Origin of the sequence: Agromyces sp. NBRC 114283 (genome assembly GCF_030268405.1) — a bacterium.
Taxonomy (GTDB): Bacteria; Actinomycetota; Actinomycetes; order Actinomycetales; family Microbacteriaceae; genus Agromyces; species Agromyces mediolanus.
On sequence record NZ_BSQP01000001.1, the window covers coordinates 833,649 to 946,718 of the forward strand.

A 113,070-nucleotide genomic window follows, 5' to 3' on the forward strand; every position below is an offset into this window, starting at 1 on the left:
GCAGGAGGGCGCCGACGAGGGAGACGACGATGATGAGTGGCACGAAGATCAGCACGTAGCCGAGGGTCACGCCGAGCGACTTGAAGAAGTTCGGGTCGCTGAAGAGGCGGGCGTAGTTCTCGCCGCCGATGAAGGTGACGTCGCCGTTCAACCGGTACTCGGTGAGGCTCATCGCCCCGGCGCCGGCGATCGGCAGGAACTTGAAGGCGACGAAGATCGCGAGCGTCGGCAGCACGAAGAGCAGGCCGGCGACGGCTTCGCGCCGCCGCGCGAGGCGGGAGCTGCGCGGCGTCCGCGGAGCGGTGGTGGCGGTCATGCGGGGGATCCGATCGCGATGGTGGCTGGATGGATGGCGGGTGGCCGGGCGCCGCCTGGGAACGGCGCCCGGCCGGGCTCAGGAGCGGTCGAGGACGCCGCGGGCTTCCTCGGCGGCCTGCTCGAGCGCGTCCTTCGCGGACAGGTCGCCGTTCAGCGCCGCCTGGATGTACGGCGCGAGGACGGCCATGACCTGGCGTGCGACGGGGGAGGGCTCGCCGGGGTTGGCGACGGCCAGCGCCGCGTCGAGTGCCTCGTAGTCGGCGCCTTCGCCCGGGGCGGCGACGTCGGTGCGGGTCGGGAAGTTGCCCGCCGCGGCGTTCAGCGACGCCTGCTGCTCCGGGGAGGTCAGGAAGTCGAGTACCGCGTACGCGGCCTCGCGGTTCTCCCGCTTGGCGATCGAAGTGAGTGCGAGGAGACCGGGATTGCCGTAGGTGGCCTGCACGCGGCCCTCGAGCGGTTCGCCGAGCACGACGTTCTCCTCGCCGAGGGCCGCGCGCATCTGAGCGACCTCGGGGAGGAAGGTGGTGGCCCGCATGGCGACCTTGCCGGCAGCGATGGGCGCCCCTTCGACCGCGGGGCCGGCCGCGGCGGCGTCGGCGGGCAGCCCGCCGGCCTGCTTCAGGTCGACGAGGAACTGCAGCGCCTGCACTCCGGCCTTCGAGTCGAAGGCGATGTCGCTGCCGTCCTCGCTGAAGACGGTGCCGCCCGCCTGCCACAGGAAGGGGTAGAACGAGAGGTTCAGGGTCTGCTCCGGGCTGCCGGCGTAGTCCATCACCGCGACGCCCTGCTCGGCGAGCACCGGCGCGGCGGCGAGCACCTCGTCCCAGGTGCGGGGCAGTTCGAGTCCGGCATCCGCGAAGACCTTCGTGTTGTAGGCCGTCGTGTAGACGTTCTGGAAGAGCGGCACCCCGTAGAGCTCGTCGTCGAAGGTCGCGGCCTCGAGGGTGCCCGGGTAGAAGGCGTCCCGGCTCTCGGTGAGGGCGTCGTCGACGGGGAGGAGCCCGCCCACGGTCAGGTAGGTCGCGGCCTGGTCGGGCGTGATGAGCACGAGGTCGGGACCGGAGTTCGCGGCCAGCGCCGCGGAGATCTGCGCGTCGCGCTTCTCGAAGACCTGCAGCTCGATCGTGAGGTCGACGCCGGGGTTCGCCTCTTCGAAGGCGGCCTCGGTGTCGGCCCAGTACTGCTTCGACTTCGCCTCGTCCTTGATGACGGGGTACATCCACATCGTCACCTCGCCGGTGACCTCGCCGTCGGCGGCCTCGGGGGAGGCGCCGCCGTTCGATGCGCAGGCGGTCAGCGCCAGCGCGCCGATCGCGGCGACGGCGGCGAATCGGATCGCTCGTCTGCTCATGTGCGTACGTTCCTTCTCTCTACCCCGCCAGGCGACGTCGCCGACGGGTTCTGGGGTGGGTTCCGGGTGGGGAGGGGATCGGGGGATGCCGCAGCTGCGGCGGTGTCGCGGCCGGCGGTATCGCGGCCGGCCGCGTCCACGAGGCCGGCGAGGGCGAGCTCGTGCCGGCGGTGCCCGGGCTCCGGCGCGAGCAGCGGGTCGTCGTTTCGGCGCATCCAGTCGAGCAGAGTCGCCGCGAGCGCCGGGAGCTCGGCCGGCTCCGGATCTGCGCCGGCGAGGTTGCGCCGCTCCTCGGGGTCGTCGACGAGGTCGTAGAGCTCGAGGGCCGGGCTCGTGCCGACGCTCGGCCCGGCGAGGTCGGCGGGCAGGCTGCGGTGGACCCACGACTGGGTCGGGTCCATCGAGCGCGGCGCGTTCGAGAAGTTCGCGATGAGCTTGTGCGAGGGACTGCGCACCGAACGCTTCGGGTCGTAGTAGGTGTGGAAGGTGAGCTGCCCGAAGGTGTGGCGGCGCGCCGGGCGGCCCTCTTCGACGAGGGGCACGAGGCTCGCGCCCGCGAGCCCGGCGGGCGGTTCGAGCCCGGCCAGTTCGAAGAGGGTCGGCACGACGTCGACGTGGCTGACCTGCGCCGTGATGCGGCGGCCGGCCCAGCCGCTCCGGCCTGGCGCTCTGAGCAGCATCGCGACCTCGAGTCCGGCGTCGTACAGCGTGCACTTCGCACGCGGCAGCGCGAGTCCGTGGTCGGTGGTGAAGAGCACGATGGTCCGCTCGGCGAGCCCGAGCCGGTCGAGGTGTGCGAGCACCCGGCCGACGCCCTCGTCCATGTGCGCGACCGCGCCCTGCAGCTCGGCCATCTCCTCGCGGGCGCCGTCGTCGTCGACGAGGAAGGGCGGCACGGTGACGCCGCGCGAGTCGTCCGCCTCGACGGCGGAGCCGAGGAAACCCATCACACCGGGGCGGTCGCGCTCCGAGGGCACGCGGTGCGGTTCGGTGAAGCCGACCTGCAGGTAGAAGGGACGGGCGTCGGCAGCCGCGGCATCCAGCGCCTCGACCGCGCGCTCGACGACGAGATCGCGGTCGCCGCCGGTGCGGACCCGGTCGAAGCCGAGGCGTTCGGCGACCTCCGGGTCGGGCAGCACGCGCGATTCGTGCTGGACGCCGACGAGCTCGGTCCGGTAGCCGGCCCGGCCGAGGCGGCTCGCGAGGTGGCTGGACGGGTCGGCGAGGTCCCAGGCGAAGGGCTCGTGGGTGAGGCCGAGCACGCCGTTGCGCTGCGGGTAGGTGCCGGTGAAGAGCGAGGCGCGGGCGGGGCTGCAGTGCGGCGAGGTCGCGAAGGCCTGCTCGAAGACGACGGCCTCGCCCGCGAGCGCGTCGAGCGCCGGCGTCGACACCGTCGCGACGCCGTAGCTGCCGAGGAAGCGGCCGAGGTCGTGGCAGTGCAGGATCAGGATGCTGGCGGGCGCGGTCATCCCATCCGCTCCATCTGCCGGCGGGTGATGCGGTGCTCGAGCGGGCGTGCGTCGAGGAAGCGACGCACCTCGTCGACGACGATGCGGCCCGCGCGGCGGCGGGACTCGACGGTCGCCCCGCCGAGGTGCGGCGTGATCATGACGTTGGGCAGCGAGCGCCAGCGCTCGGGCAGGGGCTCGGTCTCGAAGACGTCGAGCGCGGCGTCGAGGCGGCCGGAGGTCACCTCCGCGTAGAGCGCGTCGGCGTCGAGCAGCTCGGCCCTCGCGGTGTTCACGACGAGGGCGCCATCGCGGAGCCGGGCGAGCTCGGCGGCGCCGATCATCCCGGCGGTCTCCGCCGTGGCCGGGGCGTGCAGGGCCAGCACCTCGGCGGCGTCGAGCAGCTCGTCGAGCCCGACGGCGTGCGTGAGCAGCGGGTCGCCGGCCGGCAGGTACGGGTCGTGCACGAGGACCTCGGCGCCGAGGGCGAGGCAGAGCTCGAGGTAGGCGCGGCCGGTGCGGCTCGCGCCGACGACGCCGATGCGCGCGCCGCGGATCTCGCGGGCGCGCGGCACCTGACGCGCGTCCGCCCAGGAGGCGCCGCCGCGCAGCGCGTGGTCGGTGCGCTCGGTGCGGCGCAGGAGGGTGAGGGTGAAGGTGAGCGCGAGCTCGGCGACGGCGGGCGCCATGGCCGCGCCGGCCTGGGACACGGGGATGCCCGCCGCCCAGAACGCGTCGCTCGTGATCGCGCGGAGCGAGGATGCCGCGTGCATGACGAAGCCGAGGCGGGGCGCCGCGGCGAGCCGCGCGGCGTCGAGGCGGGGGAAGCCCCAGGCGGTGATCGCGATGTCGGTGTCGGCCATCGCAGTGCGGAACGTCGCGGCGTCCGCGAGCTCCGCCGGAGCGAGGAACCGCAGTTCGCCGAGCTCGCGGAGCTCGGCGAGCAGCTCCTCCGGGAACATGGCGCGGGCCTCGGCCTCGGGCACGCTCAGCAGGATGCGGTGGGCGTCGGCGGACGTCGCTCGCGTCGCTGCTGGGGCAACTCCGTTGTCGGTCATGCGCAGTAGCGTACGTCGGCGTTGTTTCTTTTGTCAATGACTGAAATAATGGGATGCGCGTGCCGCGGCCTCGGATTCCGGCGGTGGCGGCGGCAGAATGGAGCATCCGTGTCAGCGAGGAGAAGGCGGTCGGCGATGAAGCTGCGCACCGGCAGCAAGGCGCTCATCCGGGAGATCAACGAGTCCCTCGTGCTCGACGTCGTCCGCGCGGAGGGGCCGGTCGCCCGCGGCGTGATCGCCGCCCGCACCGGGCTCAGCGCGGCGACCATCACCGGCATCACCGCGCAGCTGCTCGGCGCCGGCCTGCTCCAGGAGACCGACGTCGTACGCCGCACCGGCGGCCGGCCGGCCCGCCTCCTGCAGCTCGGCGTCGACGCAGTCTTCGCCGTCGGCGCCCGGGTGTCCGCCGGAGAGGTGGTGCTCGCCCTCGTCGACCTCGGCGGAGCGATCGTCGCCACCGAACGGATCCCGCTCGACTCGACCGCCCCCGGCGACGTCCTCGACGCCGTCGCGTCGGGCGTCGAGCGGCTCAGCGGGGCACGGTCCGCCGGTGAGCTGATCGGCGTCGGCGTCGCGGTGTCCGGCATGGTCGACAGCGAGCACGGCGTCGTGCGGCACAGCGGGACGCTCGGCTGGGAGGGGGTCCGCCTCGGCCCGCTGCTCGCCGAGCGGCTCGGACTGCCGGTGCGCGTCGACAGCTACGTGAACTCGGTGGCCGCCGGGGCGCTGCTCCTCGACGCACGACTCGAGGGCGAGAGCCTGCTCGTCTTCAGCGTCGGTGCGAGCCTCGGCGCCTCGGTCGTCGTCGACGGCCGGGTGCAGCAGGGGCACGCCGGGGCGGCCGGCGGGTTCGCGCACTGGCGCATCGGCACCGGCGCGGAGCCCGGTCGACCCTGCCACTGCGGCGCGGTCGACTGCCTCGAGACGCGGGCCAGCGCCTGGGGCATCGCCCGGGAGCTCGAACGCCGCCGGAGCGACGAGCCAGGGGCGGGCCGCGATGGGGAGGCTGCGCTGGAGGCTGCCGTCGCGGCCGAGGCCGCTGCGGCCCTCGGCCAGTCGATGGCGAACGCCTGCAAGCTCTTCGGCCCCGACCGGGTGATCCTCGCCTTCGCGCCGGAGGCCGACCGCGAGCGTCTCGCCGAGGCGACGGTCGCGGTGTTCGGCGAGCAGTTCGCTCACGAGCACGCGCCCGCCCCGCTCGTCGAGATCACGACGGCCGAGCCCATCGACCTCTCCAGGGGTGCCGCCTACGTGCTGCTCTCGCAGCTCTTCAACGCCGAGTACGCCATCGCCGCCTGACGCGTCCGCGCAGCGCAGCGCAGCGCTCCGCCCCGCCCCCGACTTGCCCAGCTTTCATGAAAGTCGGGCAACCCTGGACACGATCCCCGGGTCGGGGTCAGCCGCGCAGGCGGGTGAGCAGCTCCCCGTACCGGGCGGCGGTGCGCTCGACGACGTCCTGCGGCAGGGCGGGCGGCTCCTGCCCGGCGGAACGGTCCCAGTTGGCGCTCAGCCAGTCGCGCACGATCTGCTTGTCGAAGCTCGCGAGCCGCTCGGCGAGCGGGGCGTCGGTGCGGGCGTAGGCCTCGGCATCCCAGTAGCGGCTCGAGTCGCTCGTGAGCACCTCGTCGCCGAGCGTGACGATGCCCGTCTCGCGGTCGGCGCCGAACTCGAACTTCGTGTCGGCGAGGATGACGCCGTGCGCCTCGGCGATCGCGGAAGCCTTCGCGAAGACCTCGAGCGAGATGGTGCGCAGCTGCTCGGCGACGACCTCGCCGACCAGTTCGACGGTGCGCTCGTACGACACGTTCACGTCGTGCTCGCCGACCGGCGCCTTCCAGGCCGGGGTGTACACCGGCTCGGGCAGCTTGTCGCCGTCGGAGAGGCCCGCGGGCAGCGGCATCCCGCCGATCGCGCCCGTCTGCAGGTACTCCTGGTAGCCGCCGCCGGTGAGGTAGCCGCGCACGACGCACTCCACCGGGAACATGTCGAGCGTGCGGCACACGGTCGCCCGCGGGGCGACCTCGGCGGGCACGGGCGGCAGCTCGAAGCGGTCGTCGTGGGGCTGCACGAGGTGGTTCGGCACCTCGGGCAGCTGATCGAACCACCAGTGCGTGAGCTCGGTCAGCAGCGCGCCCTTGCCGGGGATGGCGGGGTCGAGGACCCGGTCGAAGGCGCTCACCCGGTCGCTCGCGACGACGAGCACGATGGGGGAGCGCCGCAGCGGATCGCCCGTCCACGTGTCGTCGTCGTCGGGCGTGGCCGCGGGCACGTAGAGGTCGCGGACTTTGCCGGAGTAGACGTGCTGCCAGCCGGGCAGTTCGGGGGCGTTCGTCATCCGTCGGGCCTCTCTCAGTCGGCGACGCGGGCCGCGATGTCGGTACGGTACTGCCCGCCGTCGAGGCGGATGCGTCCGATGGCGTCGTAGGCGCGGCGGCGGGCCTCGGCGAAGTCCTCGCCGACGGCGACGACGTTCAGCACGCGGCCGCCGGTCGCGACGAGCCCGGGGGCCTCGTCGTCGGCGGCCACGGCGGTCGCGGCGTGCGCGAGGTGCACACCGGGCACCTCGGCGGCCTGGTCGATGCCCTCGATCGCGCGACCCGTCTCGGGCCGCTCGGGGTAGCCCTCACTCGCGAGCACGACCGTGACGGCCGCCTCGGGGCGGAACTCCGGCTTCGGCAGCCCGCCGAGTCCGCCGGTCGCGGCAGCGAGCAGCAGCCCGGACAGCGGCGTCGCGAGGCGGGGCAGCACGACCTGCGTCTCCGGGTCGCCGAAGCGTGCGTTGAACTCGATGACGCGGATGCCGCGGCTGGTGAGGATGAGGCCCGCGTAGAGCAGCCCGGCGAAGGGCGTGCCCTCGGCGGCGAGCTGGCGCACGGTCGGCAGGGCGATCGACTCGATGACCTCGTCGACGAAGGCCTCCTCGCTGCCGAACACGTCGCCGCGGCCGTTGGTGGCGCCGGCGAGCCAGGGCAGCGGCGAGTAGGCGCCCATGCCGCCGGTGTTCGGGCCCTGATCGGCGTCGAGCAGGCGCTTGTAGTCCTGCGCCGGGGAGAGTGGCAGCACGTGCTCGCCGTCGGAGAGGAGGAACAGCGACACCTCGGGGCCGTCGAGGAACTCCTCGACGAGCACGGGGCCCTGCTGCAGGTAGTGCGCGGCGTGGGCGAGTGCGGCCTCGCGGTCCTCGGTGACGAGCACGCCCTTGCCGGCGGCGAGGCCGTCGGCCTTCACGACGTAGGGGGCGCCGAACTCGTCGAGCGTGCGGGCGACCTCGTCGAGCTCCGCGGCGCGGACGGCGCGGCCGGTCGGCACGTTCGCGGCATCCATGACGCGCTTCGCGAAGGTCTTCGAGCCCTCGAGCGCGGCGGCCTCGCGGTTCGGGCCGAAGACGGGCAGGCCGGCGGCGCGGAGCGCGTCGGCGACGCCCGCGACGAGCGGCGCCTCGGGGCCGACGACGACGAGCTCGATGCCGTGCTCGCGTGCGTAGTCGGTGACGACGGCGGGGTCGGTCGGGTCGAGCGCGATGGTCGTGACGCTGCCGCGCGCGGAGTCGGTCGGCGAGCCCGCGATGCCCGCGTTGCCGGGGGCCGCGACGATCTCGTGACCGGCCTCCTCGTCGAGCAGGGCGAGGATGATGGCGTGCTCGCGCGCGCCCGAGCCGAGGACGAGGATCTTCACCCCCACAGGCTACCGCGAGGGAGAATGGCGGGATGGCACGGGCGAGGATCGATGACATCGCAGGACGCGACGCGGTCGCGGAGTGGGTGCGCGAGGGCGACGGCACCGCGCGTCCGGTGCTCGCGCTCGCGGTGCGCTACACCCTGCAGCTGCTCGCCGAGCTGTCCCCCGGCGGCACGGTCGAGGTGCGGGTGCCCCCGTTCGGCGCCGTGCAGTGCATCGAGGGGCCGCGCCACACGCGCGGCACCCCGCCGAACGTCGTCGAGACGGATGCCTCGACCTGGCTCGGCCTCGCCACCGGTCGCGCCTCGTGGGGAGAGGCGCGGGGGAGCGGGCGGGTCCACGCCTCCGGGCAGCGCGCCGACCTCGAGGGGCACGTGCCGGTCATCGGCGACCCGGCCCGCTGAGCCATGGCCCGCTGAGCCTGTCGAAGCGGCCGCGTGGTTCGCTCAGCTCGTCGAAGCGTTGGTTCGCTGAGCTTGTCGAAGCGGCCATCTCCTCGACGAGCTCGGGGAACCAGGTCTGGTTCGCTGAGCTTGTCGAAGCGTTGGTTCGCTGAGCTTGTCGAAGCGGCCATCCCCTCGACGAGCTCGGGGAACCACCCCGCCCCTCGGCGGGCTCGGGGAACCAACTGGCCCCTCGACGGGCTCGGGGAACCAGGTGGCGTCAGCGGATCGGCAGCACGAGCGGCACGCCCGTGCTCGGGTGCGGCAGCACCTCGACGGCCTGCCCGTAGACGGCCTCGATCCGCTCGGCCGTCAGCACCTCGGCGGGGGCGCCGGTGGCGACGACCCGCCCGCCGCGCAGCAGCGTGATGTCGTCGGCGTACGCCGCGGCGAGGTTCAGGTCGTGCAGTACGACGAGCACGGTGTCGCCGCGCTGCGCGTGCGAGCGGGCGAGCCGCAGCACGTCCTCCTGGTGCTTGAGGTCGAGCGCGGCGGTGGGCTCGTCGAGCATCAGCACGGGGGTGCGCTGGGCGAGCACCCGGGCGAGCGCGACGCGGGCCCGCTCGCCGCCGGAGAGCGAGGGCACCGTGCGGTGCGCGAGGTGCGAGACATCCGTCACCGCGAGCGCGTCGTCGACGATCGCGTCGTCCAGCTCGGCCTCCGGACTCCTCGCCCAGGGGTGCCGGCCCATCGCGACGACCTCGCGCACCGGGAACGGGAAGGAGACGCGGTGGTCCTGCGTGAGCACCGCGCGCTCGCGGGCGAGCGCCTTCGGGCTGCGGCCGGCGAGCGGGGCGTCGCCGAGCCGCACCTCGCCGCTCGCGGCGGGCAGGTCGCCGGACAGGGCGGCGAGCAGGGTCGACTTGCCGGCGCCGTTCGGGCCGATGAGCGCGTGCACCCGCCCCGCGTGCGCGGCGAAGTCCACCTCGTGCAGCAGCCTGGCGCCGTCGATCTCGACGCACAGGCTGCGCGCCTCGAGCGCGGCCGGCCGGGTCATCCCCAGCCTCCCGAGCGGCGGCGGGTGCGCAGCAGCAGCCAGAAGAAGAAGGGGCCGCCGATGAGCGAGGTGAGCATGCCGATCGGCAGCTCCGCCATGGGTACGAGGGTGCGCGCCGCGAGGTCGGCGAGGAGCAGCAGCAGGGCGCCGCCGAGCGCGCTCGCGATGAGCAGCGGCCGGTGCGCGGGGCCGATCGCCATGCGCATGAGGTGCGGCACGATGAGCCCGACGAAGCCGATGATGCCGGCGAAGGCGACGGCCGAGCAGACGAGGACGGCGACGAGCACGATCGAGGTGATCCGCACGGCCTCGACCCGCACGCCGAGGTGGCGGGCACCGCGCTCGCCGAGGGAGAACAGGTCGAGGGTGCGGCCGAGCAGGAGCGCTCCGGTGATCGCGACCGCGATGAGCGGCAGCATCACGGCGACCTCCTGCCAGCGGGCGCCGTTCAGCGAGCCGAGCTGCCAGAACACGATCTCCTCGCGTGAGCCGGAGTCGCCCAGGAAGGTGAGGAACGCGAGCGCCCCGCCCGCGAAGGCGTTGATCGCGATGCCGGTGAGCAGCAGGGTCACGACCTCGGTGCGGCCGCCCGCCCGACTCGTGAAGTAGACGAGCAGGGTCGTGAGCAGGCCGGCGACGAAGGCGGCGCCCGCGGTGACGAGGTCGCCCGCGGCGGTCCAGCCGAAGACGATCGCGCTCGCGGCGCCGAGCGCCGCGCCCGAGGAGACGCCGACGACACCGGGTTCGGCGAGCGGGTTCGCGAAGATGGCCTGCATGACGGTGCCCGCGACGGCGAGGGCCGCCCCGATGAGCACGGCCATGGCGACGCGGGGGAAGCGGATGTTCCAGAGCGCCGAGTCGGCGTTCGGCACGGTCTCCGGGGCGTTCGAGAGGCCGAGGCCGCGCAGGATCGAGGCCCACACCTCGCCGGGCGGGATGGCGAGCTGGCCGGTGCCCGCGGCGACGACCGCCGCGACGACGAGGCCGAGGGCGAGCCCGGTGAACAGCAGGGTGCGGCGGGTGCGCAGCGTCACCCGGCCGCTCGGCGGCGCGGTGACGGTGTCGAGCGGCGCGCGGTTCGTGCCGGCGTCGCTCGTACCCGCCTCGGCCGTGCCGGTCACGGCAGCGGGCCGGACTGCGTCGGCGCCCACACCGCGCGGGCCAGCGCCTCGACGATGTGCGGGGCGCGCGGGCCGAAGCTCAGGATCTCGGTGTCGGCCATGTCGACGAAGCGGCGGTGCTCGCCCGCCGGCGTCGAGGCGAGGGCTGGCACCCGCTCGAGCAGGCCGTCGACGCCGCCGACGGACTCGAGCCCGTCGGTCATGAGGAGCACGACGTCGGGCTGGGCGGCCACGAGCGCCTCGGCGGTCACGGGGCGCATGCCCTTCCAGCCGATCTCGCCGGCGATGTCGACGCCGCCGATCGCCTCGATGAGGGCGTCGGCGCCGGACTCCTCGCCGAAGAGGTAGTAGACGTTCGCGGAGCCGCGCACGTAGAGGAACAGCACGCGCGGGCGCACCTCGGGATCGGCCGGCACCGCGGCGTCGATCTCGGCGGTCGTGCGCGCCAGCTCCTCGTCGACCTGGGCCGCGAGCAGAGCGCCGCGCTCTGGCACGCCGAGCGCGGTCGAGACCTGCTCGATGAGCACGTCGATCGTGTCCAGGCTGCGCTCGGAGGTGGTGAGCACGACGGGGATGCCGGCGTCGCGGAGCTGGTCGAGCACGTCGAGGGGGCCGAGCGTAGTATCGGTGATGACGACGCTCGGGTCGAGGGCGAGGATCGCCTCGGCGGTGATGCTGTGACCGCCGTGCGTGACGACGGGCAGCGCGGCCGCCTCGGCGAAGCCGGTCGAGCCGTCGCGGCCGACGACGCGGTCGCCGAGGCCGAGACCGAAGACGGTCGCCGCGAGCGAGCCGGAGATGTCGAGGGGGAGGATGCGCGAGGCATCCTCGACCGTGACCTCGTTGCCCTTCGCGTCGGTGACCGTGACCGGCAGGGCCGGCTGCTCGTCGCTCTCGACGACCGGGAGGGCGGAGTCGGCGAGGCAGGCGGTCGACTCGCCGACGGTCTCGCGCGGCGTCTGCTCGATGGCGAGCTCGGCGAAGGGCACCTCGGCGTCGACGCAGTTCGGGGCGACGGCCGCGGGCCCGGCTGCAGCGCCGGTGGCGCACCCGCTGAGCAGCACGACGGCGAGGGTCGCGAGAGCCGCGAGGCGCGTGCGCGCCGAGCGGGGGCTGGTGCGTGAGGTCATCGGAGTGAGGTTAGCCTACCCTCAATATTGACAGGGCGTCAGCGCGAGGCATAGGTTCGTCTTAGCCAAGCCTAACCTCAATTGGTTTCCCCCGATCACCACCACTGAAAGCCGCGCTCGCCGACGTGCGCCGCGCGGCTTCGTCATGCCTGGAGGACCGCGTCGTGAAGACACCGTCACCGACCACCGCTCGATCGGCGACCCGCGCCGGAACAGTGACCCGCTGGCTCGCGAGCGGGCTCGCCGCCCTGCTCGTCGCGGGCGGCTCGCTCATGTCGACGGGCCCCGCGCTCGCCGAGGAGGCGACGCCGTCGCCGGCTCCGCTCGTCGCGGAAGCGCCGGCCGCGCCCGCGGACTCGAGCACTGAGGGCGACGCGGCGGGGTCGGGTTCGCCCGAGGCATCCCCCGCGCCGGACGCCCCGGCGACGGAGGCTGCGCCGGAGGCCGAGACCGCGCCGCTCGCCGAGACCCCGGCCGCGCCGGCCGCCGACGCCCCCGCTGCCGCGCCGCTCGCGGCCGCAGCGCCGCAGCTCACGATCTCCCCGGCGAACGACGTCGACCCGGCGGTGCAGCAGGTGTTCACGGTGACCGGCACCGGCTTCGTCGGCGAGGGCGCGAAGAACGGCGCCTACCTGCTGATCGGCGAGACCGGCATCTGGGCCGGTGAGGGCCCGCTCGTCTCCGAGGGCTGGCTCGCGCAGAGCTGGGTGATGCCGCGCGAGATCGTCGACGGCACCTTCACGAAGTCGATCACGATCGCCGCGGGCACCTTCGACCCCGCCAAGAGCTACACGGTCGCCTCGTCGGCCGCGCACGAGCTCTCGGCCACCGACCGCTCGCTCGACGCGTTCGCCCCCATCACTGTGAAGCAGCCGGTGGTGCCGACGGTGTCGGTGTCGAAGACGACGGGGCTGGATGCGGCCGGTGAGGTCGTGACGGTGACGGGGACCGGGTTCTCGCCGGTGTCGCCGTCGACGGATGGCACGCGGCCGCCGCTGGCGGGCAAGTTCGGTGGGGCGTATGTGGTGTTCGGCTCGTTCCTGGACGTGTGGCAGCCGAGTGCCGGGGCGCCGTCCTCGGCGCGGGTCGTGGATTCGCAGAAGTGGGTCGTGAACCCTGAGGATGTCGCGACGATCGGTGGGGCGGCGCGCGGCGCGGTCGCGATCGAGGCGGATGGCTCGTTCCGGGTCGAGTTGACGGTGCGCGAGTTCGAGAAGGCTCTGGCCGATGGGAACTATGGCATCGCGACCTACTCGGGTGGCGGGGCGAAGCACGCCGGGTTCGAGACGTTCACCCCGATCGAGTTCGCCGCGGCACCGGTGGTGCCGGCGGTGTCGGTGTCGAAGACGACGGGGCTGGATGCGGCCGGTGAGGTCGTGACGGTGTCGGGCACCGGGTTCTCGCCGGTGTCGCCGTCGACGGATGGCACGCGGCCGCCGCTGGCGGGCAAGTTCGGTGGCGCGTACGTGGTGTTCGGCTCGTTCCTGGACGTGTGGCAGCCGAGCGTCGGGGCGCCGTCGTCGGCGCGGGTCGTGGATTCGCAGAAGTGGGTCGTGAACCCGGAGGATGTCGCGACGATCGGTGGGGCGGCGCGTGGCGCGGTCGCGATCGAGGCGGATGGCTCGTTCCGGGTCGAGTTGACGGTGCGCGAGTTCGAGAAGGCCTTGGCCGACGGGAACTACGGCATCGCCACGTACTCGGGCGGCGGGGCGAAGCACGCCGGGTTCGAGACGTTCACCCCGATCGAGTTCGCCGCCGCGCCGGTGGTGCCGAAGCTCACGATCTCCCCGTCGACGGACGTCGACTCGACGGTCGAGCAGACCTTCACGGTGAAGGGCACCGGCTACCTCGGCGCCGGTGCGGCGATGGGCGCCTACGTGCTCATCGGCGACGCGACGATCTGGACCGGTGACGGCCCGCTCGTCGCCGACGGCTGGCTCGCGCAGGCGTGGGTGACGCCGAACCAGATCGTCGACGGGGCGTTCAGCATCGACGTGAAGGTGCCCGCCACGTCGTTCGATCCGGCCAAGGCGTACACCGTCGCCTCCTCGGCGGCGCACGCGCTGTCGGCCACCGACCGCTCGCTCGACGCCTTCGCGCCGATCACGATCGCTCCGGTGAAGCCGAAGCCGACGCTCACCGTCACCCCGGCGACCGAGGTCGACCCGAACGCGGCGCAGACCTTCACGGTCACCGGCGCGAACTACCTGGGTGACGGGGCCGCGCAGGGCGTGTACGTGCTGCTCGGCGACGCGACCATCTGGACCGGTGACGGCGCCCTCGTCGCGGACGGCTGGACCGCGATGGACTGGGTCACGCCGAGCCAGATCGTCGATGGCGCGTTCACCGTCGAGCTGAAGGTGCCGGCCAAGTCCTTCGACCCGGCCAAGCGCTACACCGTGGCGACCTCGGCCGCGCACGGACTCTCGGTCTTCAACCGCACCATGGACGCCTTCGCGCCCATCACGCTGAAGGCCGACGCGCCGAACCCGAAGCTCACGGTCACCCCGTCGAAGGACGTGGATGCCTCGAAGGCGCAGACCTTCACGGTCAGCGGCACGGGCTACACCGGTGCCGGCGCGGCGAACGGCGCGTACGTGCTGCTGGGCGACGCGACGATCTGGGCCGGTCAGGGCCCGCTCGTCGCCGAGGGCTGGCTCGCGATGGGCTGGGTCAAGCCCCACGAGATCGTGGATGGCGCCTTCTCGATCGAGCTGAAAGTGCCCGCCGGGAAGTTCGACGCGAAGAAGCGCTACACGGTCGCCTCGTCGGCGGCGCACTCGCTCTCCGCGACCGACCGTTCACTCGACGCCTTCGCGGCGATCACGGTGAAGGGCGGCACGGTCACGCCCCCGGTCGAACCGAAGCCGCCGGTGACGCCCACGAACCCGGGCACCACCAATCCGGTCGCGAGTGGCTCGCTCAGCTGGGGCGTCAGCTCCACCTTCCGTGCCTACATCACCGGTCCCACCGCCCGGGGATCGATCACCGTCGGCTCCGGGGCGACGCAGGCCGGCGGCGTGTTCCAGTTCGGCCAGACGGGCGGCAGCTTCAACGCCGCGAGCGGCACGGGCACGGCGGACTACGCGGGCTCGGTGCGCTTCACCGGGCACGGCGGCATCCTCGACGTCACCTTCGCGAACCCGACGCTCCGCGTGACGGGCGCGACGAGCGCGGTGCTCGAGGTCACGGCGAACGGCTCCCGGGTCGACCTCGCCACGGTCGACCTCGGCGCAGCCGCCAAGTCGACGGTCGGCGGCGCGACCCGCTTCGCCGGCGCCCCCGCCACGCTGACCGCGGCCGGTGCGGCCGCGTTCCAGGGCTACTACGGCAGCGGGAAGGCGCTCGATCCGATCACGGCGGTGATCGGCACCCCCGGTGCCGCGCCCGCCGGCAGCACCGGCACCACGGCCTCGGCCGCGCCGGCGTCCGCCGCGAAGCCCGTGCCGCTCACGCCCCCGGCGACCAGCGGCATCCAGCTCGCCCCGGCCGTGCTCGCCGACCTCGTCGCGGGCAAGCCGGTGACGATCTCGGTGGACGGCTTCGAGCCGAACGAGACCGGCATCATGGTGGTCGTCTACTCGACGCCGACCGTGCTGGCCGAGAACCTCACGGCCGACGCGAACGGCGTCGTGACCTGGACGGGTTCGCTGCCCGCCGGGCTCGAGCCGGGCGAGCACACGCTCACCTTCCAGGGTTCGATCTCGAAGGGCGTCGTGTTCACCGTCGCGGCGTCCGCGAACCAGTGCCTCGTGACCGACGGCACGCTCGACTGGGGCTTCAAGGCGAGCTTCCTGCAGTACCTCGAGAGCGGCATCGCGAACGGCACGTGGACCGTGACGGGCGCGAGCGAGCGGGACGGCCGCTTCGCCTTCACCGGCGGCACCGGCCCGATCGACGCGAAGACCCTGCGCGGCGTGGTGGCGTTCCCCGGCTCGGTCGAGTTCACCGGCCACGACGGCGCGCTCGACACGACGATCGCGAACCCGAAGCTCGAGTTCGCGAGCGCCGAGGAGGCGTACCTGCTGCTCGACGTGACGGGCACCACGCAGGACGGCGCGCCCGTCGAGGCGAAGGGCGTGCGCTTCGCCGAGCTCGAACTGTCGGGCCTCGCCGTGGACGGCACCACCCTCGCCGCGAGCGACGTGCCGGCCGTGCTCACCGAGCAGGGCGCCGCCGCCTTCGGCACCTACGCCGCGGGCGAGGAGCTCGACCCGGTGACGTTCAGCCTCACCCTGCCGGCCGACTGCGGGGTGGCGGCCCCGGCCGTCGCCACCGACGACGGCGAGGTGCAGCGCACGGATGCCGGGGGCGCCGAGGTCGCCGAGACGGCCGGCGTCAGCCCGTGGCTGATCTGGGGCGGGGTCGCGCTGCTGCTGATCGTCGTCGCGATCGTGCTGCTCGTGCTGCTCCGCCGCCGCGCGGCGGCGCGCACGGGGGCGTAGCCCGCCGCGGCATCCGAAGTCCGGCGCCGGCCGGGAGTCGTGGGGACTCCCGGCCGGCGCCGTTTCCGTCCCGGTCCCGGGGCGTCGGGCCGATGCGGGACAATGGAGGAGTGAGCACCGACGACCAGCCCGAGCCCGCCGCCGACCGGGGCGCGCAGCCGCACGCCGCCGACGAGGCATCCGCGCCGGTCCAGCCCGAGGCATCCGCGCCCGTCGAGCCCGTCGTCGAGACCGAGACGAGCCGCGACGAGGTCGTCGTGCGCCGCGCCCCGCGCTACGGCGCCTTCCTGCTCGTCGGCGCCGTCGTGGGCGCGCTCGTGGCGCTCGTGCTCTCGCTCGCCTTCACCCCCGACCCCGACCGCGTCGCGCAGGACTTCACGTACGACCCGGGTCAGGTGTTCGGCTTCCTGCTGCTCGGCGGGGTTGCGATCGGTGCCGCGCTCGGCGCGCTCACCGCGCTCATCGTCGACCGCGCGCTCGCGCGCCGCACGAAGCGCGTCGTCGCCGAGCGCGACGAGACGCACCGCGTCGACGACTGACCGCATACACCCCGCGAGTTGCCCGACTTTCATGAAAGTCGGGCAACTGAGGTGCTGACTCCGACTTGCCCAACTTTCATGAAAGTTGGGCAAGTCGAGAAGAGGAGTACGGGAGCGGGCCCGCTCAGCTGAGCTGCGTGCGCTCGACCCAGTCGAGGTACTCGGGGGTGACCGTGCCCGTGACGTACTCGCCCGTGAAGCAGGAGAGGTCGAGCTCGGTGATCGAGGTGCCCTCGGTGATCGCGGCCTGCAGGTCGGCGACCTCCTGGAAGATCATGTGGTCGGCACCCAGCTCCGCGGCGATCTCGGGGATCTTGCGGCCGTGCGCGATGAGCTCCTGGCGGCTCGGCATGTTGATGCCGTAGACGTGCGGGTATCGCACGGGCGGGGCCGCCGAGGTGAACGTGACCTTGTTGGCGCCGGCGTCGCGGGCCATCTGCACGATCTGCTGCGAGGTGGTGCCGCGCACGATCGAGTCGTCGACGATGAGGATGTTCTTGCCCTTGAACTCGGTGCCCATCGCGTTGAGCTTCTGCCGCACGGAGCGCTTGCGCTCGGCCTGCCCCGGCATGATGAAGGTGCGGCCGACGTAGCGGTTCTTGTAGAAGCCCTCGCGGTACTCGATGCCGAGCTTCTGCGCCACCTGCATCGCCGCGGGCCGGGAGGAGTCGGGGATGGGCATGACGACGTCGATGTCGCCGAGCGGCATGTGCGTGGCGATGGTGTCGGCGAGGCGGTTGCCCATGCGGAGGCGCGCCTCGTAGACGGAGATGCCGTTCATCACCGAGTCGGGGCGGGCGAGGTAGACGTACTCGAAGGAGCACGGCACGAGGCGCGGGTTCGTCGCGCACTGGCGCGAGACCATGGTGCCGTCGAGGGCGATGAAGATCGCCTCGCCAGGCTCGACGTCGCGCACGATCTCGTAGTCGCCGTTCTCGAGCACGAGGGACTCGCTCGCGACGATCCACTCCTCCTTGCCGGCGTCGGTGAGGCGGCGGCCGAGGATCAGCGGGCGGATGCCGAAGGGGTCGCGGAACGCGAGCAGGCCGTAGCCGGCGATCATCGAGATGACCGCGTAGGAGCCCTCGACGCGCTGGTGCACGGCCTCGACGGCGGCGAAGACCTGGTCGGGGTCGAGCTCGAGCCCGGTGATCTGGCTCTGCAGCTCGGTGGCGAGCACGTTCAACAGCATCTCGGTGTCGCTCGTCGAGTTCACGTGCCGGCGGTCGATCGAGAACAGCTCGCTCGAGAGCTCGCGGGTGTTCGTGAGGTTGCCGTTGTGCACGAGGACGATGCCGTAGGGGGCGTTCACGTAGAACGGCTGCGCCTCCTCCTCGCGCTCGGCGGCGCCCTTCGTCGTGTAGCGCACGTGCCCGAGGCCCATGTTGCCGATGAGCGAGCGCATGTCGCGGGTGCGGAAGCCCTCGCGCACCTGTCCGCGCGAACGGATCAGGTGGAACACGGGGCCATCGGCGGTCGCGATGCCCGTCGAGTCCTGGCCACGGTGCTGCAGGAGCAGCAGGCTGTCGTAGATCTGCTGGTTGACCGGCTCGGTGGAGACGATGCCGACGATGCCGCACATGCGAGCGATGGCTCCTTGGGGGTGAAGGGGCGTCCGAGGTGGACCCGTCGATTCTCCCACACGCGCGGGCGAGCACGGCCCGCGCTGCGGGGTGCTCGGATGCGCACGATCCGGGACTTGCTATTCGGCTTTATTTAGTTCTAAATTAACATCACCGCCCGCCACACAGCAGAGAGGCTCAGATGGCGCACCGCACCAGCCCCCGCACCGACGTCACCCGCTCGGCGATCCTCGCCCAGCTCGGTGCCAACGGCCCGGCGTCCCGCGCCGATCTCGCCCGCGCGCTGTCGGTGTCGCCCGCGCTCGTCACGCAGCTCACGAAGGACCTCCTCGCCGACGGCCTCATCGCCGAGCTCGAGCAGGCCCCCTCGAGCGGCGGGCGGCCCGCGCGCATGCTCGGACTCGTGGCCTCCGCCGGTCGTGCGGTCGGCGTCAAGGTCGTCGCCGACCACGTCGCCTTCGTCGAGGTCGGCATCGACGGCCGCGTGCTGCGCTCGGCCAGCGAGCCGTTCGACGCCATGGCGAGCACGTACCTCACCGAACTCGTCGAGCGCATCCGGCACTTCCTCGACGGCGGCGGCGGAGCGCCGCTCCTCGGCGTCGGCGTCGGCGTGCCGGGCAGCGTCGACCAGCCCGGCAGCGGCGTGGTCGACGCCCCCGCGCTCGACTGGAGCAAGGTCGAGCTCGGCGACGCCCTCCGCCGGGCCCTCGGCCTCCCGGTCATCGTCGAGAACAACGTGAACGCCCTCGCCGTCGCCGAACGCCTGTTCGGGCTCGGCCGCAGCCACGACAACTTCCTCGTCGTCACGATCGGCACGGGCGTCGGTGCGGGCATCGTCGTCGATGGCGCGGTGCTCCGCGCCGCGAACGGGGGCGCCGGCGAGATCGGGCACATCCCGGTCGCCGAGGGCGGCCCGCGCTGCCACTGCGGCAACGACGGATGCCTCGAGGCGCTCATCGGCGAGGCGGCGCTCGTCGCCCGCGCGCGCGCCGAGGGCGTCATCTCCGCCGCCGCCGGGATCGACGCCCTCCGGGCCGCCGCCGATGCCGGCGACGAGCGTGCGAGCCGGGTCTTCGGCGACGCCGGCGCCGTGCTCGGCCGCACGCTCGCGGGCGTCGTGCACACGATCGCCCCCGCCTTCGTGGTCGTGCTCGGCGAGGGCACCGACGCCTGGCGGCACTGGTCGTACGGCTTCGAGCCCGCCTTCCGCTCCCACCTCCTGCGGCACCTCCGCGGCATCCCCGTCGAGGTCGAGACCTGGCAGGACGAGAGCTGGGCGCAGGGCGCCGCCGCGCTCGTCCTCGCCACGCCGTTCGACGCGGACGCGGCCGGCGACCAGGCCCGCCTCATCCGCGCCCGCCTCGTCGAGCAGGCCGGCCGGCCATGACCGCGACCCTCACCCGCCCCGGGCGCCCAGCGCCTGCGGCGCCGCGCCGCGCACCCTCCGGGGGTCGTGGCCGCACGCTCGCGGCCCGCCGTCGCTACGCGCTCACCGTCCTCGCGTTCCTGCTGCCGAGCGCCGTGCCGCTCGCGATGTTCGTGCTCGGCCCGATGGTCGCCGCGGCCTGGATCAGCCTCACCGACTGGAACCTGCTCGCACCCGCGAACTGGGTCGGCTTCGACAACTACGCGAAGCTCCTCGCCGACCCGAAGACCGGCGAGGTCTTCCTGCACACGCTCGCGTACATCGCGGGGTACCTGCCGCTCGTCTACCTCGGCGGCCTCGCCATCGCGCTCGGCCTGAACACCGCGCTCCGCGGCCGCACCCTGCTCCGCGGCGTCTACTTCCTGCCGGTCGTCACGAGCTGGATCGTCGTCGCCCTCGTCTGGCGGTGGCTGCTGAACCCGGCGAACGGCGTCGTCAACACGGTGCTCGCGTGGTTCGGCATCGCGGGGCCGGGCTGGTGGACCGACCCGGCCTGGGCGATGCCGTCGATCATCCTCGCCTCGGCGTGGAAGGACCTCGGCTTCGTCATGGTGATCCTCCTCGCCGGGTTGCAGGCCATCGACCCCGCGCTGCTCGAAGCCGCGCGCGTCGACGGCGCCGGCTGGTGGCGGCGGCTCGTCTCGATCATCATGCCGCTGCTCTCGCCGGCCACGTTCTTCGTCATCGTCATCTCGCTCATCAACGGCTTCCAGGTGTTCGACCAGGTGTACGCGATGACGGGCGGCGGCCCCGGCGGCGCGACCCAGGTCGTCGTGCAGCAGATCTACGACCTGACCTTCCGCTACGGGCGGGCCGGCGAGGCATCCGCCCTCTCCTGGATGCTCTTCGTCGTCATCCTCGCGGTCACCGTCGTGCAGATCCGCGGCCAGCGCAAGTGGGTGAACTATGGCTGAGACGCTCGCGATCCGGACCGCCAGGCCGCGCCCCGTGCCGTGGCGGAGCATCCTGCTCCACCTCGTCATCGCGCTCGGCGCCGTGGCGATGTTCTTCCCCTTCTACTGGACCCTCGTCACCTCGCTCAATGCCGACAGCCGGCTCGACTCCGCGCCGACGCTGTGGCCGGCGGACCCGAGCCTCGAGGCCTATGCGACGCTCTTCACCCGGCTGCCCTTCGCGCGGGTGATCGGAAACAGCCTGCTGCTCGCGGTCGTCACGACGCTCGTGCAGCTGTTCACGAGCGCCACCGCGGCGTACGCGTTCAGCCGGCTGCCGTTCCGCGGCCGCACGGCGGTGTTCGGCGTCTACCTCGCGACGATGATGGTGCCGCTGCAGGTGCTCGTCGTGCCGCTGTTCGCCGAGCTCAAGGCCTTCGGGCTCGTCGACACCTACCTCGGCGCGCTGCTGCCGACCTTCGCGAGCGCGTTCGGGATCTTCCTGCTGCGCCAGGCGATGAACCAGGTGCCGACGGAGCTCGACGAGGCCGCCGCCCTCGACGGCGCCGGGCACTTCCGCATCTTCTGGACCGTGATGCTGCCGAACATCCGGCCCGCGCTCGCGACCCTCGCGGTGTTCGCCTTCATGGGCAGCTGGAACAGCTTCCTCTGGCCGCTCGTCGTGCTGCGCTCGCCGGAGGTGCAGACCCTGCCGGTCGCGCTCGCCGGGCTCCAGGGCCAGTTCACCACCCAGTGGGACGTCGTCATGGCCGGCTCCATCGTGAGCATCCTGCCGATGCTCGCCATCTACCTGTTCGCGCAGAAATACGTCATCCAGGGCGCCGCCAACACCGGGCTGAAGTAGCCGGCCCGGGCGTCACCCGCATCATCCGAGCAATTCCCCCGCACCACCCACCGCACCATCCCTCACACGATCGAAGGAGATTCCCGAATGAGGACCACAGCGCTCACCGCCGCCGGCATCGCCGCCGCGGCCGCCCTCGTGATGACCGGTTGCACCGCCGATGGCGGGCAGGCCGACGGCCCCGTCACGATCACGTACACCAACTTCATCTCGAACGACGGCAACGAGGAGAACCTGCAGAAGATCGTCGCCGCCTTCGAGGAGGAGCACCCTGACATCTCCGTCGAGGTGACCACGCTGCCGTACGCCGACTACGGCACCGCGCTGCAGACCGACCTCGCCGCCGGCACCGTCTCCGACGTGTTCGACCTCGAGTACGCGAATTACGCGCAGTACCAGGCGAACGGCGTGCTCGCCGAGATCCCGGTCGAGGACCCGAGCGTCTACCGCGAGAGCGTGCTCGAGGCGTACGCCACCGACGGGAAGCAGTACGCGCTGCCGAGCTCGTTCTCGACCGTCGTGCTCTTCTACAACTCGGACCTCTTCGACGCGGCCGGGCTCGAGTACCCGACCTCCGACTGGACCTGGGCCGATGAGCAGGCCGCGGCCGAGCAGCTCACCGACCAGGCCGCGGGCGTCTGGGGCGATCACCAGCCGGTCAGCTTCTACGAGTTCTACAAGGTGCTCGCGCAGAACGGCGGGGAGTTCCTCGACGAGTCCGGCACGAAGACCGCGTTCAACACCCCCGAGGGCGTCGAGGCGGCCGAGTGGCTCGTGGGCAAGAGCGGTACCGTCATGCCGACGGTCGAGCAGGGGCAGGGCACGCCCGACTTCGACACGAACCTCTTCGCGGACGGCAAGCTCGCGATGCTGCACACCGGCATCTGGATGTTCGGCGCCTTCGCCGACGTGCCGTTCGGCTGGGACGTCGCGGTCGAGCCGGGCAACACCCAGCAGGCGAGCGCGCTCTTCTCGAACGCGGTGGGCGTCTCCTCGGGCTCGAAGCACCAGGATGCCGCGGCCGAATTCGCCCGCTTCCTCACCTCGAGCGAGGTGATGGTCGAGACCCGTCTCGACGCGGGCTGGGAGCTGCCGGTGATCTCCGACGAGGCCGCGCTCGAGAGCTACCTCACCCTCGGCGACCCCGCCAACCGTCAGGCGGTCTTCGACTCGCTCGACCAGGTCGCGCTGCCGCCCGTCGTCGCGAAGGGCCAGCAGGAGATGCAGGACATCATGACCGAGGAGCTCGTCGAAGCCCAGGCCGGTCGCAAGACCGTCGAGGAGGCGCTGGCCTCCGCGAGCGAGCGCATCGACGCCGCGATCGGCTGAGCACGCGTCGGCCGCGCGCCCGGCTCGGGCGCCGGCCGGCGCCGGCGGAGCCGCCGACCCGGCGGTCCCGCCCCAGACCACCCCGAACACGAAAGCAGCACGACGCATGACCCTTCCCGTGACCGGCCGCAGGCCGTCGATCCCCGAGCTCGCCGACACGAGCGCCGAGCTCATCGCCTCGCTCCAGGACGCGGGCGGCGCCTACCCGGCGAGCCCGACCTTCTCCGCCTACGCCGGGTACAGCTGGTTCCGCGACGGCGCGTTCATCGCCGACGGGATGTCGGCGGCCGGTCGCGCGGAGTCGGCCGAGCGCTTCTTCGACTGGTGCGCCGGCGTGCTGGAGGCCCGGGCGGACCGGATCGCCGAGATCGTCGCCGCCGCCGAGGCGGGGGCCCCGGTGCCCGACGCCGAGATGCTCGCGACCCGGTTCACCTTCGATGGACGCGAGGGCGACGACGAGTGGTGGGACTTCCAGCTCGACGGCTACGGCACCTGGCTCTGGGCGCTCGGCGAGCACGTGCGCCGGCACGGTGCGGATGCCTCGCGCTGGCGCCGCGCGATCGAGCTCTCGGTGGACTACCTCATCGCCTCCTGGGACCGTCCGTGCTTCGACTGGTGGGAGGAGCACGCGCAGCACGTGCACGTCTCCACCCTCGGCTGCATCGCGGCGGGGCTGCGCGAGTCGCTCGCGCTCGGCGTGCTCGACCCCGCGCGCTCCGCGGCCGCTGCGGCGGCGGAGCGCTCCGCGCTCGCCCGGATCGGCGCCGCGGGCGAGGGGGTGGTCGACGGCCATCTGGCCAAGTGGCTCGGTTCGGACACGGTCGACGCGAGCCTCGGCGCCGTCGTCGGACTCCTCGACGTGGTGGCGGCGGGCTCCCCGCTCGGCGCGGCGACGATCGAGCGGCTCGAGCAGGAGCTCACGGTCGGGGACGGCGTGCACCGCTACCTCGACGACACCTTCTACGGCGGCGGGCAGTGGCCGCTGCTGTCCTGCTTCCTCGGCATCGCCCACGCCCGGGCGGGCGACGTCGAGCGGGCGCGCGAGCTGCTCGTCTGGGCCGCCTCGACGGCCGACGCCGACGGCGCCATGCCGGAGCAGGTGGGGCAGCACCTCCTCGCCCCGGAGCGGGTCGCCGAGTGGGTCGAGCGCTGGGGGCCCGTGGCGCAGCCGCTGCTGTGGAGCCACGCGATGCTGCTGCGGCTCGCGGTCGAGCTCGGCGACGACGAGGGGGTGCGCGCGTGATCCGGCACCGCCCGTTCGGCTCGGGGCATCCGTACTCCGAGGACACGGAGCAGCGCCGGCCGGTGCTGCCGCTCGCCGGGAAGCCGCTCGCCCTGGGGGTGCGCGCGAGCGCCGAGATCGAGTCGGTCGAGCTGGAGCTCGTCGTGACCGACGCCGACGGCGACGAGTCCGCCGAGGCCATCGCCCTCGGCCGGGTGCCGCGCAGCTCGCGCGGTCAGCTGGTCGACGGCGGGCACCTCGCCTCGGCGCAGGCCAGACTCGCCCGCGCGGCGGGGGGCTGGGCGGCGACGATCGACGCGCCCGCCGCCGGGTCGCGGCTCCGCTACCGCTTCACGGGGCGCGACGCCGCGGGGCGTGCGCAGCGCACCCGCTGGTTCGAGGTCGCGTCGGCGAGCTGGCGGGCCGCCCCCGACGAGCTCGTCCGGGTGCTCGGCCGCGACCGGCTCATGTCCGGCAGCGTGCAGCTGCTCGCCGACGGCGAGCGGGTGCACCGGGTGCGCTTCGAGCTGCCCTTAGAGGCGGGCGAGCACGTCACCGGCTTCGGCGAGCGCTTCGACGCGCTCGACCATCGGGGCCGCAGCCTCGACGCAGTCGTCTTCGAGCAGTACAAGAGCCAGGGCGCCGAGCGGAAGACCTATCTGCCGATGCCGTTCGCGCACGTCGTGGGCGGCGAAGGCTGGGGCTTCCATGTGCGCACCTCGCGGCGCAGCTGGTACGACCTGGGCGAGTCCCGCGCCGAGCGGCTCGTCGTCGAGGTCGAGGTGGACGCGGCGGATGCCTCGGCCGGCCCGGCCGGCGCGGCGCAGGAGCCCGTCGTCGAGCTCGCCGTGTACGACGGCGCGCCCGCCGAGGTGCTCGGCGCGTTCCTCGACGAGGTCGGCCGCCCGGAGGAGCTCCCCGACTGGGTGTTCCGGCTCTGGGCGAGCGGCAACGAGTGGAACACGCAGGCCGAGGTGATGCGCCAGCTCGATCTGCACCGCGAGCACGAGGTGCCGGTCGGTTCCGTCGTCATCGAGGCGTGGAGCGACGAGCGCACCTTCACCGCGTTCCGCGACGCGCGCTACGAGGTGCACCCCGACGGTTCCCCGCACCGGCTGGCCGACTTCGAGTTCCCCGCCGACGGCGCCTGGCCCGACCCGAAGGGCATGGTCGACGAGCTGCACGCCCGAGGCATCCGGGTGCACCTCTGGCAGATCCCGCTGATGAAGCTGCGCCCGCACCCCGAGGGGCAGGCGAAGGCGGATGCCGAGGCGGCGATCCGCGAGGGGGTGCTGCTGCGCGAGCCCGATGGGCGCGGCGGTCTCCGGCCGTACCGGAACCGCGGCTGGTGGTTCCCGCTGTCGCTCATGCCCGACCTCGCCGACCCGCGCGCCGCGCGCTGGTGGACCGAGAAGCGCCGCTACCTCGTCGAGGAGCTCGGCATCGACGGCTTCAAGACCGACGGCGGGGAGCACGCCTGGGGTCGCGAGCTCGTCTCCTTGGACGGCAGCCGCGGCGACGAGGCGAACAACCGATTCCCGGTCGCCTACGCGGCCGCGTACGGGGAGCTGCTGCGCTCGGCCGGCAAGGCACCGGTGACCTTCAGCCGGGCCGGCTTCACGGGCTCGCAGGCGCACGGCGCGTTCTGGGCGGGCGACGAGAACTCCACGTGGGAGGCGTTCCGCTGGTCGATGTTCGCGGGGCTGTCCTCGGCGGCGAGCGGCATCCTGTACTGGGGCTGGGACCTCGCGGGCTTCTCCGGCCCGGTGCCGGGCGCCGAGCTCTACCTGCGGGCCACGGCCGCCTCGGTGTTCGTGCCGATCATGCAGTACCACTCGGAGTTCAACCACCATCGGGCGCCATCGCGCGACCGCACGCCCTGGAACATCGCCGAGCAGACGGGCGACGAGCGGGTGCTGCCGGTGTTCCGCGAGTTCGTGCAACTGCGCGAGCGGCTCGTGCCGTACCTCGCGGCCGAGGCGCGCGAGTCGATCCGCAGCTCGGCGCCGCTCATGCGCCCGGTGTACTTCGACCACCCCGGGCTCGAGACCGCGTGGACGCATCCGCTGCAGTGGTTCCTCGGTCGTGAGCTGTTCGTCTCGCCGGTCGTCACGGAGGGCGAGTCGCGCCACGAGGTGGCGCTGCCGCCGGGGGACTGGGTGGATGCCTGGACGGGCGAATCGGTGGCCGGCGACCGCGTGGTCGAGGTCGAGGTGCCGATCGACCGGGTGCCGGTGTATGTGCGCGCCGCGGCGTGGCCCGGGCTGCGGGAGGTCTTCGGCGGCTGAGGTCGGTCCCGGATCAGTATTTCGACGGGATCGGCAACACCGCCATGGTGCAGCGTGAGATGCAGACCGGCCGGCCCTGCTCGTCGGTGATGCGGATGTCCCAGACCTGGGTGGTGCGGCCGCGCGTGAGCGGCCGCGCCTCGCCGTAGACCCAGCCCTCGGCGACGGGGCGCACGTGGTTCGCGTTGATCTCCATGCCGACGCAGTAATACTGCTCGGGGTCGACGGTCATGCTCGCGCCCCAGCTCGCGAGCGTCTCGGCGAGGGCGACGGATGCCCCGCCGTGCAGCACCCCGCCGGGCTGGCGGGTGCGGCCGTCGACCGGCATGCGCCCCTTCAGCGAGTCCTCGGTGAGCTCGGTCATCTCGATGCCGAGGCTCGTGATCGCGGTGCCGTCGCTGCGGGAGTTGGCCCACTCGAGGGAGGGCTCGCCGAACCAGATGCTCATGCGTTCGAGTCTCGCACGGGCGGGCGACGGGATGGGGTTCGGCGGCAGCTGTGCCGATTCGATTGGCGAAGCGGAGAGGTCATCCCTCTTTCGGGGGTCTTGTTTGCGTACCGGGCGTTCTGCTTCGGTAGCGAGTACATGCTCAGCATCGGGGGACCTACCGGGTGGATGTGAAGGTGTGGGGGCCGCGGGTACCGCGGTTCGTTCCATCTCGACTCGGAGGGGCAACGCGTTGCGTGCTGGGGGGCGCCGTCGTGCACGGCGGATGAAGTGGTGGGTCGCGGGCGCGACCGTGTTCGCGGTCGTCGTGTCCGGGACGGTCGTCGTCTCGCTGGGCCTGCAGCGCGGGACGGACGATGAGGCCGGCGGCGCCGATTGCTCGGTGCCGTCGGCCGAGACCGTCGGCGCGGCGGCGGCACTCGCCGACGCCTGCGGCATCGATGTCGAGGTCGCCGAGGCGCGGACGCCGTGGGAGCGCACCTGGGCGACGGCGGACGGGGCGGCCCGGACCGACTTCTCGGTCATGCCGAACCAGGTGCAGCGCGACGGCGAGTGGGTCGACCTCGATCGCACCCTCGTCGTCGCGGAGGGCGGCGGGGCGATCGAGGTCGCCGCGCCCGTCTACGAGCTCTCGCTGAGCGCGGGCGACGAGCCGGCGCGCGAGCCTCGACCGCTCGGCGTCATCGAGTACGGCGGCGAACGCCTCGAGGTGTGGTTCCCGCTCGAGCTGCCCGAGCCGGAGCTCGATGGGGCCCGGGCGACGTACCAGCTCGACGACGGGGTACGGCTCGAGGTGACGGTCAGCCCGGATGCGACGGGCTTCACCCCGATCGTCGTGCTCGACTCCCCGGCGGCCGCCGCGCGGTTCGAGGCGGCGCTCGTCGCCGCTCGCGAGGCGAGCGGCGACGCCGGCGAGGGGATCGACGTCGCGTTCCGAACGGTCGTCTCCGAGGGGCTCCGCGTCGCCACCACCGCGGAGGGCGGGATCGAGGTGCTCGACGAGCGCGACGAGGTGCGATTCTCGTCGCCGCCCTCGGTGATGTGGGATGCCGCGGGCGATGTCGAGGCGGATGACGCCCCCGCACTCGAGGCGGATGACGCCCCCGCACTCGAGGCGGGGGTCGCCGATCCGGAGCTCGCTGAGCTGGAGCGCGGTCTGCACGCGATGCCGGGCGATCGCGTCGCGGCGATGCCGGTCGTGGTCGTCGACGGCCGGATCGTCGTCAGCCCAGACTCCGCGCTGCTCGAGGATCCCGCGACCGTGTGGCCCGTGCGGATCGACCCCAGCTTCAGCGGGAAGGGGCCGGCCGACTGGATCTTGGTGCGGACCGGCGGCTTCTCGAGTTCGATCTACAAGTGGACCGATCCGATCGACGGTGGCAACGGGCGTTGCACCGACTCGTCCTGCAACGCGAACTTCACCGCTCGACTGGCCTGGCAGTTCACCGGCCTGGACTCGATCGGCGCGATGGTCGGCGGCGACGTGATCAATGCGCAGTTCCGGGTGAACGGGGTGCACTCGTACAACTGCAACGCGGCGACGACGGACCTGTTCGTGTCCGGGTGGATCAACTCCTCGACCACATGGGGGTCGCTCGGTGTCGGCCTGTACTCCGGCTCGGTCACCGGCTCGCAGCGGAGCAGCTGCGGAACCGCGGGGTGGAAGGAGTTCGACGCCACGGCGGCGATCCGGCAACTCGCCGACTACAACTGGACGGCGATCACCCTCGGACTGAAATCTGCCGACGAGTCGTCGATGGCCGGCTGGAAACGGTTCGCCTACGACGCCACCCTCGCGGTGAGCTACAACCGGGCGCCGAACAAAGCAACGAACGTGAAGCTCGCCTCGCCCGCGAGCGCGTGCGTGGCCGGAGCCGGCCGGCCGATGATCGCCACGACGACGCCGACCATCTCGGCGGTGGCGACCGATCCTGACGGCGGCAACGTGCAGGCCGAGTTCTCGGTGGTGGATCAGGGCACCACGAACGAGGTCTGGAACAGCCGCCCGATCGCGGCGAAGGCCTCCGGGTCGACGTTCACGATGGCGGTCCCCACCGGCAAGCTTCTGAACGGGAAGGCCTACCAGTATCGCGTCACCGTGACGGACGGCTCGAAGTGGTCGGGATGGTCGACCGCAGTGTGCGAGTTCGCCGTGGATACGAGCAAGCCGGCGGCGCCCAAGGTAGTGCCGGTGGCGACGGGGCAGCCCGCCGTCTACGCGAGCGGGGTGGAACGCGGCGGTGTCGGCATCGCAGGCGCATTCACCCTCAGCTCGACGGCGAGCGACGTGGTGTCCTACAAGTACGGCTTCGGCACCAATCCGCCGACGACGGCCGTGACCGGGGCGACCGCCACGGTGACGTACACGCCGACGAAGACCGGACCCGTCTCGCTCTACGTCGTCGCGATCGACCGCGCGGGCAACGTCTCTGCGACCACGACGTACACCTTCGACGTCGCCTTCCCGGAGGAGGACGGCGTCTGGACCTTCGACGATGCCACGCGGGACGGCACGGCCACCGACTCGTCGGGGGTCGCGAAGAAGAACCCGCTCGTGCTCGCCGGTGAGGCGCAATGGACGACCGGGCCGCGGGAACTGTTCGGCTCGCGTGCCGGCGACGGCGCCCTGCTCTTCGACGGGGTGAACGACTTCGCGGCGACGGCGGGACCCGTCGTCGACACCCGCAAGTCGTTCACGGTCTCGGCGTTCGTGCGGCTGGATGCTGCCGCTCTCAACAAGGGGAAGCCATACAGCATTCTGGGGCAGGAAGGCCTGAAGAACTCGGGCTTCCACGTGCAGTACCACCCCTCGTCCTGCCCCACGCCGAACGGCATCGACGGCAGGGGGTGCTGGCGCTTCAGCATGATGAACGCCGACGTCCTAGCGAATCCGGGGAGCGTTGTCGTGTCCTCATCGGAGGCCGTGCGTGTCGACGAATGGGTGCTGCTCGTCGCCGAGCACAATGCGACGACGAAGAAAACCGCGATCTGGTCCTGCCCGGTCGGAACCCCGCAAAGCCCCACTACCGCGGTGCCGAAGAAGTCGCAGACCTCACGGGCCACGACTCCCTGGCAGGCATCCGGACCGTTCACTGTCGGGCGCTCTCAGTACAACGGCCAGCCACTCGACTACTGGCCAGGCGCCATCGACGACGTCCGCGTGTTCTCGGGGCAGGTGCTCTCGGAGGCGAAGATCCGCCGCATGTGCCAGGGCGCCGAGCCGAGCGACTTCGGCGGCGACGTGAACGCGGTCGACCCGACGGTGGGCGAGTGATGCGCGGGGGAGCGGGCGCGGGCGCCCGGCGAGGGAATCTGCGGATGCGGAAGGCGGGCGTCATGGGCCAGCGCAACGGGGCGTCGAGGTCGCGGCAGGGGGTGCTGACCGTCGCGGCGGCGCTCGCGCTGGTCGTCGGCTTCGACCCGTCGATGGTGATGCCGCTCGCGCCGTGGCTCGCGGCGGGCGCCGAACCCTCCGCGTCGGGCGAGACGCGCGAGGAGAACCTGCAGGCCGCGTTCGAGCGGCTGCAGCAGTCCGCGCCGGTCGACGGCACCGAGCTCGGCGGCGACTGGGGCGAGCCGGAGGCGCCGGCGTTCGCCGTCGGGCCGACGACGCTGCCCGACGCCGACGAGGAGACGGTGCAGCTCACCGGTGTGAGCGCACTCTCGGCGGCGAACGCCGGGGTGGAGATCGACCTGGGCGGTATGAGCGCGATCGTCGCGCCGGCCGAGGACGGCAGCTCGCCCGATTCGGTCACGGTGCGCGTCGCGGACGTCGCGGGCGCGGCGGATGCCGGGGTGGACGGGCTCCTGCTCGAGATCGAGGATGCGGCGGGCGGAGCCGCCTCGGCGGATGCCTCGGTATCGCTGAAGCTCTCCTACGCGGCGTTCGGCGGGGCCGGCGGCGGCGACTGGGCCTCGCGGCTGCAGTTCCTGCAGCTGCCGGACTGTCCGCCCGAGGCGGCGGAGGCGCCGGAGTGCGCGCCGATTCCGCTGAAGACGGTGAACGACCCGGTGGCCCAGACGATCTCGGCCGAGGTGCCGGTCGTGGGACCCGCGGTCGTCGCGCCGCCGAGCGAGCCCGCGCCGGAGTCGCCGGCCACGGAGGCGCCCAGCACGGAGGCTCCCAGCACCGAGACCCCGGCCACGGACACTCCCGCGCCGGAGGCCCCGGCCACCGACGCGCCCGCCACCGAGACGCCCGAGGCGCCGGCCACCGATGCTCCCGGGAGCGACGCCCCGCCGAGCGAGGCCCCCGACGGCGGCGGCGAGCTCGCCGCCCGCGCGGCAGATCGCGGCGAGGCATCCGCCACCCGGTCCGCGACGCTCTCGACCACGGCAGGGGCCGCACGGCTCGCGGTCGTCGCCGGCGTGTCCGGACCCGGCGGCGACTGGTCGGCGACGAGCCTGTCGCCCACCTCGACGTGGAGCGCCTCCGGCGCGACAGGCGGGTTCGCGTGGTCGTACCCGATGCGGGTGCCCGCGGTGCCGGCCGGTCCGAGCCCGCAGCTCGCGATCGGGTACTCCTCGGCGACCTCCGACGGGCGCGTTCCGTCGGCGAACAACCAGTCCGGCTGGGTCGGCGAAGGCTTCGACGTGCCCGGCGGCTTCGTCGAGCGCGGCTACCGCGCCTGCACGAAGGACGACGGCGGCGCGGCGAACAACGCCGGCCGTGAGGGCGGCGACCTGTGCTGGGGTCCCGAGAACGCGACCCTCGTGTTCAAGGGCGCCGCGGTCGAGCTGATCAAGGGCGCCGGCGGCCGCTGGTTCCCGAAGCAGGACGACGGTACCCGCGTCGAGCTGCTCACCGGCGCGTGGAACGGCGGCGAGGCCAAGGAGTACTGGAAGGTCACCACCGTCGACGGCACCCAGTACTTCTTCGGCCGGGGCAAGCGCTCCGCCGACGACGTCGCGCAGAACTCGGCGTGGACGGTGCCGGTGTACGGCAACCACCCCGCCGACCGCTGCTACCAGGCCGCCTTCGCCGACTCCCGCTGCGATCAGGTCTGGCGCTGGAACCTCGACTACGTCGTCGACGCCTCCGGCAACTCGATGAGCTACTTCTACTCCACCGAGACGAACCGCTACGTCTACGACTACACGGCGAACCCGACGGCGCAGACCGTGGCGTACATCTCGGGCGGCAGCCTCTCGCGCATCGAGTACGGCACCCGCGCGGGCGAGGAGCGCACGGCCCCGGCACCGGCGAAGGTCGAGTTCACGACCGCGCCGCGCTGCGTGCTCGACGTGTCGAATCCCGCGGGGCTGTGCGCCCCGGGCGAGGCGGCGCCGGACTCGAAGACGTGGCCTGACACCCCGACCGACCTCGAGTGCGAGGTCGGTGAGGACTGCCGCACGCCGTCTCCGGTGTTCTTCGACCGGCACCGGCTGGCGAAGATCGCGACGTTCGCGCACGACGGCTCGGGCTACCGCCCGGTGGACTCGTGGGAGCTCGGGCAGCGTTTCGTCGCGCAGGGCGACGGCATCGGCATCGACTACGCGACGGGGGTCATGCTGCGGCTCGAGTCGATCCGGCATACCGGCCACGGCGGCACCGACAGCACGGCCGACGACGTGCAGCTGCCGCCGAACCGCTTCTCGTACACGGCGTTGAAGAACCGGGTGGATGCCGCGAACGACGGCTACCCGGCGATGGAACGCCACCGGATGACGAACGTGCGTACCGAGTCCGGTGCGTCGATCAGCGTCGACTACCGTACGAGCTGCGCGCCGGGCGACGTGCCCGGCACCGGCGAGACGGCGCAGCGCACGAACGACCGGCTGTGCTTCCCGGTGCGCTGGCACCCGGACCGCGAGGCCAACCCCCGCATCGACTACTTCCACAAGTACGTCGTGAACACGATCGTCGAGGACGGCGTGCCGCCGACGGGCGGGTCACCGGGCGAGCTCATCACGGGTTCGCTGTCGGTCACGACCGCGTACGCGTACTCGGGCGGGGCGGGCTGGGCGAAGCCGAGCGGCGCGACGCTGGTTGCCGAGGACCTGACGTATTCGGAGTTCCGTGGCTTCCCGACGGTGACGACGACGGTCGGCACCGGCGACGAGGCATCCGTCTCCCAGGCGAGCTACTACCGGGGCCTCGGCGGCACGCTGACCGCCGGTCCGAGCGGGGCGCGGGTGACGACGGACGACCACGAGCGCTACCGCGGCGAGGTGTTCTCCTCGGTGTCGAAGGACGGCGAACGGCTCGTCTCGGAGCAGGTGACGACGCACGGCGCGCCGGTCGTCGTCGCGACGGGCTCGGGCGGCCGCGAGGCGACCCGGGTGCCCTCGACCACGGTGGACGGCTTCGTCTACGACGCATCCGGCGCGCTCGATCGGCACACGCGGGTGGCGTCGACGTTCGATGCGAACTCGCAGCTGCGCACGGTCGACGACCGGGGTGATCTGGCGCTCGCCGGCGACGACGTGTGCACCACGACGGAGTACGCGCACGACACGATCGCGGCGTTCGCGACGGCGCACCGGGTGGCGCTGCCTGCGAAGAGCGAGCGGGTGTCGGTCGCGTGCGGCCAGGCGGTGTCGCGGCCGGCCGACCTCGTGGGCAGCGAGCGCTTCGAGTACGACGGCGCCGGACGGCTGCTGCGCGCCTTCGCGCTCGATCCGGACGACGCGCAGGGCGCGACGTTCGAGCTGAGGAGCGAGGTGCGCTCCTACGACGAGCGCGGTCGCGCTCTCGTCGTGGCGGATGCGGCGGGGCAGCTCACGACGACCGTGTACCAGCATTCGCCGGGCGGGCTCCTCGCCCGCACCTCGGTGACGACGCCCGATGTCGACGGGCCCGGCCCGCTCGGCGGGGCGACGACGGCGACGGCGCTGAACCCGCTGACGGGCACGGTGTCCTCCTCGACCGACGCGAACGGGCGCATCACGAGCGCCAGCTACGACGCGCTCGGCCGGCGCACCGCGGTGCGGTACCCGCAGCATCCCGCTCCCGGGCCGGCGTCGGTCGTGTACGAGTACACGGTCGCGACGAACGGGCTGAACGCGGTGCTCACCCGCACCCTCGGCGCCGACGGCACGAGCCAGCACGCCGCGGTCGTGCTCTACGACGGGCTGCTGCGCCCGTTCCAGACGCAGGCCGAGGGCACCGACGCCGGGGCGGACGACCGCGCCGCAGCCGCCGCCCGCGGCCGCATGGTGACGCACACGTACTACGACTCCGCGGGCCGGGTGGACTCGACGACGGGCCAGTGGCTCGCCACTGGCGTGCCCGCGGCGAAGGCCCTCGTGCCGATCGCGGTGCCGCCGTCGAGCACGACGTTCGAGTACGACGGTGCGGGGCGCACGACCGACGAGATCTTCTGGGTCGGCACCTCCTCGAACCCGGACTACGAGAAGTGGCGCACCAGCACGGTGTACGACGGCTCACGCACCCTCGTCATCCCGCCGCTGGGTGCCGTGCCCACCGAGTCCCGGGTCGACGCCCGCGGCAAGACGGTGAGCCTCACCCAGTTCGAGCGCGACCCTGAGACGAGCACCGCGACGAGCGCGGCGCAGGTGCGCGCGCTCACGCAGCGGACGACGACGTACGAGTACGACCCCGCGGGGCAGCTCGTGAAGATGACCGACGCCGAGGACAACGTCTGGACCTACGCCTACGACTGGGCCGGTCAGCGCACGGCCGCGAGCGACCCCGACAGCGGCACGACGACGAGCACGTACGACGAGCTCGGCCGGGTCGTGACGACGACGAACGGCGCCGGTGAGACGCTCGCGTACACCTACGACCCGCTCGGACGGCGCACGAGCATGCGCGACGGCTCGGTCACGGGTGCGGTGCGGGCGGAGTGGCAGTACGACCAGTCCGTCGACGAGTCGGGCCGCGCCCTCATCGGGCCAGTGTCCTCGGCGACGCGGGTCACCCCCGCGGGCCTGCGATTCACGAACGAGACCCGCGTGTACGACGCGGCGTACCGTCCGCTCGAGGTCGCAACCGTGCTGCCCGAGGTGGCGCCGTACACGAGCCTGGCAACAACCACGTTCACCACGAGCTACACGTACACCGCCGACGGGCAGCCCGCGCAGACCCGGCTGCCGAGCGTGAGCAAGCAGGGCGTCGCGAAGCCGGTGCTCGGTTCCGAGATCGTCACGACCAACTTCGACGCCGCGTCACGGCCGTCGTGGATGGGCGGCGGCTTCGGCTGGGGCGTGTACGTCGCGGACTCCCGCTACGGCTCGGACGGCCGCCTGCTGTCGACCGATCTGGGCAACACCTTCGGCACGGCGGTGACGTACGACTACGAGGACGGCACGAACCGGCTCGTCGGGGTCGCGCTCGATCGTGAGCGGGTGAACGGCACGGAGCTCGACCTCGAGTACCGGTACGACCCGGCGGGCAATGTCACGGCGATCCTGGACCGGCCGACGAACATCGCCCTGACGGGTGCGGCGAAGCAGGACAACCAGTGCTTCGGCTACGACGGGCTGCGCCGCCTGGACCTGGCATGGACCGCGGCGGATGCGAACTGCGACCGCCCGGCGGATCAGCTCGCCCCGAACCTCGTGGGTGGGGCTGCACCGTATTGGGTGGAGTACGAGTTCGATCCAGTGGGCAACCGCACGGGCAAGTCGGTGCACGCCACGGACGGCACCGCCGGGGTCGTTGAGACGTCGTACACGCACGGTGGCGGTGGTGCCGGGGTGCATGCGGTGACGGGTGCGTCGGTGTCGGTGAATGGTGGTGCCGGGGTGTCGTCGTCGTACGGGTACGACGGGGCGGGCCGGATGGTGTCGCGCACTGAGGCTGGGGTGTCGTCCCAGTTGGGCTGGGATGCGGAGTCCGAGCTGGTGTCGTTGCAGTCGGGCGGGTCTGGTGCGTCTGGGGGGTCTGGTTCGTCGTTCGTGTATTCGGCGGATGGTGACCGGGTGGTGCGTTCGGATGCGTCGGGGGTGACGGTGTATCTGCCCGGTGGGCAGGAAGTATCGATCAGCACCTCGGGTGCGGTGTCGGCGGCCCGGTACTACGGGTTCGCCGGGGCGACGGTCGCGGTCCGCGTGGGTGTTGGCCTTGCTGGGGTGTCGTCGCTCGTGGGTGATGCGCATGGCACGCCGGTCGCGTCGGTGCCGAACACGAAACGCCCGGATGTCACGGCGGTCGACCGGATGTACACGGATCCGTTCGGTGCCGCCCGCGGGACCTCGGGTGCTGCGACGGTTCCGGGGGATCGGCAGTTCCTCGGGCTGACACGGGATGGGTCGGGATTGACGTTGCTCGGCGCCCGCTACTACGACGAGACGCTGGGCCGGTTCCTCAGCGTGGACCCGTTGCTGGACCTCGCGGATCCGCAGCAGTGGAACGGGTACGCATACGCGAACAACAACCCGACGAGCATGAGCGACCCGAGCGGGTTGCGTCCGATCGGGACTACCGACTACGAGAACGACGCTCGCGGGCGGATGGGATCGGGCCATACCGCCGACGACATCATCCTCGCGAACATGAACAAGCTCGCGGAGCAGCTGCCGGTCAATCCCGGCTACGCAGAGTGGGCGTCTCAGTTCAACGGAGAGACCGGGGAATGGGATTGCGAGCCCATGCGGTGCGGTGCAGGCGGCACGTACACGTCAGACGGGTCAGAACTTCACCTGCTCCTGGGCGTTCTCGGTCTGTTCCCGGTCGTCGGGATTCCCGCTGACGTGGCTGACGGCGCGCTCTGTGCGGCCGAGGCTGACTGGGTCTGCGTGGGCCTCAGCCTCGCAGGCATGATCCCGTTCGCGGGCGATGCGCTCGGCAATGGCGGCAAGCTGATCAAGCAGGGCATCGATGCCGCTGCAGCTAGTGGGAAAGCGGCAAACAAGACCGCAGAGGAATTGTTGCTCCCGGGCGGAACCCTCATCGGGAAGGAGGGTTCCAGTCCTCTCATCCGCGAGGTTGCCGGCGGGTTCGCCGAAGCGGAGGCGCTGTTTGATCAGCTCCGAGTGGGGGGCACTATCGTTGAGCAGAATTCCAAGTTGACCAGAGTCGAGCTTCCGAATGACGGAGGATTTGTTCAGCTCCGGACTGAGATGTCGCGTAGTCCGAATTCGGCGGCAACAGTCGACGTGAACATCCCAGGTATAGAGGTTTCGAAAGTGAAGTTCAATCCGTGATGGAAGAATCGGCCGCAACGGAATACGTCGTATCTGCCGTACGTGAAGAGCTTCGCGATGACTACGTAGAGTTCTGGTTGCTTCTACGGATCATTCGGCGATCTTTCCCTGAAGCTGATGAAGCCCGCATTCGGGAACTCACCGAGGTGATTTTGGAGGAGTTACTCGAGGGTGCGGTCATGGGGGACCTCGATGGCGATACTGGTCGTTTCAATCCGTGGCCAGGGAATGATCAATTGAAGACCGTCATGTCTGCATGGCGGTCACTCGGCAGAGAACCGAACATGGGCGATATCGGCTGGCTTGCCGCGCTTCCATTGGACGCATGATCACTTGAGATGACTTCCGAAGTGATGGACGAACACCTTTTACGTTGGTTCAAAGAAGCAGTAGAGACGATGCGTGTCACTAAGAGTTTCTTCGCAACCAATCACGTAGATGAGATCGATGGGCTCCCAGACTCCCCCGATATCAAAACCTTGGCAGCGGTACTAACGCAGCTGGGATCATTGGCTCGCAGCCATGGCGAAGGAATAGTCCCGGTCTTGGTCGTGCCACTCGGTATCTCCGAGGTCCTCGATCCCCACCCGCCCGAGCTGACGGGGATCGCCTTCGGAAGCGAGCCTCCATCGTTCTATCTGATGGAGCCCCGACAATTCTCGCGGTGGTCGAATCGCGAGGAGTACCGGTCCCCATACCTCGCGCATCCCAGAGGACTGTTGATCGAGTACGTCTGCGGAAGATCAATCCAGATGAGGGAGCAAGGCTGGGAGTACGACCGGATGTTGTTCATGAGGACGACTTCCGACGGAATCTCGCGCTTTGACTAACTCGCAGATAGCCTTCCGGCGGTTGATGAATGGGTCGCCTACAGGGGCCGAGGTTCTCCGAGCTGACTGACGCCTTCTCCTCGCGAAACCCGAGCATCGAGCGTTGTCCCCCCCCGGATGATCCGAATTGGGAGCCATGAAGTACCCCATACCCGACGACCCTGCCCGAGCATCGGTGTGGGAGAGCTACGCCGTAGCGCAGGCACTGGCAGCCTCGCTAGGACAAATTCCGGAGCATACCCTCGAATGGCGCCAGTTGTCGCCGCACGATGGTGTGCGTTGGGTCCATTTTTCGCGAGCTGACTGAGGCCGTGCCGACCCAGGCGTGGTTTGGGGACTGGGGGTCGCAGAGACGTAGCAAAAGTTCGCAGATCGGAACTGAGTAGCTCGGAGAGGGGAAGCAACGTGCAAGACGTGCTCGCGGCGCTAGCGTCGCTTCGATTCGGTCTGGTGACCTCGAAGCAGGTCGTCGATGAGGCATCCCTCGCGCTGGTGAGTGGCGGCTCGGCGCTCGATATGGCGTTGGCTTCGCTCTATCCGGATGACTACGAGAGCGTCGATTCGTTGCTGGTCGAGGGGCTGGCGGCGTCGGGCGAGCCTCACTCCGATGATGACGTGTGGTGGGCCTTCATCGGGGAAGTCGCCCGCCGGGTCGACCGCGGCGAGATGGACGTGGAGCGCGGGGGGAGGACGATTCGACGTCACACGATGCTGACCGGGAACTCTGAGCAGTACATCCTCGATCTGAACGGGATTCTGTCGGAGTTGGACGACGGGGACGGCAGCAATCCAGAACCCCTCGAAGCGCTCGTCGCCTTGCTTTGCGAACTGCAAGCGAGAGCTGCGCGGCTTCGAGCCAGCGCAGGACGAGTTGGCGATCGCTGAAGGTGGGCCGGTTGAGTTCAACGAGGCTGCCGAAGTGACCGCGAGTTTACCGGAGCACCTGCGGCGAGGCGCTGAGAACTCGTTCGCGGCGGTTCGGGAGTATGGGGGATTATCCGATCGACGGATGGGCAAGCTAGCGCCGAGCAAAGGGGGTCGGATGGGTGAGGCAGAGCTTCGGCTCCCGCTCGTTGAGCAGGCACTGCTCGAAGCGAGCGAGAGCTACGTCAGCATGGCTGGACTCACGAGAATCGCGAAGTTGCGCACGGAGAGCGATGAAGACGAACTGATGCGCATGATCGCGTTGGGGATCGCCTCTGAGCTCGTCTACTCGGGCTGGGTGAATGTCATTGACCACATTCAAAACCGGGAGATCGCCGGTACCGACCCCGCTGCGATGCACGCGATTTGGTCGTCGACCCGCGGCGCCTCGTTCGAACAGCTCCAATCGGACCCATATCTCGAGTTCCCGCTAACCGTCAGCGGGTGGCAGCGGGCAATTGAAATCGGAGAGCGAGACGGGCAGTGGAAGTACGTGTGGCGCGGGGAACCGTATGTGGGCCCTGGTGGCTGGCGACGCAGGTCCATCTGAAGCCTCACCGTGGGCGGGGGATTCCGCGCTGGCCTCAGGACCATGCCGCAGTCGAAGTCGACCCGAACCTCTCTACAGCTTCAGAAGAAGTTCAAGCACTCGGGCGATTTCGGAGTGACCGGCAACTATTCGACGTCCAACGCGGCCAAGTTCAGTGCAGCAATGCACCAACACATCAACGCTGCGAGGACTCAGCGAATCGTCGGTACATATAGGAATTCACCGGCCGCCCACTATGTGGATCCGAAGACCGGGCTGAACGTAGTCTCAGATCTCGACGGCAACTTCATCACTGGCTTCCGCCTCGGCACGGGTCAGCTTGATGACGTACTTACGACTGGAAGACTTTGGTGATGGAACGCAGAATCGCGATCGGGCTCACTGAAGACGAAGTGCTTGTGCTCTTCGAGTGGCTGCATCGAATCAACGAAAGCCCACAGATCGCGTTCGAGGATCAAGCGGAGCAGCGGGCAGCGTGGGATCTGGAGGCGATGCTGGAGTCCGCGAATCCGGCCCTTTTCGCTGGCGACTACAGGGAACGCTTGCAGGCAGCACGTGATCGCGTCAGGGACACCGAGGGGTGACCCGGGCCAAACTCGAAGTGATTGGGTTCATCCGAACTGACGCCGAGGAACGAGCCGCGGCAGTCGTGTGCACGGCACATCTGCGCGCCGCCCTCCGGCCCCTTCTCGATCACCGCCCGGCCGGCGCGCTCCGCGACTGACGCCCTACGCCAGCTCGGCGATGATCGGGTGGATGGCGTCGTCGAAGGCGGCGGCGTCGCTGCGCAGCGAGTCGGTGACGGCGACGGTCTTGCGGCCGATCCACCAGACGCCGACCTCGGCGAGCGGCAGCACCTCGACGTTGAGCTCGAAGGAGTGCGCGCGGCGGCCGACCTCGCGCTCGTGCTCGGCGATGGTTCCGGCGTACGCGCGGTAGGAGTCGCCGCGGCGCGACTTCGAGGCGGTGCGGTAGCTCTCCTCGGCCCACTCCACCCACGCGAGCGCCGCGCCTGCATGCGGCACCACGGCACGCGCCAGTTCCTCGGCGCCGCTGCGGGGCAGGGCGATGGCCGTGCCGTACGCCTCGACGAGTTCGAGCGGCACGGGCGACGGATGCTCCTCCGGCTCGACGGTCATGTCCCACCACGAGCGCCACTGGCGTTCGAGCCGGCCGTCGTCGGGGGCGCGGCTGCCGACCGCGCCGATGTCGCGCAGTCGGGGCAGCTCGGCGGGCGCCCCGACCGCGAGCACCTCGCGGAGATAGAGCGCGAGCAGGATTCCGCGACCCGCATTCTCACGGATCACCCACGACGGCGTCGCCCCCGCATGCATGACTGAATTCTAGTCGCCCAACCGCCGCTACCCTTGGAGGGTGAGCGCCAACTCGTCCTACGCCGCGGCTGGAGTCGACACCGCCGCCGGCGACCTCGCCGTCGAACTGATGAAGGCGCAGGTCGCCGCCACCCACGGGCCCCTCGTGCTGGGCGGGGTGGGCGGCTTCGCCGGCCTCTTCGACCTCTCCTTCGCGAAGGACTACACCCGGCCGCTGCTGGCGACCTCGACCGACGGCGTCGGCACGAAGATCGCCATCGCCCAGGCGCTCGACAAGCACGACACCATCGGGCAGGACCTCGTCGGCATGGTCGTCGACGACATCGTCGTCGTCGGCGCGAAGCCGCTGTTCATGACCGACTACATCGCGTGCGGCAAGGTCGTGCCCGAGCGCATCGCCACCATCGTCACCGGCATCGCCCGCGCCTGCGCCGACACCGGCACCGCCCTCGTCGGCGGCGAGACCGCCGAGCACCCGGGCCTCATGGGCGCCGACGACTACGACGTCGCGGGCGCCGCGGTCGGCATCGTCGAGGCCGACCGCGCGCTCGGCGCCGAGAAGGTGCGCGACGGCGACGCCGTCATCGCGATCTCCTCGAGCGGCCTGCACTCCAACGGCTTCTCGCTCGTGCGCGCCATCCTCCGCGACGCCGGCATCGGCTACGGCGACCACGCCGCCGAACTCGGCACGAGCTGGGGCGAGGCCCTGCTCGAACCCACCCGCCTCTACTCGGGCCAGCTCGTCGAGCTGCTCGAGGGCGAGCACGGCGACGCGGTGCACGCCCTCTCGCACGTCACCGGCGGCGGACTCGCCGCGAACCTCGCCCGGGTGCTGCCGAAGGGCTCCTACGCCGAGCTCGACCGCACCACCTGGTCGCCGGCCCCCGTGTTCCGGGTGCTGAACGAGCTCGCCGGCACCACGCTCGAATCGACCGAAGGCACCTGGAACCTCGGCGTCGGCTTCTTCGCCGTCGTCGCCGAGCAGGCGGCCGACGCGGTCGTCGCCGAGCTCGACCGGCTGGGCCTGCCGTCCTGGCGGCTCGGCACCGTCGCCCACGGCACGCCCCCGGGCGACGGCTGGGAGCAGGGCGCCAAGGGCGTCGACGGCGGCGCGGTGCGCCTCGTGGGCGGCTACGCGAGCTGAGACCGACATGGCCACCGCGTACTCGATCGGACTCATCGGCACCACGCCGGCCGAGCACGTGCGGGCCCTCGCGCCGCGCATCGAACGGCTCGGCTTCCACGCCCTCTGGCTGAACGACGTGCCCGGCGGCGACTCGCTCGCCGGCCTCCGCGAAGCGGCCGCGGTCACGAGCGGGCTCGGCCTCGCGACGGGCGTCATCCCGCTCGACCGCCGGCCCGCGGCCTCTCTCGACCTCGACGGCCTGCCCGCCGAGCGCACCCTCGTCGGCATCGGCTCGGGGCGCGCGGAAAAGCCACTTGGGCTCGTGCGCGACGGCCTCGCCGAGCTCCGCGCCCGCACGCCCGCCTCGCTCGCGGTCGGCGCGCTCGGCCCGAAGATGCGCGAGCTCGCCGCGCACGAGGCCGACGCCGTGCTGCTGAACTGGCTCACCCCCGACGCCGGGGCCGCCGCTCGCGACGAGCTGCACCGGCAGGCCGCCGGCCGCGAGGTGCGCGCCGTGCTCTACGCCCGCACCATCGTCGAGCCGGCCGCCCGCCCGCCGCTCGAAGAGGAGTCCGCGCGCTACCAGTCGTTCCCCGCCTACGCGGCGAACTTCGCCCGACTCGGCTTCGGCGCCCTCGACACGACCATCGCGGATGCCGAGCGGCTCGCCGCCTACGACGGCTACGTCGACGAGCTCGTGCTGCGCGCGATCACCCCGAGCGGGTCCCTCGACGAGCTCGAACGCTTCGTCGAGCGCACCGCGGAGTGGCTGCCGACACCATGAGAGTGCTCGTGACCGGCGCGACCGGCTACCTCGGGGGACGGCTCGTCCCGAGGCTGCTCGCGGCCGGCCACGAGGTGCGGCTCATCGCGAGGCATCCCTCGCGGCTCGCCGAGGCCCCCTGGGCCGGCGACGTCGAGATCGTCGAGGGCGACCTCACCGACCGCCGGGCGGTCGACGACGCGATGACCGGCGTCGATGCCGCGTACTGGCTCGTGCACTCCATGGGCGCGCCCGGCGACTTCGAGGCCAGCGAGCGCGCCATGACCGAGCAGTTCGCCGCCTCGGCGCGCGAACACGGCGTGCGCCGCATCGTCTACCTCGGCGGCCTGCACCCGCCGGGCGTGCCGCTGTCGCGCCACCTGCGCTCGCGGGCCGAGGTCGGCGAGATCCTGCTGCGCTCGGGCGTGCCGACGATCGTGCTGCAGGCGGGCGTCGTGATCGGCTCCGGCTCGACCTCCTTCGAGATGATCCGTCACCTCACCGAGGTGCTGCCCTACATGCCCGCGCCGCGCTGGGTGCGCTCCTTCATCCAGCCGATCGCGGTGCGCGACGTGCTGCACTACCTCATCGGGGCGCTCGACGCGCCGCCCGAGGTGAACCGCGCCTTCGACATCGGCGGGCCCGACGTGCTGCGCTACGGGCAGCTCATGAACGGCTACGCGGTCGAGGCGGGCCTGCCGCAACGGCCCATCGCCGCACTGCCCGTGCTGACCCCGTGGCTCGCGGGGCAGTGGGTGAACCTCGTCACGCCCATCCCGCGCCGGCTCGCCGTGCCCATCATCGAGTCGCTGCAGTACGACTGCGTCATGCACGACCACGACATCGACGAGGTCATCCCGCCGCCCGCCGAGGGCCTGCTGCCCTACCGTACCGCCGTGCGCCTCGCCCTCGAACGGGAGCGCGCGGGCGAGGTCGAGACGAGCTGGCGCAACGCCGCCGCCCCCGGCGCGCCGAGCGACCCGCTGCCGAGCGACCCGGACTGGGCGGGCCACACCGTCTACACCGACGAGCGCACCCGCGCCTGCGCGGCCCCCGCCGCCGAGCTGTGGCGCGTCATCGAGGGCGTCGGCGGCGAGAACGGCTGGTACTCGTTCCCGCTCGCCTGGGCGGTGCGCGGCTGGATCGACAAGCTCGTCGGCGGCGTCGGCCTCGTGCGCGGCCGGCGCGACCCGCACGAGCTGCACGAGGGCGAGGTCGTCGACTTCTGGCGGGTCGAGTCGCTGGAGCGCGGGCGTTCGCTGCGGCTGCGTGCCGAGATGCGGGTGCCGGGTCGCGCGTGGCTCGAGCTCTCGTCGGAGGAGGCGCCCGGCGGCGGCTCCCGCTACCACCAGCGCGCCGTGTACTTCCCGAAGGGGCTCGCCGGCCGGCTGTACTGGTGGGCCATCCTGCCCTTCCACGGCATCATCTTCGCCGGCATGGCGAACCGTATCACCGCCGAGGCCGAGGCCGGCGCGCGCGAGCACGCGGGAGCGGGCTCGTGACCACGGTCGTCTGGTTCCGCGACGACCTGCGGATCGCCGACCACCCCGCGCTCGCGGCCGCCGCCGACGACCCGGGCGGCGTCGTCTGCGTGTACGTGCTCGACGAGGCATCCGCCGGCATCCGCCCGCTCGGCGGTGCGGCCCGCTGGTGGCTGCACCACTCGCTCACCGCGCTCGCCGCCTCCCTCGCCGAGCTCGGCGCGAGCCTCGTGCTGCGCCGCGGCCCGGCCGGCGAGGAGGTGCCGCGCGTCGTCGCCGAGGCGGGCGCCGACCGCGTGCTCTGGAACCGCCGCTACGGCGGCGCGGAACGCGAGGTGGATGCCGCACTGAAACGTGAGCTGCGCGAGGCGGGCCTGGCCGCCGACTCCCTGCCGGGCGGTCTGCTGCACGAGCCGTGGACGATCACCACGAAGGAGGGCGGCCCGTACCGCATCTACTCGCCGTTCTGGCGGGCGTGCCTCGCCGCCCCGCCGCCCGCGCGGCCCCTCGACGCGCCCGACTCGCTCCGCGACGCGGCAGGCGAGGTGCGCTCCGACCGCCTCGACGACTGGGAGCTGCTGCCCACCCGCCCCGACTGGGCCGGCGGGCTCGCCGAGACCTGGCAGCCGGGGGAGGCCGCCGCCCTCGATCGGCTCGAGACCTTCCTCGACGAGCGCGTCGACGACTACGCCGACGACCGCGACGTGCCCTCGATCGACGCCACCTCGAACCTCTCGCCGCACCTGCGCTGGGGCGAGCTCAGCCCGCGCACCGTGTGGCACCGCGCCACCGAGCCCGGCCGCGCCTCCGCCGCGTTCCTCGGCGAGCTCGGTTGGCGCGAGTTCGCCTGGCACACCCTGTTCCACGCCCCGGATCTCGCCGAGCGCAACCTCGACCGCCGCTTCGACGCCTTCGAGTGGGCCGAGCCCGACGCGGAGCTCGTCGGCGCGTGGCAGCGCGGCGAGACCGGCTTCCCGCTCGTCGACGCCGGCATGCGCGAGCTCTGGCGCACCGGGGCCATGCACAACCGGGTGCGGATGGTGACCGCCTCGTTCCTCACCAAGAACCTGCTCACCGACTGGCGCGTCGGCGAACGCTGGTTCTGGGACACCCTCGTCGACGCCGACCAGGCGAGCAACCCGTTCAACTGGCAGTGGGTGGCGGGGTGCGGGGCCGACGCCGCGCCCTACTTCCGCGTCTTCAATCCGCTGCTGCAGGAGAAGAAGTTCGACCCCGAGGGCCGCTACGTCGGCCGCTGGGCGCCCGACAGCGCCGGCCGGATGCCGATCGTCGAGCTGCCGTTCACACGGGAGCGCGCGCTCGCCGCGTACGCCCGCATCCGCGGGAACTGAGCGGCCCGAGCAGGCCGGGCGGCCCGAGCGGGCGCAGCGAGCGCCTCGGCGCGGGGTCCGGATCCACCCGAGCTGGGGGTGCGCGCGAGGAGTTTTCTCCCTGTGGTCCGAGCGGGCCCGTTCCTAGGCTGATCGCGTCCTGCCGCCTGTGCGCGTCCGCGCACCAGACGTTCCGGCTCAACCGGGGCGCCGCCGAGGCAGGGTGCTAGACCCGAAGGCGTCCCTACATGACTTCGCAGGCTGCTGCCGCCACCCCGACCGCGCGCCCGGCGCGCTCCCGCCACCTCATCCGATTCGCCGCCTGCGGCGTCGCCGCCTCGCTCGCGCTCGCCGCGCAGCCGATGGCCGCGTTCGCCGCGCCGCCGAGCGTCACGGGCCCGAGCGAGCCCGTCGCCTACGTCGAGCAGGCCCCGCCCGTCTCCGTCGGCGAGCAGGTCAGCTTCGCCGGCGGCTCGGGCTACGGCGGCGGCTACCTCGACTTCGCGGTCGACGGCGGCACCGCCGACGAGACCCTCTCGCTCATCACCGCGGAGACGGCCGACACGACGGCCGGCGTCGTCAGCATCGTCGGCACGAGCGTGTACCTCGGCAACGGCACCGGTGCGGACCTGATCGGCGCCGTGGCATCCGACCGCGCCGGCGCGAACGGCGCGCTGCGCATCGTCTTCGCGAGCCCCTTCGACAACCCCAGCTTCGAGGACGACGACAGCATCGGCGGCTGGACCGTCATCCAGGACCGCGTCGACCTCGGCGTCACCACCATCGCCGGCGTCCGCACCATCGACCAGAGCACCTACGCCGGCCTCTCGGGCGGGGCCAACGCCCCGCTCGACGACGACGCGGCGCCCGTGTCGGCGAGCTACACGGTGCGACTCAGCACCGTCGACGCGAGCCATGGCGCCACGAGCCTCGAGCTCACGAGCGACATGCAGACGGCCGAGGGCTGCGACGTCGTGCACGGCCCGGCCGTCTACAGCAACCCCTTCGAGGCCGCGGCGAACGACAAGATCTCCTTCGATTGGCGTGCGTTCCAGGGCTCGGACGACTTCCACGTCTACGGCTACATCCTGAACACCGCGACGGGGGCGCAGACTCCGGTGCTCGACGCCACCGGCGGCAACGAGGTGAACGCCTTCGTCACCAAGGAGACGGTGATCCCGGCCTCGGGCGAGTACCGCTTCGTCTTCGTCGGCGGCACCCAGGACAAGACCTGCGGCCGCGCCGCGGGCGCGACCCTGCTCATCGACAACGTGCGCGTCTTCGGCACGAAGGTCACCGACGCCGTCGCCGCCTCGATCAGCGACAAGCTGCAGTACCACAACGCCTCCGACGACCCCGCGGCCAGCCGGGCGATCGCGATCACCGCCGCCGACGCCGACGGCCAGGTCTCCGCGGCCGGCAGCGTCGCGATCGCGATCACCGCCGTCGACGACGACCCCTCGTTCGGACCGGTTGCCCCGATCACGCTCCTCAACCAGGACGGCGCGCAGGTCTACCCGACGACCACCGGCACGCTCGACGCCACCGACCCCGACAGCCCGATCACGAGCGCCATCGTCGGCGGCGAGCCGGCCACCACGACGATCGACGGCGTGGCCTACACGCAGCGCAAGCGCGGCACCTACGGCACCCTCTACCTCGACGGCGCGACGGGCGCGTACGCCTTCGTGCCGGATGCCGCGGCCGCCGACGCCCGCCAGCGCGACGACAGCGAGACCTTCGAGTTCGAGATCTCGGCGGAGGACCGCTCGCCGGGCGGCCCGCACCCCGCCAAGACCGCGCGGCAGTCGCTCACCGTCAGCCTCGAGGTCGCCGCGAGCGGCCCCGGCGCGGGCACCGCCACGAGCGCCGTCGCCGGGTTCGAGCGCGCCGTCGTCAGCTGGACCGCCCCGGTCTGGGAGGGCGGCGCCGCGATCACCGGCTACGCCGTGGAGTGGTCGACCGACGGCGGCGAGTCGTGGACGAGCGCGACCGAGGACACCGGCTCCGCCGCGACGAGCACCACCGTGCTCGGCCTGACCGCGGGCACGCCGCACGTGTTCCGCGTCGCCGGCCTGAACGCCAACGGGCAGGGCCCGTGGGCCGCCATCAGCAACGAGGCGGTCCCCTACACGAAGCCGGCCGCGCCGGCCCCCGTCATCGCGACGCCCGGCGACACCACGGTCGAGCTCGCCTGGACCGCCCCCGTCGCCGACGGCTGGTCGCCGGTCACCGGCTACCGCATCGAGCGATCCATCGACGGCGGCCGCACCTGGGCGACGCTCGTCGCCGACACCGGCACCCCGCTGCCGACGCTGCTGCGCGGCCAGGCCCTGCGCCCGTCCGCCCTGCTCGCGCCGACCCCGGCCACGAGCTACACGGCCACCGGCCTCCGCAACGGCGAACCCGTCGCGTTCCGGGTCTCGGCGATCAACGCCGCCGGCACCGGCGTGCACGCCGAGACGGCGCTGACCACCCCGCGCACGACGCCCGGCGCCCCCGCCCCGCTCGTCGCGACGCCCGACGACGCACGTGTCGAGCTCAGCTGGACGGCCCCGACCGACACCGGGGGCGCGCCCGTCACCGGCTACCGCGTCGAGCAGTCCCTCGACGGCGGCACCACCTGGACGACGGTCGTCGCCGACACCGGCAGCACCGCGACGAGCACCACTGTCACCGGGCTCGCGAACGGCACCCCGGTCGCGTTCCGCGTCTCGGCCCTGAACGAGGCCGGCAGCGGGCCGGCGGCGGATGCCTCGGCCACGCCCCGCCGTCCCGCCGACGCCGTGACGGTCGACTCGATCACGCCGGGCAACCGCACCCTCACCGTGGCGTTCACCCCGCCGGCGAACGACGGCGGTTCGCCGATCAGCGACTACGAGTACTCGATCGACGGCGGCAAGACCTGGATCCCCGCCGGCACCACGACGAGCCCGATCGTCATCGAGGGGCTCGGCAACGGCGTGCCCCGCCAGGTGTCGGTGCGCGCGGTGACCGAGGCCGGGCCCGGCGCGGCATCCCCGGTGCAGACCGCCACGCCGGTGCTGCAGCCCGTCCGCAGCTCCTCGGGTGCGCTGCCGAAGCTCGCCGCGGGCAAGGCCGCCTCGAGCCTGAGCGGCACCGACGAGCCCGTGACGACGCGCACCGACGGCGACGCCTTCGTGATCTCGGGCGACGGCTTCGCGGTGCGCGTGCAGGCCGTCGGCCCCGACGGCAAGCCGGTGGCCCTCGTGAACGGCACCCTCGCGGTGCCCGCGGGCGGCGCGCTGCGCATCAGCGGCTCCGGCTTCCAGGGCGGCAGTGCGCTCGACTTCTGGCTGCTGGGCGCGGAGCTCGGCCTCGGCGAGACCACCGCGGCCGCCGACGGCTCGTTCACCGCGACACTGACCCTGCCCAAGGGCCTGCGGATCGGCGCGGAGACGCTGCAGATCAACGGCCTCTCGCCCGAGGGCGGAGTCCGCAGCATCGTGACCGGGATCACCGTGGTGTCGGCGGACGACCTCGCCGACACCGGCCGCGACGTGTCGATCGAGGCCGTCGCACTCACCGGCGGCGGGGCCCTGCTGCTCCTGCTCGCCGGCATCTGGATCAGCGTCATCACCCGAAGGCGCCGAGGCGAGGGTCGCGCGCAGCTCTGAGCCGACCACCCGTCTTGGCGATCGGGGCGGAGGTGCATCCTCCGCCCCGATCGCCATGCCCCGCCCCGGTAGACTCTCGACGAGTCATGAGCGCCGAACCAGCCATCCGAGTCATCCTCGTCGAGGACCAGGCGCTGTTCCGTTCCCTGCTGAGCGACCTCGTGCGTGCGGAGCCCGGGTTCGAGCTCGTCGCCGCGGCCGGCACCATCGCCGAGGCGCGGGCCCTCGCGGCGGATGCCGAGGCCGACGTGGTGCTGCTCGACATCGAGCTGCCCGACGGCAACGGCTTCCAGTTCGGCCGCGAGCTGCGGCGCGCGCGCCCCGGGCTCGGCGTCGTGCTGCTCTCCAGCCACGACCTGATGGAGCTGCTGCTCGCCCTGCCCGACCGCGAGCGCGCCGGCTGGAGCTACCTCTCGAAGGTCTCCTCCACCTCCCGGGAGACACTGTTGCGCGCCCTGCGGGTGAGCGCCAGGGGCGCGAGCATGCTCGACCCGGAACTCCTGGGCCGCCTGCGCCCGCGCCGCGGCAGCGCGCTCGCCGGCCTCACCCCGCGGCAGTTGCACGCGCTGCGGCTGCTCGCCGAAGGGCTGTCGAACGCGGCCATCGCCCGCGACATGGGCATCTCGAACCACTCCGTCGACAACCTGCTGAACGCCGTGTACTCGACGCTGGGCGTGCGCGACGACGGCGACCTCAACAGCCGGGTCGCCGCGGCCCTGCACCTCGTGCGCGACGGCGCTCCCGGCGGGGCCGGGGCATGAGCCCGCGCGCCCGCAGCGCTGCGCCGACGGCCTCGACGCCGACGGTCGCGAGCAGCGCGCTCGAGGCGCGCGACCGGGCCGACGACCGGCGGGTGCTGCTCTTCACGGCGGGCGTGCTGCTCACGGCGTTCGCGATCGGCTCGACGCTGCAGACGATCTTCATCTACCGCCCGGAGCGGATCGCCACCTCGGAGCTCATCGCCGAAGCGCCGCAGCTGCCCGACCGGCTGATGACGAACCTCGTCACCGTCGCGATCGCGCTGCTGCTCGCCGCCTTCGTGCGGCTCGAGGAGCGGAAGCCCCTCGCCGCTGCGGGTGCGGTGCTCGCGATCGCCCTCCCGATCGCCCTGGCCCGGCACGGGCTGCAGCTGCTGCTCGGCATCTACGTCGCCCCCGAGCTCGACGTCAGCCTCGTCGAGGTGTGCTCGGTCGCCGTGGTCATCGCGGTCGCGCTGGGCCTCGCGCTCGCGCAGGTGCGCACCCGCGTGCGGCTGCGCGAGCACGAGCGAGCCGAGGCCGAGCACCGGCTGCGGGCGTCGACGGCGCTCGCGGAGCTCGCCGCGGAGGAGATGCGGGTGCGCCGCGAGGTCGCCGACGGCCTGCACGGCACCTTGCAGGGTCGGCTGGTGCTGAGCCAGGCGGCGATCGACGCCATCCAGCGCCGCGGAGTCGAGGAGGGCTGGAGCGAGGCCGCGATCGAGCAGCTCGCCGGACTGCGCCGCGACCTCGAGCGGATGCGGGAGCACGACGTGCGCGAGCTCAGCAACCTGCTCTACCCGGTCGGCGTCGACGTGAGCCTCGCCCACGCCATCCGGGCCCTCGTGCGCCGGGTGCCCGCGGAGATCGACATCACCGCCGAAGTCGACCCCGAGGCGGACCTCGCGCTCGACCGCGGCGACGACGCCGTCGCCCAGCGCATCGCCGTCGTGCGCGGCGTCGAGGAGGGCATTACGAACGCCCTCCGGCACGGCGCGGCGACGACGATCCGGGTGGCCGTCGGCGTCAGCGAGGTCGACGGTGCCGTCGCGCCGCGTGTCCGCGCGACGGTCGAGGACGACGGCGTCGGCCTGCCCGACTCACCGCGCTGGAACGGGCTCGCCCGCACCTCCGAACGGCTCGGACTGCGCGGCGGCCGCGTCGAGCTCGCGCCGTCGTCGCTCGGCGGCGCGCGCCTCGAGGTCGAGGTCGCGGCACCCGTCAGGAGTTGACTGGCGCGCGATCGAGCGTCGCGATCTGCGCCTCGTCGTCGGCGTAGACGGTCATGGTGTCGCCCGAGACGTTCGCCGTGTCGAGGCCTTCGAGCACCGCCTCGGTTTCGGGGCAGGCCATGCGCGTCGAGGCGACGTCGTCGAAGGAGATGTTGTCGTCCTCCATGGTCCAGCTGCCGGTGAGACGGTTGCAGCCGTCGTTGCCGGTGAAGGCCCCGCCGCTCTCGAGTTCGAGGTAGGCGCCGTCGGGATCGCCCCAGGTGCCCACCGGGTCGGGGCCGCCGCCTCCGGCGCAGCCGCCGAGCGTCGTGACGAGCATGACGGCCGCGAATGCGGCTCCGGCCGTGCGGCCGCCCCGGATGCCAGACATGAGCTTCCCCCCGTCCGACGCGTCGCAGTCGCGACGCCGGGACCGCCATCCGGTGGCCGGCGTGCGTCGGTCCCCCTCTGCTTAGCGAAGCGCGCCGCCCGCGTCAACGGCGGGAGTGCAGCATCTGCTCGCCGACGTCGACGTAGGCGCTGAAGAGACCGGTGACCGCGCGCAGGCGTTCGGCGGCGTGCGCGTCGTCGGTGAGCGGCTCCGCCGCCTCGAGGGCGCGGATGAACGCCCGGGACCGTTGGTGGCTCGCGGCGAGGAGCTGCTCGAAGCCGCCCGCGGCCTCGACCAGGAGGCGGCGGCTGCCCGGCTGGGGGATTGTGCGGGCGAGTCCCCAGGCGGCGAGCTCGCGGGTGGCCTGGCTCACCGCCCCGGCGCTGAGGCCGAGCGACTCGCGCAGCTGCTCCGACGAGGAGGGCTCGGCCCGGAGCAGCAGGTAGCCGTAGACGCGGCCGGTCGCCCGGGCGAGCTGCCACGAGGCGAGCGTCTCGCCCATCACGTCGATGAAGCGCTGCTCCTCGGCATCGGTCATGCGGCGGTCCCTCCTGCGCTCGGCGGCCGGCCGTGCCATCCTCCCAGCAGCTGGAGCAGGAGCTCGCTCACCGCGTCGGGCGCGTCGAGCGTGACGATGTGCCCGGCCCCGGGGACGACGTGCTCGGCGACGCCCTCGGCTGCGGCCCAGCGGGGCATCGCGGTGGCGATGTTCCCGGTGCGGTCCTCGGCACCACGCACGAGCGCGAGCGGCACCGGGCTGCGGAAGCCGGGCTCGGGGGAGACGAGCGAGACGGTCGCGCGCCAGACGTCGAGGAACACCGCCTTCGGCATCCGGGCGAACATCGCCTCGGTGCGGGCGATCGCCTCCGGGGTGACCGCGGACGCCCGCGCCATCAGGCCGGGCAGCCGTCCGGCGGGGACGAGCCCGAGCATCGGCGCCGCGAGCCGTAGCGCGAACCGCTCGCCGGCGCTCAGCGGCCCGGCGTTCCAGGTGGAATCGAGCACGACGAGCCCGGCGGCGCGGTCGGGGTGCGCGCGCACGAAGGCCTGCGAGAGGTTGCCGCCGAGCGAGTGGCCGACGAGCGCGGGGCGGTCGAGCCCGAGCGCGTCGATGAGCGCGGCGAGGTCGTCGAGGGCGTCGGCGGCGGTGAAGCGCGTGCCGGCGTCGAGCCGGGATGCGCCGTGCCCACGGAGGGCCCAGCGCACGGTGCGGTGCCCGGCTGCCGTGAGCGCCGCGAACTGCGCGTCGTACATGCCGCGGTCCATACCGGCGCCGTGGGTGAGCACGACGGGGATCCGGCCAGTGTCGTCGCCCTCGGCGAGCTCGTAGCCGAGCTCGGCACCCGGGCGGACGAGTGATCCCGTTATATTCACCATTCTCTGAATATAGCGCAGGACTCGGACTTGCCCGACTTTCATGAAAGTCGGGCAAGTCGTGGCTAGGAGCGGGTGACCGCCACCCGTTCGGCGAGCGCGCGCGCTGTCGCGAGCTCGGGTTGCGCGCCGACCCCGCCCGCGCCGCGCGTCGATGCAGTGCCGCAGGCGACCGCGAGGGCGAGGGCGGGCTCGGGCGGGAGGCCGCGGAGCCGCGCGGCGAGGTAGCCCGCGGCGAGGGTGTCGCCCGCGCCGACCGTATCGACGAGCGGCCCGTCGACGGCGGGCGTCGAGGCGACGATCCGTTCGGTCGCGCCGTCGCGACGGCGCGCGGCGACCGCGCCCTCGGCGCCGAGCTTGCCGATGACGACCCCGCCCTCCGGCATGACGTCGAGCACGGCCTCGACGGCGTCGTCGAAGCGGTCGCGGGCGGTGATGCCGCAGAGCTCCTCGGCGTTGCCGAAGTACACGTCGCAGTGCGCGAGGAGCGCGAGGATGCCCGAGTCCCACTCCTCGGCGGGGTCGAAGTTGCCGTCGACCGAGGTCTGCACCCCGAGCGCGCGGGCGCGGGCGAACAGCGCCGCGGCCCCGGGGTGCAGCGCGTGCTGAAGGAAGTAGCTGCCGACGTGCAGGTGGCCGACGCCGGCGAGCAGCTCGTCGTCCACCTCCTCGGCGGCGACCGTGCCGATCGAGCCCATCGAGGTGAGGATCGCCCGGTCGCCGTCGGGCCGGGTGAGGTGCGTCGAAGCGCCGGTCGGCAGGCTCGGGTCCACGCGGACGCGATCGGTCGCCACACCGCGCCGGCCGAGCTCCTCGTCGAGGAAGCGGCCGAAGGCGTCGTCGCCGCGCACGCTGAGCAGAGCGGTCGGGATGCCGAGGGCGGCCGCGCCGCACGCGGTGATCGCCGAGGAGCTGCCCATGGTGAGCGTCGTCGCGCGGACGAGCTGCTCGTGCTGCCCGAAGCGCAGCTCGCCGTCGACGTCGATGATGAGGTCGACGCACAGCTCGCCGACGACGAGCAGCCGCCCCCCGGTCACCTCGGCCGCTGCCATTCGCACCACACTCCTTCGAACTCGACGTCGGCGCTCCGGCTCCAGTCTGCGGCAGCCCGGGCCGCCGCGTCGCAGGCGCGCGTCGTCGCCGGCTCGCCACGGTCGGAGCCGTGGACGGTGACGACCGCCCAGCCGCCGCTCGGGCGGGGGTCGGATGCCTCCGCCGCGGAGGCTGCGTCGCCGCTCGCGACGGACAGCGGCGCGGGGGTGGCGAGCGCGATCACCTGGCCGGCGCCCAGCCCGAGCTCCCCGGCGACCGCGTCGGCCACCGCGAGGAGCAGCTCGCGCAGCCGCGGGTGCTCGCGGCTCGCGACGGTGACGACGGGCATCAGTCGGTGACCAGGACCGAGCGGTTGAGGAACGGGGGCGTGTCGGGGTTGCGCCCGCGAAGCGTCGCGAGCTGCACCGCGAGCCGGTGCACGAGCGGCAGGTTCCCTTGCGGGTCGAGGCCGTTCACGTAACTCGTGGCGCCCGTCGCGCGCACGTCGTCGACGATGACTTCCGGGGCCTCGCCGAGGAACCAGACGAGGGTGTTGGGGCCGGCGCAGGAGATGGGTCCGTGCTGGTACTCCCACATCGAGTACGCCTCGGTCCAGAAGCCGGCCGACTCGCGAACCTTGAGGGCGGCCTCCTGCGCGATGCCGACGCTCCACCGGTGGCCGAGGAAGACGATGTGCTCGATGTCGGCCGGCGCCATCGGCAGCTCGGCGGCGAGGGCGGCGCGGCCGTCGGCGACGAGTTGCTCGTCGGCGAGCCCGATCGACGCGCGCAGGGCGGTGAGTCCGGTGGTCGCGAAGCGCGTCTGTACGATCGACTGCTCGTCGGCGAAGCCGAGGTGCACGGTGCGGTCGGCGCAGAGGCGCCCGAGCGGGGTGTCGGTGTCGCCGAGGATCGCGGTGATCGTGTGGGTGTCGCGGTAGCGCTCGACGAACTCGACGACGTCGGCCGTGGTGCCGGAGCGGGAGATGACGATGAGGTGCTCATCGTCCTCGATCCAGGGGAGCTCGCTGGGGATCGCGGCGCGGGTGCGGGGCAGGCCCGCGTCGTTGCGGAGGTAGGCGTAGGCGTCGCCGACGTAGTACGAGGTGCCGCAGCCGACGACGAGGACCTTCTCGTCGGGCCCGGGCAGCAGCGCTCGGTGCTGCGGTTCGAGTTCGATGGCGCGGGCCCACATCTCGGGCTGGCTCGTGAGCTCCGCCCGGGTGATCGCGGCCGGCTCGGCGATGGGTTCGTTCATCTCGCGTGCTTCCTGATTCGTCGCCGTCGGTCGCGGCAATTCGAGCAAAGTCAATCAGAAATGAGCAGAGAATGAAAGCTATTGACGAATTCAGGCTATTGTTGAATACTGCCAGGACCGAGAGACGCAGCGCAGCATCGAGGCCGCGTCCGATCACAGATGGGCCAGCATTGAAGCTGCGCCGGGATGCCGCATCGACGAGGCATCCGATCACAACGAAGGAGATCGAAGCGTGAAACTGAGCTCAGGGCGCCTCTTCGGCGCAGTCGGCCTGGTGGCCGCGAGCACCCTGGTGCTGTCCGGATGCGCGGGCTTCGGCGGAGGCGGCTCCGGTGGCGGCGGCGATCAGACGCTGACCTTCACCACCTGGGGCAGCGAGTCCGAGGAGACCACGTTCAAGGACCTCATCGCCCAGTTCGAGGCCGAGCACGAAGGCACCGACATCAAGCTGAACGTCGTGCCCTACGACCAGATGTTCTCCAACATCGATGCGCAGCTCGCCTCCGGCGACGCCCCCGACATCTTCCGCGTCGACTACGGCAACCTCGGCGTCTACTCGAGCCAGGACCAGCTCCTCGACCTCAGCGACTCGTTCAGTGACGACGAGATCGCCGAGTTCACCCCGGCGATGTGGGAGGCCGTCTCCTACGAGGGCGTGCCCTACGGCGTGCCGCACCAGACCGACGTCTCCGCACTGCTCGTGAACACGCAGATGGTAAAGGATGCCGGCATCGACCCGGCTTCGCTGCCGACCACGCAGGACGACGCCTGGACCTGGGACGAGTTCGCGGCGGTCGCCGGCGAGCTGCGCTCCGCGCTGCCCGCCGACAAGTACCCCTTCGTCTACAACTGGCAGCTGGGCGGCGCGCCGCGCTGGCTGAGCTGGCTCTTCCAGGCCGACGGCACCTTCCTCGACGGCGACACCGCCACGATCGACTCGCCTGAGGGGGCCAAGGCGCTCGACTTCACGAAGAGCTTCTTCGAGCAGCAGTGGGTGCCGCCGACGAGCTCGACCAAGGGCACCGTCTACGCGGACTCGCTCTTCACCGAGGGCACCGCGGCGATGGCCTTCGTCGGCTCCTTCCTCGTGCCCGACATCGACAGCCTCGCGAAGTTCGACTGGACGGCCATCCCGATGCCCCGCGACGAGCGCGGCGCGACCGACCTCGGCGGCAACGCCCTCGTCGCGACGAAGGGCACGAAGAACCCCGAGCTCGCCGCCGAGTTCCTGAAGTTCATGGTCTCGGCCGACGCCATGTCGGAGTTCTGCGCCAACACGAACGAGCTGCCGACCCGCCTCGACCTCGAGGGCGACGCCGTTCAGTTCAAGATCCGCCCCGACGTCATGCCGGTCTTCGTCGACCAGGCCGCGACGATCGAGCCGGGCGACGTGAAGCAGCTCACCTCCCCGGCGATGGCGGCCATCAACACCGCCCTGCAGGACCAGCTCGAGGCGGCGTTCATCGGCGGCCAGTCGACGGCGGAGACGCTCGCGAACCTCTCGGCCGCGATCGAGGAGGCGGCGAAGTAATGACCGCTCTGACCGCCCGTGGCCGGGAGCGCGCGAGCGCGTCGCCCCGGCCGCGGGCGGCGCGTCGCGCCGCCCGGTTCAAGGAGTCGCTCGTCGGCTGGGGGTTCGTCGCGCCGAACCTCGTGCTGATGTCGCTCTTCCTCTTCATCCCGATCGTCTGGGCGCTCATCCTCTCCTTCCAGGAGACGAAGGGCTTCGGCGATCCCGAGTGGGTCGGTGCCGCGAACTACGCGAAGCTGCTCGCCGACCCGGTGTTCTGGCAGAGCCTCGCGAACACGCTCGTCTTCACGGTCGCGACCGTGCCGATCGAGCTCGCCGGCGGGCTCGGCCTCGCCGTGCTGCTGAACTCGGTGATCCCGGCGCGGGGCCTCTTCCGCACGATCATCGTGCTGCCCATGGTGATCTCGGGCGTCGCATCGGGCATGATCGCGGTCATCCTCTTCTACGAGTCGAACGGGCTCGTGAACAAGGTGCTGCAGGCGCTCGGGCTCGACGCCATCGGCTGGCAGTCGCAGGGCACCCCGGCGATGGTCTCCGTCGTGATCGCCGCGATCTGGCTGCGGCTCGGCTTCAACATGATCATCTACCTGGCCGGACTCCAGTCGATCTCGCCCGAGCTCTACGAGGCCGCCCGCATCGACGGGGCGAGCAAGTGGCAGCAGTTCCGCTCGGTGACGGTGCCGCTCGTCGGCCCCTCCACCTTCTTCCTGCTGATCATGAACGTCATCGCCTCGTTCCAGGTCTTCGACCTCATCTTCGTGATGACCGGCGGCGGCCCCGGCAACGCGACCTCGGTGCTCGTCACCTACGCGTACCGGAACGGCTTCCAGATCCGCGAGCAGGGCTACGGCGCCGCGATCGGCATCGTCATCCTGCTCATCACCCTCGTCTTCACGTTCATCCAATGGAAGACGAACCGCACCCGAGACCTCGTGGAATAGGAGCGCATCGTGGCACAGACCACCTCGGTGCTCGAGATCGCCGACGCCGAACTGCTCGGCCCGCGCGGCGCCGCCCGCGTGCAGCGCCGCCGCCGATACTCGAGCGAACGCAAGGGCATCGTGTGGCGCACGATCCTCGTCGCGCTCGTCGCCCTGATCGTCGTCTTCCCCCTGTACTGGATGCTCGTCGTGGCCTTCTCGCCGCGCGGCGAGGTCTTCGAGCCGGGCCTGCGGCTCTGGCCGAGCACGCTGACGCTCGAGAACTTCGCGAAGGTGTTCGACCGGGTGCCGGTGCTCGACTGGTTCGGCAACTCGGTCGTGATCGGCGCCTTCGTCACCGCGCTGACGGTCATCGTGAACCTGCTCGCCGGCTACGCCTTCGCCCGGCTCCGCTTCCGCGGTCGCAACGGCATCTTCCTGCTCGGGCTCGCGACCATGATGATCCCCGTGCAGGCGATCATGGTGGCGCAGTTCAAGCTCGTCTCCGGCCTCGGCATCTACGGCACCTACTGGGGCGTCATCCTGCCCGGCGCGGCCGCCGCGTTCGGCATCTTCCTCGCCAGGCAGTTCTTCCTCTCCATCCCCGACGAGGTGATCGAGGCGGCCCGGATCGACGGCGCCGGCCAGCTGCGCATCTTCCTGCAGGTGGTGCTGCCGCTCTGCAAGCCGCTCATCGCGGTGCTGACGCTGCTCACCCTGCTCGGCAGCTGGAACGACTTCGCCTGGCCGCTCATCGCGCTGAAGGACAACGAGCTGTTCACCCTGCCGATCGGTCTGCTGTACCTGAAGAACCAGACCTCGCCGGACTACAACGCGATCATGGCGCTCTCGCTCGTCGCGGTGCTGCCGATGGTGCTGCTGTTCGTGTTCTTCCAGCGATACTTCGTCCAGGGCTTCGCGAGGAGTGGAATCAAGTGACCATCAGCTATCTCTGCACGCTGCCGCTGCCGGACCACTGGTTCGACGAGCTCGCCCGGCGCGTGCCGGGCATCGAGATCGTGCGGGCCGAGACCGGCGCCGAAGTGCCGCCCGAGACGCTCGGCCGCATCGAACTGCTGCACACGGGCGACTGGTTCCCCGAGCCCGCCGCCGTGCCGGCGCTGCGCGGCGTGCAGCTCGACACCTCGGGCGTCGATCACGTGCGCGGCACCCCGCTCTGGGCGAGCGGCGTGCCGATCGCGACGCTCGGGGGCATCGCGCCGGTGCCGATGGCGGAGTACGCGACGATGGCGATCCTCGAGCTCGCGCACCGGATGCCTCGCATCGAACGGCATCGCGCCGAGCGCAGCTGGCCGTCGAACGCCGAGCGCCTCGCGACGCTGACGCCGCGGCAGCTGGCCGGGGCGACGGTCGGCATCGTCGGCTACGGCCGCATCGGACGCGAGATCTCGCGCCTCGCGGAGGTGCTCGGCATGCGGGTGCTCGGCGTCAGCCGTTCTGGCGCGCGGCAGCAGGGCGGCGAGAAGTTCGACACCGGGCGCCGCGCCGCCGCCGACGATCCGGCCGAGCTGTTCCCGATCGGCCGGCTCGACGAGGTGCTCGCGCAGAGCGACTTCCTGGTCGTCGTCGTGCCCCTCACCGAGGAGACCCGCGGGCTGATCGGCGAGCGCGAGCTCGCGCTGCTGCCGGCGGGGGCCTACGTCGTGAACATCGCGCGCGGCGGCATCGTCGACGAGACCGCGCTGCTCGCGGGTCTGCGTGCCGGGCGCATCGCCGGCGTCGCCCTCGACGTCTTCGACGAGGAGCCGCTCGGCCCCGACTCGCTCTGGTGGTCGGAACTCGGCGCGCTGATCACACCGCACGTCGCGGGACTCGCGCCGCAGTACCATGCACAAACGCTCGATCTCGTGGTCGAGAACGTGACTCGACTGGCCGAGCGACGGCCGCTGGTGAATGAGGTGGACCGTGCAGCCGGTTACTGAGCCCCTGATCGGGCCGAAGCGACAGCGCGAGCTGCTCAACTACATCCGCACCTACGGCGCGGGCTCCGTCAACGAGATGGCGAAGCTGCTCGGCGTCAGCACCTCCACGGTGCGGCGCGACCTGAACGAGCTGCAGGACCGCGGACTCATCGAGCGCGTCCACGGCGGCGCTGCGCAGGTCGAGGACGACGTGGAGCCGCTCCGGCCGCTCCGCGAGACCGCCTACGCGGAGGAGAAGCAGCGCATCGGCCGGGCTGCGGCCGCGCACGTGCAGCCGAACTCCACGGTGCTCATCACGGGTGGCACCACGACCGAGGCCATGCTGCCGTTCCTCGGCTCCGTGCCCGGCCTCACCGTGCTCACCAACAGCCTGACGGTGGTGAGCCGGCTCGCACAGTTCCCCGACATCGACATCATCGTGCTCGGCGGGCTGCTCCGGCGGCAGGAGATGAGCCTCCTCGGCCACCTCACGATCTCGGGCCTCGACGAGTTCGGCATCGACCAGGCGTTCACCGGCGCGTTCGGCGTCGACCCGGAGATGGGCGTGACGGGCACGAACCTCTCGGAGACGCAGACCGACCGCTCCCTCGCCTCCTCGGCGGTGCGGCTCACGGTGCTCGCCGACCACTCGAAGCTCGCGAAGCGGGGGCCCGCGAAGCTCGTTCCGACGAGCGGCATCTCGCGTCTCATCGTCGACGACGGCGCGGATGCCGAGGTGCTGGAGCGTCTGCGCGAAGCCGGGGTGACCGTCGAGACATGCTGACCCCGACCTCCCGCCTGGTCGCGGGGCTGGGCGCGAGCCTGCCCTCGATCGCGGCCTTCAACGTCATCACCCTCGAGTACGCCGAGGGCATCGTCGCCGGCGCCGAGCGCGCGGGGCTGCCCGTGCTGCTCTCGGTGAGTCACAACGCGGTGCGCTTCCACGGCGGCCTCGCGCCGATCGCGGCGGCCTGCCGCCGGCTCGCCGAGGACGCCGAGGTGCCGGTGGCCCTGCACCTCGACCACTGCGAGTCGGAGGCGCTCGTGCGCGAGTCCGCGGAGCTCGGCTTCGGCTCGGCCATGTTCGACGCCTCCCGGCTGCCCTACGAGCAGAACGTCGCGGAGACCGCCCGGGTGGCCGAGTTCGGCCGCGCCGCCGGGCTGTGGGTCGAGGCCGAGCTCGGCGAGATCGGCGGCAAGGACGGCGCGCACGCCCCGGGTGTCCGCACCGACCCCGCCGAGGCCGCCGCCTTCGTCGCCGCGACCGGCGTCGACGGCCTCGCGGTCGCGGTCGGCACCTCGCACGCGATGACCGACCGCACGGCCCGCCCCGACGACGCGCTCATCGCCCGGCTCGCGGCGGCCGTGCCGGTGCCGCTCGTGCTGCACGGCTCCTCCGGCGTCGCCGACGCGGGCATCCGCTCGGCGGTGGCCGCCGGCATCCGCAAGGTGAACGTCGGCACGCAGCTGTCGGCCGCCTATTCCGACGCCCTCCGCGCGACGCTCGGCTCCAGCACCGACCCGCGGGCGGCGCTCGCCGCGGCCCGCGAGGCGATCGCCGAGCGGGTCGCCCAGCTGCTCGCCGTCGTCTCCTCCCCCATCGATCCCCAGAGTTAGGACCACCCATGTCAGCAACCGTGTCCGGGCCGAGCGCCCACGAGGGCGAGCCGAGCGCGGCCGAGCTCCTCGCGGCCGGCGACATCCTCGGCCTCATGCGGGCCTGCCACGACCGCCGGCTCGAGCGCGAGGGCATCCCCATGGTGCTCGGCCTCGCCGACGAGCGCGGCAGCATCCCCGAGGCGGCGACCCCGACCCAGCTCGCCGAGGGCCGCGCCTTCGCCGAGGTCTTCGACCGCTACTCGGCCGAGCTCGTGCCGTGGGCGCGCGCCGACGACGAGGGCGCCGTCATCACCGCGATGCAGGTGCTCGCCTACACCCACTTCGCGCCCGGTGCGGCGCCGATCACGGACGCCGCGTCCGTCACGGAAGGACCCCACGCATGACCAGGCCCTCGTTCGACGCCCAGCGCGAGCAGCTGCAGCGCGGCCACTTCATCCGCGTCGTCAACTACCACTCGACCCCGCGCGGGGCCCGCGCGGAGCTCGCGAGCGAGCTCGCCGGCTTCGCCCGCGACTACGCCCCGGTGACCCTCGACGACCTCGACCGACTGTTCGAGACCGGCACCTGGCACAAGGACAAGCCGGGCGTCATCCCCGTCTTCTACGAGGGCTACCGCAACTCGGTGACGGTCGCGGCCCCGCTCTGCGACGAGCTCGGCCTCACCGGCTGGTTCCCGATCGCCACCTCCTTCGTCGACTGCGATCCGGAGCATCAGGAGGCCTTCGCCCGGGCGCACTGGATCTCGCTCGTCGAGGAGGACACGAAGGGCGGTCGCATCGCGATGAACTGGGACGAGGTCGCCGAGATCTCGAAGCGGCACGTCGTCTTCCCGCACACGGCGCACCACGAGGGCTTCGACGGCGTCTTCTCCGACGACGACCTCGAACGCGAGGTCGTCGAGTCGAAGCGCCAGCTGGAGGCGGTCACCGGGCAGGAGGCGCCGGCGTTCGTCTGGCTGCACGGCTCGTCGTACGGGCAGAGCCCGCGCCACGATCAGGCGGTGCGGGATGCCGGCTACCGCTACCAGTTCGCCAACACGATGATCCACCGCATCAACTAGCGGAGCGAGGGGCCGGGCCGGTGCCCGGCCCCTCGTGCGGCGCCCGCTCGGTCAGACCGGCACGCCGCGGTGGCGCAGCAGGCCGTCGTGCTCGCGCCAGACCAGCTCGACGGTGCCGCCGTGCCGGGTCGAGTCCGCCGAGCGCGCGGTGCCGGGCACGACCCGATGCAGAACGCCGAGTTCTCCGAGCCGGCGCACGGCCCGCTCGTCGTCGAGCGCCGGCCCCGCGCTCGCGGGGTGCCAGCTGCGCTCCGGGTAGGGGAGCGGGGCGGACGCGAACCCCCGGATGCGGCCGTCGCCGCCGAGGGTCGTCGCCCGGAGCGCCCCCTCGTCGTCCGGCTCGCCGAGGCGGAAGCGGGCGACGTCGCTCGCGGCATCCGTCCCGCGCCGGGTGAAGGCCGCCTCGGGCGACCAGTACCAGCTCTGCAGGACTCCCTCGGCGTCGAGGGCGAGCACCTCCAGGTGGTTCGGGCCGAGCGGCGACTGCACGATCTGGGCGTCGACGTAGCGCGCGCCCGCGGCGAAGTGCAGGCCCGCGCTCCAGCGGCCGGGCGGCACCTCGGGGGTCTGCAGCGGGTCGTCGTCGTGGTCCGCGTTGAACCAGAACACCCAGAGCCCGTCCACCGCGTCGCCGGCGAGCAGCTCGAGGTTTCCCCGGGCGCCGTAGACGCCCTGGGCGATCGAAGCGGGCCCGGCGGTGGCGCGATCTGCCCCGACGATTTCGGTCATATCTGAATGCATCTGCTTATTCTTGCTCATATGTGCCTATTTGTGACACGATGGGCGCAACGTCATCCCGAAGGAGAGCAATGAGAATCGCCCGCGTCCTCGTCGACGGACAGCCCCGCCTCGTCGTGCGCGACGAGCGCTCGACGCGCGTCGCCCCCGCCGGGCACGCCGACGACGCCCTCCAGGCCATCGCCGCCGCAGCCGCCGGCGACACCGCCGACTGGGCCGAACTCGACGTGAAGGGCCTCGAGTTCCTCGCCCCGGTCGCCGACGCCGGCAAGCTCATCGCCGTCGGCCTGAACTACGTCGACCACACGGCCGAGACCGGGCTCGCCCAGCCCGAGCGCCCGCTCACCTTCGCGAAGTACGCGACGTCGCTCACCGGCCCGGCGAGCGACGTGATCGTGCCCGACCACCTCACCCAGGGCGTCGACTTCGAGGCCGAGCTCACCCTCCTCATCGGCCGCCGCTGCGGCGGCGCGACCCCGGCGACGCTCGCCGACGTCGCCGCCTACACCGTCGCGAACGACGTCTCGGCGCGCGACGTGCAGTTCGGCGACGTGCAGTGGACCCGCGGCAAGTCCTTCGACACCTTCACCCCGCTCGGGCCCTGGCTCGTCACGCCCGACGAATTCGGCGAGCCCGGCGGACACCGCATCTACGCCGAGGTCGACGGCGAGCTCCTGCAGGAGGACGACACCGCCGAGATGATCTTCGACGTGCCGACCATCCTCGCCTTCGTCAGCGACGGCGTCACCCTCGAGCCCGGCGACCTCATCCTCACCGGCACCCCAGCCGGGGCGGGCGGCTTCCGCACCCCGCCGCGCTACCTCCAGCACGGGCAGGTCGTCACCGCCGGCGTCGAGGGCATCGGCGAACTGCGCAACCGCTTCGTCTACCGCTCGCGGCTCGCCGCGTAGCACCCTGGAAGGACTGCGAAGGAGCACCATGAGCATCGACCGTCGAGTACTCGTCCTGATCGGCGCAGGGTCCGCCGTGTTCACCCGCGGCCTGCTGGCCGACCTCATCGGCGCCGAGGACCTCGGCGCGTGGGAGATCCGCCTCGTCGACGTCGACCCGGTCGCGCTCGACGTCGCCGCCGACCTCGCCGAGTCGATGGTCGCGGCGCGCGGGGTGGACGAGACGATCCGCGTGGTCCGTTCCACCGATCGGCGGCAGGTGCTGCCCGGCGCCGACTTCATCGTCACCTGCGTCGGCGTCGGCGGCCGGCCCGCCTGGCAGCTCGACCACGAGATCGTGCAGAAGCACGGCGTCTTCCAGCCGGTCGGCGACTCGATCATGCCGGGCGGCATCTCGCGGCTGCTCCGCACCACCCCGGTGCTCGTCGACATCGCGCGCGACATCGCCGAGCTCGCGCCCGAGGCGTTCTTCTTCAACTACTCGAACCCGATGACCGCGAACGTGCAGGCCATCCACCAGCAGACCGGCCTCGACGTCGTCGGGCTCTGCCACGGCATGCACCACATCCAGCGCGAGCTCGCCCAGCTCATCGACGCCCCCTTCGAGGAGACGTCGACGCTGTACGCCGGCATCAACCACCTCACCTTCATCTACGACTTCCGCTGGAACGGCCGTGACGCCTGGCCGCTGATCCGGGAGCGGGTGCGCCGCGAGCTCGCCGAGGCCCCCGACCCGGGCGACATCGGCAACATCTTCTACGAGACGCCGACCGCCTGGCACAATCCGTTCGCCTGGGAGTTGTTCGAGCGCTACGGGGCCTTCGCCGCAGCGGGCGACCGGCACGTCGTCGAGTTCTTCCCCGAGCGCTTCGCCTCGGGCGACTACTACGGCAAGCAGCTCGGCATCGACGCGTTCAGCCTGCCGGAGATCCTGGAGTGGGGCGAGAACCGCTACCAGGGCATGAAGCGCCAGGCGCTCGGCGAGGAGCCGCTCGACCAGTCGACCTTCGAACGCTCGGGCGGCGAGCAGGAGCAGCTCATCGCGATCATCCGCTCGATCACCTTCGACCGCCGCGAGATGTTCAGCTGCAACGTCGTGAACCGAGGCATGGTGCCCGGCCTGCCTGAGTGGTCGGCCGTCGAGATCCCCGGCGTCGCGACGGCGCGAGGCATCCGCCCCGTCTCGGTGCCCGACCTCGGCAGGCCGCTCACCGCGATCCTCGCCCGCCGGCTCAGCTCCGTCGACCTCGCGGTCGAGGCCGCCCTCTCCGGCGACCGCGGCCTCGTCGTCGAGGCGATGATCGCCGATGGCGCGGTGACCGACGCCGACCGCGCCGCGGCCCTCGCCGACGAGCTCATCGCGGCCCAGGCCGCGCACCTGCCGAGGTTCGCATGACCGCCCGCAACCTCGGCAAGGAGGAGCGCGAGGCGGCCGAGCTCGCCGCCGCCGAGCTCGCCGCCGCCGAGGCGGCCGGCGCCGCGGACGAGACCGCCTTCGCCGCGCGCGGCGGTGTGCCCACCCACGAGTGGGGCGAAGGGCTGCGCAGCCAGCAGTGGTTCGGCGCCGAGGGCAAGACCGGGTTCATGCACCGCTCGTGGCTGCGCAGCGAGGGGCTGCCCGACGACAGCTTCCGCGGCCGGCCGATCATCGGCATCGCGAACTCCTGGAGCGAGCTCACGAGCTGCAATCTGCACCTGCGCGGCCTCGCCGAGTACGTGAAGCGCGGCATCTGGCAGGCCGGCGGCGTGCCGTTCGAGTTCCCCACGACCTCGGCGGGGGAGCCGATCGTGCGCCCGACGGCGATGCTGCTGCGCAACCTCATGGCCATGGACCTCGAGGAGACGCTGCGCTCGAACCCGCTCGACGGCGTCGTGCTGCTCGCGGGCTGCGACAAGACCACCCCGGCCTACCTGATGGGCGCCGCCTCCGTCGACCTGCCGACCCTGCTCATCACCGGCGGCGCCATGCTGAACGGCAAGCACCGCGGCACCGACATCGGCTCCGGCACCTCGGTGTGGAAGTTCACCGAGGCGCACCGGGCCGGGCTCATCGACGACACCGCGATCACCGAGGCCGAGGGCTGCATGGCCCGCAGCCAGGGGCACTGCCAGACGATGGGCACCGCCTCGACGATGGCCTGCGTCTCGGAGTTCATGGGGATGCAGCTGCCGGGCACGGCCTCGCTGCCCGCGAACGATTCGCGGCGGCAGGCCGCCGCGCACCTGGCCGGCCGCCGCATCGTCGAGATGGTCGCCGAGGACCTGCGGCCCTCGAAGATCCTCACCAGACAGGCGTTCGAGAACGGAGTTCGCGCGAACGCCGCGCTCGGCGGCTCGACGAACGCCGTCATCCACCTGCTCGCGCTCGCCCGCCGGGTCGGGGTCGAACTCACCCTCGACGACTTCGACACGCTCGTGCGGGACGTGCCGGTGCTCGCCGACCTTATGCCGAGCGGGCGCTTCCTCATGGAGGACTTCGAGTACGCCGGCGGCACGGCGGGCTTCGCCGAAACGCTCGGCGAGCTGCTGCACCGCGACGCGCTCACCGTCACCGGCGCGACGCTCGGCGAGAACTACGCCGGCGCGGAGGTCTTCAACCGGGAGGTGATCCGCCCCCTCGATCACCCGGTCAAGCCCGTCGGCTCCGGCATCGCCGTGCTGCGCGGCAACCTGGCTCCCCGCGGCGCGGTCATCAAGCAGTCGGCCGCCGACCCGCGGCTGATGCAGCACACCGGGCGCGCGCTCGTCTGGGACACGCTGCAGGCCTACCTCGCCGACGCCGAGGACCCCGAGCTCGACGTCGCGCCCGACGACATCCTCGTCGTGCGCAACGTCGGGCCGAAGGGGTACCCGGGCATGCCGGAGGTCGGCAACCTCGCCCTGCCGCGGAAGATCCTCGAGGCGGGCGTCACCGACATGGTGCGCATCTCCGACGCGCGGATGAGCGGCACCTCGTACGGCACCGTCGTGCTGCACGTCGTGCCCGAGGCCGCCGCGGGCGGACCGCTCGCCTTCGTGCGCACGGGCGACACGATCACCCTCGACGTCGCCGGGCGTTCACTGCACGTGCACGTCTCCGACGAGGAGCTCGAGGCGCGCCGGGCGGGCTGGCAGCCGCCGACGGTACCGGGCAGCGAGCGCGGCTGGACCCGCCTCTACATCGAGCACGTCACGCAGGCCGACGAGGGGCTCGACCTCGACTTCCTGCAGGGGCGTTCCGGCGCCGCGGTCGGCCCGCAGGCGTTCTGATGACTGATGCGGGCGTGCTCGTCGTCGGCGCCTCCGGCATCCTGGCCCCGGCCGCCGCGCAGCTCGCGGCGGCCGACGGCGGCGCGCCCGTGACGGGCATCGGCCGGGTGCGGCCGATGCCGTCCGGTGTCGAGGCGATCGCGGTGGACGCGCGGGATGCCGAGGCCCTCCGCCGGGCGCTCGGCGCGCGGCGCTGGGGGTGCGCCGTCGTCTACGCGCCCGCGGTGACGGATGCCTCGCTGCCGGTGCTGCGCGCCGCGGTCGACGGCCCGGTCGTACTCGTGCGCGCGAGCGCCGAGGCTACCCCGCCGCCAGAGGAGCCCGAGGCACCCGCCCCGGAGCCCGGTCCGTGGACGCTGCAGCTCGGCTGGGCGACCGGCGCCGGCGGTGCCCGCTGGCACAGCCCGGAGGAGATCTCCGAGGCCGCGCTCGCCGTGCTCCGCGACGGCGACGGCCGCACGCTCGGCGCGGTGCGGCCCTGGGCGGATCGGCCGTGATCCTGTTCCTGGCGGCGTCGCCGAGCCTCGATCTCACGTACGAGGTCGACCGCCTCGAACGCGGGGGCGTCACCCGCCCGCGCCGGGTCACCGCGGTGCCCGGCGGCAAGGCGCTGAACGCCGCCCGCGTCGCGATGGCCCTCGGCGGCGCGGCGCGTCTCGTCGCTCCCCTCGGCGGCGCGACGGGGAGACGGGTCGCCGCGCTGCTCGCCGAGGAGGGCGTCGGAGCCCGGCTCGTCGAGGTCTCCGGTGAGACCCGCAGCTGCCTCGCGATCGTCGAGGACGGCGACCTGCCGACGAGCACCGACCTGTACGAGGCATCCGCGCCGCTCGGCGAGGGGGAGTGGCGTGCGCTCGCCGAGGCGATCCGCGCCGAGGCGGCCGAGGCCGCGCCGCGCTGGCTCGCCCTGTCCGGCTCGGTGCCCGCCGGGGTCCCGTTCGGCGAGCTCGGGGAGCTGCTGCGCGAGTTGCGTGCCGCGTCGGGCGCGCGCCTCGCCGTCGACACGTCGGGCCCACCGCTCGCGGCGCTCGCCGGGCTCGCGGACCTCGTGAAGGTGAACCTCGGCGAGGCCGCCGAACTGCTCGGCGCGGCGCCGGCGGACGCGGCGGCCGCCTGCGCGGCGCTCGCCGAGCGCTTCGGCACGGACTCCGTCGTCACGGACGGCGTGCGCGGTGCCGCGGCGCTGCTCGGCGGGGTCGGGTTCGCGGTCGCCGCGCCCCGGGCCGCCGGCCGATTCCCGGCGGGCAGCGGCGACGCGTTCTTCGGCGCGCTGCTCGCCGCGCTCGACGCGGGCCACGGCCCCGAGGCCGCGCTGGAGGCCGCGCGCGATGCCGCGGAGCGGAACGCCGCGGTGCCCGGACAGGGCCGGCTCGGCTGAGCCCCACCTCCCACCCACCGACTTGCCCGACTTTCATGAAAGTCAGGCAAGTCGGGCACGTCGGTTGACGCGAGATGCTTTTGTGACAAAACTGTCTGCTCGGACGTTCATCTGACGAGGAGGACACGATGAAGATCGTCATCGCGGGCGCCGGCATCGGGGGGCTCGTCGCCGCCCTGAGCCTGCATCAGGCAGGATTCCGCGACATCGCGGTGTACGAACGGGCCGCCGAGCTGCGGCCCCTCGGCGTCGGCATCAACCTGCTGCCGCACGCCGTGCGCGAGCTCACCGAGCTCGGGCTGGGCGGGGCGGTCGCGGCCATCGGCGTGCCGCCCGGCCGGCTCTCGTACTACAACCGGCTCGGACAGCCGATCTGGTCGGAGCCGCGGGGGCGCGACGCCGGCTACGCCTGGCCGCAGCTCTCGGTGCACCGCGGCGAGTTCCAGCTGCTGCTCGCCGACGAGGTCGCCCGCCGGCTCGGGCCCGACGCGATCCGCACCGGGCATCGGCTCGTTTTGGTCGAGCACGGCGAGCACGTCGAGCGCGCGCGCTTCGAGCGGCCCGACGGCACCGCCCACGAGGTCGAGGCCGAGCTCGTCGTCGGCGCCGACGGCATCCACTCCGCGCTGCGCGCGCAGGAGCACCCCGACGACGGCGCGCCCGTCTGGAACGGCCTGATCCTCTGGCGCGGCACCGCGACGATCCCGGCGTACCTCGACGGGCGCACGATGATCATGGCGGGCGACGGCGAGCAGAAGTTCGTCGCCTACCCGCTCGCCGGCGAGACCGACGAGCCCGGCGCGACCGACGAGCCCGGCGCGACCGACCAGCCCCGGATGACGCGCGTCAACTTCATCGCCGAGCGGCGGGCGCCCGAGGGTGCGAGCGAGCTCGCCGACTGGAACCTGCCGATCGACCCGGCCCCCATCGTCGAGCGCTTCGCCGAGTGGCGCTTCGAGTGGCTCGACGTGCCGGCGGTGGTCGCGGCGGCCGACGAGATCCTCGAGTACCCCATGGTCGACCGCGAGCCCCTGCCGCACTGGCGCGCGGGCAGCTCGACGCTGCTCGGCGACGCCGCGCACGCGATGTACCCGAACGGCTCGAACGGCTCCTCGCAGGCCATCCTCGACGCCCGCACGCTCGCGTTCCACCTCGCCGGCGCCGTGCGGGGGCTCGGCGCGTCCGCGGGCCCCGCCGAGACGGCAGCAGCGGTGCGCGCGGCGCTCGACGCCTACGAGGCCGACCGCCGTCCGGCGACCGCGGCGCTGCTCGCGATGACCCGGCAGCTCGGGCCCGAGAGGGTCATGCAGCTCGCCTACGAGCGCGCGCCGCACGGCTTCGCCGACATCCACGACGTCATCCCCGAGGTCGAACTCCGCGAGATCGCCGACGCGTACAAGCGTGCCGCCGGCTTCCATCCCGCCGCGCTCACCGCGCGCGCCTCGCTCACGCCGGCGAGCGTCGAGCCGTGATCGGGTCGCTCGCGGGGATGGCGGGCCGGCGCGACTGGCACACTGAGGGCATGGCAGCAGCGGGCGCGGGATCGGCGGATGGCTCGGCCGAACTGGCCCGGTTGAACCTCCTCGTCTCGCCGCTGCGGCGCGCGCTGCTCAAGGGCGCGCGTGCCGCGGCGGAGCTCCCCGACATCCCCGACGCCCAGATCGAACTGTTGCGCGCCGTGCCCCGCGGTGTGCAGAGGTCGCCGGGCGAGCTCGCAGCCGAGCTCGGGCTGGGGCGCTCCACCGTCAGCAATCTGCTGAAGCTGCTGGAGCAGGCCGGGCTCGTCGAGCGGGCTGCGGGCGGCAGCGACGGCCGCCGGGTCGCGGTGCGGGCGACCGAGCGGGCGCTCGATCTGCTCGAGCGATTCGACCGGGCGAGCGGGGCGCTCGTGGCCGAGGCGGCGGCGGGGCTCGGCGGCGACGAGCGCCGCGCCCTCCTCGCCGCGGTCCCGGTGCTCGAGCGGCTGCGCGAGCTCGTCGAGGCTCAGAGCGAGGCGAGCAGGGCCTCGGCGGCGGCGCGGACCCGCCCATGAGCGAACGGAACGACCCCCTGATGGAACCCGCCTTCGAGTACTGCTTCGAACTGCGGTGCCGCGTCGACGAGGCGATCCCGCTCGGCGGTTCCGAGCCGGAGGAGGGCCTGCACTTCGCCCGCGTCTCCGGTGGCGACTTCGACGGGCCGAGGCTCCGGGGCCGGGTGCTGAACAGCGGCGGCGACTGGTGGGTCGCGCGCGGGCTCACGGTCGAGCTCGACGCCCGCTACGTGATCGAGGCGGAGGTGACCGACGGCACGGCCGGCGTCGAGGTCGTCAACCGCGGCGTCTGGCGCACCGACGAGGCGAACTACGCACGCCTCGTCGCCGGCGAGGAGGTGGGCGAGCGCGAGCTCTACTACCGCACGGCGTTCCGGTTCCGCACCGAGCATCCGGAACTCGGATGGCTCGTCGAGTCGCAGTTCGTCGGCTACGCGCGGCCCGAGCCCGGGCACGTCGTCATCCGCGTCTTCCGCCTCGTCTGAGCCGGAACCGCCGTCCTTCCGACTTGCCCAACTTTCATGAAAGTCGGGCAGGTCGGAGAAGGGGGCAGCGCCCGCGCACGCAGAAGACCCCGGCGCTGCCGGGGTGTCAGCCGAACGTCGGAACGTCAGCCGCGCGTCGCGAGGGAACCGGTCTCAGGCCCGCTGGGAGCCGTCGCCGGGGACGTAGTGGTCACTGCCGTCGTCGGCATACTCCGACCACTTCGACAGATCGTCTTCGTACTTGTCATCGTCCGAGCCCGCGAGCTCGCGCTCAAGCGCGTTGTAGTCGGTGTCGGGGCTGAAGTACTTCAGCTCCCGTGCGACCTTGGTGTGCTTGGCTTTCTGACGGCCGCGCCCCATGCGTGACCCCCTTACGGCTTCTGGCCGGGCGGAATGTGCTTCGCCCGGCTCGTTCTTGGCGGAAATAGTTCGTGCCGTAAGTTTAGCACCGACGAACGCTCGCCTTCTCGGCTGCGAACCCCCTGATGCTGCTGCACGGACCGCCGGATTCATGCTGAGATGGAGGGGTGATGTCTTCCCCGCCCGCCCGCGTCAAAGTCGCGGTCGTCGGCGCGGGTCAGGCGGGGCTCTCGGTGGCGTACTACCTGCGCCGCTTCGAGCTCGTCGCCGACGAGGATTTCGTCGTGCTCGATCGCGCACCGGGGCCCGGCGGCGCCTGGCAGCACCGCTGGTCGTCGCTGAAGCTCGGCACCGCGCACAAGGTCAACGACCTGCCCGGCATGGCCGAGATGGGGCTCAGCTTCGAGACCGCCGATCGCACGCAGCCCGCCCGCGAGATCGTCGCCGACTACTACCGCCGCTTCGAGGAGCACTACGAGCTGCGGGTGCACCGGCCCATCGAGGTGCGCCGCGTCTCGAACGAGGGCGCCGACCTGCGCATCGCCTACCGCGACCTGCGCACGCCCGACGAGCCCGCGCCCGCCCCCGAGGAGCAGCAGGTGCGCGGCTTCTTCGGCCGTCGCCGCAAGACCTTCGCCGTGCCGGCCGCGCCGAAGCAGCCGGGCGGCACCCTCGACACGCAGATCCTGGTGAACGCGACCGGCACCTGGGGCTCGCCGTTCGTGCCCTACTACCCGGGCATGACCGACTTCCGCGGCCGGCATCTGCACACCTCCGACTACACCGACGCGGAGTCGTTGCGCGATCAGCACGTCGTGGTCGTCGGCGGCGGCACCTCGGCGATCGGCTTCATGCTCGAGCTCGAAGACGTCGCGGCATCCCTGACCTGGGTCTCCCGCCGTCCGATCGACTGGCTCGACCGGCAGGAGCTCGACCTCGAGGGCGCCTCGGCCGCCGTCGCCGCGCAGGACGAGGCGGCGCGCTCGGGTCGGGCGCTGCCCTCCATCGTGAGCGGCACGGGCGTGCCGAAGAACCGCCGCATCGCCGCGGGCATCGAGCGCGGGCTGCTCGTCGCGAAGCCGATGTTCGACCGCATCGAAGCGGATCGAGTGGTGTGGGACGACGGCACCGAGGCGCGGGCCGACGTCATCATCTGGGCCACGGGCTTCCGGCCGGAGCTGCGGCACCTCGCCCCGTTGAAGCTGCGCGAGAAGTCGGGCGGCGTCACGGTCGGCCAGGGCGCGACGTGGGGCGACCCGCGGGTCTTCCTCGCCGGCTACGGGCCGCAGGCCTCCACGATCGGCGCGAACCGGGCCGGGCGCATGATCGCCCGGCAGATCATGGCGATGCTGTAGCGGCTCAACCCGTTGCGGCGGGCGGCGCGGGCGGGGCCTGCGCCTGACGCACCGCGCCGACCGAGGCTGCGATCACGAGCGCGACGGCGAGCCCGCCGACCCAGGTGAAGCGCTGGCCGAGCAGCAGCAGGCCCGTGAGGGTCGCGATCGCCGGGGCCAGGCTCATCAGCACCGCGAAGGTGCCCGCGCGGAGCCGGCGCAGCGCGATCAGCTCCAGCGCGTACGGGATCGTGGAGGAGAGGATCGCGACCGCCGCACCGAGGCCGAGCACCTCCGGCCGCAGCAGCACGGCTCCCGAGCTCGCGATGCCGAACGGCAGCACCGCGACGGCCCCGACGGCCATCGCCAGCGCGAGCCCCTCGAAGCGCGGGAAGCGCTGCCCGGTGCGCGCCGACAGCAGGATGTACCCCGCCCACGTCGCCCCGGCCCCGGCCGCGAAGACGACGCCGATCGGGTCGAGGTGGCCGAAGCTGCCCTGGCCGAGCAGCACGACGCCGACCGCGGCGAGCCCGGCCCACAGCCACGAGGAGGCGCGCCGCCCAGTGATCACCGAGAGGGCGAGCGGCCCGAGCACCTCGATCGTGACGGCCGCGCCGAGGGGGATCCGCTCCAGCGAGAGATAGAACAGCGCGTTCATGAGCGCGAGCACGAGCCCGAAGCCCGCGACGGTCAGCCAGTCGGCACCGCTGCGGCCGCGCAGCCGCGGCCGGGCGATCGCGAGCAGGATGACGGCCGAGAACACCAGGCGGAGGCTCACCATGCCGAGCGGTCCGACGCTCGGGAAGAGGATGACGGCGATCGCCGCGCCGACCTCCTGGCAGGCGAGGCCGAGCACGACGAGGGACGTCGCGGCGACAGCCCCGCCGCGCGCCGCGGGCTTCGCGGTCACGCGCCGCCGTCGCGGGCGAGGCCCCCGAAGTCGCCCGCCGTGACCACCGCGTACGAGGCGGCGACGACGCGCTCGAGCACCGCCAGGTCGAGCTGCTCCAGGTCTTTCAGATAGAGGCATCCGACGCCCGTGGTGTGCGGACCGAGCGTCGCGAGCTCCGCCTCGTACGCGCCGACGCCGTCGGCGAGGTAGACGGTCGTCGCGGGCTTCCGCGGTGAGAACGCGGCCGCGGGCGCATCGCCCTCGCGCCCGCTCGGGTAGCGGTAGTGGTACTCCCCGAAGGCGACGATCGACGGACCCCACATGCGCGCGGGCTCGCCCGTCACGCGCGACATCAGCGCCAGCAGGGTGTCGGCGTCGCGGCGCCGCACGGGGTGCGTCACGCCGTCGAGGAACTCGCGCACCGAGGCATCCAGCGTCATGCTCGCGAGCCTACCGCCGGCGGTTCGCGTCGGCGCCGGGGACGGGACGCCTGGGCACCGGGCGCACCGGCTCGCCGCGCCGGTCCTGACCGGGCAGCGGTCGCGAGCGGCGGCCGTAGATCATGTCGCTCGAGTCGAGCAGCCACGGCACGAGCGCGACGGTGACGCCGTGCACGAGCATGAGCTTCTGCCGGATGCGCCGCGCCTTGTGGTTGTGCAGGATGTTCTCCCACCAGTGGCCCACGATGTACTGCGGCATGTACACCGTCACCACCTCGGAGCCGTGCTCCTCGCGGTGCTGCTTGATGTACTTGATCAGCGGGTAGCTGAGGTCGCGGTACGGCGAGGCGAGGATGCGTAGCTTCACGTGGATGTTCTGCTTCACCCAGTCGCGCTTCAGCTGCTTCGTCTGGGCCTCGTCGATCGAGACGTGGACCGCCTCGAGGCTGTCGTGCTTCGCGGCGATCGCGTAGTCGAGGGCCTTCAGGGTCGGCTTCTGCATCCGCCCGACGAGCACGATCGCGTGATCGCCCGCCGAGCCGAACGTCGTCGTCGCGTCGACCTCGATCTCCTTCTCGACGTCGCGGTAGTAGCGGTGCACGCCGAGCATCAGCAGGAACAGGATCGGCATCATCAGGAAGACCATCCACGCGCCGTGCGTGAACTTCGTGATCGTCACGACGATGAGCACGACCGCGGTCAGGCTCGCGCCGAAGGCGTTGATGCACAGCGAGCGGATCATCGCCCCGCGCGTCATCGGCCGCTCGTCGTCGGCCGCGGGCCCCGGTCGGCCCCGCTTCCGATGGCTCGCGGGGGGCTGGCGCAGCAGCCGGAGCCAGTGCCGCACCATGCCCGACTGGCCGAGCGTGAACGACACGAACACGCCGATGATGTAGAGCTGGATCAGCAGGGTCAGGTTGGCCTGGAAGATGACCAGGATGATCGCCGCCGCCGTCGCGAGGATGATGACGCCGTTCGAGTAGATCAGCCGGTCGCCGCGCGTCGACAGCGACTTCGGCGCGTAGCCGTCGCGGGCGAGCACCGAGCCGAGCAGCGGGAAGCCGTTGAAGGCGGTGTTCGCGGCGAGGAGCAGCACGAGGGCGGCGGCCGCCTGGATCACGAAGAACAGAATCGAGCCGTTGCCGAAGACCGCCGCGGCGATCTGCGCGATGAGGCTCGGCTGCGGCGCGGTCGCGCACTCGTCCCAGCCGATCAGGCTGCACGGGTCCTCGGCGTAGTGCACGCCGGAGACGAGGGCGAGGGTGGTCAGTCCGACGAAGAGCACGATCGCGAGGCCCGCCATCAGCATCAGGGTCTTCTGCGCATTGCGCACCTTCGGTCGGCGGAACGCGGGCACCCCGTTCGCGACCGCCTCGACGCCGGTGAGGGCGGAGCATCCGCTCGCGAAGGAGCGCAGCAGCAGGAGGACGAAGGCCGCCTGCGCGAGCTGCTCGCCCTCGACCTGGTACGCCGCGGACTCCGCCACGGGCGGGTTGCCCATCAGGATCTGCACGAGACCCGTGCCGATGAGCAGCAGCACGCTCGCCGCGAAGAGATAGGTCGGCACGGCGAACGCCTTGCCGGACTCGCTCACGCCGCGGAGATTCACCGCGGCGAGCAGCACCACGAAGAGCACGGCGAGCTCCACCCGCCACGGGTTCAGCTCGGGGAAGGCGGAGATGATGTTGTCCACGCCCGAGGCGACCGAGACGACGACCGTCATCACGTAGTCGACGAGCAGGGCGGATGCGACGAGCACGCCGGCCTTCTCGCCGAGGTTCTTGTGCGCCACCTCGTAGTCGCCGCCGCCCGAGGGGTACGCCCGGATCAGCTGCCGGTAGCTCAGCGCCACCGTCGCGAGCAGCAGCACGACGACCGCCGCGACCCACGGCGCGAACGCCAGGAACGCGAGCCCACCGGCCGTGAGCACCATGAGGAGCTCCTGCGGCGCGTACGCCACCGAGGAGAGCGCGTCGCTCGCGAACACGGGCAGCGCCACGCGCTTCGGGAGCAGCTGCCCCTCGAGTCGCTCCGTGGGCAACGGGTCGCCGATGATCCAGTGCTTCGGCGACTTCAGTTCTGCGGGCGGTTCCTCCGCCTCATTCGTCACGGCGGACGACACTACACCCGCTGGGGCGGCTGTCAAGTCGGCTTGCTACCCTGGAGCGCGATCCCGCCGGACGGCGGGGATCCCGCCCGATTCCCGGCGGGTCGAGACGCCGAGATCGGACCGAGACGTGAACCGTGCGACGCAGCTCGCGCGCGGAGCCGCCGCCGCAGCGGTGGCCCTGTTCCTCGCAGCGTTCTCGCACGGCGTCGCCGCGGGCGAGGCGCCCGGGTGGCCTGGCCTCGCCCTCTCCGCGTTCGTCGCGCTCGCCGTGTCGGTCGCCCTCGTCGGGCGGCGCAACTCGCCCCTCCGCGTGGTGCTCTCGACCGCGGCGAGCCAGCTTGTCTTCCACCTGCTCTTCTCCGTCGGCGCGGGCGCCGGTGGCGGCGCGCTGCTCCGCGTCTCGGGGGACGCGCATCACCCGACCGTGACGATGCTGCCGGATGCCTCGGCGGGGTCGCTCGCCTCCGGTGCGGCCGTCGTCGGGCACGGGCACACGGATGCCGCGATGCTCCTCGGCCACGTGCTCGCCTGGCTGGCCACCGTCGCCTACCTGCTCGCCGTCGAGGCCGCCGCCTGGCGCGCGCTGCGCCGCGCCGCCCAGGCCGTGCTCGTGCGCGCCGTCGACGAGGCATCCGCGCTCGCCGCCGTCCCCGTCCCCGCCGGCCCGCTCGTGCGACCGCTCGCCCGCGACCGCGCGCGCCTGCGCGGCCGTCAGCTCCTCGCCCAGCTCCGGCACCGCGGCCCGCCGCGCCACCCCGCCTTCGCCTGAACCCGGCCGCACCGCGGCCACCACTCGCGTCCGCTGGCCCCCGCGCCCCGGACGCACGAAGACGGGAACCCCCCCATGCACCGCACTGCCACCACCGCCGCCGCCACCGTGCGCACCGCCTCGCCTCGCCGGCTGCTCGCCCTCGGCGCCGTTGCGCTCGCCGCCACCGCCTGGCTCGGCCTCGCGAACGCCCAGTCCGCCTCGGCTCATGACGAGCTGATCGCCTCCAGCCCGGAGCCCGGCCAGGTGCTCGAGACCTCGCCCGCCGAGGTGAAGCTGACCTTCTCGGACGACATCATCCCCGTCGGCACCGCGATCGAGGTCGTCGACCACCACGGCGAGGCGATCGACTCGGGCGAGGCCGCCGTCGCCGGCCCCGACGTGACCGCGACGCTGCCGGCCGACCTCTCCGGCGAATACCAGGTCCGCTGGCGCGCCGTGTCGAGCGACGGGCACGTCATCGACGGCACGATCGACTTCGGCGTCGGGGTCGGGGCGACCGGCACCTGGACCGAGGAGGCGCCGCACGACGACGCGGCCGCGGGTGACGACGGGCACGAGGACACGGCCGCGACCGAGCACGACGAGGCCTCGGCCGGCCCCGACGGCTGGGCGATCGCCGGCATCGCGGGCGGCATCCTGGGCGTCGCCGCCCTCGCCGCCGCGATCGTCGTCGTCGCGCGCGCCCGTCGCCGCGGCCCCGAGGCCTGACCCGTCCCTGCACTCCTCCTCGAGTTGCCCGACTTTCATGAAAGTCGGGCAACTCGAGCGGGTGTCGGCGGGTGTCGGCGGGTGTCGGCGGGCGGTCAGCGGGCGAGGAGGTACCCGGCGCCCGCGGCCGCGAAGCCGAGCACGAGGGTGACGAAAACGTTGAGGAGGGCGGCCCGCCAGCGGCCGCCGTCGAGGAGCTCGATCGTCTCGACGCTCCAGGTGCTGAACGTGGTGAGCCCGCCGCAGAACCCGGTCACGAGGATGAGCCGCCAATCGGCCGAGACCGCGGCGCGCTCCGCGAGCCCGAGCACGACGCCGGCGACCGCCGAGCCGACGACGTTCACGATCAGGATGCCGCCGGGCAGGTGGCCCGGTCGCACCGGGAAGCGCCGCGACAGCAGGTAGCGGATGACCGCGCCGAGGCTGCCCGCGATCAGCACGGTCGCGATCACGAGCGGGCTGAGCGCGGTCACAGCGTCTCCCCGGAGTCGGTGATCGTGTCCGGCATGCGGCGGCGGCCGATCCGCGAGCCGAGCCACAGTCCCGCCGCCGCGGCCGCGAGGCCGGCGAGCACGGAGATCACGAGGTAGAGCGCCGCGGTGAGGTGCTCGCCCTCGCGCTCGAGCACGACGAGCGAGGCCATCACGGCCGACAGCGTCGTGAAGGAGCCGAGCACGCCCGAGCCGACGCCGGCCTTCAGCCAGGCGGGCGTCGAGGGGCGGCGCCAGAGCCCGCCGGCGAGCCAGCCCAGCGCGAACGCCCCCGCGAGGTTGACGAGCAGCGTCTCCAGCGGGAACTCGTGGTCGGCGTGCGGGAACGCGAGGTCGAAGACGAGGCGCAGTCCGGTGCCGAGGAGCCCGCCGACGGCGACCGCGAGGATGTTGCGCACGTGTCGAGGGTAGCGCCGCTCTGCCGGATCAGCGCTCGGCGAAGGTGCCGAGCACTTCGGCGCGGACCTCGGCGAGCCGGGCCCGCAGCAGGTCCACGGTGGCGGGGGCGACCCGCCCACGGCTCGCCTGCCGGCGCAGCTCGGTGCGCAGTTGCTGGCGGAACTCGTTCAGCACCACGTCGGCCTCGTGCACGGCACGGTTCGAGTCGGCGTGCAGGTTGATGGTCTCGCTCCGCACGCTCGTCGCGGAGCGCTTGGCCTCGCGGGCGGCGCTCGCGAGCTCGGCGCGGAGCGAGCGCATCGCGTCGTCGACGTTCTGCCGCACGTCCTGCGCGAGTCGACGCACGGAGTCGGTGACGTCGTTCTCGATGTCGTCGAGCTCGTGCCGCCGGGCGTCGAGCTCCGCACGGCCGGCGTCGGTGATCTCGTAGATCGACTTGCGGCCGTCGCTCGTCTTCGTGACGAGCCTCTCCTCCTCGAGCTTCGCGAGGCGCGGGTAGATGGTTCCGGCGCTCGGGGAGTAGGTGCCGCCGAAACGCTCCGACAGGGCCTGGATGAGCTCGTAACCGTGCCGCGGACGCTCCTCGAGGAGGGCGAGCAGGTACAGGCGCAGGCTGCCGTGCGCGAAGACCGGCGGGGTCATCGGGATGCCTCGTCGCCGGAGGATGTCGCTGACGAGGCATCCGCCGTCTCCGCGACCGTGCGGCGCAGCACCGAGATGTTGCCCGAGACGCTGTTGGCGCCGAGGTCGAGCCAGGTGCCGGCGAGCTCGCCGACGACGCGCTCGAAGCCCTTGCCGCGCATGCCCTTCACCGTGATGTCGTCGAGCACGAGCGTGCCGGCGACGGTGTTGATGCGGTAGCGCGCGCCGGCGCCGCCGGCGAAGCGCACCGTGAGGTCGCCCGAGACGGTGTTCGTGTCGATGCGGTCGGGGGTGCCGTGCGCGTCGACGATCATGTTGCCCGAGACGGAGTCGGCGTTGAAGCTCGTGATCTCGCCGGTCGCGATGATGTCGCCCGACACCGTGTGGGCGGTGATGCGGCCGACGTGGTTGCCGACCGAGATCTCGCCGGAGACGCCGGACAGCTCGAGGTCGCCGTCGTGGTTGTCGATGACGAGCTCGCCGGAGACGGTGCTGAGCTTCGCGTCGCCGTCGAAGCCGGACACGAGCGCGTCGCCGGAGACGACGCCGAGCTGCAGCACGACGTGGCGCGGGGCGAGGATCGAGACCTCGGCCTTCGCATTGCCGGCCCAGCCCTTGAACGCGATGATGAAGTTGTCCCAGCGCAGCTGGGGGTGGTCGATCTCGAGCACGTCGCCGTCGATGGAGACGGCGAGCTCCTTGCCGGTGACGGAGGAGACTTCGACGCGGGCACCCGGCTCGTCGTGCGCGATGACGTCGACCTTGCCGCCGAGGAGGCTCACCTTGAGCTTGCGGACGAGCTCGAGGTCGATGGTTCGGGACTCGCCGGGGGCGATCACCCACTTCTCGATGGACATTGCGACTCCTTGCTGAACGATGACGCGATATATCGCGTTTACGTACGACACGATATATCGCGTCTCCGGCTCGTGCAAGGGGTGTCGGGGAAAACTCAGGCAGCACGGTTTGACCTTGACGTAGCGTCAAGTTCTACGGTGAATCTCGGAGGTTGAGACGTGGACTGGTCGATTCAAGAGATCGCGAAGCTCGCCGGGACGACGAGCCGCACCCTGCGGCACTACGACGACATCGGCCTGCTCGCGCCCACGAGGGTCGCCGGCAACGGCTACCGCCACTACGACGAGCGCGCGCTCGTGCGGCTGCAACGGATCCTGCTGCTGCGCGAGCTCGGGCTCGGCCTGCCCGCCATCGCCGAGGTGCTCGAGGGCGACGCCGACGAGGCGCGCGCACTCGGGGCGCACCTCGGCTGGCTGCGGCAGGAGCAAGGCCGGCTGGCGCGGCAGATCGCGTCGGTCGAGAAGACCATCACGGCATTGGAAGGAGGTGAACGACTGATGGCAGACGAGATGTTCGACGGCTTCGACCACACCGTCCACAAGGCGGAGGTCGAGGAACGCTGGGGCGCCGAGGCGTACGCGGCGGGCGACCGCTGGTGGCGCGGACTCGGCGAGACCGGGCAGCGCGAGTGGAAGGCCCGCACGGCGGAGCTGTCCCGCGACTGGACCGCGGCGGCCGAATCCGGGCTCGCCCCGGACGGCGCCGAGGCGCAGGCGCTCGCGAAGCGCCACGTCGAGTGGCTGACGGGCGTGCCCGGCACGCCCGCGGCGGTGCCCGGCGGCGACGTCAAGGGCTACGTGCTCGGCCTCGGCGAGATGTACGTCGCCGACCCGCGCTTCGGCGCGAACTACGGCGGCCAGGCCGGCGCGGAGTTCGTCCGCGACGCGCTGCGCAGCTACGCCGAGCGCGAGCTCTGAGCTCGCGCTGGTTTCGCTCCGAGTTGCCCGACTTTCATGAAAGTCGGGCAACTCGTGTATCTGGAGTGCGGGAGCGGGTGCGCTGCGGCCCCCGAGGTGTCCCGGCCTGGGGGCCGCAGCGGTCGGTGGGCGCCGCTCAGTGCGGCGCGGCGGCGGTGGGATGCGTCGGCGCAGCCGTCTGCGCCGAGGCATCCTGCGGCGAGGCATCCGTCGGCGGCGCTGCCGTCAGCGAGGCGCCCGCTGGGCGGCGCTCGCGCACGGCGAGGAGCGGCAGCGTGACCCCGCAGAGCGGGCCGATGAGGATCGCGAACGCGACGGTGCCGAAGCCGACGTCGCCGCCGAGCAGCCAGCCGATGCCGAGCACGGTGACCTCGACGATGGTGCGGCCGACCCAGATCGGCCAGCCGGTGCGCGCATGGATGCCGGTCATCAGGCCGTCGCGCGGGCCGGGGCCGAAGCGGCTGCCGATGTAGAGGCCGCTCGCGACGGCGAGCAGCAGCAGGCCGTCCGTGAAGAGCAGGATGCGCTGCCAGAGCTCCGGCGGGGTCTGGATGAGCCAGAGCCCGAGCTCGATGCTCGGCCCGATCAGCAGGATGTTCAGCACCGTGCCGAGCCCGGGGCGCTGGCGCAGCGGGATCCACAGCAGCAGCACGAGCAGCCCGACGATGTTCGTGAGCCAGCCGATGCCGATGCCGGTGAGGTGGGAGAGGCCCTGGGCGAAGACGGTCCAGGGGTCCACGCCGAGGGCCGCGCGGATCATCATGGCGTCGGCGATGCCGTAGAGGACGAGGCCGATGAGCAGCTGAGGGATCCGGCGGAGCATGAGAGCCATCCAATTCCAGAATTGGACTGTCGACAAGAGGCCAATTCTCCTAAAGTGGATCGCATGGCGGATGCCTCGATCAGCGCACGCGCGCTCGTGACCCTGCTCGGCGACTGGCGCGACGCCGGCACGGGGCCGAGCGGTCCCGCCTACGCCGCCCTCGCCGACCGAGTGCGCCTGCTCGTGCTCGACGGCCGGGTGAGCGTCGGCACGCGGCTGCCGGCCGAGCGCGAGCTGGCCGAGCGACTCGGCGCGAGCCGCACCACCGTCGCCGCCGCGTACCGGCGGCTGCGCGAGCAGGACCTGCTGCGCAGCATCCGCGGCTCCGGCAGCGTCACGCGCCTTCCCGGTGCGCCCGCCGTGCTGCCCGCGCCGCCCGCCGTCGAGCACCTCGACCTGTCGAAGGCCGCCCCGCCGGCCCTGCCCTGGCTCGCCGACGTCGCCCGCGACGCCGTCGAAGAGCTGCCCGCGCAGCTCGCCGGCTCGGGCTTCGACCCGGTCGGACTGCCCGAGCTGCGCCTCGCGATCGCCGAGCGGTACACCGCGCGCGGGCTTCCGACCGCACCCGAGCAGGTGATGGTGACGATCGGCGCGCAGCATGCGATCGGGCTGCTCTCGAAGGTGCTCGTCGGCCGCGGCGACCGCGCCGTCATCGAGGCACCGACGTACCCGCACGCCTACGAGGCGCTGCGCGCCGCCGGCGCCCGGCTCGTTCCGGTGCCGGTCGCCCCGCACGATGCCGGCGGGCTCGACGTCGACGACGAGGTGGGCGCGCTCGTCCGCGCCTTCGGCCATGCCAATCCCTCGACGGCGTACCTCATGCCCGACTTCCAGAACCCGACCGGCCGCTCCCTCGACGAGGACGGCCGCGCGCGAGTGCTCGATGCGGCCGCCCGCCAGGGGGCCGTGATCATCGCCGACGAGACGACCGCCGAGCTCGACCTCGACCGCGAGGCCGCCCTCCGCCCCTTCGCGGCCTACGGCCCCGTCGGCTCCGCCGTGCTCGTCGGCTCGCTCGGCAAGACCGTGTGGGGCGGCATCCGCGTCGGCTGGATCCGCGCCGAGCCCGCGCTCATCCGCCGCCTCGTGGCCATCCGCGCCCCGGGCGACCTCGGCACGCCCATCCTCGAGCAGCTCATCGCGACCCGGCTGGTGCGCGGCATGGACGAGATCCTCGCGTTCCGCCGCGCCGAGCTCCGTCAGGGCCGCGACCTCCTCGAGGCGAGGCTGGCCGAGGCGTTCCCGGGCTGGCACGTACCGCACGTCGACGGCGGCATCGCGACCTGGATCGGGCTCGGCGCGCCGGTCAGCTCGCAGCTCGCGCTCGCCGCCCGGGCGCAGGGCCTGCTTATCGCAGCCGGCCCCCGCTTCGGCATCGACGGCGCGTTCGAGCGCTACCTGCGGCTGCCGATCTGCCTGACGCCCGACACCATCGACGAGGCGGTGCAGGCGCTGTCGCGGGCCTGGCTCGCCCTGCCCGGCACGGCTGCGCCGGAGGCGGGGCTGCTCGCCGAGGTCGTCTAGCCGCCGCGTGTGGAGCTACGGACAGATCTGCGTGTACGCCTGCGGGGTGGGCAACCAGTTCCCGTTCCGGTTCTTCATCGCGAGCTGGATTCCGACGCAGCCCCGGTAGGCGTTCCGTGAATCGACGGTGATCGCTCGGGTCTGGTACTTGAACCGCCCCTCATCGCCCTTCGTGCCGACCGCCAGCGACATGTAGCTCTCCACGCCGTAGAGCGGCCCGGCCTTCATGGCGACGGCGCAGACCTTGGTGCCAGTGCGGTAGATGCCGAGCTTGCCGACCACCGTGCCGCTCGCGTTGCGGAGCTGCATGGTCTTCACGTGGTTCTGGCTGCAGGCGTACGCCGGCGCGGCCTGAGCGGCGACGCCTGGCGCGAGCGCTCCGAGGGTGCCGAGGAGCACGGCGGCGCCGAAGCCGGCGACGGTTCGCGCGAATGACCTGCTCATGATCCGACCTCGTCTCGTTGGGGATACCAGCATGGCAGAACGCGGAGGCATCCGGAATGGGGAGCAATCCCCATCGCGAGCGCCGGCGACCGCGCCGCCGACGCCTGTCGCCCAGGCTGAAGGGACTGCCGGTTCACCGAGCGGACACCGGCCGGACGCCCGCGCGACACCCGGCGGGCACTCCCGCGCCACCGGGCGCCAGCACGCTGGCGCCGAACCCCCGCCCGCCGCGACCCACCGGAGTGCCCGCATGCCCGCTCGTCGTCCCCTGTCCGCCGCCGCGCTCGCCGTGGCCTGCCTGGCCGCCGCCGGGCTCGTGTCGGGCGGCGCGATCGCTGCCGCAGCCGAGCCCGCGGCCCCCGCCGCCTTCGTCCGCACCGCGACGTATCCGGTCTTCCAGAACGTACCGGCGGGCGTCGACCCGGCCGCCGCCACCGTCGCCGAGATCTCGACGATCACCGACGACGGCACCGTCGTGTACACCGACGCCCTCGGCAAGCGCATCGGCTTCCTCGACGTCAGCGATCCTGCGAACCCGGTCGGCACGGGCACCGTCGAGCTCGCCGAGCTCGGCCACGCCGACGACCAGCCGACCTCCGTCGCCGCCTACGGCGACTTCGTGCTCGTCGTCATCGACGAGACCGGCGGCGACTTCGTGAACCCCAAGGGCCGCGTCGACGTGCTCCGCGCGAGCGACCGCAGCCTGGTGCGCTCGATCGACCTCGGCGGCCAGCCCGACTCGATCGCGATCTCGAAGGACGGCGCGTACGCCGCCATCGCGATGGAGAACCAGCGCGACGAGGAGTTCAAGCCCGCCGGTGGCAAGAAGGGCGACCTGCCGCAGCTGCCCGCCGGCTTCGTGCAGGTGCTCGGCCTCGTCGACCCGGCCGACCCCGCCGCGTGGACGGTCGACGCCGTGCCCTTCGTCGACGAGACGGGCGCCCCGATCCCGGTGCTGGCCGCCGCCGGCCTCGACACCCCGCAGGACCCTGAGCCCGAGTACGTCACGATCAACTCGCGCAACGAGCTCGCCGTCACCCTGCAGGAGAACAACGGCATCGCGATCATCGACCTGCCGACGCTCGAGGTCACCCGCGCCTTCTCCGCGGGCTCGGTCGCGGTCAGCGGCATCGATGTCGCGAAGGACGGCCGCATCGACCTCTCGGGCTCGATCCCCGCGACGCCGCGCGAACCCGACGCCATCGCCTGGATCGGCGACGACCGCCTCGCGACCGCGAACGAGGGCGACTGGAAGGGCGGCACGCGCGGCTGGACCGTGTTCGACGCCGCCGACGGCGCCGTGGTCTGGGACGCCGGCAACACCTTCGCGAACCTCGCCGTCCAGCACGGGCTGCACAACGAGGACCGCGCCGCGAAGAAGGGCGCGGAGCCCGAGGGCATCTCCGTCGCCGAGTTCGACGGCGTGCCCTACGCCTTCGTCGCGAGCGAGCGCTCGAACTTCGTCGCCGTGTACGACGTGAGCGACCCGGCATCCCCCGCCTTCCGCCAGCTGCTGTTCTCGACCAACGGTCCGGAGGGCATCCTGCCCGTGCCCGAGCGCGACCTCCTCGTCGTGTCGAGCGAGACCGACGCCGCCGCGGTCGGCGTGCGCGCCTCGGTGAACCTGTACGCCTTCGGCGACGCGGCCGCCCACGCGCCCGCCGGCGCCGCCGCGCAGCCCAGCATCGTCTCGGAGGTCGTCGGCGGCGCGCCGATCGGCTGGTCGGCCCTCGGCGCCCTGGCCGGGCACCCGACGGACGCCGCCCGCGTGTACGCGGCGAGCGACTCGGTGCTCTCGCCCGCGACGGTGTTCACGGTGGACGTCGCGCAGACCCCGGCCCGGATCACCGGCTCGCTCGCGATCACCGAGGGCGGCACGCCCGCCGCACTCGACGTCGAGGGCCTGGCCGTCGCCGAGGACGGCGGCTTCTGGCTCGCCGTCGAGGGCGCGACGGGCGCGGGCAACGTGCTGAAGCGCACGGATGCCTCGGGCGCTGTCGTCGACAGCTTCCCGCTGCCCGCCGAGATCGCGGCGCATGTCGGCAAGTGGGGCTTCGAGGGCGTCACGACGACCGGCGCCGGCGCTGACCTCCGCGTCTGGGCGGTGCTGCAGCGGCCGCTGTGGACCGACCCGGCGAACCCCGCGGCGGGCGCCGTGGAGGGCGACGACGTGGCGCGCATCGGCCGGCTCGACCCGGCGACGGGGGAGTGGAGCTGGTTCGGCTACCGCCTCGAGCACACCGCGGTCGCGGGCGACTGGCTCGGCCTCTCGGAGATCACCGCGATCGACGACGACACCTTCGCGATCATCGAGCGGGACAAGCTGAACGGCCCGGCCGCGCAGGTCAAGCGGATCACCCGGATCGACGTGCCGGCGGATGCCTCGGGCCTCGCCGGCCTCGCCGGTGCACTGCCGATGCTCGAGAAGTCCACGGCGGTCGACGTGCTGCCGGCGCTCCGCGCCACCGGCGGCTGGACGCAGGAGAAGCTCGAGGGCTTCGCGACGGCGGCCGACGGTGCGCTGTACGCGGTGACCGACAACGACGGCCTGAAGGATGCCACGGGCGAGACGGTGTTCCTGCGCCTCGGCCAGGCCGACGAGGTCTTCCCCGGGGACGAGGAGCCACAGCCCGGTGAGGCGAGCCTCGTGCTCAGTGCATCGAAGGTCGCCGCGGGCGGAACCGTGAGCGTGACCGGCAGCGGCTTCGAGCCCGGCGACACGGTGCGCTTCGAGCTGCGCAGCACGCCCGTCGCGCTCGGTTCGGTCGAGGTCGACGAGACCGGGGCGCTGCGCTTCACGGCGAAGATCCCCGCGACGACCGCACCCGGTGCGCACCGCCTCGTCGCGATCGCGGCGGACGGCAGCGAGGTCGCGGCCGAGCTGACGGTGACGGCGGCGGGCGAGACCGGCGGCATCGGCGGTCCCACCGGCGGAGCGAAGGGATCCGGCGACGGCGCGCTCGCGCATACGGGCTTCGACGGCGGCTGGCTGGCCGGTGCCGCGCTGCTCGTCGTGCTCGGCGGCGGCGCCGCGCTCCTCGTCGCGCGTCGTCGCCGCCGCCAGGCCTGAGCGCGGCACTTCTCTCCCGCTTCCCTCCCGAGTTGCCCGACTTTCATGAAAGTCGGGCAACTCGGGGGTGTGCTGCGGGCAGGGGAGAGCGGGGCGGCAACGGGGGGATGTCACCGCCCCGACCCCGGCCGGACGGATCCGGCCGCCCGGTCCACCGTGTGGGCGACCGGGAGTTCAGGGGTTTCGGGGCCCGGGCCGGAGCCCGGGCCCCAAGGATTCAGTTACGGGCGAGGCGACGCCGTCCGACGAGCACCAGGCCGAGCGCGAGCAGCGCGAGCGCGGCCCACAGGATCGAGCCGTCGACGCCGGTGCTGGCGAGCCCGGTCGTCCCCTCGGCGGCGACCATCGTCGCGCCTCCGCCGCTCCCGCCGTTCCCGGCCGGCGTCGACGGGGTGGTCGGGGTGGTCGGCGTCGTCGGGTCGGTCGGGTCCGTCGGGTCCGTCGGGTCCGTCGGGTCCGTCGGGTCCGTCGGGTCGGTCGGGTCCGTGGGATCCGTCGGGTCGACGATCGTCGTCGGGCCGTCCGTCTCGCTGTCCCCGATCACCGAGATGGCGTTGCCGCCGACCGTGATTGGCAGCGAGAGGCCGGGCACGAGCTGCGTCCCGCCGAGCAGTCCGCCGAGGCCGCTGGTCTCGGCTCCGCTGCCGGAGCCGGTGCCCGTGCCGCCGGTCACCTCGGTGGAGGCGTCCGTCGACGTGCTGTCGCCGACCGCCGAGATGGCGTTGCCGCCGACCGTGACCGGGACGCCGATCGAGGGCAGCAGCTGCGTGCCGCCCAGGATGCCGTCGTCGCCACTGGTCTCGGCCCCGCTGCCGGAGCCCGTGCCCGTGCCGCCGGTCACCTCGGTGGAGGCATCCGTCGACTCGCTGTCGCCGACGACGCTGATCGCGTTGCCGCCGACCGTGACCGGGACGCCGGCCCCGCCGAGCACCTGGGTGCCGCCGAGGATCGAGTCGCCGCCGGAGGTGGAGCCGCCCGCGGCCGGTGCGCTGCCCGCGCCCTCCGCGACCGTCGTGCCGGCGCCGTCGGACGAGCTGTCGCCGAGCACCGAGATGGCGTTGCCGCCGACCGTGACCGGCACGGCGACATCGACGAGGCCCTGCGTGCCGCCGAGGATGCCGTCGCTGCCGCTCGTCTCGGCCGGAGCGCTGCCCGCGTCCGCCGGGGTCTCGGCAGCCGGGGCGACCTCGGTCGTCGGTTCGCTCGTGCTGCTGTCGCCGAGCACGCTGATCGCGTTCCCGCCGATGGTGATCGGCACGTTCACGTCGACGAGCGCCTGCGTGCCCGAGCCGACCCCGTCGTCGCCGGAGGTGGTGGCCTCCTCGGCGGGGGCGGCCGGGGCGGCGGGCGCCGTCTCCGTGCTCGCGTCGCTGGAGCTCGAGTCGCCGAGCACGCTGACGGCGTTGCCGCCGAGCGTGATCGGGAGGTCGATCGAGATGCCGGCCTGGGAGCCGGACAGGATGCCGTCGTCGCCGCTGGTGTCCGCAGCGTGCGCGACGCCGGCGCCGAGGAGCGTGAGCCCCCCGGTGACGAGGGTCGCGTAGAGCGCCCTCACGGCGAGCCGCTTGAGATTCATGATCAGTTCTCCTGACTGTGTGGGAATCGACGCGCCGGCGCATGCCGGAGCGGAGTGACCGTGTGTCCGAGCGCGCGCGTGAGCGCGTCGACGGACGGCGGTTCCCGTCAGTCAGGAGTGGTGTCGGTCTCGAACACGGGCGACGAGGGCAGCTCGTCGTTCACCGTGCTGAGCGCGAGGGAGGCGTTCGCCTCGTGGCCGACGGCGGCGAGGGCCGCGTCGGAGCTGGTGGATGCCCCGGCCGAGCCGGAGCCCGCCGCGGTTCCGCCTGCGGCGCCGCCGAGGGCGGGCGAGGACGGCGCGCCGGGGAGCGGCGTGTTCGGGGCGTTCGGTGGTGCGGGGTCGTGCGGCGCGCGCAACTGGGCGCCGAGCGCCGCATCGCCCGCCGAGCGCGCATCCGTGCCGGCGCGGGCGGGTGGGCCCATCGCTGTGGCGGCGAGCGTGGGCTCAGCGGCCGTCACCGAGGGGACCGACGACGGCGGGATCGGCACCGTGCCGGGGCCTCCGGGCTCGCCGGGACCGCCAGGGCCGCCGGGTCCTCCGGGCAGCAGCGGCACGGTCGGCAGTTGCGGCAGCACGCCGCCGTCGGGCAGCGGGCCGAGCGAGCCGACCACCCCGCCGAGGGTCTCGTCCACGGCGCCGGCGACGGGGTTCAGGATGGCGCCGACGGGGGCCGGGCCGAGCAGGCCGCCCACGACGGGGAGGGCGCCGACGAGGTGATCCACCGCGTTCGTGACGGGCGTCACCACGCCGCCGACGGTTCCGCCGCCGGCGATGCCGGAGACCGTGCCGGAGACTGCGCCGGCGGTGCCGGTGACGGCTTCGTCGACGGTGTCGACGGCTCCGTTCGCGGCATCCGTGACCGTGTCCACGACGGCCGGAACCTCCTCGACCACCTCGGCGACGGGCGCCGGTGCGACCTCGACGACGGGCTCGAGCACCTGGTTCACGGGCGCCGTGACGGCGCCGACGACGCCGTCGAGCGTGTCGCCCACTGCGCCGGTGACGCTGCCGACGGTGCCGAGCACCGAGCCGACCGCGCCGAGCAGCCCGGAGCCGCTGGAGCTCGACGAACCGCTGCCGGGCGGCGGCGCCGCTTCTTCCGCGGAGGCGCCGGACGCGCCGGTGAAGAGCGAGATCGCGAGCCACGCGGCCGAGACGGCCGCGCCCGCGAGGGCGATTCTGAGCGCAGGGCGCTGCAACGGCGTTCGCCGTGCGACGACCAGGTCGCTCATTTCGATCACCCCCCGGTGCTGCCGAAGATACGCCCTGAGGATGCCTCAAGCAACCCCCATCCGGGGGACAGCATGCACCCGGAGGCATCCGGAATCACCCTCGGACGGGTGCCGCGACCGCGTCGAGCGGGCGCCCGGCGCGCCGGCGGCCCGGCATTCAGCGAACCGTGACCTTTCCGAACGAATCGGACTGCGAGAATCGTGCCCATGCACCTGCTCGCGAAGCTCAGCATGCGCAACCGTGCGCTCATCGCCCTCGTCACGATCGTCGTGGCGATCTTCGGCGCCCTCTCGCTCACGAGCCTCAAGCAGGAGCTCGCGCCGTCCATCGCGTTTCCGCAGCTCTCGATCGTGACGAGCTACCCCGGCGCCTCGCCCGACGTCGTCGACGCCGACGTGTCGACGCCGATCGAGACCGCGATCCAGGGCATCACCGGTCTCGAGTCGACCTCGACGACGAGCTCGACCGGCCTCTCCCGGGTGACCGCGAGCTTCACCTACGGCACCGACCTCGCCTTCGCCGAGCAGAAGCTGCTCTCCGCGGTGAACCGCATCCAGCAGTCGCTGCCCGACGACGTCGACCCGCAGGTCGTCGCGCTCTCGCTCGACGACTTCCCCGTGGTGCAGCTCGCCGTCACCGGCGTCGACGACACGGCCGCCCTCTCCGACGAGATCAGCCGTACCACTCTCGGCGAGATCACCGACGTCGACGGCGTGCGCGATGCGACCCTCGTCGGTGACGTCGGCCAGCGCGTCAACATCACCCCGGACCCCGCCGCCCTCGCCGCGCGCGGCCTCACCGTGCAGGCGATCCGCGACGCACTCTCGCAGAACGGCGTACTCGTGCCCGCGGGCACGATCACGGAGGACGACCGCACCTTCGCCGTGCAGTCGGGCGCCCGGCTCGGCAGCGTCGACGACGTCGCGGCGCTGCCCCTCGTCGGCCAGCCCGGCACGACCCCGCCGACGATCGGCGACGTCGCCACCGTCGCCCTCGGCGAGAACCCCGTGACGAGCATCTCCCGGGTGAACGGCGAGCCGGCCCTCACGATCTCCGTCACGAAGCTGCCCGCGGCGAACACCGTCGAGGTGTCGAACGCGGTCAAGGCGCTGCTGCCCGACCTGGAGTCCTCGCTCGACACCACGAACCCCGGCGCGACGTTCACCGTCGTCTTCGACCAGGCGCCGTACATCGAGCAGTCCATCGAGTCGCTCGCGACCGAGGGCCTGCTCGGCCTCGTGTTCGCCGTGATCGTGATCCTCGTCTTCCTGCTCTCGGTGCGGGCGACGCTCGTCACCGCGATCTCCATCCCCACCTCGGTGCTGATCACCTTCATCGGCCTGCAGGCGGCCGACTACACGCTGAACATCCTGACGCTCGGCGCCCTCACCATCGCGATCGGCCGCGTCGTCGACGACTCGATCGTCGTCATCGAGAACATCAAGCGGCACCTCGTCGCGGGCGTCGACAAGGCGGCGACGATCGTGCGGGCCGTGCGCGAGGTGGCCGGCGCGATCACCGCGTCGACGATCACGACGGTCGCGGTGTTCCTGCCGATGGCGCTCGTCGAGGGCGTCACCGGCGAGCTCTTCCGGCCGTTCTCGCTCACCGTGACGATCGCGCTGCTCGCTTCGCTCCTCGTGGCGCTCACGATCGTGCCGGTGCTCGCGTACTGGTTCCTGAAGCCGGCGAAGGTGCACAAGCACGACGGGTCGGATGCCTCGGCCGCGGCGTTCATCGACGAGGCATCCGCCCCAGGCTTGGCCGCGGGCCCCGACGAGCTGGAGCACCCCTCGCGGCTGCAGCGCGGCTACCTGCCGATCATCCACTGGACGCTGAAGCACGGCGTCACGACCATCCTGCTCGCCGTGCTCGTGCTCGGCGGCACGATCGCGCTGACGCCGCTGATGAAGACGAACTTCCTCGGCTCCTCGGGGCAGAACACCTTCCAGGTCACGCAGGAGCTCCCGGTCGGCACGAGCCTCGACGCGCTCGACGCGGCCTCGAAGCCCGTCGAGCAGACGCTGCTCGACACGGAAGGCGTCGACACCGTGCAGACCTCGATCGGCTCCGGCGGGCGCGGCCTCTCGGCCCTGCTCGGCGGCGGCGCGGCGACCGTCACCTACTCGGTGACGACCGACGAGTCGGCCGATCAGGACGCGCTGCAGGCCACCGTGCGCGGCGAGCTCGACGACCTCCGGGACGTCGGCGAGGTCACCCTCTCCGCTGCGAGCGGCTTCGGCGCCTCGAACGACATCGAGGTCGACATCACCGCCTCGAACGCTGAGGACCTGCGCACCGCGACGGACGCCGTCGTGCAGGAGCTCGACGGCATCGACTCCCTCGCCCAGGTCACCTCGAACCTCTCCGAGGGCCGGCCGTACATCGCCGTCGAGGTGAACCGCTCGGCGGCCGCGGAGGCGGGGTACTCGGAGGTCGCCCTCGGCGGCTTCGTCTCGGCGGCGATGCAGCCGCAGAGCGCGGGATCGATCGTCATCGACGAGAAGACGCTCACGATCTACCTGGACTCCGAGGAGCCGCCCACCACGATCGCCGCGCTCCAGGAGCTGCCGGTGCCGACCGCCGCCGGCCCGGTGCGCCTCGACTCGCTCGCGACCGTCGCGCAGGTCGACGGCCCGGCCACGGTCACGACCGTGCAGGGGCTGCGCAGCGCGACCGTCTCGGCGACGCCCGCGGGCGACGACCTCGGCACCGCGAGCGCGGCCGTCTCGCAGGCGCTCGCCGAGGTCGAGCTGCCCGACGGCACCGCCGCCTCCGTCGGGGGCGTCACCGCGGACCAGACCGAGTCGTTCTCGCAGCTCGGACTCGCGCTGCTCGCGGCGATCCTCATCGTCTACGTGGTGATGGTGGCGACGTTCCGCTCGCTGCTGCAGCCGCTGCTGCTGCTCGTCTCGGTGCCGTTCGCGGCGACGGGGGCGATCGCGCTGCAGATCCTCAGCGGCATCCCGCTCGGCGTCGCCTCGCTCGTGGGCGTGCTCATGCTCGTCGGCATCGTGGTGACGAACGCGATCGTGCTCGTCGACCTCGTGAACCAGTACCGCGACCGCGGCATGACGGTGCGCGAGGCACTGCTGCACGGCGCCTCGAGGCGTCTGCGGCCGATCCTCATGACCGCGCTGGCGACGATCTTCGCGCTGCTGCCGATGGCGCTCGGTATCACCGGGCACTCCGGGTTCATCTCGCAGCCGCTCGCGATCGTCGTGATCGGCGGCCTGATCTCCTCGACGGCGTTGACGCTCGTCGTGCTCCCGGTGCTCTACGACCTCGTCGAGGGCGGCCGGGAACGGCGACGGGCCAAGCGCGCCGAGCGCGCCGACGGCGGGGCGGATGCCTCGGGCGGGGCGTCGGCTGCCTCGGGCGGTACGTCGGCGGCCGGCGCGTCGTCGGCGGGTGCGCCGGAGGCGACGACGTCCTAGAGTAGGGGGTATGGGTATTCGGCGGGCGCTCCTCGCGCTGCTCGCCGTGCCCGCCATCCTGCTCGGACTGCTCGCCATGCACGCCCTCGGCGGCGCGGGCGGGCACGAGGCCGGGCACGCGATGCCGGTCGCCCACGCGGCGGAGGGCTCCGGCGCGGCAGCCGGGCAGCTCACGAGCGACGAGGCATCCGCCCACGCCGCGGCCTCTGCCCACGCCGCGGCCTCCGCCGGCGCGGCGTCCGGCGACCGTGCCGATGTGACGGCCGAACCCGGCGACGGCGGGATCGCGGCGCTCATCTGCATCCTCGCGCTGCTCGCCGTGCTCCTGCTCGGCGCGGCCGCGGCGCCGCTGCGCCTGCCCGGCGCGATGCGGCTCGTCGCCGTCGCCCGTCGGCTCGCGAGCGAGGGCCGCCGTCCGGCGCCCTCCTTGCTGCAGCTCTCCATCAGCCGGACGTGATCCGCGCTCGCGTCGCCCTCGCGCGGCGCCTGCGCCACGCGCGCCGTCGACCGGCGGCGCGCCGATCACGAACGGAAGAGCACACCATGAAGATTCAGTTGACCCCCCGCGCCGCCGTGCGTCTCGCCACGATCGCCGCGGCATCCGCGGGCCTCCTCGTCCTCAGCGGCTGCGCCGCCGGCGGGATGGACGGGATGGACGGAATGGACCACTCCGGCACCGGCGGCGACCCGAGCCAGTCGGCGAGCGAACTCGCCGCGGCGAACGAGGCCGACGTCGCCTTCACGGCGGGGATGATCATGCACCACCAGCAGGCCATCGAGATGGCCGACCTCGTGCTCGCGAAGGAGGGGCTCGACCCCGAGGTCGCGGCGCTCGCCGAGCGGATCAAGGCCGCCCAGCAGCCCGAGATCGACCGCATGGAGGGCTGGCTCGAGGACTGGGGCCAGTCCGGCGGCGGCATGGCCGGGATGGACCACAGCACGATGATGTCGGCCGACGACCTCGCCGCCCTCGAAGCCGCGAGCGGGCCCGAGGCCGGGCCGCTGTTCCTCGAGCAGATGATCGTGCACCACGAGGGCGCCGTCGCGATGGCCGAGGAGGTGCTGGCCGAGGGCGAGAACGCCGACGTGCTCGCGCTCGCGGAGGCCGTGATCGCGGACCAGACCGAGGAGATCGCCGAGATGCGCGAGATGCTGGGGCAGTAACAGGCTGGCTGCCGGGCCCGCGCGGTGCGCGGGCCCGGGGCCGGGGCCGCGGGGCGATGCCGTGCGCCCCGCCGCCGAGTTCACGCAGTGTTCACCCGGGCGTCGCCGGGTGCCCGGTTCGGGGGACACCGCGCTCCCTATCGTCGGAGCATGGTCATCAGCGCACCGTCGGGCCGTCGGTCCCCCGTCTCGCTCCGAGTGCGGGCCGAGCTGCGAACCCGCATCGAGCGCGGCGTCTGGTCGGCCGGGATGGCCCTGCCGAGCGAGGCCGCGCTGTGCCGGGAGTTCGGCACCTCGCGGGGACCGGTGCGCCGGGCTCTCGCCGCACTCCGCGCCGAGGGGTTCATCGTCGGCGGTCGCGGCAAGCCGCCGGTCGTGGGCAAGGTCGTGCCGGCCCAGTCGCTCGCGACCTTCCGCTCCTTCACCGACTGGGCCCGGGCCGAGGGCAAGACCCCGGGCACGAGGACGCTCTCCCTCGAACGTCGGCACGCGGCATCCGCCGTCGCCGGCCTGCTCGAGCTCGACGAGGGCGCCGTCGTCGTCGAGCTGATCCGGGTGCGGCTCCTCGACGAGGTGCCGATCATGATCGAGCGCGCGAGCTTCGTGCCGGACGTCGGCCGCGTGCTGATCGGCCTCGACCTCGATCACGCCTCGGTCTCGGCCGAGCTCGCGCGTCACGGCTTCGGGCTCGTGCAGGCGCGCCACACGATCGACGCCGTCGCGGCGAACCCGCTCGACGGGGAGGCGCTCGGCGTGCCGTCCGGCGCGGCGCTGCTCCGCGAACGTCGGCTCTCCCGTGATGTGCACGGGCGTGCGGTCGAGTACGCCGAGGCGCGCTACCGCTCGGAGTTCGCGACGTTCCGCATCGACAACGCCGCCGCCGGCTTCACGGGCGACGAAGCGGGCACCACCGCGGCGAGCCCCATCGAGGTGCGCTCGCTCGACTGAGCGGGCCGCCCGGGCCCCCTTGCCCAGCCGCGCCCCTTGCGCCGCCCTACCTGCCCCTGCCCCTACCTGCTCTGCTCCACCTGCCCCACCTGCCCCCGCCCCGCAAAACGGCAGTATTTGCGGGTGCGCGGGCGCGAGCACCCGCAAATGCTGCCGTTTTGCGGGCGGCGAGGGCGCGTGGCGGGGAGGGAAGGGCGGGGAGGGCGCGTGGCGGGAGGGCGCGGGGCGGCGAGGGCGCGTGGCGGGGAGGGGGCAGGGGTGGGGCGGCGGCCGGATGCCGTGCGCGTCAGCCGCGCAACGTGGCGACCGGCGTCGCGCCGTACGCCTCGCGGTAGGCGCGCGCGAAGCGGGCGTCGTTGCCGAAGCCCCAACGTCGGGCGATGCCGCGCACGGTGTCGCCGGCGGTGGGGTCGGCCGCGCGGAGCTCCTCGTGGGCCCGGGCGAGCCGCACCCGGCGGAGGTACTCGCTCGGCGTCGTGTCGAGGTGCCGTCGGAAGGCGGCCTGCAGTCCGCGACTGGTCAGGCGCGCCGCCGCAGCGAGGTCGTCGACGGTGACCGGCTCGGCGGCGTGCGACTCCGCGTAGTCGACGGCGCGGCGCACCGCGGCGGGCAGGGCCCCGTCGGCGTAGCCCACGTCGCCGAGGATCTCGATCGGGAACGCCGCGAAGGCCGCGACGAGCAGCGACCGCACCGCCTGGCCCCGGATCAGATCGTTCGAGGCGAGCTCGTCGTCGGCGAGCACCTCGCGCAGCACGTGCTCGTGCAGCGCCGCCCAGTACCGCTCGAGCTTGGCGTTGCGGGCGCCGACGCCGCCGAACCGCAGCGTGGCCGAGTCGGCGCCGACGAGACCGGCGGCGACCCGCTGGGCCTCGCTGCGCGAGAGGGAGACCAGATCGATCTTGAGATCGTGGATGTCGGCCTGCACGGAGCCCGGGTGGAACAGCATCACCGCGCTGCGGCTGCCCGCCTTGCCGTCGGTGCGATAGACGTACCCGCCGCCGCTGCGGCGCCCGATCATGAAGGCGTCGTCGAGACGGGTGGACGCGCGTTCGAGGCGGGTGCCGATGTGCAACCGGATGAAGCTCGCCGAGGCATCGCTCAGCACCGTCTGCTCGTACACGAAGCGGTGGTCGGGGTCGCGCCCGAGCCTCGTCGTCGGCCAGATCTGCTGCATCTCGCGCTCGGCCCGGTCGACGTCGGTCGCGTGCGAGGCGAACCGCTCCAACGGCATCTCGGCCTCCCTGGCGCCAGTGTAGGCGGGGCCCCCGACATGCGAGTCGAGCGGCGCCGAGCGGCCGGTGGCCGAAAGGTCGGCCGTTCCCCGAGCGGGCAGTCGTGTGCCTCTTGTCGGGCTGGCCTCGAAGCTGACCGATGTTGAGGTGCGAGATGCCTGCGGTTTGAGCCAAGCAGGCGGACTTGCTCCCATCTCGACCTCGCTATGCCCCGTCGTGTGTGGCTTGCTGTCGTGCAGGCTTGTTCATGTTTACAGAGCTCGTACCTGGGTGTCGGCTGCAGTTCCGATCACGACCGCGTCGTTCTCGGAGGTGCGAACGCACTCAACATTCAGTTCCTATCAGGATTGATGACCCCACCCGGTCGGCGCAGAAGCTGGTGAACTGGCGAGCTGGCTGATCTGCAAGGACTTCATCTCTGACGAGACGCTGGCCCGGCCCCTGCTGGGGGCGGGCCAGCGCTGCTTCGCCGTGGCGAGAGTTCTCGAGGAGTGTCCTGCCAGTGCCCCAGCATCGGAGAGATTCGTCCTTGGGCCACCGGTTGGCATCGAGTAGTCGTCAGTCGCCGCCGAACTGTGCAGCTCGGTCCTGCTGCTCCTTCTGCCACGTCGCAGACGTGAACTCGGAGACGGTTCCGACGAAGGTGTCGCCGATGTTGGCTCCGGCCCAGGCCGAACTGCCGAGGTTGCTGGTGTAGTGGTACACCCCTACGATGTCCGAGGACTGCAGCGTCCAGGTTTCGACGGGTTCATCGGCGCTGGCGATCGCGGGGGCGCCGAGCGCGAGACCGACGGCGAGAAACGCCGTGGCGGCGAGTTTGGTCAACTTGCGCATGAGTGATTCCTTTCGTACATCCCCGGACCCGCTCACCACTACCGCAGACGCACGCTTCAACCGCATCCGGGAAAACACTGGAATGCGTCCCCTAGACCGCGCATCTACGCTTTCGAGAACGCGCTCGAGAGGCCACAAACTCCCGAACTCTCCGGCGGAGGCTCGGGACTTGCCCGAATTGAGCCCCAGATAGGCCGAGGCACGAATCGGGCTCCGCTGAAATGAGATCGGCACGCCAACGAGAGGTATCCCAAATGCGGATCAATGCCGGGTGACCACGTCGGTCATTGCTTTGAGATGCGTGCGATTCCGGGTATCGCGGGGCGTTGGTGGTCGCCAGAGTACTCGCGAGGATGCGGGCTGGAGGCTATACCCTCACCGGCATCGTCGTGAACGAGGTCGCGTTCATCGGGTCGGGTGGAGCCTCAGTCGGTGCGGAGTCTCGCGATCGTGTGGACCCGTGATGCTGTCCCGCGCGGTGGTCCCCTCCAGCGAGTGCCGTCAACAAGATCCACCGCTGGCGAAGCCGTGGTCTGCTCGGCGTGGACGCAATGATGTGAACCGGTTCGCCGCGCTCGGCACGACGTTTCCAGCATTCTCTTTGGGCTGGATGTACCAGCCGGTGGGGGAGTTCATGTAACCGGTGCTGATGCGCCTTCTTCCACCTTAGATGCGTCGAACGCGAGGCAGGTTCAAGGAGCAGCATTCCAGAAGCGGTGGATGGGGGCTGAAAGGTGTCTGAACGCGAGCCCGCTCTGGCTGACGTCGTGGGCATCTCCAGGGCTTGGCATTTTGGTATCCCGTCTTCTAGAATTGATCCGTGCCAAGGCGGTCTAGCAGAACAAATACACGGGTGATGCTGGTATGCCAGATGCGGGGTTGCGCTCCTCATCCCCCCTGGAGCGGCACCCCGTTACCTCGCCGAGCGCGGCGCCGTCCCGTGGGATCATGGCGATGCCAGGTGGGTTTGGCAACGGTGTACGCCGCCGAGCGCCTGACGGTGTTCGGTGCCGATGATGCCGGCTTTCCCGCCGAGTTCGACTACGGTGGCCGCGCGATCTCGGATGAGAAGAACCCGCCGAGTCATGGCTGCTGAGTCAGCGTCGCCGCTCCTCGAGCACGCCCGGATCGTGTTCGCGCAGACCGAGCCATCACTCAGGCGTGCCGAGCTGCTCGAACAACTTATCTCCTGCGTCATCGAGGTCACCGCGACCAGATTCCCCGGAGGCGAGGGAGTGGACCGCCGCGACGGCCCCGAGCAGCGCCGACTCAGCATCGTGCTCAGCGCAGCCATCGCACACGCCGACGTCGAACGCCGGCAAGCAGCACGCAGATAGTTCTTCGGCCCGGACTGGGATTCAGCTCCCTTCTTCGCGTCCACGGCGGTGGCTGAGGGGTGCCGCGAAGTTCCGGTTCATCCAAGTGGGAACGCCGGTTCGCACCGCATCGATCCGACCCGGGAGCTCGCGCTGCTGGGCGTCACGGCGAACTGGGCGGTGGCTCAGCGCCGCTCGAGCACCGCCTTCGCCGAGGCCTCGGGCCGCAGATCGAGCCGGCGCAGCAGCTGCGCGTTGAGCGCCACGATGACGGTCGACAGGCTCATCAGGATGGCGCCGATCGACATCGGCAGCACGAACCCGATCGGCGCGAGCACGCCGGCCGCGAGCGGCACCGAGATCAGGTTGTACCCGGCCGCCCACCAGAGGTTCTGCGACATCTTGCGGTAGCTCGCGCGCGACAGCTCGATCACCGACAGCACCGAGCGCGGGTCGCTCGAGGCGAGCACCACGCCCGCGGAGGCGATCGCGACATCCGTGCCCGCACCGATCGCGATGCCGACGTCCGCCTGGGCGAGCGCGGGCGCGTCGTTCACGCCGTCGCCGACCATCGCGACGCTGAGCCGCTCGCGCTGGAGCTCCTGCACCTTCGCCGCCTTGTCCTCGGGCCGCACGCCCGCGAACACCCGGTCGATGCCGAGCTCGCCGGCGACCCGGCGGGCGACGGGCTCGGCGTCGCCCGTGATCATGACGACCTGGATGTCGAGCGCGTGCAGCGCGTCGACGGCCTCGCGGGACTCGGGCCGGATCTCGTCGTCCAGCGCGAGCGCCCCGGCGACCTGCCCGTCGACGAGCACGTGCAGCACGGTCGAGCCGCCGTCCGCCCACGGCGCGGAGGCCGGGAGCGCCTCGACGCCCTCGCGCTGCAGCAGGCCGGGGCCGCCGACCTGAACGACACGGCCGCCGACGACGGCGCGCACGCCGATCGCGGCCGAAGCCTCGAACTCGCTCGTCTCGCTGCGGCGCAGACCGCGGCCCTCGGCATCCGCGACGATGGCCTTCGCGAGCGGGTGCTCCGAGTCGGACTCGGCGGATGCCGCGAGCGCGAGCACCTCGTCGAGCTCGTGGCCCGGGGCCGCCGCGGCATCCGTCACGGCGGGCTCGCCCTTGGTGAGCGTGCCGGTCTTGTCGAAGAGCACGGCGCCGACAGTGCGCATCGTCTCGAGCGCGAGCCGGTCGGTGATGAGCACGCCGCCCTTCGCCGCGCGCTCGGTCGCGATCTGCACGACGAGCGGGATGGCGAGGCCGAGCGCGTGCGGGCAGGCGATCACGAGCACGGTGATCGTGCGGACGACGGCGTCGTCCGGGTTGCCGAGCACGGTCCAGGCGATGGCGGTGAGCACGGCCGCGCCGAGGGCGAACCAGAACAGCCAGCCGGCCGCGCGGTCGGCGAGGCGCTGCGCGTGCGAGCTCGAGGCCTGCGCCTGCGCGACGAGCCGCTGGATGCCGGCGAGCGCCGTGTCGTCGCCGACTGCGCCGACTCGGACGCGGATCGCCGTGTCCGTCGCGACGGTGCCCGCGACGACGTGGTCGCCGGGGCCGCGGCGCACGGGGCGCGACTCGCCCGTGATCATGGACTCGTCGACGTCGGCCGTGCCGTCGACGACCTCGCCGTCGGCGGGAACGCGGCCGCCGGGCCGCACGATGACGACGTCGCCGAGGGCGAGCTCGGCGGGCGTGACCGTCTCGACGGTCTGCCCGTCGAGGCCGTCGACGATGCGCTCGGCCTCGTCGGGCAGCAGCGCGGCCAGCGCGTCGAGGGCGCTGGAGGCCTGGGCGATCGACTTCATCTCGATCCAGTGGCCGAGCAGCATGATGACGATCAGGAGCGCGAGCTCCCACCAGAAGTCGAGGTGGTGGCTGACGAGGCCGAAGCTCGCGGCGAGGCTCGCGAAGTACGCGACCGTGATGGCGAGGCCGATCAGCAGCATCATGCCGGGCTTGCGGGACTTCAGCTCCGACCAGGCGCCGGTGAGGAAGGGCTTGCCGCCCCAGAAGTACATGACGGTGCCGAGCACCGGCGAGATCCAGGGCACGATGCCGGTGTCGGGCAGCTGGTAGCCGATCAGCCCGGCGAACATCGGGCTGAGCACGACGGTCGGCACCGCGATGACGAGCATGATCCAGAACAGCCGGCGGAACTGACCGACGTGGTCGCCGTGGCCGCCGTGCCCGCCGTGGCCGGTCATGTCGTGCCCGGCGTGCCCGCTCATGTCGTGTCCGGCGTGCATGTCCTGCGCGTCGTGCCCGGCGTGCGGGTCGTGCCCTGTCGCCTCGTGGCCTGCGTGCTCGTCGCGCTGAGCGTGCGCGGCGTGCGGGTCGTGGCCGGATGCCTGGTGGCCGGTGTGCGGGTCGTGCTGGCTCGCGTTCATCGTGCCCTCCTGTGTCCTCTCGCCAGATTAATACCCCTCTGGGGTACCTGCAAGTGGAACTGCGTCGCTCACGAGGCTATTCCCGCGCCGCGCTTCGACGCATGGTTCCCTGAGCCTGTCGAAGGGCCGCGCTTCGACGGGCTCAGCGAACCAGCTGGCACTTCGACGGGCTCAGCGAACCAGCTGGCACTTCGACGGGCTCAGCGAACCAGCTGGCACTTCGACGGGCTCAGCGAACCAGCTGGTTCCCTGAGCTGGTCGAAGGGTGCTGTGATGGCGGGATGGAGATCCTGATCCTCGGCGGCACCCAGTGGCTCGGCCGTGAGCTCGCCCGCGAGGCCCTGCGCCGCGACCACCGGGTCACGTGCCTCGCTCGCGGCGAGGGCGGCGACGTCGCCGACGGAGCCCGACTCGTCGTCGCCGACCGCTCGCGCGCCGACGCCTACGACGCCGTCGCCGATCGGCACTGGGATGCCGTGATCGACGTCACCCGGCAGCCCGGCTTCGCCCGACGAGCGGCCGCCGCGCTCGCCGTCGCGGCTGACCGGGCGGTCGCGATCTCGTCCGGTAACGTCTACGCGCACCACGACGAGCCCGGCGCCGACGAGTCGGCGGAGCTGCTGCCGCCCCTCGAGTCCGACGAGTCCGATCCAGAGAGCTACGGCGAGGCGAAGTCCGCGATCGAGCTCGCCTACCGCGAGGCGTTCGGCGACCGCGCCCTCATCGTGCGGCCGGGGCTCATCGGCGGTCCCGGCGACGCCTCCGGTCGGAGCGGGTACTGGGTCGCCCGCGCGGCACGCGACGACGAGCCGATGCTCGTGCCCGCCATCCGCGACGCCGCCGCCCAGCTCGTCGACGTGCGCGACCTGGTCGCGTGGACGCTCGACGCGATCGAGCGCGGTCTCGGCGGCGCGTTCAACCTCGTCGGCGACCGCTCGACGTTCGGGGCGGTGCTCGACGCCTCCGTGGCGGTCGGCGGCTTCGCGGGCGAGCAGCTCGAGGCGGATTCCGACTGGCTCGCCGAACGGGGCGTCGCCGAGTGGGCGGGTGAGGCGTCCCTGCCGCTCTGGATCGCCGAGCCCGGCTGGCACGCGTTCCAGGACCGCTCGAACGCGGCCGCCAGGCGCGAGGGCTTCGCGCCGCGCCCGATCGAGCAGACGCTCACCGACGTGCTGGCGTGGGAACGCGAGCAGGGACTCGATCGCGAGCGGCGCGCCGGGCTCACGGCCGAGCGGGAGCGCGAGCTCGTGGCGCTGCTGCGGGCGTCCCGCGGTTAGCGGTCCGCCGTGCCGCCGCTGGCCGGCCCGGCGACGATCGCGAGTCGAACCGCGATGACCGCGACGGCGGCCCAGCAGAGCGCCGCGACGACGGCGGCGGCGAAGGCGAGGCCGCTCCACTCCCGCACGCCGAGCGCGGCCTCGACGGCGAGCGCGACCGCGAGCAGTGCGGCGACGAGCGCGAGGGGCCGCGCGCCGCGCCCGCCCCGGGACGCGCGGGCGACGAGCAGCACGCCCAGCACCATCGCGAGCACCCGGGTCCACACCACGACCGTCGAGAGGGCCGAGGCGGCGCCGTAGCCGAGTGCGGCGACGAGCCCCGGGAGCTCGGACAGCGCGAGCACCGCGGCCGCGCCGACGGCGAGCACGAGCGCGACCCGGCGGATGCCGAGCTGCGCGGCCGGCGCGACCGCCCGCGTGCCGACGAGTGCGAGTCCGGCGGCGGTGGCGGCGATCGCGAGCGCGAGCAGTCCCCCGACGTCGGCGACCGTGCCGCCGGGGCCGCCGCCCAGGCCGAGCCGCGCGACCGTCGCAGCGGCGAGCAGCAGGAAGTGCACGGCCGCCACGCCCCCGGCGACCCCGATGAGGGTGCGCCCGCGCACGGCGACCGCGCCGATCACGAGCAGCACGGTGCCGAGCGCCATCGCGCCGACGGCGCCGAGCTGGGCCGGGCCGATGCCGTGCATCAGGGCGATCTGCGCCTGCCGGCCGAGCGGGACCACGGCGACCGCGAACGCGGCGAGCACGACGGCGAGGCCGGCGAGTGTCGGGCCGGATGCCGCGGGCGAACGTCCGGGGCGGCGTTCGGGCTCGGGCATGCGAGCCACGATACGCGAGCGGCGGCCTCCGTCCGGGATCGCAGACGACGAGGCATCCGCGCCCGCTGCGCTCGTGGGCCCGACCGCCTAGCGTGGGCGCATGGCGCTCTCGCACGATCCCCTCTGGCCGCGCGCCGGAGCCTGGCCCGCTCCCGACGCCCTCGCAGCGGGGGAGCGCGCGGCGCTCGCCGTGCTCGGCGTGCCCGCGTGGCGCACCTCGCTCTCGCCGACCGGGGCGCATGCCACCCCGCTCGCCGTGCGCGAGGCGCTGCAACGCTACAGCGCCGCACTCGTGCCCGACCGGCGGGGGACCGCCCGCGAGCTCGACCTCGCCGAGTCCGCACCGCTCGCGGTCGTCGACGCGGGCGACATCGAGGAACCCGACGGCCCGGAGGGCGAGGCGCGCACCCGGGCCGAGGTCGCGCGCCTCAGCGAGCTGGCCGAGGTGGTGCTCGCGATCGGCGGCGACAACTCCGTGACGGTCGCCACCGCGCTCGGAGCGTGGGGCGAGGGGCTCGACCGCGCCGGACTCGTCACGCTCGACGCCCACTACGACCTGCGCGACGGCGTCTCGAACGGCTCCCCGGTGCGGCGGCTCGTCGAGGCCGGGCTCGACCCGGCGCGCATCGTGCAGATCGGCATCGCCGACTTCGCGAACTCGGCCGAGTACGCGCGCCGGGCGCGCGAGCTCGGCATCACCGTCATCCACCGCGACGAGCTGCACGGCCGCGCACCGGCCGAGGTCATGGCCGAGGCGCTCGCCATCGCGGGTGCCGCGGGCGGGCCCGTGCACCTCGACCTCGACGTCGACGTCTGCGACCGTTCCGTGGTGCCCGGCTGCCCCGCCTCGATGCCCGGCGGCCTCGCCGCGTGGGAGCTGCGGGCCTTCGCGCGCGCGGCGGCGAGCGACCCGCGCGTGGTGAGCGTCGACCTCGCGGAGGTGGACGCGACGGCGGATGCCCCGGACGGCCGCACCGTGCGGCTCGCCGCCCTCTGCGTGCTGGAGGTGCTCGCCGGCGTCGCGAGCCGGCCGAGGCGCGGCTGACGCTCCGCTCCGCACGCCGAGGTGCCCGCACCCTCGCGCCGACGCGCGAGCGGTGCGAGGCTGGGGGCATGAAGACGCTCCTCCTCGCCCGGCACGCGAAGTCCGACTGGGGCGACCCGGGACTGGCCGACTTCGACCGCCCGCTGAACGCGCGGGGGCTGCGCGACGCCCCCGACATGGCGCGCCGGCTCGTGGACGACGGCGCCGCCGTGCAGCTCGTCGTGTCGAGCCCGGCGCTCCGGGCGATCACGACCGCGCGCGAGTACGCGGCCGCGTTCGGCGCGGGGCTCGTCGAGCGGCCGGAGCTCTACGCGGCGTCGGCCCGGACCATCCTCGCGGTCGCCGCCGCGCTGCCCGAGGAGGCATCCGTCGCGATGCTCGTCGGCCACAATCCCGGCATGAGCGACGCGGTCGCCGAGCTCACTGGGGAGTTCGTCGAGCTGCCGACGTGCGCGATCGTGACGTGCGCGGTCGACGTCGGCTCCTGGGCCGAGCTGATCGAGGGCAGCGGCCGGCTCGAGCTCGTGCGCACCCCGCGCGACTGACGGAGTCGAACGCTCACCCCGACCCCGAGTTGCCCAACTTTCATGAAAGTCGGGCAACTCGGAATGCGCTACGCGGCGCCGGCGAGGTGCTCGGCCGCGCGGTACACGCGGCGCACGAGCGGCACGCCCGGCCGGTAGGCGAGGTGCACGTGGCTCGGCGCGTCGAGCTCGACGAGATCGGCCGACATGCCCGGGCGGAGCGCGCCGACGTCCTCGCGGCGCAGCGCCCGAGCACCGCCCGCGGTCGCCGCCCAGACGGCCTCGGCGGGAGTCATCCGCATGTCGCGCACCGCGACGGCGATGCAGAACGGCATCGAGCTCGTGAAGCTCGAGCCCGGATTGCAGTCGCTCGCGATCGCGACGGTGGCGCCCGCATCGAGCAGGCGCCGGGCGTCGGGGTACGGCTGGCGGGTCGAGAACTCGACGCCCGGCAGCAGGGTCGCGACCGTGTCCGAGGCGGCGAGCGCCGCGACGTCCTCGTCGCTCAGGTAGGTGCAGTGGTCGACGGAGGCCGCGCCGAGCTCCACCGCGAGCCGCACTCCCTCGCCCGGCCCGAGCTGGTTGCCGTGCACGCGCACGCCGAGGCCGGCGGCGCGGCCGGCCTCGAGCACCCGCCGGGACTGCTCCGCGGTGAACGCCCCGCGCTCGCAGAACGCGTCGACCCACTTCGCGTGCGGGGCGCACGCGGCGAGCATCTCGCCCGTGACGAGCTCGACGTACGCGTCGGCGCCCGGGCCGTCGGGCTCCCGGTACTCGAACGGCACGACGTGCGCGCCGAGGAACGTGACCTCGTCCGTGACCTCGCGCGCGAGGCGCACCAGGCGCTCCTCGGCCTCGACGGAGAGGCCGTAGCCCGACTTGATCTCGAACGTCGTCGTGCCCTGCCGGTGCAGCTCCTCGACGAAGGCGGCGAGGCGGGCGCGCAGCTCCTCGTCGCCCGCCGCGCGGGTCGCCTGCACGGTGGAGCGGATGCCTCCCGCCTCGTACGGCCGGCCGGCCATGCGGGCGGCGAACTCCTCGGCCCGGTCGCCGCCGAACACGAGGTGCGAGTGCGAGTCCACGAATCCCGGGATGACGGCGCGGCCGCCGAGATCGACGAGCTCGTCGGGCTCGAGCGCCCCGGCGGGGGCGGCGGAGGCCACGGCCGCGGCGGACCCGACCCAGGCGACCTGTCCGTCGACGGCGAGCAGCGCCGCGTCGCGGACGATCCCGAGCGGGCCGCCCTCGCGATCGGGCGCCGGGTCGTTCGTGGTCAGCTCGCCGATGTTCGTGAAGAGGGTCGTCCGAGGCATCCGCCGTCCCCCGCTCAGGCCATCGGCACGTCGAGGCCGCGCTCGCGCGCCACCTCGATCGCCCGCTCGTAGCCCGCGTCGACGTGCCGCATGACGCCCGTGCCGGGGTCGTTGACGAGCACGCGGGCGATCTTCTCAGCGGCGAGCTCGGTGCCGTCGGCGACGACGACCTGCCCCGCGTGGATCGAGCGGCCGATGCCGACGCCGCCGCCGTGGTGGATCGACACCCAGCTCGCGCCGGACGCGGTGTTGAGCAGGGCGTTCAGCAGCGGCCAGTCGGCGATCGCGTCGGAGCCGTCGGCCATCGACTCGGTCTCGCGGTAGGGGCTCGCGACGCTGCCGGAGTCGAGGTGGTCACGGCCGATGGCGACGGGCGCGCTGAGCTCGCCCGAGGCGACCATCTCGTTGAACTTCAGTCCGGCGAGGTGGCGCTCCTGGTAGCCGAGCCAGCAGATGCGCGCGGGCAGGCCCTCGAAGTGCACCTTCTCGCCGGCCTGGGTGATCCAGCGGCGGAGGTGCTCGTCCTCGGGGAACAGCTCGAGGATGGCCCGGTCGGTGGCCGCGATGTCGGCCGGGTCGCCCGAGAGCGCCGCCCAGCGGAACGGCCCCTTGCCCTCGGCGAAGAGCGGCCGGATGTACGCGGGCACGAAGCCGGGGAAGTCGAAGGCGTGCGCGTAGCCGCCGAGCTCCGCCTCGCGGCGGATCGAGTTGCCGTAGTCGAACACCTCGGCCCCGCGCGACTGGAAGCCGACCATCGCCTCGACCTGCTTGGCCATCGAGGCGCGGGCGAGCCGGGTGAACTCCTCGGCGTCGGAGGCGGCGAGCTCGTGCCACTCGGCGACCGAGACGCCCTCGGGCAGGTAGGAGAGCGGGTCGTGCGCGCTCGTCTGGTCGGTGACGATGTCGATGGGCGCCTCGCGGTCGAGGAGCTCGGCGAAGATCGTGGCGGCGTTGCCGACGACGCCGACGCTGCGGGCGATGCCGGCCTCCTTCGCCTCGACGGCGCGGGCGAGCGCGGTGTCGAGATCGGGGTGGTACTCGTCGAGGTAGCCGTGCTGGACGCGGCGGGCGAGGCGGGTCTCGTCGACGTCGACGATGAGCACGGCGCCGCCGTTCATGGTGACGGCGAGCGGCTGCGCGCCGCCCATGCCGCCGCAGCCGCCGGTGAGGGTGAGCGTGCCGGCGAGGCTCGCCTGCGCGACCTCCTCGGCGCTGCGGCCCTGGCGCTCGGCGAGCACCCGGGCGACGGCGCCGAAGGTCTCGTAGGTGCCCTGCAGGATGCCCTGCGAGCCGATGTAGATCCACGAGCCGGCGGTCATCTGCCCGTACATGGTGAGGCCGAGCGACTCGAGCCGGCGGAACTCGGGCCAGGTCGCCCAGTCGCCGACGAGGTTCGAGTTCGCGATGAGCACGCGGGGCGCCCAGGCGTGCGTGCGGAACACGCCGACGGGCTTGCCCGACTGCACCAGCAGGGTCTCGTCGTCCTCGAGGCGCTCGAGGGTCGCGACGATCGCGTCGAAGGACTCCCAGTTGCGGGCGGCCTTGCCCGTGCCGCCGTAGACGATGAGGTCCTCGGGGCGCTCGGCGACCTCGGGGTCGAGGTTGTTCATGAGCATGCGCAGGGGCGCCTCGGTCTGCCAGCTCTTCGCGCTCAGCGTCGAGCCGCGGGCGGCGCGGACGGTGCGGGCGCCGCGCGCTTCGGTGGAGGGTGCATCGGTCATGTCCCCAGGTTCGCGCAGCCGGGCGGCGTGGACAACGGATGCGGCGGGGCGGGTGTCTGCGATCCCGGACATGCGGCCCAAGGCATCCGCCCGTCCCACACGCGACGTGCCCGCCCCGAAACGCGACTTGCCCGACTTTCATGAAAGTCGGGCAAGTCGAGATCGAACTCCTCGCGCGCGGCGCGGGGCGCGCTCAGGCGGAGGCGTCGCGGGGGACGTCCTCGTCCGAGGAGTAGGCGCCGTCGCCCGAGAGCGAGAGCGCGCTGAAGCGGATCGGCCGGGTCACGCGCTTGAAGTCCAAGGGGCAGTGCCGGATGCCCGCTGGGATGTACAGCGCGCCGGAGGTCGTCACGCTGTACGTCTCGCCCTCGATGTCGATGAGGATCTCGCCGCCGAGGTCGTGCGGGTTCTCCGGGTCGGAGCCCGTCCAGATGAGCACCTCGTCGTAGTCGTGCTCGTGCTCGTTCACCCAGTGCGAGGGCTCGTCGGTCGGCCCGATCCACGAGTAGGTCATGTGGATCTTCGACTCGGGCACGTCCTCGGCCCGCATCAGCGCGAACGCGTCGCCGATGTGCGCGGGGCGCGGCACGCCCGTCGCCACGGCGCCCTCGTTCACGAGGTCGGCGCTCGAGTCGCCCATGTGTCGCACGAAGAGGTGCTCGTACTTTCCGGCCATCGGCCATCCTCCAGATCGTCGTCGGTCGGCCGACGGTGCGCCGGCCGCTGGCGACGCTACGGATGCCCCGGCGCGGCGTCGATGGACGCGCGGCGGGGATGCTGTGACTCCTCTCGGGTGCGGCGGGCGGCCGGCGCGCGCGACAGGCGCCCCCGCACCTTGACCGGGAACGCCCCGGCCTTGCTCCAGCGCGCACGATCGCTCACCGAAGCGGCCAGGTCTGGGATACCGGATAGCAGAGCCGGCCGAAGCCTTGCCGGCCGCATCCCCGATTCCTGGAATGAACCCCATGACCTCCTCCCAGCTCCTCGCCGACCCGCCCGGCACCGCCGCCGGCGGCGGCGACCCGCTCGCCCGGCTCGCAGCCCTCCCGCTGCGCTCCCGATCCCGCATCCTCAGCCGCTGGGTCCCCGCGGTCGTCGTCGGCGCGCTCGCCGCCGCGGTCGGCTGGGCCTTCGTCTCCGCCCCGGCCATGAACTGGCCGGTCGTGGCGCAGTACCTGTTCAGCCCGCGCATCCTCGCCGGCGTCGGCACGACGCTGCTGTTCACGGTGCTGACCTTCGCCCTCGGACTGCTGCTGGGCATCGTGCTCGAGGTCATGCGCCAGTCCGGCAACCCCGTGCTGCGCGTCATCGTCGACGGCTACATCTGGCTGTTCCGTGGCACGCCGCTGCTCGTGCAGCTCGTGTTCTGGTTCAACCTCGCCCTCATCTTCCCGGTCATCGGCGTGCGCATCCCGGCGCTCGGGCTCACCATCGGCGGCAGCACCAACGAGCTCGTGACGCCGTTCCTCGCGGCGCTCATCGGGCTCGTGCTGCACACGGCGGCGTACATGGCGGAGGTCGTGCGCGGCGGCTTCCTCGCCGTCCCGCCGGGGCAGACCGACGCGGCGAAGGCGATCGGCATGACGAGCCTCGAGGCGCAGCGGCTCATCGTCATCCCGCAGGCGGTTCGGGTCATCCTGCCGCCGCTCGGCAACCAGTTCATCGACATCCTGAAAGCGACCGCCATCGTCTCCGTCATCGGCGGCGGCGACCTGATGACCATCGCCCAGCAGATCTACGGGCAGAACTACCAGGTGATCGCGATGCTCGTGGTCGCCTCCCTCTGGTACCTCGCGCTCGTCACGCTCGCGACGATCGGGCAGCACTTTCTGGAGCGCGGCCTCGACCGCAGCAGACGGCGGGTGCTCAAGGCGGAGGCGGCCCGATGAGCGCGCCCGGTGCGACGGATGCCTCGGCCGCGACGGCCGGTGCCCGCGGCTCGCTCGCCCTCCGCGGCGTGCGCAAGTCGTACCACGGCACCGAGATCCTGCGCGGCATCGACCTCGACGTCGCCCCCGGCGAGGTGGTCTGCCTCATCGGCCCCTCGGGCGGCGGCAAGTCGACCCTGCTGCGCTGCATCAACCAGCTCGAGTCGCTCGACGGCGGGGTCGTCGCGGTCGACGGCGAACTCGTCGGCTACACCGCGCACGCCGGGCATCTCACCGAGGCGAGCGACCGCGAGACCAGCCGGGTGCGGCGCAACCTCGGCATGGTGTTCCAGCAGTTCAACCTCTTCGGCCACCTCACCGCGGTGCAGAACGTCGCCATCGGGCCCGTGAAGGTGCTCGGCCTGCGCAGGGCCGACGCGGAACGCCGGGCCCGCGAGCTGCTCGCCTCGGTCGGCCTCGCCGAGCACGCGGGCAAGTACCCCTCGCAGCTCTCCGGGGGTCAGCAGCAGCGCGTGGCGATCGCCCGCGCGCTCGCGATGGAACCGGCGATCCTGCTCTTCGACGAACCCACGAGCGCGCTCGACCCGGAACTCGTCGGCGAGGTGCTCGCGGTCATGAAGTCGCTCGCCGCCGGCGGCACCACGATGGTCGTCGTCACCCACGAGATGGGCTTCGCCCGCGAGGTCGCCGACACGGTCGTCTTCATGGAGGGCGGGGTCGTCGTCGAGCAGGGCCCGCCGGCGCAGCTCTTCGGGGCGCCGCGCTCGCCGCGGACGGCGGCGTTCCTGCGGCGCTCCGGCGGCGAGGCGCACAGCGGTGAGGCGCAGGATGCCGAATCGGATGCCGAGGCGGCGATCTCATGAGCGCGCGCCCGGCCGCCCCACCCACCCACCGCATCAACGTGTCGCCCGCGAGCCTCGACGGCGACTTCCTGATCGGGCCGCTCGAGACCCTGGGGCCGGGGCCGTGGGCGGGCCGCCCGCACCGGCACGACTTCGTCGAGCTCGTGCTCGTCACCGGCGGCGCCGGCTTCCACCACATCGACACCGAGTCGATCGCGATCGCCGCGCCGCAGCTGTTCCTGATCGCGCCCGGGCAGCTGCATCACTGGGAGGAGACCGCGCCCGTGACCGGCACGATCGTGCTCTTCGGTGAAGACTTCCTCACCGGGGAGGGCGGGCCCGAGGCCGGCCTGCCCGGCTGGACGAACGCCCGACTGCGGCCGACCGACGCCCAGCGCCGCCGCCTCGAGCGCGTGTTCGCCGAGCTCCGCGCCGAGCTGGCCCTGCCCGACGCGCTGCAGGCGCGGGCCATCCGCACGCTGCTGTCGCTGCTGCTCCTGCAGCTGCGCCGCCTCGCCCCCGACCCGACCGCCGGGCCGAGCCGCGGGCTCTCCGCCTCGTTCGAACGGCTCGTACGGGAGCGCGCCTCGGCGACCCTCACGGTCGCCGAGTGCGCGAAGGCGCTCGGCATCACCCCCGGGCACCTCGCGGAAACAGTCGGCCAGCACGCGGGCCGGAGCCCCGGCGAGCTCATCCGCGCCGAGGTCGTGCGCGAGGCGCAACGGCTGCTCGCCCGCACTGAGCTCAGCTGCGCGCAGATCGCCGCGCGGCTCGGCTTCGACGACGCGTCCTACTTCTCGCGCTTCTTCCGGCGCGAGTGCGGGCTCACGCCGACCGCGTTCCGGCGCGCGCAGCTCGGCATCGCGGCCTGAGGGGGATGCCTCGATCGCGGCATCCGCGGAAAGTGCAACGGATGCCGCGACCGGTCCCTGGAGGCCGCCCGACACCGCTCCTACCGTCGGGGGAGCCGGCGGTGCCGGCAGCCACCGACCGGAAGGATGCCCCGATGACCCGCAACATCCGACGACGCCTGTTGCCGGCCGCCCTCGCCGCCGCCACGGCCCTCGCTCTCGCGGCCTGCACCTTCGACGCGCCCGGCAGCGAGGCCGGTCCGTCCGACGGCGCCGCGGCCGGCCTCGACGGGCTCGTGAAGCCCGGCGTGCTGAGCGTGGGCGTGACCCTGCCCGACGCGCCGTACATGATCCCCGACGCCGACAATGTGCCGCAGTCCGGCATCACGAAGGACCTGCTCGACGCGGTCGCCGCCGAGCTCGGCCTCGAGATCGAGTTCATCCCCGTCGCGTGGGAGGGCGGCATCACGGGCGTCGCCGCCGGTCGCTACGACATCTACGGCGGCAGCCTCTACGACACGCTCGAGCGCCAGCAGGCGGGCACCTTCGTCGACTTCATGACCGAGCAGGCGACGCTCATCACGACGGCCGGGAACGGCGGCGCCTACGCCACGCGCCTCGACGCCTGCGGGCAGACGATCGCGACGATCCGCGGCACGACCGACGTGAGCTACGCCGAGGCGCTCACCGCCGAGTGCGAGGAGGCGGGCAAGCCGGGCATGCAGGTCACCGAGTACCCGACCCAGCAGGACGCCGAGCTCGCGCTCGAGTCGGGTCGCACGGCGCTCGGCATCCAGAGCGAGGCGGGCGCCGCGTACGCGATCGAGCAGGGGGCGAACCGCGAGATCGTGGCCGAGCCGTTCGACGGCGGCTTCTACGTCGGCAGCATGATGAACACCGCGAAGCCGGAGCTCATCGACGCCGTGCTCGCCGCGATGACCACGCTCTACGAGGACGGCACGACCGAGGAGCTGTTCGCGAAGTACGGCGTGAAGCCCGTCGCACCCGGGATCAACCTGCAGAAGTAGGCGCCCAACGACCGAGTTGCCCGACTTTCATGAAAGTCGGGCAACTCGCTCGTTCGGTGGGCCGCTCAGCCGAGCTGGATGCCGCGCGCCGCCATGAAGGGGATCGCGTCGACGGCGACGCCGCCGAGGCGCACCTCGTAGTGCAGGTGGCAGCCGGTCGACGCGCCCGTCGAACCGACCGCGCCGATCAGCCCGCCGGCCTGGACCGCATCGCCGACGGAGACGAGGATGCCGCCGTCCACGAGGTGGGCGTAGCCGGTGGAGACGCCGTCGCCGTGGTCGATGAGGATCCAGTTGCCGTAGCTGCCGCTGCGGCCGGCCTCGATCACGGTGCCGGCGGTCGCGGCGAACACGGGCGAGCCGCACGACGCCGCGAGGTCGGTGCCGCGGTGGAAGTCGTTCACCCCGGCGACGGGCTTGTTCGGGCGGGGGCCGAAGCCGTCGGTGAGGCGGCCGCTCACCGGCAGCGACCAGCCCTGGTCGCTCAGCTGGCCGGAGTCGGTCGGCAGGTTCTCGATGACGGTGACGCTCGAGGCCGCGAGCTGCGTCTGCGCGGCGGCGAGTGCGGCGCGCGCCTCCGCCACGGCGTCCTCCGCGTCGTCCACCTTCTGCTGGAGCGTTTCGACCGGCACCGCGTCGACCTCCGCCCAGGCGGCCGCGGCGCGAGTCTCGGCGGCGGTGGCGTCGGCATCGAAGCGATCGGCCGTCTCGCGCAGCCCCTCCACGTCGCCGGTCAGCTCGGAGACCCGCTGCATGCTGCCGAGTCCGGCGAGCAGGTCGCCGCCCGGCTTCAGCGCGGCGTCGATCGAGCCGAGGGCGTCACCGTCGCCGCGAACGGCGCCGATGTACAGGCGCGCCGCCTCGTCGGCCTTGGCGCGCGCGGTCTCGGCGAGTTCGTCGAGCTCCATCGCGGTCGACCGGGCGGCCTCGCGCGTGTCCCGTGCGGCGGCCAGTTCGTCCTCCGCGGCGCGGAGCGCGGTCGTGGCCTCGGCGAGGACGCGCTGGGCCTGGAGGATCGCCGCCGAGACGCGGGATCCGGTCTCGAGGATGTCGCCGCTGATCCTGAGCGGCCGCGGTCCGGGGGTCGAGGCCCTCGGCGGTGCCGCCGGCGGCGCGACGACGGGCGGGGTCGTCGTCGGTGGGGTCGTGACCGGCGGGGTCGTCGGCGGGGTTCCCGTGCCGGGATCGGTGCCCGGGTCTGTTCCGGGGTCCGTTCCCGGGTCGGTGCCGGGGTCCGTACCTGGGTCGGTGCCGGGGTCCGTACCCGGGTCTGTTCCAGGGTCGGTGCCCGGGTCTGTTCCTGGGTCGGTGCCCGGATCCGTGCCGGG

General features: G+C 72.7%; 98 protein-coding genes (2 of these 98 running past the window's edge). 59 read left to right on the plus strand and 39 right to left on the minus strand.

Translation table 11 applies throughout. From position 1 onward, the window contains the following. The 4 genes from QSJ60_RS04025 to QSJ60_RS04040 all read right to left on the minus strand — a co-directional run. Nucleotides 1-316, minus strand: partial view of a carbohydrate ABC transporter permease gene (locus QSJ60_RS04025; RefSeq protein WP_285462696.1) — the start only. The gene continues 596 nt to the left of window position 1, outside the view; only the first 316 of its 912 coding nucleotides appear in the window; its start codon is at nucleotides 314-316; the stop codon falls past the left edge of the window. A gap of 78 nt (nucleotides 317-394) precedes the next feature. Then, nucleotides 395-1,669 (minus strand): sugar ABC transporter substrate-binding protein, encoded by a 1,275-nt coding sequence (locus QSJ60_RS04030; RefSeq protein ID WP_285462697.1) that lies wholly within the window; start codon nucleotides 1,667-1,669, stop codon nucleotides 395-397. Then, nucleotides 1,666-3,138: a sulfatase family protein gene (locus QSJ60_RS04035; protein WP_285462698.1), complete on the minus strand. Its 1,473-nt coding sequence runs from the start codon at nucleotides 3,136-3,138 to the stop codon at nucleotides 1,666-1,668. The genes QSJ60_RS04030 and QSJ60_RS04035 overlap by 4 nt, the downstream gene beginning before the upstream one ends. Further along, nucleotides 3,135-4,175, minus strand: coding sequence for an NAD(P)-dependent oxidoreductase (locus QSJ60_RS04040; RefSeq protein ID WP_285462699.1), 1,041 nt, complete (start codon nucleotides 4,173-4,175; stop codon nucleotides 3,135-3,137). Before QSJ60_RS04040 ends, QSJ60_RS04035 begins: the two co-directional genes overlap by 4 nt. Nucleotides 4,176-4,310: 135 nt before the next feature. Between QSJ60_RS04040 and QSJ60_RS04045 the strand changes: the two genes are divergently transcribed. After that, on the plus strand, nucleotides 4,311-5,474 hold the full coding sequence (locus tag QSJ60_RS04045; RefSeq protein ID WP_285462700.1) for an ROK family protein: 1,164 nt from the start codon (nucleotides 4,311-4,313) through the stop codon (nucleotides 5,472-5,474). A gap of 97 nt (nucleotides 5,475-5,571) precedes the next feature. On the opposite strand, the gene QSJ60_RS04050 is transcribed toward QSJ60_RS04045, so the two are convergent. Further along, nucleotides 5,572-6,510 carry a phosphoribosylaminoimidazolesuccinocarboxamide synthase gene (locus QSJ60_RS04050; protein WP_285462701.1) on the minus strand — a complete coding sequence of 313 codons (939 nt, stop codon included), beginning with the start codon at nucleotides 6,508-6,510 and terminating at the stop codon, nucleotides 5,572-5,574. A 14-nt stretch (nucleotides 6,511-6,524) separates the two neighbouring features. Then, nucleotides 6,525-7,850, minus strand: a complete 1,326-nt coding sequence (purD, locus tag QSJ60_RS04055) for a phosphoribosylamine--glycine ligase (protein WP_285462702.1) — start codon at nucleotides 7,848-7,850, stop codon at nucleotides 6,525-6,527. Nucleotides 7,851-7,882: 32 nt separating this feature from the next. Here purD and QSJ60_RS04060 point away from each other — a divergent pair, with 32 nt between their 5' ends. Continuing rightward, nucleotides 7,883-8,257, plus strand: coding sequence for a sterol carrier family protein (locus QSJ60_RS04060; RefSeq protein WP_285462703.1), 375 nt, complete (start codon nucleotides 7,883-7,885; stop codon nucleotides 8,255-8,257). Between the two features lie 259 nt (nucleotides 8,258-8,516). On the opposite strand, the gene QSJ60_RS04065 is transcribed toward QSJ60_RS04060, so the two are convergent. From QSJ60_RS04065 to QSJ60_RS04075, 3 genes are read right to left on the minus strand one after another with little or no spacing between them, the layout of a single operon-like run. Beyond that, nucleotides 8,517-9,293, minus strand: coding sequence for a heme ABC transporter ATP-binding protein (locus QSJ60_RS04065; RefSeq protein WP_230768254.1), 777 nt, complete (start codon nucleotides 9,291-9,293; stop codon nucleotides 8,517-8,519). After that, nucleotides 9,290-10,414, minus strand: a complete 1,125-nt coding sequence (locus tag QSJ60_RS04070; RefSeq protein ID WP_502871376.1) for a FecCD family ABC transporter permease — start codon at nucleotides 10,412-10,414, stop codon at nucleotides 9,290-9,292. Before QSJ60_RS04070 ends, QSJ60_RS04065 begins: the two co-directional genes overlap by 4 nt. Continuing rightward, nucleotides 10,411-11,544, minus strand: a complete 1,134-nt coding sequence (locus QSJ60_RS04075; RefSeq protein ID WP_285462704.1) for a heme/hemin ABC transporter substrate-binding protein — start codon at nucleotides 11,542-11,544, stop codon at nucleotides 10,411-10,413. The genes QSJ60_RS04070 and QSJ60_RS04075 overlap by 4 nt, the downstream gene beginning before the upstream one ends. A gap of 164 nt (nucleotides 11,545-11,708) precedes the next feature. Here QSJ60_RS04075 and QSJ60_RS04080 point away from each other — a divergent pair, with 164 nt between their 5' ends. Further along, nucleotides 11,709-15,989 carry an HtaA domain-containing protein gene (locus QSJ60_RS04080; RefSeq protein WP_285462705.1) on the plus strand — a complete coding sequence of 1,427 codons (4,281 nt, stop codon included), beginning with the start codon at nucleotides 11,709-11,711 and terminating at the stop codon, nucleotides 15,987-15,989. 110 nt (nucleotides 15,990-16,099) lie between these two features. After that, complete coding sequence (locus QSJ60_RS04085; protein WP_285462706.1) at nucleotides 16,100-16,528, plus strand: hypothetical protein; 429 nt, start codon at nucleotides 16,100-16,102, stop codon at nucleotides 16,526-16,528. Between the two features lie 124 nt (nucleotides 16,529-16,652). Here the strand turns inward: QSJ60_RS04085 and purF are convergent, their stop codons facing one another. Then, nucleotides 16,653-18,110: an amidophosphoribosyltransferase gene (purF, locus tag QSJ60_RS04090; RefSeq protein WP_285462707.1), complete on the minus strand. Its 1,458-nt coding sequence runs from the start codon at nucleotides 18,108-18,110 to the stop codon at nucleotides 16,653-16,655. A 182-nt stretch (nucleotides 18,111-18,292) separates the two neighbouring features. Here purF and QSJ60_RS04095 point away from each other — a divergent pair, with 182 nt between their 5' ends. The 6 genes from QSJ60_RS04095 to QSJ60_RS04120 all read left to right on the plus strand — a co-directional run bounded on the left by QSJ60_RS04095 (nucleotide 18,293) and on the right by QSJ60_RS04120 (nucleotide 26,134). After that, entirely contained in the window at nucleotides 18,293-19,498 is a 1,206-nt protein-coding gene (locus QSJ60_RS04095) for an ROK family transcriptional regulator (RefSeq protein WP_285462708.1), read from the plus strand. Continuing rightward, nucleotides 19,495-20,451: a carbohydrate ABC transporter permease gene (locus tag QSJ60_RS04100; protein ID WP_285462709.1), complete on the plus strand. Its 957-nt coding sequence runs from the start codon at nucleotides 19,495-19,497 to the stop codon at nucleotides 20,449-20,451. The genes QSJ60_RS04095 and QSJ60_RS04100 overlap by 4 nt, the downstream gene beginning before the upstream one ends. Then, nucleotides 20,444-21,295, plus strand: a complete 852-nt coding sequence (locus tag QSJ60_RS04105) for a carbohydrate ABC transporter permease (RefSeq protein ID WP_285462710.1) — start codon at nucleotides 20,444-20,446, stop codon at nucleotides 21,293-21,295. The genes QSJ60_RS04100 and QSJ60_RS04105 overlap by 8 nt, the downstream gene beginning before the upstream one ends. Before the next feature lie 87 nt (nucleotides 21,296-21,382). Next, nucleotides 21,383-22,624 carry an ABC transporter substrate-binding protein gene (locus QSJ60_RS04110; RefSeq protein ID WP_285462711.1) on the plus strand — a complete coding sequence of 414 codons (1,242 nt, stop codon included), beginning with the start codon at nucleotides 21,383-21,385 and terminating at the stop codon, nucleotides 22,622-22,624. Between the two features lie 106 nt (nucleotides 22,625-22,730). Then, entirely contained in the window at nucleotides 22,731-23,867 is a 1,137-nt protein-coding gene (locus tag QSJ60_RS04115; RefSeq protein ID WP_285462712.1) for a glycoside hydrolase family 15 protein, read from the plus strand. Further along, nucleotides 23,864-26,134, plus strand: coding sequence for a glycoside hydrolase family 31 protein (locus QSJ60_RS04120; RefSeq protein WP_285462713.1), 2,271 nt, complete (start codon nucleotides 23,864-23,866; stop codon nucleotides 26,132-26,134). The genes QSJ60_RS04115 and QSJ60_RS04120 overlap by 4 nt, the downstream gene beginning before the upstream one ends. Before the next feature lie 13 nt (nucleotides 26,135-26,147). Here the strand turns inward: QSJ60_RS04120 and QSJ60_RS04125 are convergent, their stop codons facing one another. Then, entirely contained in the window at nucleotides 26,148-26,582 is a 435-nt protein-coding gene (locus QSJ60_RS04125; RefSeq protein ID WP_285462714.1) for a PaaI family thioesterase, read from the minus strand. A gap of 265 nt (nucleotides 26,583-26,847) precedes the next feature. On the opposite strand from QSJ60_RS04125, the gene QSJ60_RS04130 reads away from it, so the two are divergent. From QSJ60_RS04130 to QSJ60_RS04165, 8 genes are all read left to right on the plus strand, one after another. Beyond that, on the plus strand, nucleotides 26,848-29,856 hold the full coding sequence (locus tag QSJ60_RS04130) for a LamG-like jellyroll fold domain-containing protein (protein ID WP_285462715.1): 3,009 nt from the start codon (nucleotides 26,848-26,850) through the stop codon (nucleotides 29,854-29,856). Between the two features lie 62 nt (nucleotides 29,857-29,918). Beyond that, nucleotides 29,919-36,692 (plus strand): RHS repeat-associated core domain-containing protein, encoded by a 6,774-nt coding sequence (locus QSJ60_RS04135; protein ID WP_285462716.1) that lies wholly within the window; start codon nucleotides 29,919-29,921, stop codon nucleotides 36,690-36,692. Then, nucleotides 36,689-37,021, plus strand: a complete 333-nt coding sequence (locus QSJ60_RS04140; RefSeq protein WP_285462717.1) for a hypothetical protein — start codon at nucleotides 36,689-36,691, stop codon at nucleotides 37,019-37,021. Before QSJ60_RS04135 ends, QSJ60_RS04140 begins: the two co-directional genes overlap by 4 nt. Before the next feature lie 9 nt (nucleotides 37,022-37,030). After that, on the plus strand, nucleotides 37,031-37,522 hold the full coding sequence (locus QSJ60_RS04145) for a hypothetical protein (RefSeq protein WP_285462718.1): 492 nt from the start codon (nucleotides 37,031-37,033) through the stop codon (nucleotides 37,520-37,522). Nucleotides 37,523-37,927: 405 nt separating this feature from the next. Beyond that, on the plus strand, nucleotides 37,928-38,407 hold the full coding sequence (locus QSJ60_RS04150; protein WP_285462719.1) for a hypothetical protein: 480 nt from the start codon (nucleotides 37,928-37,930) through the stop codon (nucleotides 38,405-38,407). Nucleotides 38,408-38,564: 157 nt separating this feature from the next. Next, on the plus strand, nucleotides 38,565-38,996 hold the full coding sequence (locus QSJ60_RS04155) for a hypothetical protein (RefSeq protein WP_285462720.1): 432 nt from the start codon (nucleotides 38,565-38,567) through the stop codon (nucleotides 38,994-38,996). 42 nt (nucleotides 38,997-39,038) lie between these two features. Then, nucleotides 39,039-39,350 carry a colicin D domain-containing protein gene (locus tag QSJ60_RS04160; RefSeq protein ID WP_285462721.1) on the plus strand — a complete coding sequence of 104 codons (312 nt, stop codon included), beginning with the start codon at nucleotides 39,039-39,041 and terminating at the stop codon, nucleotides 39,348-39,350. Next, nucleotides 39,350-39,580, plus strand: coding sequence for a hypothetical protein (locus QSJ60_RS04165; protein WP_285462722.1), 231 nt, complete (start codon nucleotides 39,350-39,352; stop codon nucleotides 39,578-39,580). The genes QSJ60_RS04160 and QSJ60_RS04165 overlap by 1 nt, the downstream gene beginning before the upstream one ends. Before the next feature lie 144 nt (nucleotides 39,581-39,724). Here the strand turns inward: QSJ60_RS04165 and QSJ60_RS04170 are convergent, their stop codons facing one another. Then, entirely contained in the window at nucleotides 39,725-40,330 is a 606-nt protein-coding gene (locus tag QSJ60_RS04170) for a zinc-binding alcohol dehydrogenase (RefSeq protein ID WP_285462723.1), read from the minus strand. Nucleotides 40,331-40,370: 40 nt separating this feature from the next. Between QSJ60_RS04170 and purM the strand changes: the two genes are divergently transcribed. The 7 genes from purM to QSJ60_RS04205 all read left to right on the plus strand — a co-directional run bounded on the left by purM (nucleotide 40,371) and on the right by QSJ60_RS04205 (nucleotide 50,638). Continuing rightward, nucleotides 40,371-41,474 (plus strand): phosphoribosylformylglycinamidine cyclo-ligase, encoded by a 1,104-nt coding sequence (purM, locus tag QSJ60_RS04175; protein ID WP_285462724.1) that lies wholly within the window; start codon nucleotides 40,371-40,373, stop codon nucleotides 41,472-41,474. 7 nt (nucleotides 41,475-41,481) lie between these two features. Next, nucleotides 41,482-42,240 (plus strand): LLM class flavin-dependent oxidoreductase, encoded by a 759-nt coding sequence (locus QSJ60_RS04180; protein WP_285462725.1) that lies wholly within the window; start codon nucleotides 41,482-41,484, stop codon nucleotides 42,238-42,240. Next, nucleotides 42,237-43,721, plus strand: coding sequence for an SDR family oxidoreductase (locus QSJ60_RS04185; RefSeq protein ID WP_285462726.1), 1,485 nt, complete (start codon nucleotides 42,237-42,239; stop codon nucleotides 43,719-43,721). The genes QSJ60_RS04180 and QSJ60_RS04185 overlap by 4 nt, the downstream gene beginning before the upstream one ends. Then, nucleotides 43,718-45,052, plus strand: coding sequence for a cryptochrome/photolyase family protein (locus QSJ60_RS04190; protein ID WP_285462727.1), 1,335 nt, complete (start codon nucleotides 43,718-43,720; stop codon nucleotides 45,050-45,052). Before QSJ60_RS04185 ends, QSJ60_RS04190 begins: the two co-directional genes overlap by 4 nt. Before the next feature lie 227 nt (nucleotides 45,053-45,279). Continuing rightward, the gene (locus QSJ60_RS04195) at nucleotides 45,280-48,669 is read left to right on the plus strand and encodes a fibronectin type III domain-containing protein (RefSeq protein ID WP_285462728.1); all 3,390 of its coding nucleotides are present in this window, start codon (nucleotides 45,280-45,282) and stop codon (nucleotides 48,667-48,669) included. A gap of 86 nt (nucleotides 48,670-48,755) precedes the next feature. Continuing rightward, the gene (locus tag QSJ60_RS04200) at nucleotides 48,756-49,430 is read left to right on the plus strand and encodes a response regulator (RefSeq protein ID WP_230763590.1); all 675 of its coding nucleotides are present in this window, start codon (nucleotides 48,756-48,758) and stop codon (nucleotides 49,428-49,430) included. Then, entirely contained in the window at nucleotides 49,427-50,638 is a 1,212-nt protein-coding gene (locus QSJ60_RS04205; protein WP_285462729.1) for a sensor histidine kinase, read from the plus strand. Before QSJ60_RS04200 ends, QSJ60_RS04205 begins: the two co-directional genes overlap by 4 nt. Here QSJ60_RS04205 and QSJ60_RS04210 read toward each other — a convergent pair. The 6 genes from QSJ60_RS04210 to QSJ60_RS04235 form a co-directional block, all read right to left on the minus strand. Beyond that, nucleotides 50,628-51,008 carry an META domain-containing protein gene (locus QSJ60_RS04210; protein WP_285462730.1) on the minus strand — a complete coding sequence of 127 codons (381 nt, stop codon included), beginning with the start codon at nucleotides 51,006-51,008 and terminating at the stop codon, nucleotides 50,628-50,630. The two genes, QSJ60_RS04205 and QSJ60_RS04210, sit on opposite strands and share 11 nt — an antisense overlap. Before the next feature lie 103 nt (nucleotides 51,009-51,111). After that, nucleotides 51,112-51,546: a GbsR/MarR family transcriptional regulator gene (locus QSJ60_RS04215; protein WP_285462731.1), complete on the minus strand. Its 435-nt coding sequence runs from the start codon at nucleotides 51,544-51,546 to the stop codon at nucleotides 51,112-51,114. Continuing rightward, nucleotides 51,543-52,385, minus strand: a complete 843-nt coding sequence (locus QSJ60_RS04220; protein ID WP_285462732.1) for an alpha/beta fold hydrolase — start codon at nucleotides 52,383-52,385, stop codon at nucleotides 51,543-51,545. The genes QSJ60_RS04215 and QSJ60_RS04220 overlap by 4 nt, the downstream gene beginning before the upstream one ends. Nucleotides 52,386-52,447: 62 nt before the next feature. Continuing rightward, nucleotides 52,448-53,434, minus strand: coding sequence for a carbohydrate kinase family protein (locus QSJ60_RS04225; RefSeq protein WP_285462733.1), 987 nt, complete (start codon nucleotides 53,432-53,434; stop codon nucleotides 52,448-52,450). Further along, nucleotides 53,416-53,763 carry a hypothetical protein gene (locus QSJ60_RS04230; RefSeq protein ID WP_230763598.1) on the minus strand — a complete coding sequence of 116 codons (348 nt, stop codon included), beginning with the start codon at nucleotides 53,761-53,763 and terminating at the stop codon, nucleotides 53,416-53,418. Before QSJ60_RS04230 ends, QSJ60_RS04225 begins: the two co-directional genes overlap by 19 nt. Beyond that, nucleotides 53,763-54,671, minus strand: coding sequence for an SIS domain-containing protein (locus QSJ60_RS04235; protein ID WP_285462734.1), 909 nt, complete (start codon nucleotides 54,669-54,671; stop codon nucleotides 53,763-53,765). The genes QSJ60_RS04230 and QSJ60_RS04235 overlap by 1 nt, the downstream gene beginning before the upstream one ends. A 232-nt stretch (nucleotides 54,672-54,903) precedes the next feature. Between QSJ60_RS04235 and QSJ60_RS04240 the strand changes: the two genes are divergently transcribed. From QSJ60_RS04240 to QSJ60_RS04275, 8 genes are read left to right on the plus strand one after another with little or no spacing between them, the layout of a single operon-like run. Further along, a complete protein-coding gene (locus QSJ60_RS04240; protein WP_285462735.1) occupies nucleotides 54,904-56,202 on the plus strand; it encodes an ABC transporter substrate-binding protein in 1,299 nt (432 codons plus the stop codon). Continuing rightward, entirely contained in the window at nucleotides 56,202-57,143 is a 942-nt protein-coding gene (locus tag QSJ60_RS04245; protein ID WP_189083303.1) for a carbohydrate ABC transporter permease, read from the plus strand. The genes QSJ60_RS04240 and QSJ60_RS04245 overlap by 1 nt, the downstream gene beginning before the upstream one ends. Nucleotides 57,144-57,152: 9 nt before the next feature. Continuing rightward, a complete protein-coding gene (locus tag QSJ60_RS04250) occupies nucleotides 57,153-58,061 on the plus strand; it encodes a carbohydrate ABC transporter permease (RefSeq protein WP_285462736.1) in 909 nt (302 codons plus the stop codon). Further along, a complete protein-coding gene (locus QSJ60_RS04255; protein ID WP_285462737.1) occupies nucleotides 58,058-59,065 on the plus strand; it encodes a D-2-hydroxyacid dehydrogenase in 1,008 nt (335 codons plus the stop codon). The genes QSJ60_RS04250 and QSJ60_RS04255 overlap by 4 nt, the downstream gene beginning before the upstream one ends. Beyond that, nucleotides 59,049-59,828, plus strand: coding sequence for a DeoR/GlpR family DNA-binding transcription regulator (locus QSJ60_RS04260; RefSeq protein ID WP_189083305.1), 780 nt, complete (start codon nucleotides 59,049-59,051; stop codon nucleotides 59,826-59,828). Before QSJ60_RS04255 ends, QSJ60_RS04260 begins: the two co-directional genes overlap by 17 nt. Further along, on the plus strand, nucleotides 59,822-60,661 hold the full coding sequence (locus tag QSJ60_RS04265) for a class II fructose-bisphosphate aldolase (protein ID WP_285462738.1): 840 nt from the start codon (nucleotides 59,822-59,824) through the stop codon (nucleotides 60,659-60,661). The genes QSJ60_RS04260 and QSJ60_RS04265 overlap by 7 nt, the downstream gene beginning before the upstream one ends. 8 nt (nucleotides 60,662-60,669) lie before the next feature. Next, nucleotides 60,670-61,047 (plus strand): hypothetical protein, encoded by a 378-nt coding sequence (locus QSJ60_RS04270; RefSeq protein ID WP_285462739.1) that lies wholly within the window; start codon nucleotides 60,670-60,672, stop codon nucleotides 61,045-61,047. After that, nucleotides 61,044-61,724, plus strand: a complete 681-nt coding sequence (locus QSJ60_RS04275; RefSeq protein ID WP_230763610.1) for a polysaccharide deacetylase family protein — start codon at nucleotides 61,044-61,046, stop codon at nucleotides 61,722-61,724. The genes QSJ60_RS04270 and QSJ60_RS04275 overlap by 4 nt, the downstream gene beginning before the upstream one ends. A gap of 51 nt (nucleotides 61,725-61,775) precedes the next feature. Here the strand turns inward: QSJ60_RS04275 and QSJ60_RS04280 are convergent, their stop codons facing one another. After that, nucleotides 61,776-62,453, minus strand: coding sequence for a hypothetical protein (locus tag QSJ60_RS04280; protein WP_285462740.1), 678 nt, complete (start codon nucleotides 62,451-62,453; stop codon nucleotides 61,776-61,778). 80 nt (nucleotides 62,454-62,533) lie between these two features. Between QSJ60_RS04280 and QSJ60_RS04285 the strand changes: the two genes are divergently transcribed. The 8 genes from QSJ60_RS04285 (at nucleotide 62,534) to QSJ60_RS04320 (ending at nucleotide 70,514) form a co-directional block, all read left to right on the plus strand. Then, on the plus strand, nucleotides 62,534-63,373 hold the full coding sequence (locus QSJ60_RS04285) for a fumarylacetoacetate hydrolase family protein (protein ID WP_285462741.1): 840 nt from the start codon (nucleotides 62,534-62,536) through the stop codon (nucleotides 63,371-63,373). A gap of 28 nt (nucleotides 63,374-63,401) precedes the next feature. Next, nucleotides 63,402-64,769: a family 4 glycosyl hydrolase gene (locus tag QSJ60_RS04290; RefSeq protein WP_285462742.1), complete on the plus strand. Its 1,368-nt coding sequence runs from the start codon at nucleotides 63,402-63,404 to the stop codon at nucleotides 64,767-64,769. Beyond that, nucleotides 64,766-66,622: an IlvD/Edd family dehydratase gene (locus QSJ60_RS04295; protein WP_285462743.1), complete on the plus strand. Its 1,857-nt coding sequence runs from the start codon at nucleotides 64,766-64,768 to the stop codon at nucleotides 66,620-66,622. Before QSJ60_RS04290 ends, QSJ60_RS04295 begins: the two co-directional genes overlap by 4 nt. Next, the gene (locus QSJ60_RS04300; RefSeq protein ID WP_285462744.1) at nucleotides 66,622-67,119 is read left to right on the plus strand and encodes a hypothetical protein; all 498 of its coding nucleotides are present in this window, start codon (nucleotides 66,622-66,624) and stop codon (nucleotides 67,117-67,119) included. Before QSJ60_RS04295 ends, QSJ60_RS04300 begins: the two co-directional genes overlap by 1 nt. Continuing rightward, nucleotides 67,116-67,997 carry a 1-phosphofructokinase family hexose kinase gene (locus QSJ60_RS04305; protein WP_285462745.1) on the plus strand — a complete coding sequence of 294 codons (882 nt, stop codon included), beginning with the start codon at nucleotides 67,116-67,118 and terminating at the stop codon, nucleotides 67,995-67,997. The genes QSJ60_RS04300 and QSJ60_RS04305 overlap by 4 nt, the downstream gene beginning before the upstream one ends. Before the next feature lie 128 nt (nucleotides 67,998-68,125). Next, nucleotides 68,126-69,469 carry a flavin-dependent oxidoreductase gene (locus QSJ60_RS04310; protein ID WP_285462746.1) on the plus strand — a complete coding sequence of 448 codons (1,344 nt, stop codon included), beginning with the start codon at nucleotides 68,126-68,128 and terminating at the stop codon, nucleotides 69,467-69,469. 50 nt (nucleotides 69,470-69,519) lie between these two features. Beyond that, nucleotides 69,520-70,029: a MarR family winged helix-turn-helix transcriptional regulator gene (locus QSJ60_RS04315; protein ID WP_285462747.1), complete on the plus strand. Its 510-nt coding sequence runs from the start codon at nucleotides 69,520-69,522 to the stop codon at nucleotides 70,027-70,029. Beyond that, a complete protein-coding gene (locus tag QSJ60_RS04320; RefSeq protein WP_285462748.1) occupies nucleotides 70,026-70,514 on the plus strand; it encodes a DUF3237 domain-containing protein in 489 nt (162 codons plus the stop codon). The genes QSJ60_RS04315 and QSJ60_RS04320 overlap by 4 nt, the downstream gene beginning before the upstream one ends. Before the next feature lie 153 nt (nucleotides 70,515-70,667). Here QSJ60_RS04320 and QSJ60_RS04325 read toward each other — a convergent pair whose 3' ends face one another. Beyond that, on the minus strand, nucleotides 70,668-70,874 hold the full coding sequence (locus tag QSJ60_RS04325) for a DUF3073 domain-containing protein (protein WP_189083317.1): 207 nt from the start codon (nucleotides 70,872-70,874) through the stop codon (nucleotides 70,668-70,670). A gap of 170 nt (nucleotides 70,875-71,044) precedes the next feature. On the opposite strand from QSJ60_RS04325, the gene QSJ60_RS04330 reads away from it, so the two are divergent. Next, nucleotides 71,045-72,229: an NAD(P)-binding domain-containing protein gene (locus QSJ60_RS04330; protein WP_230763630.1), complete on the plus strand. Its 1,185-nt coding sequence runs from the start codon at nucleotides 71,045-71,047 to the stop codon at nucleotides 72,227-72,229. A gap of 4 nt (nucleotides 72,230-72,233) precedes the next feature. Here the strand turns inward: QSJ60_RS04330 and QSJ60_RS04335 are convergent, their stop codons facing one another. From QSJ60_RS04335 to QSJ60_RS04345, 3 genes are read right to left on the minus strand one after another with little or no spacing between them, the layout of a single operon-like run. Continuing rightward, on the minus strand, nucleotides 72,234-73,118 hold the full coding sequence (locus tag QSJ60_RS04335; RefSeq protein WP_285462749.1) for an EamA family transporter: 885 nt from the start codon (nucleotides 73,116-73,118) through the stop codon (nucleotides 72,234-72,236). Beyond that, entirely contained in the window at nucleotides 73,115-73,540 is a 426-nt protein-coding gene (locus QSJ60_RS04340) for a DUF1801 domain-containing protein (protein ID WP_285462750.1), read from the minus strand. The genes QSJ60_RS04335 and QSJ60_RS04340 overlap by 4 nt, the downstream gene beginning before the upstream one ends. Before the next feature lie 10 nt (nucleotides 73,541-73,550). Further along, complete coding sequence (locus QSJ60_RS04345; RefSeq protein ID WP_285462751.1) at nucleotides 73,551-75,650, minus strand: APC family permease; 2,100 nt, start codon at nucleotides 75,648-75,650, stop codon at nucleotides 73,551-73,553. A 127-nt stretch (nucleotides 75,651-75,777) separates the two neighbouring features. Here QSJ60_RS04345 and QSJ60_RS04350 point away from each other — a divergent pair, with 127 nt between their 5' ends. Then, entirely contained in the window at nucleotides 75,778-76,419 is a 642-nt protein-coding gene (locus QSJ60_RS04350) for a hypothetical protein (protein ID WP_285462752.1), read from the plus strand. A 75-nt stretch (nucleotides 76,420-76,494) separates the two neighbouring features. Further along, nucleotides 76,495-77,130 (plus strand): copper resistance CopC family protein, encoded by a 636-nt coding sequence (locus QSJ60_RS04355; protein WP_285462753.1) that lies wholly within the window; start codon nucleotides 76,495-76,497, stop codon nucleotides 77,128-77,130. 95 nt (nucleotides 77,131-77,225) lie between these two features. Here QSJ60_RS04355 and crcB read toward each other — a convergent pair whose 3' ends face one another. From crcB to QSJ60_RS04375, 4 genes are read right to left on the minus strand one after another with little or no spacing between them, the layout of a single operon-like run. Beyond that, entirely contained in the window at nucleotides 77,226-77,603 is a 378-nt protein-coding gene (gene crcB, locus QSJ60_RS04360) for a fluoride efflux transporter CrcB (RefSeq protein ID WP_285462754.1), read from the minus strand. After that, nucleotides 77,600-78,019 (minus strand): FluC/FEX family fluoride channel, encoded by a 420-nt coding sequence (locus tag QSJ60_RS04365; protein WP_189083322.1) that lies wholly within the window; start codon nucleotides 78,017-78,019, stop codon nucleotides 77,600-77,602. The genes crcB and QSJ60_RS04365 overlap by 4 nt, the downstream gene beginning before the upstream one ends. 28 nt (nucleotides 78,020-78,047) lie before the next feature. Further along, nucleotides 78,048-78,662 carry a PadR family transcriptional regulator gene (locus tag QSJ60_RS04370; protein ID WP_285462755.1) on the minus strand — a complete coding sequence of 205 codons (615 nt, stop codon included), beginning with the start codon at nucleotides 78,660-78,662 and terminating at the stop codon, nucleotides 78,048-78,050. After that, nucleotides 78,659-79,519, minus strand: coding sequence for a DUF4097 family beta strand repeat-containing protein (locus tag QSJ60_RS04375; RefSeq protein WP_285462756.1), 861 nt, complete (start codon nucleotides 79,517-79,519; stop codon nucleotides 78,659-78,661). Before QSJ60_RS04375 ends, QSJ60_RS04370 begins: the two co-directional genes overlap by 4 nt. A gap of 159 nt (nucleotides 79,520-79,678) precedes the next feature. Here QSJ60_RS04375 and QSJ60_RS04380 point away from each other — a divergent pair, with 159 nt between their 5' ends. Continuing rightward, on the plus strand, nucleotides 79,679-80,437 hold the full coding sequence (locus QSJ60_RS04380; RefSeq protein WP_230763648.1) for a MerR family transcriptional regulator: 759 nt from the start codon (nucleotides 79,679-79,681) through the stop codon (nucleotides 80,435-80,437). 136 nt (nucleotides 80,438-80,573) lie between these two features. Here QSJ60_RS04380 and yczE read toward each other — a convergent pair whose 3' ends face one another. Next, nucleotides 80,574-81,260, minus strand: coding sequence for a membrane protein YczE (gene yczE, locus QSJ60_RS04385; RefSeq protein WP_285462757.1), 687 nt, complete (start codon nucleotides 81,258-81,260; stop codon nucleotides 80,574-80,576). A gap of 63 nt (nucleotides 81,261-81,323) precedes the next feature. On the opposite strand from yczE, the gene yczR reads away from it, so the two are divergent. After that, nucleotides 81,324-82,784: a MocR-like transcription factor YczR gene (gene yczR, locus QSJ60_RS04390; RefSeq protein ID WP_285462758.1), complete on the plus strand. Its 1,461-nt coding sequence runs from the start codon at nucleotides 81,324-81,326 to the stop codon at nucleotides 82,782-82,784. Nucleotides 82,785-82,799: 15 nt separating this feature from the next. Here yczR and QSJ60_RS04395 read toward each other — a convergent pair whose 3' ends face one another. Beyond that, nucleotides 82,800-83,228, minus strand: coding sequence for a hypothetical protein (locus tag QSJ60_RS04395; protein WP_230763654.1), 429 nt, complete (start codon nucleotides 83,226-83,228; stop codon nucleotides 82,800-82,802). A 250-nt stretch (nucleotides 83,229-83,478) separates the two neighbouring features. On the opposite strand from QSJ60_RS04395, the gene QSJ60_RS04400 reads away from it, so the two are divergent. Next, nucleotides 83,479-86,298 carry an esterase-like activity of phytase family protein gene (locus QSJ60_RS04400; protein ID WP_285462759.1) on the plus strand — a complete coding sequence of 940 codons (2,820 nt, stop codon included), beginning with the start codon at nucleotides 83,479-83,481 and terminating at the stop codon, nucleotides 86,296-86,298. A 217-nt stretch (nucleotides 86,299-86,515) separates the two neighbouring features. Here the strand turns inward: QSJ60_RS04400 and QSJ60_RS04405 are convergent, their stop codons facing one another. Both QSJ60_RS04405 and QSJ60_RS04410 read right to left on the minus strand, forming a co-directional pair. Beyond that, nucleotides 86,516-87,874, minus strand: coding sequence for a hypothetical protein (locus QSJ60_RS04405; protein WP_285462760.1), 1,359 nt, complete (start codon nucleotides 87,872-87,874; stop codon nucleotides 86,516-86,518). A 107-nt stretch (nucleotides 87,875-87,981) separates the two neighbouring features. Beyond that, on the minus strand, nucleotides 87,982-89,109 hold the full coding sequence (locus tag QSJ60_RS04410; protein WP_285462761.1) for a hypothetical protein: 1,128 nt from the start codon (nucleotides 89,107-89,109) through the stop codon (nucleotides 87,982-87,984). Between the two features lie 207 nt (nucleotides 89,110-89,316). Between QSJ60_RS04410 and QSJ60_RS04415 the strand changes: the two genes are divergently transcribed. The 4 genes from QSJ60_RS04415 to QSJ60_RS04430 all read left to right on the plus strand — a co-directional run bounded on the left by QSJ60_RS04415 (nucleotide 89,317) and on the right by QSJ60_RS04430 (nucleotide 94,659). Next, on the plus strand, nucleotides 89,317-92,547 hold the full coding sequence (locus tag QSJ60_RS04415; protein ID WP_285462762.1) for an efflux RND transporter permease subunit: 3,231 nt from the start codon (nucleotides 89,317-89,319) through the stop codon (nucleotides 92,545-92,547). A 10-nt stretch (nucleotides 92,548-92,557) separates the two neighbouring features. Next, nucleotides 92,558-93,004, plus strand: a complete 447-nt coding sequence (locus QSJ60_RS04420) for a DUF6153 family protein (RefSeq protein ID WP_230763667.1) — start codon at nucleotides 92,558-92,560, stop codon at nucleotides 93,002-93,004. Nucleotides 93,005-93,090: 86 nt separating this feature from the next. After that, nucleotides 93,091-93,711 (plus strand): DUF305 domain-containing protein, encoded by a 621-nt coding sequence (locus QSJ60_RS04425; protein ID WP_285462763.1) that lies wholly within the window; start codon nucleotides 93,091-93,093, stop codon nucleotides 93,709-93,711. A 150-nt stretch (nucleotides 93,712-93,861) separates the two neighbouring features. Continuing rightward, complete coding sequence (locus QSJ60_RS04430; protein ID WP_189083336.1) at nucleotides 93,862-94,659, plus strand: GntR family transcriptional regulator; 798 nt, start codon at nucleotides 93,862-93,864, stop codon at nucleotides 94,657-94,659. A gap of 286 nt (nucleotides 94,660-94,945) precedes the next feature. Here QSJ60_RS04430 and QSJ60_RS04435 read toward each other — a convergent pair whose 3' ends face one another. Together QSJ60_RS04435 and QSJ60_RS04440 are read right to left on the minus strand one after the other, a co-directional pair. Next, nucleotides 94,946-95,890, minus strand: coding sequence for an AraC family transcriptional regulator (locus QSJ60_RS04435; protein ID WP_285462764.1), 945 nt, complete (start codon nucleotides 95,888-95,890; stop codon nucleotides 94,946-94,948). Nucleotides 95,891-96,449: 559 nt separating this feature from the next. Next, entirely contained in the window at nucleotides 96,450-96,725 is a 276-nt protein-coding gene (locus QSJ60_RS04440; protein ID WP_285462765.1) for a hypothetical protein, read from the minus strand. Nucleotides 96,726-97,810: 1,085 nt separating this feature from the next. Here QSJ60_RS04440 and QSJ60_RS04445 point away from each other — a divergent pair. Then, nucleotides 97,811-98,062 (plus strand): hypothetical protein, encoded by a 252-nt coding sequence (locus tag QSJ60_RS04445; RefSeq protein ID WP_285462766.1) that lies wholly within the window; start codon nucleotides 97,811-97,813, stop codon nucleotides 98,060-98,062. A 164-nt stretch (nucleotides 98,063-98,226) separates the two neighbouring features. Here QSJ60_RS04445 and QSJ60_RS04450 read toward each other — a convergent pair whose 3' ends face one another. Continuing rightward, entirely contained in the window at nucleotides 98,227-100,434 is a 2,208-nt protein-coding gene (locus tag QSJ60_RS04450; RefSeq protein ID WP_502871377.1) for a copper-translocating P-type ATPase, read from the minus strand. 281 nt (nucleotides 100,435-100,715) lie between these two features. Here QSJ60_RS04450 and QSJ60_RS04455 point away from each other — a divergent pair, with 281 nt between their 5' ends. Continuing rightward, nucleotides 100,716-101,711, plus strand: coding sequence for an NAD-dependent epimerase/dehydratase family protein (locus tag QSJ60_RS04455; protein ID WP_230763672.1), 996 nt, complete (start codon nucleotides 100,716-100,718; stop codon nucleotides 101,709-101,711). On the opposite strand, the gene QSJ60_RS04460 is transcribed toward QSJ60_RS04455, so the two are convergent. Then, on the minus strand, nucleotides 101,708-102,529 hold the full coding sequence (locus QSJ60_RS04460) for a hypothetical protein (RefSeq protein WP_285462767.1): 822 nt from the start codon (nucleotides 102,527-102,529) through the stop codon (nucleotides 101,708-101,710). The two genes, QSJ60_RS04455 and QSJ60_RS04460, sit on opposite strands and share 4 nt — an antisense overlap. 100 nt (nucleotides 102,530-102,629) lie before the next feature. Between QSJ60_RS04460 and QSJ60_RS04465 the strand changes: the two genes are divergently transcribed. Next, entirely contained in the window at nucleotides 102,630-103,574 is a 945-nt protein-coding gene (locus tag QSJ60_RS04465) for an arginase family protein (protein WP_285462768.1), read from the plus strand. 68 nt (nucleotides 103,575-103,642) lie between these two features. Beyond that, the gene (locus tag QSJ60_RS04470; RefSeq protein ID WP_285462769.1) at nucleotides 103,643-104,119 is read left to right on the plus strand and encodes a SixA phosphatase family protein; all 477 of its coding nucleotides are present in this window, start codon (nucleotides 103,643-103,645) and stop codon (nucleotides 104,117-104,119) included. A gap of 68 nt (nucleotides 104,120-104,187) precedes the next feature. Here QSJ60_RS04470 and hutI read toward each other — a convergent pair whose 3' ends face one another. The 3 genes from hutI to QSJ60_RS04485 all read right to left on the minus strand — a co-directional run bounded on the left by hutI (nucleotide 104,188) and on the right by QSJ60_RS04485 (nucleotide 107,808). Next, complete coding sequence (hutI, locus tag QSJ60_RS04475) at nucleotides 104,188-105,411, minus strand: imidazolonepropionase (protein ID WP_285462770.1); 1,224 nt, start codon at nucleotides 105,409-105,411, stop codon at nucleotides 104,188-104,190. 14 nt (nucleotides 105,412-105,425) lie between these two features. After that, a complete protein-coding gene (hutU, locus tag QSJ60_RS04480) occupies nucleotides 105,426-107,132 on the minus strand; it encodes a urocanate hydratase (RefSeq protein WP_285462771.1) in 1,707 nt (568 codons plus the stop codon). 193 nt (nucleotides 107,133-107,325) lie between these two features. After that, a complete protein-coding gene (locus tag QSJ60_RS04485) occupies nucleotides 107,326-107,808 on the minus strand; it encodes a cupin domain-containing protein (RefSeq protein ID WP_243570422.1) in 483 nt (160 codons plus the stop codon). 289 nt (nucleotides 107,809-108,097) lie between these two features. On the opposite strand from QSJ60_RS04485, the gene QSJ60_RS04490 reads away from it, so the two are divergent. From QSJ60_RS04490 to QSJ60_RS04505, 4 genes are all read left to right on the plus strand, one after another. Next, on the plus strand, nucleotides 108,098-109,021 hold the full coding sequence (locus QSJ60_RS04490) for an amino acid ABC transporter permease (protein ID WP_285462772.1): 924 nt from the start codon (nucleotides 108,098-108,100) through the stop codon (nucleotides 109,019-109,021). Further along, the gene (locus QSJ60_RS04495; protein WP_285462773.1) at nucleotides 109,018-109,884 is read left to right on the plus strand and encodes an amino acid ABC transporter ATP-binding protein; all 867 of its coding nucleotides are present in this window, start codon (nucleotides 109,018-109,020) and stop codon (nucleotides 109,882-109,884) included. Before QSJ60_RS04490 ends, QSJ60_RS04495 begins: the two co-directional genes overlap by 4 nt. After that, entirely contained in the window at nucleotides 109,881-110,735 is an 855-nt protein-coding gene (locus QSJ60_RS04500) for a helix-turn-helix domain-containing protein (RefSeq protein WP_230763680.1), read from the plus strand. Before QSJ60_RS04495 ends, QSJ60_RS04500 begins: the two co-directional genes overlap by 4 nt. A gap of 134 nt (nucleotides 110,736-110,869) precedes the next feature. Continuing rightward, nucleotides 110,870-111,742 carry a transporter substrate-binding domain-containing protein gene (locus QSJ60_RS04505; protein ID WP_285462774.1) on the plus strand — a complete coding sequence of 291 codons (873 nt, stop codon included), beginning with the start codon at nucleotides 110,870-110,872 and terminating at the stop codon, nucleotides 111,740-111,742. 65 nt (nucleotides 111,743-111,807) lie between these two features. On the opposite strand, the gene QSJ60_RS04510 is transcribed toward QSJ60_RS04505, so the two are convergent. Continuing rightward, a protein-coding gene (locus tag QSJ60_RS04510) for a peptidoglycan DD-metalloendopeptidase family protein (protein ID WP_285462775.1) crosses the window boundary here: on the minus strand, nucleotides 111,808-113,070 show its 3' portion. The gene runs 219 nt beyond the window's last position; 1,263 of the gene's 1,482 nt are visible here — the last part of the coding sequence; its start codon lies beyond the right edge, outside the window; its stop codon occupies nucleotides 111,808-111,810.

Coding starts and splice junctions, on each gene's coding strand:
- QSJ60_RS04320 (WP_285462748.1), top strand. CDS start 70,026: ATGAGCGAACGGAACGACCCCCTGATGGAACCCGCCTTCGAGTACTGC.
- QSJ60_RS04215 (WP_285462731.1), bottom strand. CDS start 51,546: ATGACCGATGCCGAGGAGCAGCGCTTCATCGACGTGATGGGCGAGACG.
- QSJ60_RS04400 (WP_285462759.1), top strand. CDS start 83,479: ATGCCCGCTCGTCGTCCCCTGTCCGCCGCCGCGCTCGCCGTGGCCTGC.
- QSJ60_RS04330 (WP_230763630.1), top strand. CDS start 71,045: ATGTCTTCCCCGCCCGCCCGCGTCAAAGTCGCGGTCGTCGGCGCGGGT.
- QSJ60_RS04185 (WP_285462726.1), top strand. CDS start 42,237: ATGAGAGTGCTCGTGACCGGCGCGACCGGCTACCTCGGGGGACGGCTC.
- yczR (WP_285462758.1), top strand. CDS start 81,324: ATGGCGGATGCCTCGATCAGCGCACGCGCGCTCGTGACCCTGCTCGGC.
- QSJ60_RS04295 (WP_285462743.1), top strand. CDS start 64,766: ATGACCGCCCGCAACCTCGGCAAGGAGGAGCGCGAGGCGGCCGAGCTC.
- QSJ60_RS04470 (WP_285462769.1), top strand. CDS start 103,643: ATGAAGACGCTCCTCCTCGCCCGGCACGCGAAGTCCGACTGGGGCGAC.
- QSJ60_RS04485 (WP_243570422.1), bottom strand. CDS start 107,808: ATGGCCGGAAAGTACGAGCACCTCTTCGTGCGACACATGGGCGACTCG.
- QSJ60_RS04050 (WP_285462701.1), bottom strand. CDS start 6,510: ATGACGAACGCCCCCGAACTGCCCGGCTGGCAGCACGTCTACTCCGGC.
- QSJ60_RS04285 (WP_285462741.1), top strand. CDS start 62,534: ATGAGAATCGCCCGCGTCCTCGTCGACGGACAGCCCCGCCTCGTCGTG.
- QSJ60_RS04210 (WP_285462730.1), bottom strand. CDS start 51,008: ATGTCTGGCATCCGGGGCGGCCGCACGGCCGGAGCCGCATTCGCGGCC.
- QSJ60_RS04100 (WP_285462709.1), top strand. CDS start 19,495: ATGACCGCGACCCTCACCCGCCCCGGGCGCCCAGCGCCTGCGGCGCCG.
- QSJ60_RS04225 (WP_285462733.1), bottom strand. CDS start 53,434: ATGGCAGCGGCCGAGGTGACCGGGGGGCGGCTGCTCGTCGTCGGCGAG.
- QSJ60_RS04235 (WP_285462734.1), bottom strand. CDS start 54,671: ATGAACGAACCCATCGCCGAGCCGGCCGCGATCACCCGGGCGGAGCTC.
- QSJ60_RS04220 (WP_285462732.1), bottom strand. CDS start 52,385: ATGGTGAATATAACGGGATCACTCGTCCGCCCGGGTGCCGAGCTCGGC.
- hutI (WP_285462770.1), bottom strand. CDS start 105,411: ATGCCTCGGACGACCCTCTTCACGAACATCGGCGAGCTGACCACGAAC.
- QSJ60_RS04110 (WP_285462711.1), top strand. CDS start 21,383: ATGAGGACCACAGCGCTCACCGCCGCCGGCATCGCCGCCGCGGCCGCC.
- hutU (WP_285462771.1), bottom strand. CDS start 107,132: ATGACCGATGCACCCTCCACCGAAGCGCGCGGCGCCCGCACCGTCCGC.
- QSJ60_RS04315 (WP_285462747.1), top strand. CDS start 69,520: ATGGCAGCAGCGGGCGCGGGATCGGCGGATGGCTCGGCCGAACTGGCC.
- QSJ60_RS04280 (WP_285462740.1), bottom strand. CDS start 62,453: ATGACCGAAATCGTCGGGGCAGATCGCGCCACCGCCGGGCCCGCTTCG.
- QSJ60_RS04135 (WP_285462716.1), top strand. CDS start 29,919: ATGGGCCAGCGCAACGGGGCGTCGAGGTCGCGGCAGGGGGTGCTGACC.
- QSJ60_RS04125 (WP_285462714.1), bottom strand. CDS start 26,582: ATGAGCATCTGGTTCGGCGAGCCCTCCCTCGAGTGGGCCAACTCCCGC.
- QSJ60_RS04430 (WP_189083336.1), top strand. CDS start 93,862: ATGGTCATCAGCGCACCGTCGGGCCGTCGGTCCCCCGTCTCGCTCCGA.
- QSJ60_RS04205 (WP_285462729.1), top strand. CDS start 49,427: ATGAGCCCGCGCGCCCGCAGCGCTGCGCCGACGGCCTCGACGCCGACG.
- QSJ60_RS04395 (WP_230763654.1), bottom strand. CDS start 83,228: ATGAGCAGGTCATTCGCGCGAACCGTCGCCGGCTTCGGCGCCGCCGTG.
- QSJ60_RS04410 (WP_285462761.1), bottom strand. CDS start 89,109: ATGAGCGACCTGGTCGTCGCACGGCGAACGCCGTTGCAGCGCCCTGCG.
- yczE (WP_285462757.1), bottom strand. CDS start 81,260: ATGCTCCGCCGGATCCCTCAGCTGCTCATCGGCCTCGTCCTCTACGGC.
- QSJ60_RS04465 (WP_285462768.1), top strand. CDS start 102,630: ATGGCGCTCTCGCACGATCCCCTCTGGCCGCGCGCCGGAGCCTGGCCC.
- QSJ60_RS04045 (WP_285462700.1), top strand. CDS start 4,311: ATGAAGCTGCGCACCGGCAGCAAGGCGCTCATCCGGGAGATCAACGAG.
- QSJ60_RS04300 (WP_285462744.1), top strand. CDS start 66,622: ATGACTGATGCGGGCGTGCTCGTCGTCGGCGCCTCCGGCATCCTGGCC.
- QSJ60_RS04340 (WP_285462750.1), bottom strand. CDS start 73,540: ATGACGCTGGATGCCTCGGTGCGCGAGTTCCTCGACGGCGTGACGCAC.
- QSJ60_RS04145 (WP_285462718.1), top strand. CDS start 37,031: ATGACTTCCGAAGTGATGGACGAACACCTTTTACGTTGGTTCAAAGAA.
- QSJ60_RS04460 (WP_285462767.1), bottom strand. CDS start 102,529: ATGCCCGAGCCCGAACGCCGCCCCGGACGTTCGCCCGCGGCATCCGGC.
- QSJ60_RS04105 (WP_285462710.1), top strand. CDS start 20,444: ATGGCTGAGACGCTCGCGATCCGGACCGCCAGGCCGCGCCCCGTGCCG.
- QSJ60_RS04310 (WP_285462746.1), top strand. CDS start 68,126: ATGAAGATCGTCATCGCGGGCGCCGGCATCGGGGGGCTCGTCGCCGCC.
- QSJ60_RS04075 (WP_285462704.1), bottom strand. CDS start 11,544: ATGACCTCACGCACCAGCCCCCGCTCGGCGCGCACGCGCCTCGCGGCT.
- QSJ60_RS04325 (WP_189083317.1), bottom strand. CDS start 70,874: ATGGGGCGCGGCCGTCAGAAAGCCAAGCACACCAAGGTCGCACGGGAG.
- QSJ60_RS04405 (WP_285462760.1), bottom strand. CDS start 87,874: ATGAATCTCAAGCGGCTCGCCGTGAGGGCGCTCTACGCGACCCTCGTC.
- QSJ60_RS04455 (WP_230763672.1), top strand. CDS start 100,716: ATGGAGATCCTGATCCTCGGCGGCACCCAGTGGCTCGGCCGTGAGCTC.
- QSJ60_RS04505 (WP_285462774.1), top strand. CDS start 110,870: ATGACCCGCAACATCCGACGACGCCTGTTGCCGGCCGCCCTCGCCGCC.
- QSJ60_RS04265 (WP_285462738.1), top strand. CDS start 59,822: ATGCTGACCCCGACCTCCCGCCTGGTCGCGGGGCTGGGCGCGAGCCTG.
- QSJ60_RS04180 (WP_285462725.1), top strand. CDS start 41,482: ATGGCCACCGCGTACTCGATCGGACTCATCGGCACCACGCCGGCCGAG.
- QSJ60_RS04170 (WP_285462723.1), bottom strand. CDS start 40,330: ATGCATGCGGGGGCGACGCCGTCGTGGGTGATCCGTGAGAATGCGGGT.
- QSJ60_RS04450 (WP_502871377.1), bottom strand. CDS start 100,434: ATGAACGCGAGCCAGCACGACCCGCACACCGGCCACCAGGCATCCGGC.
- QSJ60_RS04370 (WP_285462755.1), bottom strand. CDS start 78,662: ATGACCCCGCCGGTCTTCGCGCACGGCAGCCTGCGCCTGTACCTGCTC.
- QSJ60_RS04165 (WP_285462722.1), top strand. CDS start 39,350: ATGGAACGCAGAATCGCGATCGGGCTCACTGAAGACGAAGTGCTTGTG.
- QSJ60_RS04500 (WP_230763680.1), top strand. CDS start 109,881: ATGAGCGCGCGCCCGGCCGCCCCACCCACCCACCGCATCAACGTGTCG.
- QSJ60_RS04355 (WP_285462753.1), top strand. CDS start 76,495: ATGCACCGCACTGCCACCACCGCCGCCGCCACCGTGCGCACCGCCTCG.
- QSJ60_RS04375 (WP_285462756.1), bottom strand. CDS start 79,519: ATGTCCATCGAGAAGTGGGTGATCGCCCCCGGCGAGTCCCGAACCATC.
- QSJ60_RS04495 (WP_285462773.1), top strand. CDS start 109,018: ATGAGCGCGCCCGGTGCGACGGATGCCTCGGCCGCGACGGCCGGTGCC.
- QSJ60_RS04155 (WP_285462720.1), top strand. CDS start 38,565: ATGGGTGAGGCAGAGCTTCGGCTCCCGCTCGTTGAGCAGGCACTGCTC.
- QSJ60_RS04040 (WP_285462699.1), bottom strand. CDS start 4,175: ATGACCGACAACGGAGTTGCCCCAGCAGCGACGCGAGCGACGTCCGCC.
- QSJ60_RS04420 (WP_230763667.1), top strand. CDS start 92,558: ATGGGTATTCGGCGGGCGCTCCTCGCGCTGCTCGCCGTGCCCGCCATC.
- QSJ60_RS04065 (WP_230768254.1), bottom strand. CDS start 9,293: ATGACCCGGCCGGCCGCGCTCGAGGCGCGCAGCCTGTGCGTCGAGATC.
- QSJ60_RS04095 (WP_285462708.1), top strand. CDS start 18,293: ATGGCGCACCGCACCAGCCCCCGCACCGACGTCACCCGCTCGGCGATC.
- QSJ60_RS04275 (WP_230763610.1), top strand. CDS start 61,044: ATGACCAGGCCCTCGTTCGACGCCCAGCGCGAGCAGCTGCAGCGCGGC.
- QSJ60_RS04445 (WP_285462766.1), top strand. CDS start 97,811: ATGGCTGCTGAGTCAGCGTCGCCGCTCCTCGAGCACGCCCGGATCGTG.
- QSJ60_RS04245 (WP_189083303.1), top strand. CDS start 56,202: ATGACCGCTCTGACCGCCCGTGGCCGGGAGCGCGCGAGCGCGTCGCCC.
- QSJ60_RS04195 (WP_285462728.1), top strand. CDS start 45,280: ATGACTTCGCAGGCTGCTGCCGCCACCCCGACCGCGCGCCCGGCGCGC.
- QSJ60_RS04435 (WP_285462764.1), bottom strand. CDS start 95,890: ATGCCGTTGGAGCGGTTCGCCTCGCACGCGACCGACGTCGACCGGGCC.
- QSJ60_RS04490 (WP_285462772.1), top strand. CDS start 108,098: ATGACCTCCTCCCAGCTCCTCGCCGACCCGCCCGGCACCGCCGCCGGC.
- QSJ60_RS04230 (WP_230763598.1), bottom strand. CDS start 53,763: ATGCCCGTCGTCACCGTCGCGAGCCGCGAGCACCCGCGGCTGCGCGAG.
- QSJ60_RS04415 (WP_285462762.1), top strand. CDS start 89,317: ATGCACCTGCTCGCGAAGCTCAGCATGCGCAACCGTGCGCTCATCGCC.
- QSJ60_RS04115 (WP_285462712.1), top strand. CDS start 22,731: ATGACCCTTCCCGTGACCGGCCGCAGGCCGTCGATCCCCGAGCTCGCC.
- QSJ60_RS04030 (WP_285462697.1), bottom strand. CDS start 1,669: ATGAGCAGACGAGCGATCCGATTCGCCGCCGTCGCCGCGATCGGCGCG.
- QSJ60_RS04035 (WP_285462698.1), bottom strand. CDS start 3,138: ATGACCGCGCCCGCCAGCATCCTGATCCTGCACTGCCACGACCTCGGC.
- purF (WP_285462707.1), bottom strand. CDS start 18,110: ATGTGCGGCATCGTCGGCATCGTCTCCACCGAGCCGGTCAACCAGCAG.
- QSJ60_RS04130 (WP_285462715.1), top strand. CDS start 26,848: ATGAAGTGGTGGGTCGCGGGCGCGACCGTGTTCGCGGTCGTCGTGTCC.
- QSJ60_RS04425 (WP_285462763.1), top strand. CDS start 93,091: ATGAAGATTCAGTTGACCCCCCGCGCCGCCGTGCGTCTCGCCACGATC.
- QSJ60_RS04270 (WP_285462739.1), top strand. CDS start 60,670: ATGTCAGCAACCGTGTCCGGGCCGAGCGCCCACGAGGGCGAGCCGAGC.
- QSJ60_RS04440 (WP_285462765.1), bottom strand. CDS start 96,725: ATGCGCAAGTTGACCAAACTCGCCGCCACGGCGTTTCTCGCCGTCGGT.
- QSJ60_RS04060 (WP_285462703.1), top strand. CDS start 7,883: ATGGCACGGGCGAGGATCGATGACATCGCAGGACGCGACGCGGTCGCG.
- QSJ60_RS04160 (WP_285462721.1), top strand. CDS start 39,039: ATGCCGCAGTCGAAGTCGACCCGAACCTCTCTACAGCTTCAGAAGAAG.
- QSJ60_RS04200 (WP_230763590.1), top strand. CDS start 48,756: ATGAGCGCCGAACCAGCCATCCGAGTCATCCTCGTCGAGGACCAGGCG.
- QSJ60_RS04290 (WP_285462742.1), top strand. CDS start 63,402: ATGAGCATCGACCGTCGAGTACTCGTCCTGATCGGCGCAGGGTCCGCC.